General features: G+C 62.1%; 108 protein-coding genes, 1 tRNA gene, 1 pseudogene and 1 riboswitch (1 of these 111 cut by a window edge). Of the genes and pseudogenes, 67 read left to right on the top strand and 43 right to left on the bottom strand.

The features are described 5' to 3' along the window. The first annotated feature begins 6 nt into the window (after positions 1-6). From C4N04_RS23205 to lpdA, 14 genes are all read left to right on the top strand, one after another. Complete coding sequence (locus C4N04_RS23205; RefSeq protein WP_038691756.1) at positions 7-786, top strand: succinate dehydrogenase iron-sulfur subunit; 780 nt, start codon at positions 7-9, stop codon at positions 784-786. Between the two features lie 321 nt (positions 787-1,107). Then, a complete protein-coding gene (locus C4N04_RS23210; RefSeq protein ID WP_077992135.1) occupies positions 1,108-1,626 on the top strand; it encodes a protease inhibitor Inh/omp19 family protein in 519 nt (172 codons plus the stop codon). 63 nt (positions 1,627-1,689) lie between these two features. Then, positions 1,690-2,853, top strand: a complete 1,164-nt coding sequence (gene zapE / locus C4N04_RS23215) for a cell division protein ZapE (protein WP_106797131.1) — start codon at positions 1,690-1,692, stop codon at positions 2,851-2,853. A 174-nt stretch (positions 2,854-3,027) separates the two neighbouring features. Continuing rightward, positions 3,028-3,990: a malate dehydrogenase gene (gene mdh, locus C4N04_RS23220; RefSeq protein WP_010034465.1), complete on the top strand. Its 963-nt coding sequence runs from the start codon at positions 3,028-3,030 to the stop codon at positions 3,988-3,990. A 34-nt stretch (positions 3,991-4,024) separates the two neighbouring features. Beyond that, positions 4,025-5,218 carry an ADP-forming succinate--CoA ligase subunit beta gene (sucC, locus tag C4N04_RS23225; RefSeq protein ID WP_038691748.1) on the top strand — a complete coding sequence of 398 codons (1,194 nt, stop codon included), beginning with the start codon at positions 4,025-4,027 and terminating at the stop codon, positions 5,216-5,218. An 18-nt stretch (positions 5,219-5,236) separates the two neighbouring features. Further along, positions 5,237-6,139 carry a succinate--CoA ligase subunit alpha gene (gene sucD / locus C4N04_RS23230; protein ID WP_038691746.1) on the top strand — a complete coding sequence of 301 codons (903 nt, stop codon included), beginning with the start codon at positions 5,237-5,239 and terminating at the stop codon, positions 6,137-6,139. Positions 6,140-6,309: 170 nt separating this feature from the next. Continuing rightward, on the top strand, positions 6,310-9,294 hold the full coding sequence (locus tag C4N04_RS23235; RefSeq protein ID WP_039623559.1) for a 2-oxoglutarate dehydrogenase E1 component: 2,985 nt from the start codon (positions 6,310-6,312) through the stop codon (positions 9,292-9,294). 15 nt (positions 9,295-9,309) lie between these two features. Next, positions 9,310-9,618 carry a YciI family protein gene (locus C4N04_RS23240; protein ID WP_077992128.1) on the top strand — a complete coding sequence of 103 codons (309 nt, stop codon included), beginning with the start codon at positions 9,310-9,312 and terminating at the stop codon, positions 9,616-9,618. Positions 9,619-9,658: 40 nt separating this feature from the next. Continuing rightward, a complete protein-coding gene (gene odhB, locus C4N04_RS23245) occupies positions 9,659-10,924 on the top strand; it encodes a 2-oxoglutarate dehydrogenase complex dihydrolipoyllysine-residue succinyltransferase (RefSeq protein ID WP_039622626.1) in 1,266 nt (421 codons plus the stop codon). 12 nt (positions 10,925-10,936) lie between these two features. After that, positions 10,937-11,683, top strand: a complete 747-nt coding sequence (locus tag C4N04_RS23250) for a DUF4241 domain-containing protein (RefSeq protein ID WP_106797132.1) — start codon at positions 10,937-10,939, stop codon at positions 11,681-11,683. Beyond that, positions 11,680-12,207, top strand: a complete 528-nt coding sequence (locus C4N04_RS23255; protein WP_039622623.1) for a hypothetical protein — start codon at positions 11,680-11,682, stop codon at positions 12,205-12,207. The genes C4N04_RS23250 and C4N04_RS23255 overlap by 4 nt, the downstream gene beginning before the upstream one ends. Then, positions 12,204-12,956, top strand: a complete 753-nt coding sequence (locus tag C4N04_RS23260; RefSeq protein WP_096771633.1) for an SDR family oxidoreductase — start codon at positions 12,204-12,206, stop codon at positions 12,954-12,956. The genes C4N04_RS23255 and C4N04_RS23260 overlap by 4 nt, the downstream gene beginning before the upstream one ends. A 20-nt stretch (positions 12,957-12,976) precedes the next feature. Continuing rightward, positions 12,977-13,615: a LysE family transporter gene (locus tag C4N04_RS23265; protein WP_106797133.1), complete on the top strand. Its 639-nt coding sequence runs from the start codon at positions 12,977-12,979 to the stop codon at positions 13,613-13,615. Between the two features lie 26 nt (positions 13,616-13,641). Next, positions 13,642-15,048, top strand: a complete 1,407-nt coding sequence (lpdA, locus tag C4N04_RS23270; RefSeq protein WP_106797134.1) for a dihydrolipoyl dehydrogenase — start codon at positions 13,642-13,644, stop codon at positions 15,046-15,048. Positions 15,049-15,140: 92 nt separating this feature from the next. Here lpdA and C4N04_RS23275 read toward each other — a convergent pair whose 3' ends face one another. Together C4N04_RS23275 and C4N04_RS23280 are read right to left on the bottom strand one after the other, a co-directional pair. Beyond that, positions 15,141-16,217, bottom strand: coding sequence for a TraB/GumN family protein (locus C4N04_RS23275; RefSeq protein ID WP_096771630.1), 1,077 nt, complete (start codon positions 16,215-16,217; stop codon positions 15,141-15,143). Between the two features lie 162 nt (positions 16,218-16,379). Then, complete coding sequence (locus C4N04_RS23280; protein ID WP_106797135.1) at positions 16,380-17,315, bottom strand: tyrosine recombinase XerC; 936 nt, start codon at positions 17,313-17,315, stop codon at positions 16,380-16,382. Positions 17,316-17,453: 138 nt separating this feature from the next. On the opposite strand from C4N04_RS23280, the gene C4N04_RS23285 reads away from it, so the two are divergent. Next, positions 17,454-18,404 carry a GNAT family N-acetyltransferase gene (locus tag C4N04_RS23285; protein ID WP_096762021.1) on the top strand — a complete coding sequence of 317 codons (951 nt, stop codon included), beginning with the start codon at positions 17,454-17,456 and terminating at the stop codon, positions 18,402-18,404. After that, complete coding sequence (locus tag C4N04_RS23290) at positions 18,405-18,902, top strand: GNAT family N-acetyltransferase (RefSeq protein ID WP_106797136.1); 498 nt, start codon at positions 18,405-18,407, stop codon at positions 18,900-18,902. Positions 18,903-18,944: 42 nt separating this feature from the next. Here the strand turns inward: C4N04_RS23290 and C4N04_RS23295 are convergent, their stop codons facing one another. Next, positions 18,945-19,877: a dihydrodipicolinate synthase family protein gene (locus C4N04_RS23295; RefSeq protein WP_106797137.1), complete on the bottom strand. Its 933-nt coding sequence runs from the start codon at positions 19,875-19,877 to the stop codon at positions 18,945-18,947. 214 nt (positions 19,878-20,091) lie between these two features. On the opposite strand from C4N04_RS23295, the gene C4N04_RS23300 reads away from it, so the two are divergent. The 8 genes from C4N04_RS23300 to C4N04_RS23335 all read left to right on the top strand — a co-directional run bounded on the left by C4N04_RS23300 (position 20,092) and on the right by C4N04_RS23335 (position 28,136). After that, on the top strand, positions 20,092-22,308 hold the full coding sequence (locus tag C4N04_RS23300) for a primosomal protein N' (RefSeq protein WP_096762119.1): 2,217 nt from the start codon (positions 20,092-20,094) through the stop codon (positions 22,306-22,308). 79 nt (positions 22,309-22,387) lie between these two features. Beyond that, positions 22,388-22,777, top strand: a complete 390-nt coding sequence (locus tag C4N04_RS23305; protein WP_106797138.1) for a DUF4345 domain-containing protein — start codon at positions 22,388-22,390, stop codon at positions 22,775-22,777. A gap of 254 nt (positions 22,778-23,031) precedes the next feature. Continuing rightward, positions 23,032-23,598, top strand: a complete 567-nt coding sequence (locus C4N04_RS23310) for a F0F1 ATP synthase subunit delta (RefSeq protein ID WP_170961502.1) — start codon at positions 23,032-23,034, stop codon at positions 23,596-23,598. Then, the gene (atpA, locus tag C4N04_RS23315; protein WP_039622598.1) at positions 23,598-25,127 is read left to right on the top strand and encodes a F0F1 ATP synthase subunit alpha; all 1,530 of its coding nucleotides are present in this window, start codon (positions 23,598-23,600) and stop codon (positions 25,125-25,127) included. Before C4N04_RS23310 ends, atpA begins: the two co-directional genes overlap by 1 nt. Before the next feature lie 28 nt (positions 25,128-25,155). Next, positions 25,156-26,040: a F0F1 ATP synthase subunit gamma gene (locus C4N04_RS23320; RefSeq protein ID WP_038691718.1), complete on the top strand. Its 885-nt coding sequence runs from the start codon at positions 25,156-25,158 to the stop codon at positions 26,038-26,040. Positions 26,041-26,062: 22 nt separating this feature from the next. Beyond that, positions 26,063-27,490: a F0F1 ATP synthase subunit beta gene (gene atpD, locus C4N04_RS23325; protein WP_038691716.1), complete on the top strand. Its 1,428-nt coding sequence runs from the start codon at positions 26,063-26,065 to the stop codon at positions 27,488-27,490. Continuing rightward, positions 27,490-27,729, top strand: coding sequence for a hypothetical protein (locus C4N04_RS23330; RefSeq protein WP_009984701.1), 240 nt, complete (start codon positions 27,490-27,492; stop codon positions 27,727-27,729). Before atpD ends, C4N04_RS23330 begins: the two co-directional genes overlap by 1 nt. Further along, a complete protein-coding gene (locus tag C4N04_RS23335; RefSeq protein WP_010053653.1) occupies positions 27,729-28,136 on the top strand; it encodes a F0F1 ATP synthase subunit epsilon in 408 nt (135 codons plus the stop codon). Before C4N04_RS23330 ends, C4N04_RS23335 begins: the two co-directional genes overlap by 1 nt. Positions 28,137-28,375: 239 nt before the next feature. Here C4N04_RS23335 and C4N04_RS23340 read toward each other — a convergent pair whose 3' ends face one another. The 5 genes from C4N04_RS23340 to C4N04_RS23360 form a co-directional block, all read right to left on the bottom strand. Next, on the bottom strand, positions 28,376-29,113 hold the full coding sequence (locus C4N04_RS23340; RefSeq protein WP_106797139.1) for a sugar transferase: 738 nt from the start codon (positions 29,111-29,113) through the stop codon (positions 28,376-28,378). Between the two features lie 167 nt (positions 29,114-29,280). After that, positions 29,281-30,501 carry an acyltransferase gene (locus tag C4N04_RS23345; RefSeq protein WP_106797140.1) on the bottom strand — a complete coding sequence of 407 codons (1,221 nt, stop codon included), beginning with the start codon at positions 30,499-30,501 and terminating at the stop codon, positions 29,281-29,283. 88 nt (positions 30,502-30,589) lie between these two features. Next, complete coding sequence (locus C4N04_RS23350; protein ID WP_009996361.1) at positions 30,590-31,600, bottom strand: ABC transporter substrate-binding protein; 1,011 nt, start codon at positions 31,598-31,600, stop codon at positions 30,590-30,592. A 67-nt stretch (positions 31,601-31,667) separates the two neighbouring features. Continuing rightward, positions 31,668-32,480, bottom strand: coding sequence for an ABC transporter ATP-binding protein (locus C4N04_RS23355; RefSeq protein WP_106797141.1), 813 nt, complete (start codon positions 32,478-32,480; stop codon positions 31,668-31,670). After that, on the bottom strand, positions 32,477-33,283 hold the full coding sequence (locus C4N04_RS23360; RefSeq protein WP_106797158.1) for an ABC transporter permease: 807 nt from the start codon (positions 33,281-33,283) through the stop codon (positions 32,477-32,479). The genes C4N04_RS23355 and C4N04_RS23360 overlap by 4 nt, the downstream gene beginning before the upstream one ends. Positions 33,284-33,485: 202 nt before the next feature. Continuing rightward, a riboswitch (TPP riboswitch) is annotated at positions 33,486-33,599 on the bottom strand. Between the two features lie 324 nt (positions 33,600-33,923). On the opposite strand from C4N04_RS23360, the gene soxR reads away from it, so the two are divergent. From soxR to C4N04_RS23410, 10 genes are all read left to right on the top strand, one after another. Then, positions 33,924-34,394: a redox-sensitive transcriptional activator SoxR gene (gene soxR, locus C4N04_RS23365; protein WP_039622589.1), complete on the top strand. Its 471-nt coding sequence runs from the start codon at positions 33,924-33,926 to the stop codon at positions 34,392-34,394. Positions 34,395-34,510: 116 nt separating this feature from the next. After that, positions 34,511-35,281: an SDR family oxidoreductase gene (locus C4N04_RS23370; protein ID WP_106797159.1), complete on the top strand. Its 771-nt coding sequence runs from the start codon at positions 34,511-34,513 to the stop codon at positions 35,279-35,281. Between the two features lie 102 nt (positions 35,282-35,383). Next, the gene (locus tag C4N04_RS23375) at positions 35,384-35,725 is read left to right on the top strand and encodes a metalloregulator ArsR/SmtB family transcription factor (protein ID WP_038691705.1); all 342 of its coding nucleotides are present in this window, start codon (positions 35,384-35,386) and stop codon (positions 35,723-35,725) included. 76 nt (positions 35,726-35,801) lie between these two features. After that, positions 35,802-36,695, top strand: coding sequence for a LysR family transcriptional regulator (locus C4N04_RS23380; protein WP_038691703.1), 894 nt, complete (start codon positions 35,802-35,804; stop codon positions 36,693-36,695). A 128-nt stretch (positions 36,696-36,823) separates the two neighbouring features. Next, positions 36,824-37,303, top strand: a complete 480-nt coding sequence (locus C4N04_RS23385) for a formate dehydrogenase subunit gamma (RefSeq protein WP_039622586.1) — start codon at positions 36,824-36,826, stop codon at positions 37,301-37,303. Beyond that, positions 37,300-38,856 (top strand): NADH-quinone oxidoreductase subunit NuoF, encoded by a 1,557-nt coding sequence (locus C4N04_RS23390; protein WP_077992102.1) that lies wholly within the window; start codon positions 37,300-37,302, stop codon positions 38,854-38,856. Before C4N04_RS23385 ends, C4N04_RS23390 begins: the two co-directional genes overlap by 4 nt. Positions 38,857-38,925: 69 nt before the next feature. Continuing rightward, entirely contained in the window at positions 38,926-41,805 is a 2,880-nt protein-coding gene (fdhF, locus tag C4N04_RS23395; protein WP_077992100.1) for a formate dehydrogenase subunit alpha, read from the top strand. A gap of 64 nt (positions 41,806-41,869) precedes the next feature. Next, positions 41,870-42,697, top strand: a complete 828-nt coding sequence (fdhD, locus tag C4N04_RS23400) for a formate dehydrogenase accessory sulfurtransferase FdhD (RefSeq protein WP_106797142.1) — start codon at positions 41,870-41,872, stop codon at positions 42,695-42,697. Then, positions 42,687-42,932: a formate dehydrogenase subunit delta gene (locus C4N04_RS23405; RefSeq protein ID WP_009986553.1), complete on the top strand. Its 246-nt coding sequence runs from the start codon at positions 42,687-42,689 to the stop codon at positions 42,930-42,932. The genes fdhD and C4N04_RS23405 overlap by 11 nt, the downstream gene beginning before the upstream one ends. A gap of 180 nt (positions 42,933-43,112) precedes the next feature. Beyond that, on the top strand, positions 43,113-44,771 hold the full coding sequence (locus C4N04_RS23410; protein WP_106797143.1) for an OFA family MFS transporter: 1,659 nt from the start codon (positions 43,113-43,115) through the stop codon (positions 44,769-44,771). 82 nt (positions 44,772-44,853) lie between these two features. Here the strand turns inward: C4N04_RS23410 and C4N04_RS23415 are convergent. The 4 genes and pseudogenes from C4N04_RS23415 to rocF all read right to left on the bottom strand — a co-directional run bounded on the left by C4N04_RS23415 (position 44,854) and on the right by rocF (position 49,704). Next, positions 44,854-46,600, bottom strand: a pseudogene (locus tag C4N04_RS23415) (PAS domain-containing methyl-accepting chemotaxis protein). 277 nt (positions 46,601-46,877) lie between these two features. Beyond that, entirely contained in the window at positions 46,878-47,354 is a 477-nt protein-coding gene (locus tag C4N04_RS23420) for a chemotaxis protein CheW (protein ID WP_007632607.1), read from the bottom strand. A 197-nt stretch (positions 47,355-47,551) separates the two neighbouring features. Further along, entirely contained in the window at positions 47,552-48,751 is a 1,200-nt protein-coding gene (gene rocD, locus C4N04_RS23425; protein ID WP_077992090.1) for an ornithine--oxo-acid transaminase, read from the bottom strand. 17 nt (positions 48,752-48,768) lie between these two features. After that, positions 48,769-49,704, bottom strand: a complete 936-nt coding sequence (gene rocF, locus C4N04_RS23430; RefSeq protein ID WP_106797144.1) for an arginase — start codon at positions 49,702-49,704, stop codon at positions 48,769-48,771. A 123-nt stretch (positions 49,705-49,827) separates the two neighbouring features. Between rocF and C4N04_RS23435 the strand changes: the two genes are divergently transcribed. Continuing rightward, a complete protein-coding gene (locus tag C4N04_RS23435) occupies positions 49,828-50,265 on the top strand; it encodes an Lrp/AsnC family transcriptional regulator (protein WP_179363777.1) in 438 nt (145 codons plus the stop codon). 66 nt (positions 50,266-50,331) lie between these two features. Here the strand turns inward: C4N04_RS23435 and C4N04_RS23440 are convergent, their stop codons facing one another. The 3 genes from C4N04_RS23440 to C4N04_RS23450 all read right to left on the bottom strand — a co-directional run bounded on the left by C4N04_RS23440 (position 50,332) and on the right by C4N04_RS23450 (position 59,176). Beyond that, positions 50,332-56,754, bottom strand: a complete 6,423-nt coding sequence (locus C4N04_RS23440) for a translocation/assembly module TamB domain-containing protein (RefSeq protein ID WP_106797145.1) — start codon at positions 56,752-56,754, stop codon at positions 50,332-50,334. 66 nt (positions 56,755-56,820) lie between these two features. After that, entirely contained in the window at positions 56,821-58,749 is a 1,929-nt protein-coding gene (locus C4N04_RS23445) for an autotransporter assembly complex family protein (protein WP_199852499.1), read from the bottom strand. A gap of 169 nt (positions 58,750-58,918) precedes the next feature. After that, positions 58,919-59,176 carry a YMGG-like glycine zipper-containing protein gene (locus C4N04_RS23450; protein WP_004679653.1) on the bottom strand — a complete coding sequence of 86 codons (258 nt, stop codon included), beginning with the start codon at positions 59,174-59,176 and terminating at the stop codon, positions 58,919-58,921. Between the two features lie 326 nt (positions 59,177-59,502). Here C4N04_RS23450 and hemA point away from each other — a divergent pair, with 326 nt between their 5' ends. From hemA to C4N04_RS23485, 7 genes are all read left to right on the top strand, one after another. Continuing rightward, positions 59,503-60,717: a 5-aminolevulinate synthase gene (gene hemA, locus C4N04_RS23455; protein WP_106797161.1), complete on the top strand. Its 1,215-nt coding sequence runs from the start codon at positions 59,503-59,505 to the stop codon at positions 60,715-60,717. 337 nt (positions 60,718-61,054) lie between these two features. Next, the gene (locus C4N04_RS23460; RefSeq protein WP_038691679.1) at positions 61,055-62,032 is read left to right on the top strand and encodes a LacI family DNA-binding transcriptional regulator; all 978 of its coding nucleotides are present in this window, start codon (positions 61,055-61,057) and stop codon (positions 62,030-62,032) included. Between the two features lie 54 nt (positions 62,033-62,086). Further along, a complete protein-coding gene (locus tag C4N04_RS23465) occupies positions 62,087-63,325 on the top strand; it encodes a sugar ABC transporter substrate-binding protein (RefSeq protein WP_039622559.1) in 1,239 nt (412 codons plus the stop codon). 75 nt (positions 63,326-63,400) lie between these two features. After that, positions 63,401-64,318, top strand: coding sequence for a sugar ABC transporter permease (locus C4N04_RS23470; RefSeq protein ID WP_106797146.1), 918 nt, complete (start codon positions 63,401-63,403; stop codon positions 64,316-64,318). After that, positions 64,315-65,178 (top strand): carbohydrate ABC transporter permease, encoded by an 864-nt coding sequence (locus C4N04_RS23475; protein ID WP_038691674.1) that lies wholly within the window; start codon positions 64,315-64,317, stop codon positions 65,176-65,178. Before C4N04_RS23470 ends, C4N04_RS23475 begins: the two co-directional genes overlap by 4 nt. Before the next feature lie 15 nt (positions 65,179-65,193). Next, the gene (locus C4N04_RS23480) at positions 65,194-67,116 is read left to right on the top strand and encodes a glycoside hydrolase family 127 protein (RefSeq protein ID WP_096762003.1); all 1,923 of its coding nucleotides are present in this window, start codon (positions 65,194-65,196) and stop codon (positions 67,114-67,116) included. An 11-nt stretch (positions 67,117-67,127) separates the two neighbouring features. Next, entirely contained in the window at positions 67,128-68,207 is a 1,080-nt protein-coding gene (locus C4N04_RS23485; RefSeq protein ID WP_096762002.1) for an ABC transporter ATP-binding protein, read from the top strand. 3 nt (positions 68,208-68,210) lie between these two features. Here the strand turns inward: C4N04_RS23485 and dxr are convergent, their stop codons facing one another. Beyond that, positions 68,211-69,401, bottom strand: coding sequence for a 1-deoxy-D-xylulose-5-phosphate reductoisomerase (gene dxr, locus C4N04_RS23490; RefSeq protein WP_096762001.1), 1,191 nt, complete (start codon positions 69,399-69,401; stop codon positions 68,211-68,213). A gap of 369 nt (positions 69,402-69,770) precedes the next feature. Between dxr and C4N04_RS23495 the strand changes: the two genes are divergently transcribed. Together C4N04_RS23495 and C4N04_RS23500 are read left to right on the top strand one after the other, a co-directional pair. Then, entirely contained in the window at positions 69,771-70,424 is a 654-nt protein-coding gene (locus C4N04_RS23495; protein ID WP_096762117.1) for a hypothetical protein, read from the top strand. Positions 70,425-70,486: 62 nt separating this feature from the next. After that, positions 70,487-70,777, top strand: coding sequence for a BON domain-containing protein (locus C4N04_RS23500; protein WP_009994883.1), 291 nt, complete (start codon positions 70,487-70,489; stop codon positions 70,775-70,777). A 95-nt stretch (positions 70,778-70,872) separates the two neighbouring features. Here the strand turns inward: C4N04_RS23500 and C4N04_RS31915 are convergent, their stop codons facing one another. After that, positions 70,873-71,025, bottom strand: coding sequence for a hypothetical protein (locus C4N04_RS31915; RefSeq protein ID WP_009994881.1), 153 nt, complete (start codon positions 71,023-71,025; stop codon positions 70,873-70,875). Between the two features lie 104 nt (positions 71,026-71,129). Beyond that, the gene (locus C4N04_RS23505; protein WP_096762000.1) at positions 71,130-71,393 is read right to left on the bottom strand and encodes a hypothetical protein; all 264 of its coding nucleotides are present in this window, start codon (positions 71,391-71,393) and stop codon (positions 71,130-71,132) included. A gap of 163 nt (positions 71,394-71,556) precedes the next feature. Here C4N04_RS23505 and C4N04_RS23510 point away from each other — a divergent pair, with 163 nt between their 5' ends. Next, positions 71,557-72,075, top strand: coding sequence for a DUF2937 family protein (locus C4N04_RS23510; protein ID WP_106797147.1), 519 nt, complete (start codon positions 71,557-71,559; stop codon positions 72,073-72,075). A gap of 91 nt (positions 72,076-72,166) precedes the next feature. Then, positions 72,167-72,412, top strand: coding sequence for a DUF982 domain-containing protein (locus C4N04_RS23515; protein WP_004679623.1), 246 nt, complete (start codon positions 72,167-72,169; stop codon positions 72,410-72,412). A gap of 32 nt (positions 72,413-72,444) precedes the next feature. Here C4N04_RS23515 and C4N04_RS23520 read toward each other — a convergent pair. Together C4N04_RS23520 and C4N04_RS23525 are read right to left on the bottom strand one after the other, a co-directional pair. Further along, a tRNA-Arg gene (locus tag C4N04_RS23520) sits at positions 72,445-72,521 on the bottom strand. Between the two features lie 54 nt (positions 72,522-72,575). After that, positions 72,576-73,739, bottom strand: coding sequence for a M20 aminoacylase family protein (locus C4N04_RS23525; protein ID WP_077992068.1), 1,164 nt, complete (start codon positions 73,737-73,739; stop codon positions 72,576-72,578). Between the two features lie 158 nt (positions 73,740-73,897). Here C4N04_RS23525 and C4N04_RS23530 point away from each other — a divergent pair, with 158 nt between their 5' ends. Then, positions 73,898-75,031 (top strand): D-alanyl-D-alanine carboxypeptidase family protein, encoded by a 1,134-nt coding sequence (locus tag C4N04_RS23530; protein ID WP_077992066.1) that lies wholly within the window; start codon positions 73,898-73,900, stop codon positions 75,029-75,031. 28 nt (positions 75,032-75,059) lie between these two features. Further along, on the top strand, positions 75,060-76,220 hold the full coding sequence (locus tag C4N04_RS23535) for a GTP-binding protein (RefSeq protein ID WP_077992063.1): 1,161 nt from the start codon (positions 75,060-75,062) through the stop codon (positions 76,218-76,220). 34 nt (positions 76,221-76,254) lie between these two features. Here C4N04_RS23535 and C4N04_RS23540 read toward each other — a convergent pair whose 3' ends face one another. From C4N04_RS23540 to C4N04_RS31920, 9 genes are all read right to left on the bottom strand, one after another. Then, on the bottom strand, positions 76,255-77,028 hold the full coding sequence (locus C4N04_RS23540) for a FadR/GntR family transcriptional regulator (RefSeq protein WP_106797148.1): 774 nt from the start codon (positions 77,026-77,028) through the stop codon (positions 76,255-76,257). Between the two features lie 9 nt (positions 77,029-77,037). Then, positions 77,038-78,318, bottom strand: coding sequence for a TRAP transporter large permease (locus C4N04_RS23545; RefSeq protein ID WP_077992059.1), 1,281 nt, complete (start codon positions 78,316-78,318; stop codon positions 77,038-77,040). Between the two features lie 4 nt (positions 78,319-78,322). Then, complete coding sequence (locus C4N04_RS23550; RefSeq protein WP_096761997.1) at positions 78,323-78,901, bottom strand: TRAP transporter small permease; 579 nt, start codon at positions 78,899-78,901, stop codon at positions 78,323-78,325. A 148-nt stretch (positions 78,902-79,049) separates the two neighbouring features. Next, complete coding sequence (locus C4N04_RS23555) at positions 79,050-80,027, bottom strand: TRAP transporter substrate-binding protein (protein WP_096761996.1); 978 nt, start codon at positions 80,025-80,027, stop codon at positions 79,050-79,052. Positions 80,028-80,493: 466 nt separating this feature from the next. Next, positions 80,494-80,718 carry a sulfurtransferase TusA family protein gene (locus C4N04_RS23560; protein WP_039622534.1) on the bottom strand — a complete coding sequence of 75 codons (225 nt, stop codon included), beginning with the start codon at positions 80,716-80,718 and terminating at the stop codon, positions 80,494-80,496. Positions 80,719-80,723: 5 nt separating this feature from the next. Beyond that, positions 80,724-81,950, bottom strand: a complete 1,227-nt coding sequence (locus tag C4N04_RS23565) for a murein L,D-transpeptidase family protein (protein WP_077992054.1) — start codon at positions 81,948-81,950, stop codon at positions 80,724-80,726. A gap of 195 nt (positions 81,951-82,145) precedes the next feature. Beyond that, positions 82,146-83,099: an acetyl-CoA carboxylase carboxyltransferase subunit alpha gene (locus tag C4N04_RS23570; RefSeq protein WP_010057227.1), complete on the bottom strand. Its 954-nt coding sequence runs from the start codon at positions 83,097-83,099 to the stop codon at positions 82,146-82,148. A 62-nt stretch (positions 83,100-83,161) separates the two neighbouring features. Beyond that, positions 83,162-84,115, bottom strand: coding sequence for a site-specific tyrosine recombinase XerD (gene xerD, locus C4N04_RS23575; protein ID WP_096771521.1), 954 nt, complete (start codon positions 84,113-84,115; stop codon positions 83,162-83,164). 5 nt (positions 84,116-84,120) lie between these two features. Continuing rightward, the gene (locus tag C4N04_RS31920) at positions 84,121-84,297 is read right to left on the bottom strand and encodes a hypothetical protein (RefSeq protein WP_009994155.1); all 177 of its coding nucleotides are present in this window, start codon (positions 84,295-84,297) and stop codon (positions 84,121-84,123) included. Positions 84,298-84,445: 148 nt separating this feature from the next. On the opposite strand from C4N04_RS31920, the gene C4N04_RS23580 reads away from it, so the two are divergent. Genes C4N04_RS23580 through C4N04_RS23590 form a run of 3 tightly spaced genes read left to right on the top strand, consistent with a single transcriptional unit; the run spans position 84,446 to position 87,473 of the window. Continuing rightward, a complete protein-coding gene (locus tag C4N04_RS23580; RefSeq protein WP_106797149.1) occupies positions 84,446-85,036 on the top strand; it encodes a shikimate kinase in 591 nt (196 codons plus the stop codon). After that, positions 85,033-86,163: a 3-dehydroquinate synthase gene (aroB, locus tag C4N04_RS23585; protein WP_106797150.1), complete on the top strand. Its 1,131-nt coding sequence runs from the start codon at positions 85,033-85,035 to the stop codon at positions 86,161-86,163. The genes C4N04_RS23580 and aroB overlap by 4 nt, the downstream gene beginning before the upstream one ends. Beyond that, entirely contained in the window at positions 86,163-87,473 is a 1,311-nt protein-coding gene (locus C4N04_RS23590) for an HlyC/CorC family transporter (protein ID WP_039622521.1), read from the top strand. The genes aroB and C4N04_RS23590 overlap by 1 nt, the downstream gene beginning before the upstream one ends. 42 nt (positions 87,474-87,515) lie before the next feature. On the opposite strand, the gene C4N04_RS23595 is transcribed toward C4N04_RS23590, so the two are convergent. Then, positions 87,516-87,800, bottom strand: a complete 285-nt coding sequence (locus tag C4N04_RS23595) for a BolA family transcriptional regulator (RefSeq protein WP_183598553.1) — start codon at positions 87,798-87,800, stop codon at positions 87,516-87,518. A gap of 102 nt (positions 87,801-87,902) precedes the next feature. Between C4N04_RS23595 and C4N04_RS23600 the strand changes: the two genes are divergently transcribed. The 5 genes from C4N04_RS23600 to C4N04_RS23620 all read left to right on the top strand — a co-directional run bounded on the left by C4N04_RS23600 (position 87,903) and on the right by C4N04_RS23620 (position 93,411). Next, positions 87,903-88,520, top strand: coding sequence for a J domain-containing protein (locus tag C4N04_RS23600; protein WP_096771518.1), 618 nt, complete (start codon positions 87,903-87,905; stop codon positions 88,518-88,520). A gap of 305 nt (positions 88,521-88,825) precedes the next feature. After that, a complete protein-coding gene (cobS, locus tag C4N04_RS23605; protein ID WP_004679595.1) occupies positions 88,826-89,818 on the top strand; it encodes a cobaltochelatase subunit CobS in 993 nt (330 codons plus the stop codon). 12 nt (positions 89,819-89,830) lie between these two features. Continuing rightward, on the top strand, positions 89,831-91,732 hold the full coding sequence (cobT, locus tag C4N04_RS23610; RefSeq protein ID WP_077992047.1) for a cobaltochelatase subunit CobT: 1,902 nt from the start codon (positions 89,831-89,833) through the stop codon (positions 91,730-91,732). Positions 91,733-91,756: 24 nt separating this feature from the next. Beyond that, complete coding sequence (locus C4N04_RS23615) at positions 91,757-92,782, top strand: esterase-like activity of phytase family protein (RefSeq protein ID WP_096761994.1); 1,026 nt, start codon at positions 91,757-91,759, stop codon at positions 92,780-92,782. A gap of 62 nt (positions 92,783-92,844) precedes the next feature. Further along, positions 92,845-93,411 carry an AAA family ATPase gene (locus C4N04_RS23620; RefSeq protein ID WP_106797151.1) on the top strand — a complete coding sequence of 189 codons (567 nt, stop codon included), beginning with the start codon at positions 92,845-92,847 and terminating at the stop codon, positions 93,409-93,411. Between the two features lie 15 nt (positions 93,412-93,426). Here the strand turns inward: C4N04_RS23620 and C4N04_RS23625 are convergent, their stop codons facing one another. Both C4N04_RS23625 and rpmB read right to left on the bottom strand, forming a co-directional pair. Next, entirely contained in the window at positions 93,427-94,062 is a 636-nt protein-coding gene (locus C4N04_RS23625; protein ID WP_106797152.1) for a queuosine precursor transporter, read from the bottom strand. Between the two features lie 111 nt (positions 94,063-94,173). After that, entirely contained in the window at positions 94,174-94,473 is a 300-nt protein-coding gene (gene rpmB, locus C4N04_RS23630) for a 50S ribosomal protein L28 (RefSeq protein WP_004679586.1), read from the bottom strand. Between the two features lie 241 nt (positions 94,474-94,714). On the opposite strand from rpmB, the gene C4N04_RS23635 reads away from it, so the two are divergent. Both C4N04_RS23635 and C4N04_RS23640 read left to right on the top strand, forming a co-directional pair. After that, positions 94,715-95,494: a DUF3108 domain-containing protein gene (locus C4N04_RS23635; RefSeq protein ID WP_077992036.1), complete on the top strand. Its 780-nt coding sequence runs from the start codon at positions 94,715-94,717 to the stop codon at positions 95,492-95,494. Positions 95,495-95,524: 30 nt separating this feature from the next. Next, positions 95,525-96,415 (top strand): EamA family transporter, encoded by an 891-nt coding sequence (locus C4N04_RS23640; protein WP_039622509.1) that lies wholly within the window; start codon positions 95,525-95,527, stop codon positions 96,413-96,415. Positions 96,416-96,418: 3 nt separating this feature from the next. On the opposite strand, the gene C4N04_RS23645 is transcribed toward C4N04_RS23640, so the two are convergent. Then, positions 96,419-96,841 carry a cupin domain-containing protein gene (locus tag C4N04_RS23645; RefSeq protein WP_077992034.1) on the bottom strand — a complete coding sequence of 141 codons (423 nt, stop codon included), beginning with the start codon at positions 96,839-96,841 and terminating at the stop codon, positions 96,419-96,421. Continuing rightward, the gene (gene gloB / locus C4N04_RS23650) at positions 96,841-97,611 is read right to left on the bottom strand and encodes a hydroxyacylglutathione hydrolase (protein WP_077992032.1); all 771 of its coding nucleotides are present in this window, start codon (positions 97,609-97,611) and stop codon (positions 96,841-96,843) included. Before gloB ends, C4N04_RS23645 begins: the two co-directional genes overlap by 1 nt. A gap of 53 nt (positions 97,612-97,664) precedes the next feature. On the opposite strand from gloB, the gene C4N04_RS23655 reads away from it, so the two are divergent. The 4 genes from C4N04_RS23655 to C4N04_RS23670 all read left to right on the top strand — a co-directional run bounded on the left by C4N04_RS23655 (position 97,665) and on the right by C4N04_RS23670 (position 100,981). Further along, positions 97,665-98,441: a class I SAM-dependent methyltransferase gene (locus C4N04_RS23655; protein ID WP_038691615.1), complete on the top strand. Its 777-nt coding sequence runs from the start codon at positions 97,665-97,667 to the stop codon at positions 98,439-98,441. 80 nt (positions 98,442-98,521) lie between these two features. Further along, the gene (gene hisC, locus C4N04_RS23660; protein WP_077992031.1) at positions 98,522-99,631 is read left to right on the top strand and encodes a histidinol-phosphate transaminase; all 1,110 of its coding nucleotides are present in this window, start codon (positions 98,522-98,524) and stop codon (positions 99,629-99,631) included. Continuing rightward, the gene (locus C4N04_RS23665) at positions 99,628-100,554 is read left to right on the top strand and encodes a prephenate/arogenate dehydrogenase family protein (protein WP_077992030.1); all 927 of its coding nucleotides are present in this window, start codon (positions 99,628-99,630) and stop codon (positions 100,552-100,554) included. The genes hisC and C4N04_RS23665 overlap by 4 nt, the downstream gene beginning before the upstream one ends. Positions 100,555-100,561: 7 nt before the next feature. Next, positions 100,562-100,981, top strand: coding sequence for a GNAT family N-acetyltransferase (locus tag C4N04_RS23670; protein ID WP_077992029.1), 420 nt, complete (start codon positions 100,562-100,564; stop codon positions 100,979-100,981). A 12-nt stretch (positions 100,982-100,993) separates the two neighbouring features. Here the strand turns inward: C4N04_RS23670 and C4N04_RS23675 are convergent, their stop codons facing one another. Further along, the gene (locus C4N04_RS23675; RefSeq protein WP_077992028.1) at positions 100,994-102,010 is read right to left on the bottom strand and encodes a DUF2125 domain-containing protein; all 1,017 of its coding nucleotides are present in this window, start codon (positions 102,008-102,010) and stop codon (positions 100,994-100,996) included. Positions 102,011-102,060: 50 nt separating this feature from the next. Between C4N04_RS23675 and C4N04_RS23680 the strand changes: the two genes are divergently transcribed. Next, positions 102,061-102,591 carry a gamma-glutamylcyclotransferase gene (locus C4N04_RS23680; protein WP_038691608.1) on the top strand — a complete coding sequence of 177 codons (531 nt, stop codon included), beginning with the start codon at positions 102,061-102,063 and terminating at the stop codon, positions 102,589-102,591. Between the two features lie 67 nt (positions 102,592-102,658). Here C4N04_RS23680 and C4N04_RS23685 read toward each other — a convergent pair whose 3' ends face one another. From C4N04_RS23685 to ftsE, 4 genes are all read right to left on the bottom strand, one after another. Beyond that, positions 102,659-103,456 carry a 1-acyl-sn-glycerol-3-phosphate acyltransferase gene (locus C4N04_RS23685; protein ID WP_009995394.1) on the bottom strand — a complete coding sequence of 266 codons (798 nt, stop codon included), beginning with the start codon at positions 103,454-103,456 and terminating at the stop codon, positions 102,659-102,661. Positions 103,457-103,542: 86 nt separating this feature from the next. Next, positions 103,543-104,259: a YdcF family protein gene (locus C4N04_RS23690; RefSeq protein ID WP_170961493.1), complete on the bottom strand. Its 717-nt coding sequence runs from the start codon at positions 104,257-104,259 to the stop codon at positions 103,543-103,545. Positions 104,260-104,326: 67 nt separating this feature from the next. Beyond that, positions 104,327-105,340, bottom strand: coding sequence for an ABC transporter permease (locus C4N04_RS23695; RefSeq protein WP_077992026.1), 1,014 nt, complete (start codon positions 105,338-105,340; stop codon positions 104,327-104,329). After that, on the bottom strand, positions 105,333-105,992 hold the full coding sequence (gene ftsE / locus C4N04_RS23700) for a cell division ATP-binding protein FtsE (protein ID WP_004671394.1): 660 nt from the start codon (positions 105,990-105,992) through the stop codon (positions 105,333-105,335). Before ftsE ends, C4N04_RS23695 begins: the two co-directional genes overlap by 8 nt. 205 nt (positions 105,993-106,197) lie before the next feature. Between ftsE and C4N04_RS23705 the strand changes: the two genes are divergently transcribed. From C4N04_RS23705 to C4N04_RS23725, 3 genes are all read left to right on the top strand, one after another. Then, positions 106,198-106,851 (top strand): hypothetical protein, encoded by a 654-nt coding sequence (locus C4N04_RS23705; protein ID WP_077992023.1) that lies wholly within the window; start codon positions 106,198-106,200, stop codon positions 106,849-106,851. 402 nt (positions 106,852-107,253) lie between these two features. Continuing rightward, positions 107,254-107,796, top strand: a complete 543-nt coding sequence (hpt, locus tag C4N04_RS23720) for a hypoxanthine phosphoribosyltransferase (RefSeq protein ID WP_038691597.1) — start codon at positions 107,254-107,256, stop codon at positions 107,794-107,796. 167 nt (positions 107,797-107,963) lie between these two features. Continuing rightward, a complete protein-coding gene (locus C4N04_RS23725) occupies positions 107,964-108,323 on the top strand; it encodes a response regulator (protein WP_003543311.1) in 360 nt (119 codons plus the stop codon). A 70-nt stretch (positions 108,324-108,393) separates the two neighbouring features. Here C4N04_RS23725 and C4N04_RS23730 read toward each other — a convergent pair whose 3' ends face one another. Continuing rightward, positions 108,394-111,045, bottom strand: a complete 2,652-nt coding sequence (locus C4N04_RS23730) for a TIGR02302 family protein (protein ID WP_106797153.1) — start codon at positions 111,043-111,045, stop codon at positions 108,394-108,396. A gap of 66 nt (positions 111,046-111,111) precedes the next feature. Here C4N04_RS23730 and C4N04_RS31620 point away from each other — a divergent pair, with 66 nt between their 5' ends. Next, entirely contained in the window at positions 111,112-111,276 is a 165-nt protein-coding gene (locus C4N04_RS31620) for a hypothetical protein (protein ID WP_158775585.1), read from the top strand. A gap of 34 nt (positions 111,277-111,310) precedes the next feature. Here the strand turns inward: C4N04_RS31620 and lysA are convergent, their stop codons facing one another. From lysA to argH, 3 genes are all read right to left on the bottom strand, one after another. Continuing rightward, complete coding sequence (lysA, locus tag C4N04_RS23735; protein WP_106797154.1) at positions 111,311-112,579, bottom strand: diaminopimelate decarboxylase; 1,269 nt, start codon at positions 112,577-112,579, stop codon at positions 111,311-111,313. Positions 112,580-112,590: 11 nt separating this feature from the next. Further along, a complete protein-coding gene (locus C4N04_RS23740) occupies positions 112,591-112,785 on the bottom strand; it encodes a lipoprotein (RefSeq protein WP_004671378.1) in 195 nt (64 codons plus the stop codon). Positions 112,786-112,938: 153 nt separating this feature from the next. Further along, a protein-coding gene (argH, locus tag C4N04_RS23745) for an argininosuccinate lyase (protein WP_106797155.1) crosses the window boundary here: on the bottom strand, positions 112,939-113,295 show its end. Its footprint extends 1,047 nt past the window's final position; 357 of the gene's 1,404 nt are visible here — the last part of the coding sequence; its start codon lies off the right edge, out of view; its stop codon occupies positions 112,939-112,941.

Genomic DNA, 113,295 nt, shown 5'->3' on the forward strand with positions numbered 1-113,295 from the left:
CCTGGTATGGTTGAACTCGCTCTCCCCAAGAATTCTCAGATGCGCGAAGGCAAGGTCTGGCCGAAGCCGGCGGGTGCGACGAACACCCGCGAGTTCCGCGTCTACCGCTGGAGCCCGGATGATGGCCAAAACCCGTCGATCGACACCTTCTACATCGATGTCGACGATTGCGGTCCGATGGTGCTCGACGGCCTGCTCTACATCAAGAACAAGATCGATCCGACCCTGACGCTGCGCCGGTCCTGTCGCGAAGGCATCTGCGGCTCGTGCGCGATGAATATCGACGGCACGAACACGCTTGCCTGCACCAAGGGTCTCGACGATATCAAGGGCGCGGTGAAGGTCTATCCGCTGCCGCATATGCCTGTTGTCAAGGATCTTGTGCCCGATCTCAGCAACTTCTATGCCCAGCATCGCTCGATCGAGCCCTGGCTGAAGACGGTGTCGCCGACGCCGGCCAAGGAATGGAAGCAGAGCCATGAGGACCGGCAGAAGCTCGACGGTCTTTACGAATGCATTCTTTGCGCCTGCTGCTCGACCTCCTGTCCGAGTTACTGGTGGAACGGCGACCGTTATCTCGGCCCGGCCGTGCTGCTGCAGGCCTATCGCTGGCTGATCGATTCCAGAGACGAGGCGACGGGCGAACGCCTCGACGATCTCGAGGATCCCTTCCGCCTTTATCGCTGCCACACGATCATGAATTGCGCGCAGACCTGCCCCAAGGGGCTCAATCCGGCCAAGGCAATCGCCGAAATCAAGAAGATGATGGTCGAGCGCCGGGTCTGATCGCCTGCATGCCGATAGCGGAATAGACGGCTTCGATCCAGAAGCCGTCTAGATCGCGGGAGCTCATTCGAGCGTTGTTCCGAGATATTACGAGCGTTCGACAGCAATCCGGACAGAGATCAACACGCGCAACACCTTGCTGACAAATTCTGTGGGCAGGAAGTTTTGCAGCGGGACAGTTGAACTGTATCGTTTTTCGATTAGGTGTTGTCACGGGCAATTTATGCCGCCCGACTTGATTAACCAAAGCGAATTACGATAATCGGATCTTGTCTCACGTCCGTTTCTCTGCGGCGACAGCCGAATTTCAGGAGTATGATGATGCAGTTGCGATATGCGATGACAGGTCTGGTGATGGCTCTCGCGCTAGCCGGTTGTCAGCGTACGGCATATGATTACAGCTCCAACTCTCCCAGCGCCGCGCCGGCGCCGCTGACGGCGCAGCCGGTTCCCTCCGTGCAGGGCGGACAGCTTCCGCCGCCGGCCGGCAGCTCGCAGTTCCCGGCCGCGCCGGCCTCGACATCGCCGATGCCGGGTGCCCAGCCGGGCGCGGTCGCCGCGAATGCGCTCGACGTTACGAAGGAATCGATGGTCGGAAACTGGCGCGTCAACGGCAGTTGCGACATGTTCCTGACGCTGACCAATCTCGGTAGCGGGTCGCGCGGCGGCACGCGCGGCTGCGTCGGCGAGCTGACGGCCATGGGCTCCTGGGAGGTCGCGGGCAAGCAGGTGCTGCTCAAGGACCGTTCGGGCAACCAGATCGGCAGCGTCTATAAGACGGCCGATAACCGCTTCCAAGGCCAGACGAATACCGGTCAGCCGATCAGCCTCAGCCGGTAATCGACCGGCGCGGTAAACGATCCGGCGGCGCCCCGCCGATGACTGACAGGCGGACATGCCCTTATGCAGCCAATGCCAGACTATGCGCTCAGCGTCTGCGAACAGCTTAAATCGCTGACGCTTTCCGGTGCGTTGCAGGTCGATTCCGCCCAGATGGATGTGGCCAAAAGCCTGGATCGGGTGCTCGCCGGGCTGAAGCAGCAGCGACCGGCGGCGAAATCGAGCGCGCTCGGCTGGCTGTTCGCCTCGAAGAAGAAAGCCGTAGGCGGCATCAAGGGGCTTTATATCCACGGCAGCGTCGGACGCGGCAAGACCATGCTTATGGATATGTTCTTCTCGATGGCGCCGTGCCGAAAGAAGCGGCGGGCGCATTTCCATGAGTTCATGGCGGATGTGCACAACCGCATCGCGGCGCATCGGCTGAAGCTCAAGAACGGCGAGACGAAGCAGGCCGACCCAATGCCGCCGGTCGCCGCGGCCCTTTACGAGGAAGCGGAACTGCTCTGCTTCGACGAGTTCACGGTCACCGACATTGCCGACGCGATGATCTTGTCGAGGCTGTTCTCCGAACTGTTTGCGCGAGGCTGCGTGCTGGTCGCGACTTCGAATGTCGAGCCCGACAATCTCTACAAGGATGGTCTCAACCGCGGCCTGTTCCTGCCTTTCGTCGCCCTGCTCAGGGAGCATGTCGATGTCGTCACGCTGGATTCGCCGACCGATTACCGGATGGAGAAGCTGAGCAGCCAGCCGGTCTATCTCGTGCCGATCAACGAACATAACGACATGGCGATGGAGGCGTCCTGGACGCAGGCGCTGCATGGGCGCAAGGCGCAGCCGCTCGATATCCCGATGAAAGGACGCTCGATCCATGTGCCGCTCGCCGCCGACCGCATGGCCCGGTTCTCCTTCGCCGATCTTTGCGACAAGCCGCTCGGGGCCGCCGATTTCCTGGCCATCGCCGAGCGCTTCGATATGGTCTTCCTCGATCACGTTCCCTTGCTCGGGCCGGACAAACGGAACCAGATCAAGCGTTTCATCATTCTGGTCGATACGCTCTACGATCATGCCGTGCGGCTTTACATATCCGCGGCGGCGTTGCCGGAGGACCTGCTCGTCAACCGCCGGGGCACCGAGGGCTTTGAATTCGATCGCACGGCCTCGCGCCTCTTCGAAATGCGCAGTGCTGAATATCTTGCACTGCACCACGAAAAACGCGCCGCCGAGTAACAATTTGGTGACGGGAACTCTTACGTTTACGTAAGAATTTTGATATCTAAACGATTGAAAATGCTGCATCAAAATTAATGCATTGCCATTTTTAGGCTTTGGGTCTATGCGATTGCGTCATTGAGCGGTGCCTAAGCGTCGTTCGACGAATTTGATCGCAAAGGAAACAGCGAAATGGCGCGTAACAAGATCGCACTCATTGGTTCTGGCATGATTGGTGGCACGCTGGCGCATCTCGCCGGCTTGAAGGAACTGGGCGATATCGTCCTCTTCGACATCGCCGATGGCATTCCCCAGGGCAAGGGCCTCGATATCGCACAGTCCTCTCCGGTCGAAGGCTTCGACGCCAATCTGACCGGCGCCAGCGACTATTCCGCCATCGAAGGCGCTGACGTCTGCATCGTCACCGCTGGCGTTCCGCGCAAGCCGGGCATGAGCCGCGACGATCTTCTCGGCATCAACCTCAAGGTCATGGAGCAGGTCGGCGCCGGCATCAAGAAATATGCGCCGAATGCCTTCGTCATCTGCATCACCAACCCGCTCGACGCCATGGTCTGGGCGCTGCAGAAGTTTTCCGGCCTTCCCGCCAACAAGGTCGTCGGCATGGCCGGCGTTCTCGACTCCTCGCGTTTCCGCCTCTTCCTCGCCAAGGAATTCAACGTTTCCGTCCAGGACGTGACGGCCTTCGTTCTCGGCGGCCACGGCGACACGATGGTGCCGCTCGCCCGCTATTCGACCGTCGGCGGCATTCCGCTCACCGATCTCGTCACCATGGGCTGGGTCACCAAGGAGCGCCTGGAAGAGATCATCCAGCGCACTCGTGACGGCGGTGCCGAAATCGTCGGCCTGCTGAAGACCGGCTCGGCCTATTACGCTCCGGCCGCCTCGGCGATCGAGATGGCCGAATCCTACCTCAAGGACAAGAAGCGCGTTCTGCCCTGCGCTGCCCATCTCACCGGCCAGTACGGCGTCAAGGACATGTATGTCGGCGTTCCCACCGTCATCGGCGCCGGCGGCGTCGAGCGCGTCATCGAGATTGACCTCAACAAGACCGAGAAGGAAGCCTTCGACAAGTCCGTCGGCGCCGTCGCCGGTCTTTGCGAAGCCTGCATCAACATCGCGCCCGCCCTCAAGTAATCGGCGCCGACGTCATCGAAACAGGGATAAACCCATGAACATTCATGAATATCAGGCCAAGGCTCTGCTGAAGGGCTATGGCGCACCGGTTGCCGAGGGTGTGGCTGTCCTCAAGGTCGAAGAGGTCGAGGCTGCCGCCAAGTCGCTTCCCGGCCCGCTCTATGTGGTCAAGAGCCAGATCCATGCCGGCGGCCGCGGCAAGGGCAAGTTCAAGGAACTGTCGCCGGAAGCCAAAGGCGGCGTGCGTCTCGCCAAGTCGATCGACGAAGTGGTCGCCCACGCCAAGGAAATGCTCGGCAATACGCTGGTGACGGCTCAGACCGGCGAAGCCGGCAAGCAGGTCAACCGCCTCTATATCGAGGACGGCGCCGACATCGCTCGCGAGCTCTATTGCTCGCTGCTGGTCGACCGCTCGGTCGGCCGCGTCGCCTTCGTCGTTTCCACCGAAGGCGGCATGGACATCGAAGCTGTCGCCCATGACACGCCCGAAAAGATCCAGACGATCGCCATCGATCCGGAAGCCGGCGTGACGGCTGCCGACGTCGCAGCGATCTCCAAGGCGCTGGCGCTCGAGGGTGCCGCTGCAGAAGACGCCAAGTCGCTCTTCCCGGCGCTCTACAAGGCCTTCAACGAGAAGGACATGGCGCTGCTCGAGGTCAATCCGCTGATCGTCATGAAGGATGGCCATCTGCGGGTTCTCGACGCCAAGATGTCGTTCGACGGTAACGCGCTCTTCCGCCACGACGACGTCAGGACGCTGCGCGACGAGACCGAAGAGGACGCCAAGGAAATCGAGGCCTCCAAGTGGGACCTCGCTTACGTCGCGCTCGACGGCAATATCGGCTGCATGGTCAACGGCGCAGGCCTTGCCATGGCGACGATGGACATCATCAAGCTCTACGGCAAGGAGCCGGCCAACTTCTGCGACGTCGGCGGCGGCGCCGGCAAGGAGAAGGTCGCTGCGGCCTTCAAGATCATCACTGCCGATCCCAAGGTCGAGGGCATTCTCGTCAACATCTTCGGCGGCATCATGAAGTGCGACGTCATCGCCGAGGGCGTCATTGCCGCGGTCAAGGAAGTCGGCCTCAAGGTTCCGCTCGTCGTGCGCCTTGAAGGCACCAATGTCGAGCTCGGCAAGAAGATCCTGAACGAGTCGGGTCTCGCGATCACGGCGGCTGACGACTTGGACGATGCGGCCAAGAAGATCGTCGCGGCGATCAACGGCTAATTTGAAGGATCGGAAAGAATGTCTATTCTCGTCAATAAAGACACCAAGATCCTGGTTCAGGGTCTGACCGGCAAGACCGGAACCTTCCACACCGAACAGGCGCTTGCCTATTACGGCACGCAGATGGTCGGCGGTATTCACCCGAAGAAGGGCGGCGAAACCTGGACCGGCGCAAAGGGCGAAAGCCTGCCGATTTTCGCGACCGTTGCCGAAGGCAAGGAAAAGACCGGTGCCGACGCGACCGTCATCTATGTTCCGCCGGCCGGTGCGGCCGACGCCATCATCGAGGCGATCGACGCCGAAATCCCGTTCATCACCTGCATCACCGAGGGCATTCCCGTCATGGACATGGTCCGCGTCAAGGCGCGCCTCGACCGCTCCAAGTCGCGCCTGCTCGGCCCCAACTGCCCTGGCATCCTGACGCCCGAAGAATGCAAGATCGGCATCATGCCGGGTTCGATCTTCCGCAAGGGTTCGGTGGGCATCGTCTCCCGTTCGGGCACGCTGACCTATGAAGCGGTGTTCCAGACCTCCAACGAAGGCCTCGGCCAGACGACCGCCGTCGGCATCGGCGGCGACCCGGTCAAGGGCACCGAGTTCATCGACGTCTTGGAAATGTTCCTGGCCGACGAAGCCACGCAGTCGATCATCATGATCGGCGAAATCGGCGGTTCGGCAGAAGAAGACGCTGCGCAGTTCCTCAAGGACGAAGCCAAGAAGGGCCGCAAGAAGCCGATGGCCGGCTTCATTGCCGGCCGCACGGCGCCGAAGGGGCGCACCATGGGCCATGCCGGCGCCGTGGTATCCGGCGGCAAGGGCGATGCGGAATCGAAGATCGCAGCGATGGAATCGGCAGGCATTCGCGTCTCGCCGTCGCCGGCTCGTCTCGGCAAGACCTTGGTTGAAGTCCTCAAGGGCTAAGCCAGCCATATAGACCGGGCGGAAGAACGGCATCTGCGTTTCCGCCCGGTGTGACAGCACGAGACCAGCAGATGCGCCGCGGACAGGCGGCAATCGGAATGCGGCAGCCGGTGACGAAGCCGGCAAATTCATCAAAGTCAGGAGGCGGACGGAAGCGTCCGCATATCACCATGGCACGGCAAGAAGCCAACGAGCAGTTTCAGATCACCTCGTTTCTGGATGGCGCCAACGCGGCCTATATCGAGCAGCTCTATGCGCGCTACGAAGAGGATCCGGCATCGGTCGACGATCAATGGCGCGCCTTCTTCAAGGCGCTGGAAGAGGATCCTGCTGATGTGAAGAAGGCGGCCAAGGGAGCCTCCTGGCGCAAGAAGCACTGGCCGCTGGCCGCCGGCGGCGATTTGGTGTCGGCGCTCGACGGCAATTGGGGCATCGTCGAGAAGGCGATCGAAACCAAGGTGAAGGCAAAGGCCGAAGCCGCCGGCAAGCCGGCCGACACCACCGACGTGCTGCAGGCGACGCGCGATTCGGTGCGCGCCATCATGATGATCCGCGCCTATCGCATGCGCGGCCATCTGCACGCCAAGCTCGATCCACTCGGCATCGCCGCTACCGTCGACGACTATCATGAGCTGTCGCCGGAAAATTACGGCTTCACATCAGCCGATTATGATCGCAAGATCTTCATCGACAACGTGCTCGGCCTGGAATACGCGACCATCCGCGAGATGATCGAGATCCTCGAGCGCACCTACTGCTCGACGCTCGGCGTCGAATTCATGCATATCTCCAATCCGGAGGAGAAGGCCTGGATCCAGGAGCGGATCGAAGGGCCAGACAAGGGCGTCGCCTTCTCGGCGGAAGGCAAGAAGGCGATCCTTGCCAAGCTCATCGAAGCCGAGGGCTACGAGCAGTTCCTCGACGTCAAGTTCAAGGGCACCAAGCGTTTCGGTCTCGACGGCGGTGAATCGCTGATCCCCGCACTGGAACAGATCCTGAAGCGCGGCGGCCATCTCGGCCTTAAGGAAGCGGTATTCGGCATGGCCCATCGCGGCCGTCTGAACGTGCTCTCCCAGGTGATGGGCAAGCCGCACCGCGCCATCTTCCACGAGTTCAAGGGCGGTTCCTATGCGCCTGACGAAGTCGAAGGTTCCGGCGACGTGAAGTATCATCTGGGCGCTTCCTCCGACCGCGAATTCGACGGCAACAAGGTGCACGTCTCACTGACGGCAAATCCGTCGCATCTCGAAATCGTCGATCCTGTCGTCATGGGCAAGGTTCGCGCCAAGCAGGACATGAGCGCTACGGTATGGGACGGCGACATCATTCCGCTGTCTGAACGCGCCAAGGTGCTGCCGTTGCTGATCCACGGCGACGCGGCCTTCGCCGGCCAGGGCGTCATTGCCGAAATTCTCGGCCTCTCCGGTCTGCGCGGCCACCGTGTCGCCGGCACCATGCACGTCATCATCAACAACCAGATCGGCTTCACCACGAACCCGGCCTTTTCGCGCTCGTCGCCCTATCCGTCTGATGTCGCCAAGATGATCGAGGCGCCGATCCTGCACGTCAACGGCGACGATCCGGAAGCCGTGGTCTACGCCGCCAAGATTGCGACCGAATTCCGCATGAAGTTCCACAAGCCGGTTGTGGTCGACATGTTCTGCTATCGCCGCTACGGTCATAACGAGGGCGATGAGCCGTCCTTCACCCAGCCGAAGATGTACAAGGTCATCCGCGGCCACAAGACGGTGCTGCAGCTTTATGCAGATCGTCTCGTTCGCGAAGGCCTGCTCACGGATGGCGAAGTCGAAAAGATGAAGGCCGACTGGCGCGCACATCTCGAGCAGGAGTTCGAGGCCGGTCAGAGCTACAAGCCGAACAAGGCCGACTGGCTGGACGGCGAGTGGTCGGGCCTGCGCACCGCCGACAATGCCGACGAGCAGCGCCGCGGTAAGACCGCCGTGCCGATGAAGACGCTGAAGGAGATCGGCCGCAAGCTCTCGGAGATCCCGGCAGGCTTCAATGCGCACCGCACGATTCAGCGCTTCATGGAAAACCGGGCCAACATGATCGCCACCGGCGAGGGCATCGATTGGGCGATGGCAGAAGCGCTCTCCTTCGGGGCGCTCTGCCTGGAAGGCCACAAGATCCGCCTGTCCGGCCAGGATTGCGAGCGCGGCACCTTCTCGCAGCGCCACTCGGTTCTCTACGATCAGGAGACCGAAGAGCGTTACATTCCGCTCGCCAATCTTTCGCCGACGCAGGCACGCTACGAAGTCATCAACTCGATGCTTTCGGAAGAGGCCGTGCTCGGCTTCGAATACGGCTATTCGCTCGCCCGCCCGAATGCGTTGACGCTCTGGGAAGCGCAGTTCGGCGATTTCGCCAACGGCGCGCAGGTGGTCTTCGACCAGTTCATCTCCTCGGGCGAACGCAAGTGGCTGCGCATGTCGGGCCTCGTCTGCCTGTTGCCGCACGGTTATGAAGGACAGGGTCCGGAGCATTCCTCGGCTCGCCTCGAGCGCTTCCTGCAGCTCTGCGCGGAAGACAATATGCAGGTCGCCAATGTCACGACGCCGGCGAACTACTTCCACATCCTGCGCCGGCAGCTGAAGCGTGACTTCCGCAAGCCGCTGATCCTGATGACGCCGAAATCGCTGCTGCGCCACAAGCGGGCGGTCTCGACGCTGGCCGAAATGGCCGGTGAATCCGCCTTCCATCGCCTGCTCTGGGACGATGCCGAGGTGATCAAAGACGGCCCGATCAAGCTGCAGAAGGACAACAAGATCCGCCGCGTCGTCATGTGCTCCGGCAAGGTCTATTACGATCTTCTCGAAGAGCGTGAAAAGCGCGGTATCGACGACATTTACCTGCTGCGCGTCGAACAGCTTTATCCGTTCCCGGCAAAGGCGCTCATCAACGAGCTGTCGCGCTTCCGAAACGCCGAAATGGTCTGGTGCCAGGAAGAGCCGAAAAACATGGGCGCATGGTCGTTCATCGATCCATTCCTCGAATGGGTGCTTGCCCATATCGATGCGAAATACCAGCGCGTCCGTTACACCGGCCGTCCGGCTGCCGCCTCGCCGGCGACGGGCCTGATGTCGAAGCATCTGTCACAGCTCGCCGCATTCCTCGAGGATGCATTGGGCGGTTAAATCAAGGGGGGCGTAATGGCTTATTTCTTTTTGAGACTGCTGCCGCCGCGCCCCACTTTTCCGCATGACGGGACCGGGGAGGAAATGGCGGCGATGAAAAGCCATGTCGAATACTGGCATCGGCACGCCCTTGCGGGATCGGCGGTCGTCGTTGGTCCGGTGTTCGAGGGTGCAGGCGCCTTCGGCATGGCGGTCGTCGAAGTCGAGGATCAGGCGGCGGCCCAGGCTCTTGCCGACGGCGATCCGATCATCGCCTCCGGTTTCGGTTTCCGTTTCGATATCCTGCCCATGCCCTCGATCATCTTGCGGCCGCCCGCCGTCTGAAACGCTTAAAACGAACACACACGAAATCAGGATCTGAACAATGGCCACAGAAATCCGCGTTCCAACTCTCGGTGAATCCGTCAGCGAGGCAACCGTCGGCACCTGGTTCAAGAAGGTCGGCGACGCCATCAAGGCCGACGAGCCGATTCTCGAGCTTGAAACCGACAAGGTGACCATCGAAGTTCCGGCACCGACCTCCGGCACGCTTTCGGAAATCGTCGTCGCCGCCGGCGAGACCGTCGGCCTCGGCGCCCTGCTCGGCCAGATCGCCGAAGGTGCCGTCGCCGCCGCCGCGCCCGCTGCTGCCGCACCGGCCGCCGCTCCTGCCCAGCCAGCGCCGGCGGCTCCCGCTCAGCCGGCGCCGGTTGCCGCTGCGGCAGCATCGTCGTCGAGCGCTTCCGTCTCCACCATGCCGCCGGCCCCGGCGGCCGCGAAGATGCTGGCCGAAAGCAACCTTTCTGCCGATCAGATCGACGGCAGCGGCAAGCGCGGCCAGGTGCTGAAGGGCGATGTCATCGCCGCCGTCGCCAAGGGCATTTCCGCACCGGCCGCTGCCCCGGCGGCAGCGCCCGCTGCTGCGCGCGGCCCGTCGACGGTCGAGGATGCCTCGCGCGAAGAGCGCGTGAAGATGACGCGCCTGCGCCAGACGATCGCCAAGCGTCTCAAGGACGCGCAGAACACCGCCGCCATGCTCACCACCTATAATGAGGTGGACATGAAGGCGGTCATGGATCTGCGCAACAAGTACAAGGACATTTTCGAGAAGAAGCACGGCGTCAAGCTCGGCTTCATGGGCTTCTTCACCAAGGCGGTAACGCATGCGCTGAAGGAACTGCCGGCTGTTAATGCCGAGATCGACGGCACCGACGTCATCTACAAGAACTACTGCCATGTCGGCATGGCCGTCGGCACCGACAAGGGCCTCGTCGTTCCCGTCATCCGCGATGCCGACCAGATGTCGATCGCCGAAATCGAGAAGGACCTCGGCCGTCTTGCCAAGGCAGCCCGTGACGGCTCGCTCTCCATGGCCGACATGCAGGGCGGCACCTTCACCATCACCAATGGCGGCGTTTACGGCTCGCTGATGTCTTCGCCGATCCTCAACGCACCGCAGTCTGGCATTCTCGGCATGCACAAGATTCAGGAGCGGCCGGTTGCAATCGGCGGCCAGGTGGTCATCCGTCCGATGATGTATCTGGCGCTGTCCTACGATCACCGCATCGTCGACGGCAAGGAAGCGGTCACCTTCCTCGTGCGCGTCAAGGAAAGCCTGGAAGATCCGGAGCGCCTGGTTCTCGATCTCTAAGGGAGCTTTTCGATGCGGAACCGGATCATGCGAGCGGCGCGCCTTGTTCTTTGCGCTGCCGCCGCGCATGTCCCGGTTTCCGCGTCGGCTGGTTGGGACGTCAGCAAGGCAAGCAGCAATTTCGAGCTGGTGACGCTCGGTGACGGCGAACTCTCCGGACGGTCGATCAACGTGATCCATATGGGCAATGTCGAGCTGACCTCGGGGCGCATCGTCGCCGCCGATCCGCTCGCCCAGCCCGACCGGCCGGCGCTCGCCAGGACCGTTGCGCCGGGCGAATACCCGGTGACGCTCTACCAGGCGTTTGGGCGCATCGCCGCCGCCAGCATGCGGTTTGCCGAAGGCAGGCCGGATCGTTGGGAGCTTGCCGTCCTGCCCGGACAAGATCCGGCAACGCTGAAGGACGACGAGATCTTCGGCTACCCCGTCGACGCCGGCGTCGGCTGCTACATGGATGCGCAGACGCTTGCTCTGATCGACGAACGGCAAGCGCAGGTGCAGGCGCAAAAGCCCGGCGCCGACATCAATTATTACGACGACGTGCTGGCTGCGGATCTCGACGCCAACAAGAGCATCTACGCGCTGCACCGGCCGGTCGCCGGCAAAAAGGGCAATGTCGCGGTGTTCTGGAGCGGCTGGGGCGACGGGTTCTATCCGGTTTTCTGGGGACTCGACAGGGACGGTCACGTGCTGGTGCTGCTGACCGATTTCGGTGTGATCGAGAACGCCGACGGGCGAAGGGAACCGAAGCTGCAATGAGTGGGGTCGGGATCACGGCGGGATGGAAAAGCGTGGCTGCAATCGCGGCCGCCGCGTTTGTCGCCGTTCCTGTGAACGCGCTCGGCGCCGCCTGCAAGCAGGAACAGGCCGTCTATGTCGATCGCGACGGCGCCTATGAATTGCGCTTTTCACCGCTCAATTCTGCGTCGGCCGCCGCCAGCAATCAGTTCAAGGTCAGCGCGCTGGAGACGCCTGTGGTGATGGAAGGCTATGTCATGCCATCGGAAGATCCGGTGCGTGCCATTGGCATCCTGATGTTCAATTGTCCCGAGGGCGACGCGACCGGCGCCGATCTCGATGCCTGCACGGTCTGGCAGGGCGCTGTCTACGGCATGGATGCCAAGGGCGAGATGGACAATCTGCAGCCGGAAGGTGCTGCGGCTGCCGAAAAGCTTGTGCTTCCCGGCCTTGGTCCCGCCATTCGCGAATCCAGCGCCTGGGGTAAGGGCAAGGCTTCGGTGGCGCCGTGGGACGTGCTGACATTCAAGGAGTGTGCGATATGAGCGATACCCCTGTTGTTCTCGTGACCGGCGGAAGCCGCGGCATCGGCGCGGCGGTCTGCCGGCTTGCTGCGCGCCGGGGTTGGCGCGTCGCGGTGAATTACGCCGCGAGCCGGCAAGCGGCGGATGCCGTCGTTGCGGAAATCACCGACAGCGGTGGCGAGGCACTGGCCATCCAGGGCGATGTCGGCAAGGCCGCGGATATCGCCGCGATGTTTACGGCGGTCCACCAGTATTTCGGCCGGCTCGACGGACTGGTCAACAATGCCGGCATCGTCGACTATCCGCAGCGGGTCGACGAGATGTCGGTCGAGCGGATCGAGCGCATGCTGCGCGTCAATGTGACCGGCTCGATACTCTGCGCCGCCGAGGCCGTGCGCCGCATGTCGCATCGCCATGGTGGTCAGGGCGGGGCGATCGTCAACGTCTCGTCGATGGCGGCGATCCTCGGCTCGGCGACGCAGTATGTCGATTATGCGGCATCGAAAGCGGCGATCGACACCTTCACCATCGGGCTTGCGCGCGAGGTCGCCGGAGAAGGAATTCGCGTCAATGCCGTCAGGCCAGGCATCATCGAAACCGATCTCCATGCATCGGGTGGCCTGCCGGACCGGGCGCGCGAAATGGCGCCATCGGTGCCGATGCAGCGGGCCGGCATGCCGGAGGAGGTGGCGGATGCAATCCTCTATCTGCTTTCACCGTCGGCGTCCTATGTCACCGGATCGATCCTCAATGTGAGCGGCGGCCGTTAGAAGGACAGGGCGAAATCAGCATGAGCTACATCTTCGAATTTCTTGGCCTGATGGCTGTCTTCTCGATCTTCATCGTCGTGCCGGGCGCCGATTTCGCTGTCATCCTGCGCCAGAGCGTCGTGCATGGGCGTCGCGCCGCTATTATGACCGGGCTCGGCATGGGTTTCTCGCTGCTCTTTCATGTCAGCTATACGATCCTTGGCCTCGGCCTGATCGTCTCTAAGTCGCTGATGCTGTTTGCGATGATCAAATGGGCGGGTGTCGCCTATCTCGTCTATCTCGGCATCAAGTCTTTCCGCGAGCCGGGCTTCAATGTGCAGGAGATCGAAGTCACGAGCGAAGACCGCAGGTCGGCCTCGATGCTGACATGCCTCGGCATGGGTTTCATCACCAATGCGCTGAACCCGAAGCCGGTGCTGTTCTTCCTGTCCTTGTTTTCGACGCTCGTCCATCACGACACGCCGGCGCTGATCCAGTTCTCCTATGGTATCGGCATGGCGGCGGCGCTGGTCGCCTGGTTTGCCGGCGTCTCCTACTTCTTCACGGTCAAGACAATCCGTGACCGCTTCATCGCCAGCGGCAAATGGTTCAACCGCATCACCGGAGCGGCACTCGTCGGCTTCGGCTTCCGCCTCGCGCTGTCGCGCGCCGCCGACTAATTGAAAAATCCAAAGGAAAAGAAGCAATGTCTTACGATGTGATCGTTATCGGAACCGGCCCGGGCGGCTATGTCTGCGCCGTCAAGGCAGCCCAACTCGGCCTCAAGGTCGCCGTTGTCGAGAAGCGCGCCACCTATGGCGGCACCTGCCTGAACGTCGGCTGCATCCCGTCGAAGGCCTTGCTGCATGCCTCCGAAATGTTCCATCAGGCCGGTCACGGCATGAGTGCGCTCGGCATCGATCTTCCCGCACCGACGCTCAACCTCGCCAATATGATGGCGCACAAGGATGCGACGGTGAAGTCGAATGTCGACGGCGTCGCCTTCCTCTTCAAGAAGAACAAGATCGATGCCTTCCAGGGCAGCGGCAAGATCGTCTCGGCCGGCAAGGTTGCCGTCACCGCCGAGGACGGCCAGGTGCAGGAGATCGAAGGCAAGAACATCGTCATCGCCACCGGCTCCGATGTCGCCGGCATTCCCGGTGTGCAGGTCGAGATCGATGAGAAGACCATCATTTCCTCCACCGGCGGTATTGCGCTGGACAAGGTGCCGGAAACACTGATCGTCGTCGGCGGCGGCGTCATTGGTCTCGAACTCGGCTCGGTCTGGTCGCGCCTTGGCGCCAAGGTCACGGTCGTCGAATATCTCGACACCATCCTCGGCGGCATGGACGGCGAAGTCTCCAAGCAGTTCCAGCGCATGCTCGCCAAGCAGGGCATCGATTTCCATCTCGGCGCCAAAGTCACCGGCGTCGAAAAGGCAGATACGGGCGCCAAGGTCACCTTCGAGCCGGTCAAGGGCGGCGATAAGGTGACGCTCGACGCCGAGGTCGTGCTGATCGCCACCGGCCGCAAGCCTTATACGGCAGGTCTCGGCCTCGAAGAGGCCGGTGTTGCTCTCGACAATCGCGGCCGCGTCGAGATCGACGGTCACTTCAAGACCAGTGTCGCGGGCATCTATGCGATCGGCGATGTGGTCAAGGGCCCGATGCTGGCGCACAAGGCGGAAGACGAGGGTGTGGCGCTTGCCGAAATCATTGCCGGGCAGCATGGCCATGTGAACTACGATGTCATTCCGAGCGTCGTCTACACGCAGCCCGAGATCGCCTCGGTCGGCAAGACCGAGGAAGAGCTGAAGGCGGCGGGTATCGCCTACAAGGTCGGCAAGTTCCCGTTCACGGCGAACGGCCGCGCCCGCGCGATGCTGGCGACCGATGGCTTTGTCAAGATCCTCGCCGACAAGGAAACCGACCGCGTGCTCGGCGGCCATATCGTCGGCTTCGGCGCCGGCGAGATGATCCACGAGATTGCTGTGCTGATGGAGTTCGGCGGTTCGTCGGAAGATCTCGGCCGCAGCTGCCACGCGCATCCGACGATGTCGGAAGCGGTCAAGGAAGCCGCGCTCGCCACCTTCTTCAAGCCGATCCACATGTAATCTAACATATTCGTAATCGAGTGCGCAGCCGCTTGCCGTGAGGCAGGCGGCTGTTTTAGTTGTTGCATGACGATTGGCTGAAGGCTGCCGGTTCAGTTCACCGCAGTCACGGTAAAGCCCTGCTTGCGCAGCAATTCGATGACGCCGGCTTGGCCGGGCAGATGCAGGGCGCCGACGGCCATGAAGACGTTGCCGCCGTCGAGAATGGGAGCGGCGCGTTCGGCCATCACCTTGTTGCGGTCGAGGATGACGCGCTGTTCGAAGGCTGCATAGTCGCTGTCTTCGCCTTGCTTCTCCGGCGTCACGGTCTTCAGCATCGGCATGGTCATGCCGATATCGCCGGAGAGGTAGAGATCGGTCATCGTTTCGACGACGTCGCTCATCTTGTCGCCGAGTTCCAGCGTCTCGATCAGCGACTTCATATGGAATTCGACCGGCAGGTCGGCCATCGCCTGGATCTGTTCGGCAAGGGTCTCCAGCCCCTTGACCTGCTTGCCCTGAGCAACGGCGTCGGTGGCGATCTTCTGGTCGAGGAACTGCACGCCCCTGGCCTTCCGGGCGAGTTCGCAGGCCGGCAGGGCGACGGCGCTCGAGATCATCCATGGCCGCATGCGGGAGACGGCGCTGAGCGGGATGCCGCGCTTCTTGAGGCCGGCTTCCAGCCGCGTGTAATCCTCGGCAGACAGCAGCTTGTCGATCGTCGTGCCGTCGGTGAACATCGTCAGCTCCGGCCGCGCCAGCAGGGCGGCGGTCGCCTTGCGTTCATCGAGGATTTCGTCGGATTCGATGATGATCGTACTGGCGGCGTCGTGGGCTGCCTGGGCGCGCGGCGGCAAGGCCAGCACGCGCGGATCGGTGACATGCATGCTGCCGAGCAGCCATGAAGGCTGAAGTCCTGTTTTTTCGATCTTCCAGAAGATGCCCTTGCCGTTCGGCACTGCCTCGGCTTCCTTGACCGCCTCGGCGTAGCGGCTGGGGTCGCTCTGCTGCAGATCGATCATCAGATTGCGTCCGGTGCAGGCGCCGTCTTCGGCCGAGGCCGGTCGTGCTGCCAGGAAGGCGACCAACAGCGCCGCAAGAAGCAGCATGTGGAAGGCTGCAATCAACCAGAGCAGCAGGTTGCCGGATGCTGCAAGGAATGAGGTCCGGCGGCCGATTGATGTCGTCATGATGATGTTCCGGTCACATGCTCTATGTTTCTCATGCTCTACGCTCGGCTTGCGCATAATCCTTTAAGAGAATGCGTTAACGAAAACTTAGCACATCGAATCAAGTCGGATTCATGAGCGCTGAGCTTGCCGATAGGCCGCGGCCGCTGTCACAGCCATGCATCAGGCGCGCGGATGGGCCCGATCATACACCTCGAGCAGCCGCGACGCATCGACGCCGGTATAGACTTGCGTCGTCGATAGGCTGGCATGTCCGAGCAGTTCCTGGATGGTGCGCAGATCGCCGCCGCCGGCAAGCAGGTGGGTGGCGAAAGAGTGGCGAAGCGCATGCGGCGTCGCCGTCTCCGGCAGGCCGAAGGCGCTGCGCAGCTTCTGCATGGCGCGCTGGATGATCGCCGCCTGCAGCTTGCCGCCGCGGGCGCCGCGAAACAGCGGCGCGCCGCTTTCGAGATGATATGGGCAGAGCGTGCGATATTTCTCGACCGCGTCGAACACCACGGGCAGCAGCGGCACCAGCCGCGTCTTGTTGCCCTTGCCGGTGATGCGCAGCGTCGCCGCCCCCTTCGGCAGGTCGGCAGGAACGAGATCCAGCGCCTCGGAGATGCGCAGGCCGCAGCCGTAGAGCAGCGTCATGACAGCCGCATCGCGCGCGGCGATCCAGGGCTCGTCATGGAGCTGGGCTTCGTTGCTGACCACGGTGATCGCCTGCGTGTCCGACAGCGGCTTGGGAAGCGACTTCGGCTGTTTCGGCGAGCGGATCGCGGCAGCGCCGGCGGCATTGACCAGGCCCTTCCTTTCGAGATGGCGCAACAGCGAGCGAAGGCCCGCCAGATTGCGGCCGAGCGAGCGGGCGCCGGAGCCCTGTTTGCGTCGGGCCGCGAGAAAGGCGCGGAAATCGGCGGGGCGCAATTCCCGGATGTCGCCAAGCGTCGCCGGGCCGGCGAGATGGCCGGTCAGAAAGGTCAGGAACTGGCGAGTGTCGCGCTCATAGGCATCGAGCGTGTGCTCGGAAAGACGGCGCTCGCGAGCGAGGTTTTCGAGCCAGGCGGCCCGTTCCGCCATCAGGCGCGGATCGGCGATAACAAGCAGTTCGTTCACGTCGCGGCCTTGAATTTGCCCTTAAGTCCGCCAATTTGAAGCAGGAACGGTTATGGAATTGCTAATGCCGGCCAAGCCTTTGTCATCCTTAGATCATATTGTACTGCGATAGCTTACAGCCCATAGACAGGATCTTTCATGGCACCGCGCGACTCCATGACGGCTTTCGGACAGCTCGCGGAAGCGATCGTTCTTGTTTCACAGGGAAAGCCCGGCCATATCGTCGACATGCTGATTGCCGAACGCGGCCAGAGGATCGTGAAAAATCCGCTCTGGCCGGTCATGCGGCCGTTCCTCTACACGCTTCTGCGCTATAACAAGGCGATCGAATTCGCCAATGCGGTTGCCAAGATGCCGGGCTTCCAGGCGTTCGAATATTTGAGCGGCGTGCTGAAGCTCGACATCGGCATCGCCAATGGCGAGCGCATCCCGGATACAGGCGGCTTCATCCTCGTCAGCAACCATCCCACAGGCATCGCCGACGGTGTTGCCGTATTCGACCTTCTGAAATCGCGTCGGCCCGACATGATGTTCTTTGCCAATCGCGATGCGATCCGCGTCAATCCGCGTTTCGCCGAGATGGTCATCCCGGTCGAGTGGCGGGAGGAGCATAAGAGCAAGCTCAAGGCGCGTGAGACGCTGCAATTGACCAACCACGCGGTGAGGGAGGGCAAGGCGACCGTGCTCTTTCCATCAGGCCGTATCGCCTATTGGGCGAACGGCCGGCTGAACGAACGCCCATGGAAGACGTCGGCGGTTGGGCTGGCGCGCAAATACAATCTGCCGATCCTTCCGGTCCACATGACGGCGCGCAATTCCGGACTGTTCTACTGGCTGGCGAAATGGTCGACGGAACTGCGCGACATGACCGTCTTTCATGAATTGTTGAACAAGCGCGGCGACCGTTTCGATTTCGTGATCGGCAACCTCATCCCCGCCGAGCATCTCGATGGCGATCTCAACGAGGTGACGAAGGCGCTGGAGAAACATACGGTGTATGATTTGGCCAGCGACGGCGATGTCACCTTCGTGCCGGTCGGCATGCCGGCCGCGGCGATGCCGCGCGAGATTCCGGTACCTGCCGTCTAGATGCATTGGTATTGCCATGAGATCGATATCCGCATTATCCGCGATCGATTGCCGCAGGAGATCGCAAAGCTCGAACGCGATGCCCGGCAGGAGGGCCATCTTCATATCACCCGCCTCATCGGCGATTGGTCGGCCGGTGCCGTCAGGTTCGAGCGTGACGGCGAAAGGCTGCTGGCCGCCTATGTTGCGGAGGGGCTTGCGGGCATCGGGGGCATGACCATCGAGCCCACCATGTCAGGGGCGTTGCGGATGCGGCGATTCTATATTCGTCCCGCAATGCGCAGGCGCGGCATCGGCCGAATGCTCGCCCTTTCTCTGCTCGATCATGCACGCCCCTGCTGCAGTATCGTCACTGTTCATGTGGGAAATGATGCTGCGGCGAAATTCTGGGAGTCGCTCGGGTTTCAGCCGCGCGCGCGGAACCGCTATAGCCATGTTCTCGAGCTCGATGGGTCAGGCTGCCCTGACGGCGAAAAGACGTTATTTCGACAACCATAGCCGTCGCAATCATACCTGCCGCTTCGATCTATCGTGCCGCCCTCAGGCGCCGATCTCCTTGAGACGGATGGTCTGGCGGGCCAGCAACCGCTCGACATCGGCAATATCGAGTGCCGAAAGCCTGGCGCCTGGTTTGCGCAGCGTGGCGGACTTGATGACGCCGCGCTTGGCAAGCACATATTTGCGGCAGGCAAGGCCGACGCCCTGCTGCTGTTCGTAGCGGGCAAGCGGCAGATAGGCATCGAAGATCGCATGGGCACGATCGGGATTGCCGGCCGCATAGGCTTCGACGACGCCGACCATCATCTCGGGATAACAAAAGCCGGTCATGGCGCCGTCGGCGCCGCGGCCCATCTCTTCGGGCAGGAACAGCCCGCCATTGCCGCAAAGAATCGAGATGCGCCGCATGGCGCCTTTGTCGCTGGCGGCGCGAAGTGCTGAGACCTTTGCAAGACCCGGCCAATCCTCGTGCTTGAGCATGACGCAATTCGGCACCGCGTTGACGATGCGCTCGATGACGACAGGCGCGATCGTCACGTTTGTGGTGAGTGGATAGTCCTGCAGCACGAAAGGCGTGTCGCCCAGGGCTTCGCCGACCGACTGATAGAAGGCCAAAGCCTGGTCGTCGGTCTTGACCGTCCAGGGCGGCGCAACCATGACGCCGGCAGCACCTTCGCCCATGACGGCTTCGGCAAGTTCGCGCATCGGCGCAAGTCCGGGCGCTGAGACGCCGACGACGACGGGAAGGCGCCCGTCGAGGCGCTTCAGCACACGTTCGACCACGCTCCGCGATTCCTCGGCTGTCAGCTTCGGGGCTTCGCCGAGTTGGCCAAGCACCGTCAGTCCGGTGACGCCGGCGCCCTCGTAGAAATCGACCATGCTGTCGATGCTGTCGAGATCGAGGGCGCCGTCGTCGGTGAATGGAGTTACGGCGATCACATAGACGCCCTTGGCGTCTTCGGTCAGTCTGGCCATTCGCGCGCTCCAATTCAGCGGCCGAAGAACAGCGCTTCGGCATTTCCAATTGAATCTCTCCGGCAATCTATGCGGCCAATCGTTCGTCCGGCAACCCTTACTTAAGAGTATGGGCGATCCTGGCGGAACCGTCGCAAATCCGCATTCCTCGCAAGATGCACCGCCTCGTCTTTGCGGTTCCAATTCCGTCGATTTGCGGGCATGTTCTCGCCCGATGAGCACAGATTCGTCCGATCTCTTTGGCGCGCTGTTCGAAGCACCGCCCGTGAACCGAACGGTTCCGGTGCTGGTGCCGATGCCGGCGCCGAAACCCTATTCCTATTCGGTGCCGGAAGGCATGGCGGTCGAGCCCGGCTCGGTCGTGCAGGTGCCGCTTGGGCCGCGACAGGTGATCGGCGTGGTCTGGGACGGCGGCGAGGATGGCGTCGATCCGAAGAAGCTCCGTCCGATCAGCCATGTCTTCGACTGCCCTCCACTTTCCAGGGAGATGCGGGATTTCATCGACTGGGTGGCGGCCTATACGCTCTCCCCGCCCGGCCTCGTCGCGCGCATGGCATTGAGGGCGCCGAACGCCTTCGAGCCCGAGCCGATGGTCGAGGGGCTGAAGTTCATCGGCGGCAAACCGGAGCGGCTGACACCGGCGCGGACGCGCGTGCTCGAGACCGCTTCCGACGGCTTGTCCTGGACACGCAGCGGCCTGGCGCATGCGGCTGGCGTTTCGACCAGCGTCGTCGATGGTCTGATTACGCTCGGCATCTTCGAGACGATATTCCTGCCGCCGCCGCCAGTGGTGGCGATGCCGGATCCCGATTTTGCCGCCGCTCGCCTCGAAGGGCCGCAGAAAGAGGCGGCCGCAGAGATCGTCTCCGACATTCGCAAGGGCGAATTTACCGTATCGCTGATCGACGGCGTGACCGGCTCCGGCAAGACCGAGGTCTATTTCGAGGCGATCGCCGAGACGCTGAAACGCGGCAGGCAGGTGCTGATCCTGCTGCCGGAGATCGCGCTGACGGCCAGTTTCATGGAGCGCTTTCAGGATCGCTTCGGGGCAAAGCCCGCCGAATGGCATTCCGACCTCGCTCCGCGCATGCGAGAAAAAGTCTGGCGCCAGGCGGTGACCGGCGAAGTCAGGGTCGTCGCCGGCGCCCGCTCGGCGCTCTTCCTGCCTTTCGAGGATCTCGGCCTCATCATCGTCGACGAGGAGCATGATCCCGCCTACAAGCAGGAAGACCGCGTCTTCTACAATGCGCGTGATATGGCCGTGGTGCGCGGCCGCATCGGTGATTTCCCCGTCGTCCTGGTGTCGGCGACGCCGTCGGTCGAAAGTCAGGTCAACGGGCAGAGCGGGCGCTACAGCACCGTGCATCTGCCGACGCGTTTCGGCGATGCGGCGCTGCCCGACCTGCATCTCATCGATATGCGCAGGCACGCGCCGGAGCGCGGCGGCTTCCTGTCGCCGGTCCTGATCCGGGCGATCGGCAAGACGGTGGAGCGGCGCGAACAGGCGCTGCTCTTTCTCAACCGGCGTGGTTATGCGCCGCTGACGCTCTGCCGGGTCTGCGGTCACCGCTTCCAATGCCCGCAATGTTCGAGCTGGCTGGTCGAGCATCGCTTCCGCAAGCAGCTGCAGTGTCATCAATGCGGTCATGCCGAGCGCACGCCGGAAGCATGCCCGGAATGCGGCACGCTCGACCATCTCGTTGCCTGCGGGCCCGGCGTCGAACGTATCGCCGAAGAGGTGGAGCGGCATTTCCCGCAGGCGCGGACGATCGTTCTCTCCTCGGATATCATGGGCGGTGTGAAGCGGCTGCGGCTGGAGCTCGATGCCATCGCCAGGGGCGAGGCCGATATCGTCATCGGCACCCAGCTCGTCGCCAAGGGCCATAATTTTCCGCTGATGACGCTGGTCGGTATCATCGACGCCGATCTCGGCCTCGCCAACGGCGATCCGCGTGCGGCCGAGCGCACCTTCCAGCTTCTGTCGCAGGTGACCGGCCGGGCCGGGCGCACCGGGCTCAAGAGCCATGGGCTGCTGCAGACCTACCAGCCGCAGCATCCCGTGATGCAGGCGATTGTTTCAGGTGATTCCGATGCCTTTTACGAGCGCGAGATCACCGAGCGCGAACGCGCCGCACTGCCGCCCTTCGGCAGACTGGCCTCGATCATCGTCTCGGCCGAAACCCGCCACGACGCCGAAAACCATGCGCGCGGCATGCGCAACGCAGCGCCCCAGGTGTCCGGCATCTCGGTGCTCGGCCCGGCGGAGGCGCCGCTGGCGCTGGTGCGCGGCCGCCACCGCTTCCGGCTTCTGGTGCACGGGCGGCGCAACTCCGACATGCAGGGCTTCCTGCGGGCGATGCTGTCGCAATCGCCGAAGGAGCGCGGATCGGTGCAGGTGCAGCTCGATATCGATCCGCAGAGCTTTCTGTAGATCGTTCCGCACGCTGCGTTCCCGGATCCGGCCGAGCATGGCATAAACGCAGAATCAGCGGATGATTTGGGGTCGAGGCATGGAATTTGAGTTTCCGACGGAATTTGGTGAGCAGCTTGCCTTCGGCGCAGCCGCCTTCACGGCCTTGGCCGGCTTCGTCATCATGTTTGCGCCGGGTCTTGCGATGAGGGTCTTCGGTCTGGCGTCGCGCGGCGAGCGGCGTGAAGGTTTCAGCGAGGTCCGATCGATGGGCGGCTTTTATCTCGGTCTTGGCCTCGGTGCCTTCGTGCTGGCTCAGCCGCTGATTTATACCGCCTTCGGAGCGGCGTTCGCCATGGCTGCGTTTGCCCGCATCGTCTCCATCCTGTCAGATAAGGGGAGTACTTACCTCAACTATTTACTTCTGGTTGTGCAGGCGATTATCGCGGCACTGCCACTGCTGTATGTTTTCGGCTTCTTCCAGACGTAATTTTCGCCGCCGCCGGCGGCTTCCGCGGCCCGCTTTCAGACCATCGCGCAATTTTGCAGACAGAAATTCATGCGAAAGGCGTATTCGGGCATTACGCGTGTTGCGAGTCCGAACATCCTATGTTAGACGGACCCCGAATTTCGGAAGAAGCAAGAGGCTTCTCTTGTGATTTCTGGGGGAAATCAAAACGAATTCAAGATCATAGGTTCGGCGCCCGCCGAGAGCCGGATTTTGGATTGAAATCAGGGAAATTTGTGCCAGTGGCAGACACGTCCCAGCTTACTTCTGGTGTTGCCGAGCGCTATGCCTCGTCGCTTTTCGAGCTGGCGCTCGAACAGGGCGCCGTCGACAGCGTCACCGCCGATCTCGACCGTTTCCAGGCGATGCTGGATGAGAGCGCCGAACTGAAGCGCTTCGTCGCAAGCCCGGTTTTTTCCGCTGAGGACCAGCTGAAGGCGATTGTCGCCATCAGCGAGAGGGCCGGCATCAGCGGCTTCTTCGCCAATTTCCTGAAGGTCGTGGCGCGCAACCGCCGCCTGTTTGCCCTGCCTGGCATGATCAAGGCCTTCCGCATCATCGCCGCGAACCATCGCGGTGAAATCTCCGCCGAGGTCACCTCGGCGCATGCGCTTTCCGAGGCGCAGGAAACCGAATTGAAGGTGGCACTCAAGAGCGTTACCGGCAAAGACGTGACGATATCAGTCACGGTCGATCCGTCAATTCTCGGTGGTCTGATCGTAAAGGTCGGGTCCCGCCAGATTGATACGTCTCTTCGTACCAAACTCTCCACTCTTAAGCTCGCATTGAAAGAGGTTGGCTGATGGATATCCGCGCCGCGGAAATTTCCGCAATTCTCAAAGACCAGATCAAAAATTTCGGCAAAGAGGCAGAAGTCTCGGAAGTCGGCCAGGTTCTTTCCGTCGGTGACGGTATCGCTCGCGTTTACGGGCTGGACAATGTCCAGGCTGGTGAAATGGTCGAGTTCCCCGGCGGCATCCGCGGCATGGCCCTGAACCTTGAATCCGACAACGTCGGTGTCGTTATTTTCGGCTCCGACCGCGACATCAAGGAAGGCGACACCGTCAAGCGGACCGGCGCCATCGTCGACGTTCCGGTTGGTCCGGAACTGCTCGGCCGCGTCGTCGACGCGCTCGGCAATCCGATCGACGGCAAGGGCCCGATCAATGCGACGCGCCGTTCGCGCGTCGACGTCAAGGCGCCGGGCATCATTCCGCGCAAGTCGGTTCATGAGCCAATGTCGACCGGCCTCAAGGCCATCGATGCGCTGATCCCGGTCGGCCGCGGCCAGCGCGAGCTCGTCATCGGCGACCGTCAGACCGGCAAGACCGCCATCCTGCTCGATGCCTTCCTCAACCAGAAGGCCATTCACGAGAGCGGTCCGGAAGGCGAGAAGCTTTACTGCGTCTACGTCGCCGTCGGCCAGAAGCGCTCGACCGTTGCCCAGTTCGTCAAGGTTCTCGAAGAGCGTGGCGCCCTGAAGTACTCGATCATCGTGGCCGCCACGGCTTCCGATCCGGCGCCGATGCAGTTCCTCGCTCCGTTTGCCGGCTGCGCCATGGGCGAATATTTCCGCGACAACGGCATGCACGCGCTGATCGGTTACGACGACCTGTCGAAGCAGGCCGTGTCCTACCGCCAGATGTCGCTGCTGCTGCGCCGCCCGCCGGGCCGCGAAGCCTATCCGGGCGACGTTTTCTACCTGCACTCGCGCCTGCTCGAGCGCGCCGCGAAGATGAACGACGACAAGGGCGCCGGCTCGCTGACCGCTCTGCCGGTCATCGAAACGCAGGGCAACGACGTTTCGGCCTTCATTCCGACCAACGTCATCTCGATCACCGACGGCCAGATCTTCCTCGAAACCGACCTGTTCTATCAGGGTATCCGTCCGGCCGTTAACGTCGGTCTGTCGGTTTCCCGCGTCGGTTCGTCGGCTCAGATCAAGGCGATGAAGCAGGTTGCCGGCTCGATCAAGGGCGAACTCGCCCAGTATCGCGAAATGGCGGCCTTTGCCCAGTTCGGTTCGGACCTCGACGCTGCGACGCAGCGCCTGCTGAACCGCGGTGCACGCCTGACCGAACTCCTGAAACAGCCGCAATTCTCGCCGCTGAAGACGGAAGAACAGGTCGCCGTGATCTTCGCCGGCGTCAACGGCTATCTCGACAAGCTGCCCGTCGCATCGGTCGGCAAGTTCGAGCAGGGCTTGCTTTCGTACCTGCGTTCGGAAGGCTCGGCCATCCTCGACGCGATCCGCACGGAAAAGGCAATCAGCGACGATACCAAGGGCAAGCTTACCGCTGCTCTCGATAGCTTCGCCAAGTCTTTCTCGTAATCGGGCCCGAAGTTAGGACGGATCACGGATGCCTTCACTCAAGGATCTGAAAAACCGGATCGCCTCCGTCAAGGCGACGCAGAAGATCACCAAGGCGATGAAAATGGTCGCCGCGGCGAAGCTTCGGCGTGCGCAGGAGGCGGCCGAGGCCGCCCGGCCTTATTCGCAGCGCATGGGTGCGGTTCTGGCGAATATCGCCAAGGCCGTCACCGATGCGGATGGCGCACCGGCGCTGATGACCGGTACCGGCCAGGACAAGGTCCATCTGCTGGTGGTCTGCACGGCCGAGCGCGGTCTTTGCGGCGGCTTCAACTCGCAGATTGCGCGCTTTGCGCGTGACCACGTCCGCAAGCTGGTCGCTGAAGGCAAGACGGTGAAGATCTTCACCGTCGGCAAGAAGGGTTACGACATCTTGCGCCGTGAATATGCGCCGCTGATCATCGAGCGCAAGGAACTGCGCGACGTCAAGAAGATCGGTTTCGAAAATGCCGACCAGATCGGCAAGCGCATCATCGAGATGTTTTCGGCCGGTGAGTTCGACGTCTGCACGCTGTTCTACTCCGAATTCAAGTCGGTGATCAGCCAGGTTCCGACCGCGCAGCAGCTCATCCCGGCCAAGGCTCCGGAAGCCGCTGCCGAAGATGCCGCCCATGCCGGCGCCGTCTATGAATACGAGCCGGATCCGGCGTCGATCCTCGGCGATCTGATCCCGCGCAACATCTCCGTCCAGATCTTCCGCGCGCTCCTCGAGAACGTCGCAGGCGAGATGGGCGCCAAGATGAGCGCCATGGACAATGCGACGCGCAATGCTGGTGAGATGATCAACAAGCTGACACTGAGCTACAACCGTCAGCGTCAGGCGCAGATCACCAAGGAACTGATTGAAATCATTTCGGGCGCGGAAGCGCTCTGAGTTAGGAAAAGAGGGTAAGAAAATGGCTGAGGCAGCTACCCGCTCTGTCGGCAAAGTCACCCAGGTTATCGGCGCCGTCGTCGACGTTGCTTTCGAAGGCGAACTGCCGGCGATTTTGAACGCGCTCGAAACCGACAATAACGGCAACCGTCTGGTTCTCGAAGTCGCTCAGCATCTGGGCGAAAACGAAGTCCGCACCATCGCCATGGACTCGAGTGAAGGTCTCGTTCGCGGCCAGCAGGTCATCGATACCGGCGCTCCGATCTCGGTTCCGGTCGGCAACGAGACGCTCGGCCGCATCATGAACGTCATCGGCGAGCCGGTCGACGAAGCCGGTCCGCTGGTCACCGCCCATAAGCGCGCCATCCACCAGGATGCGCCTGCTTATGTCGAGCAGTCGACGGAAGCGCAGATCCTGGTCACCGGCATCAAGGTCGTCGACCTGCTGGCTCCCTACGCACGCGGCGGCAAGATCGGCCTCTTCGGCGGCGCAGGCGTCGGCAAGACCGTTCTGATCATGGAACTGATCAACAACGTCGCTAAGGCGCATGGTGGTTACTCGGTTTTCGCAGGCGTCGGTGAACGCACCCGCGAAGGCAACGACCTCTATCATGAAATGATCGAATCGAACGTCAACAAGCATGGCGGTGGCGAAGGCTCCAAGGCTGCGCTGGTTTACGGTCAGATGAACGAACCGCCGGGTGCCCGTGCCCGCGTCGCTCTCACGGGTCTGACCGTTGCGGAACACTTCCGCGACCAGGGTCAGGACGTTCTGTTCTTCGTCGACAACATCTTCCGCTTCACGCAGGCAGGTTCCGAAGTGTCGGCTCTGCTCGGCCGTATTCCTTCGGCCGTGGGTTATCAGCCGACGCTGGCAACCGACATGGGTCAGATGCAGGAACGCATCACCACGACGACGACCGGCTCGATCACCTCGGTTCAGGCCATCTACGTTCCGGCTGACGACTTGACCGACCCGGCACCGGCAACCTCGTTCGCCCACCTTGATGCAACGACGGTTCTGTCGCGTTCGATCGCTGAAAAGGGCATCTACCCGGCCGTCGACCCGCTCGACTCCACCTCGCGCATGCTCGACCCGATGGTTGTCGGCGAAGAGCACTACGAAGTCGCCCGTAAGGTTCAGTCGACGCTGCAGCGTTACAAGGCCCTGCAGGACATCATCGCCATCCTCGGCATGGACGAACTGTCCGAAGAGGACAAGCTGGCCGTCGCCCGCGCCCGTAAGATCGAGCGCTTCCTGTCGCAGCCGTTCTTCGTCGCCGAAGTCTTCACCGGTTCGCCGGGCAAGCTGGTTGCGCTCGAAGACACGATCAAGGGCTTCAAGGGCCTGGTCAACGGCGAATACGACAATCTGCCGGAAGCTGCCTTCTACATGGTTGGCTCGATCGACGAAGCCATCGAAAAGGCCAAGAAGCTCGCTGCCGCTTGATGAGCGACGCTCAGGACGAGATATTCTGCTGCGACTCCCTCAAGGGAGTCGTGGCGGAACTTCCGGAACCGGCAGCACCGACCGTCTATCGTGCCGATAACGGCGTGGTCATGATGGTTGTGGGGCTGGTTCAGACCGAGGAAGGCCTCGGATATCTCGACCAGGCGATACTGCACTGCCCGTTCTGCGGGACCAAATTGCAAGATGCAAAAGCCATAGCCGAGAAGGTAAGTCACTGATGGCTGACAATTTCAACTTTGAGCTCGTTTCGCCGGAGCGTCTGCTCTTGTCGGAGATGGTGACCGAGGTCGTCATTCCCGCGACCGAGGGCGAGATGACCGTCATGGCGCACCACGCGCCGACGATGACGACCATCAAGCCCGGTGTGGTGAGCGTGCGTTCGGCGTCCGGCAAGAAGCAGGACTACGTGGTTTTCGGCGGTTTTGCCGATATCCTGCCGACAGGCTGCACTTTGCTCGCCGAATCCGCCGTCCCGGTCGAGGAACTCCATAAGGACGAGCTGACCCGTCGGATCGAGGCTGCCCGCAAGGAGCTCGAACATGCAGAGCTGCACGAGCACAAGTCGAAGCTCGAGCATTTCATCATGGAACTGACGCATCTGCGCGGCATCGTCCAGCAGGACTGACCGGGTACGAAAGCCTCAATGAAAGGGCGGCCTCGATGGCCGCTTTTTTTGTGTCTGGCTTCTTCCTTGGATAGGGACAACAGCGTTGTCGTGCGGCTTCAAACGAACGCGGCCGCCTGTTTTGGTCGAGAAAACAGACGGCTTCAATCAGATCAGGAAAACTCCAAAAGCGCTCTCCAATCCTTTGGGAGTCGCCTGAGCTGCTGGCGGATCATGCAGCCGCAGCTTGTCGCAGCGTCTCAGAAGCCGGTGCCGCCGCGTAGCTCGATGATCAGTGTCTTGAACAGGATCTTCAGGTCGAGCAGCAGGCTGAAATTCTTGACATAATAGATATCACAGGCGATGCGGGCCCGAGCTGCCAGCGGCCTTGTCGTCGGGCCGCGCCAGCCGCGTGTTTGCGCGAGGCCGGTGATGCCGGGGCGCATGACGTGTCGCTGGTGGTAGTTCGGCACCACTTCCTCGTAGAGCCTGCCGGCTGCGCGCATGTTGATGGCATGGCAGCGTGGGCCGACCAGGGACATCTCGCCCTTGAGGACGTTCAGCAGTTGCGGCAGTTCGTCGATATTGGTCCTGCGGAGCATTGCGCCGATGGCGGTCATCCTGACGTCGCCCTTGACGGTCTGCTGTACGCCGCTGGGATCGCAAGCTTCCGCCCGCATCGAGCGGAATTTGAAGACGTTGATCTTCCGGCCGTTCAGGCCCCAGCGGATCTGGCGGAAGAACACCGGACCGCCATCGTCGAGCTTGATGAAGAGAGCGATCGCCAGAAAAAGCGGCGCCAGCACGAGGAGGGCGCTGGCCGAGATGACGATGTCGATCAGCCGTTTCACGGCCAACCGCAGTGCCGGCTTTGCTTTGCCATGGGCAAAGCTCTCCGGCTGGCGAATGTTGGAATTCGCTATGACCAGGGTCCTGGTTTTGGTCTGACGCTGAGACGGATCGAAGCGTGAACTCGTCTTCGAAGTAAAAGCATACATTAAGCAAGGCCCACAAGTTTAGATGCAATTCTGAACTGTGTGGAGACAAATACATGCTCAGGTAAGGTTTGTCATCGTCATAATTAACAAATCGCTAACCCTGGAGACACCAAAAATGGGAGTATTCCTGGTTAACCTTAATGCCTATAGTTGAGGCGAAAACAATATTATACTTTAAAAGGAGTAGCCCGATCGGGTGGGCGAGATGTCAGACGGTTTCCGAATTCGATCGCCGGTCGTTCCAACAGATGGTAGCTGAGACTTGCCGCCAGAAGGACAAGCGCCGCCGTCAGTGCGCAGGATTGCAGCCAGCCGATGACGACATTGTCTGAGGAAGCGCCGAACGAACCGGGATCGAGTCTTTGGATCAATGTCAGGATGATCTCCTGCCAGATATAGATGCCGAACGAGATCTTGGCGACGTAGCGGACGGGAGTGTTGTCGAGCAACCTGCCCAGGTGATGCGAATGGCAGAGCGATACGAGTGCGGTTGCGATCGCCAGCGGAAAGACCGGAAATCCGTAGGGGATGTCTAGCCAGCCGTAAGCCTCGGCCGAACCGCCTGGCGATATGGCGAGGCGGTAGCCGGCGATGGATAAAGCGAGAAGTGCTGCGGCATCGAACCAGAAGGAACGCCTTGCAGGCAGCATAACGTCGATGCCGGCGGCAAGCGCGCCGAGCGCGAAGACGGCGAAGAAGCCGATCGGATTGTAGTTGGGCATCCATTCCTTCGCCCCGCCCTGCAGGCCATAGGCCCAGCCCCGCCCGATGTCGTCCAGCGCGAAGAACCTGAGGATCGCCAGATGGGCAATGAGGACGACGGCAATGACGCAGAGCCAGGCGGAACGGGCCAGCAACCGGCGCTGCCGCAGCCGCGGCAGGCGAAACAAGAGGAAAAAGCAGCCCGGCAGGAGCACATAGCTGGTGACCTCGAAGGGGATGGACCAGAGCGGTCCGTCGGCTTCGACAGGGAAAAACGTGCGCCAATGCCATTGGCTCATGAACAGCATTCCGGAAACATAGCGGATTGCAAGCTCCGGTGTCAGCGGCACGGCAAGCAGCGTCAGGCTGACCATAAAGCCGACGGTGGCGGCGACCCAGAAGCCGGGGGCAATCCGCGCCGCCCTGCGGATGGTATAGCTGGCAAGGCTCGGCATGTCGCTGCCGGCATCGAGCGCGCGCCAGAAAGGCCGGGCCAGAAGAAAGCCGCTGAGCACGAAGAAAATGGCGACGCCGAAATTGCCGAAGCGGAGAATATGCGCCGCCGGTGCCAATTCATCGGGAATTCGGCGCATATCCAGCCGGAGCGCGAGATGATGAGCAAGCACCAGCAGGCAGGCCGTCGCGCGCAGAAAGTCCGCTCCGGCTAGCCTCTCCTGTGGTCGCATGTCGTTCCTCACCCTGCCCGATCCGGCTCAAACCGCACCAAGCAAAAGCTTGCCGTGGAACCCCGCCTCGGGCAAGGCCGGGATGGGTTCAGCCGAGAAGTTCGTTGGTATAATAGGTGGAAAAGTCCGGCTTCTCCTTGAGCTTTGCGCCATTCGCATCGACCAGGATGCCGTTCTCGAGCAGGAAGGCGCCGATGGCATCGGCCTTCGCCGGATCGATTGTGCCGATCACGCCGGCCTCGGATTTGAGGAAATGCCCATCGATCAATGCCTTCTGGGACGCCTTTACCAGTTCCGTATTCATCAGTGCGCCATTGCTGTTCGAAATCAGCAGTTCGCAGGCTTCGTCGGGATGGTCGACGGAGTAGGCATAACCCTGGCGCGTCGCCTGGATAAAGGCGCGGGCGTGTTCCCGGCTGGCCGAGAGATAGGCGTCGCTGGAGACGATGACCGTCGTTTGCTCGTCGGGAATACCGTAATCGGAATAGTGGAAGCGGCCGATCTTGCGGTTTTCCAGTTCGGCGGCGATGCCTTCCCAGGTGTAGATCTCCAGCGTGAAATCGATCGAGCCATTGTCCAGCGCCTCGTAGGCGGAGGTGCCGAGGGTAACGGTTTTGACGTCGCCCGTGCCGCCGTCATTGCGGATCATCGCGGAGACCAGCGCGCTCTCCCAGGTGCCGCCGAAGCCGCCATAGGTCTTGCCGTCGAGATCCTTTGGGCGCTTGATGTCGTCGCGTCCGCCCTTGTAGATCAGGCGCGCGGTTTCGGTCTGGACGACGCCATAGACCATCTTCACGTCACCGCCGCCGGCGCGCTGCGTCATGGCCTCGATCTCGCTACTAATGCCGAAATCGGCAACCCCGTTCGACACCAGCGTGCCGGCGCTGGTATCGGTAAAGGGTAGAATTTCGACATCGAGTCCGGCGGCCGCATAGAAGCCCTTCGCCTTGGCGACATAGATGCCGATATGGTTGGTGTTGGGCGTCCAGTCTAGCGCAATGCGAACCTTTGCCGGCGCTGACTGGGCGTAGGCGGTGCGGCCGGCGAGGCTTGTCGCGAGGGCGGCGAGGATCGTCTGTCGACGGGTGAGAAGCAGCATGGTGACCTCCTCAGGTCTCTAGAGCATAATGCCGAAAAGGTGAGCGGTCTTCGGACAACGTCATGCTCTAACTCTTTAAATCAGAACGGGATTCGGAATTTGGGCCGACCGGCCTAAAATCATCCTGTTCTAGCGGATGAAGCAGGGTTTGCAGGATTTCGGTCTCGATCGCCTGGGCCGCCGGCGAGCCGAGATCGGCGATGCTTCTCGGGCGGGGCAGGGGAACGCGGAATTGGCGGATGATACGCGCCGGGCGGGCCGATAGCACGTAGATCCGGTCGGAGAGGAATACCGCCTCGCGAACATCGTGGGTGATCAACAAGGCCGTCCAGCGATGTTGCGTCCACATGCCCTGCAGCCATTCCTGGATCTGCATGCGTGTCAGCGCGTCCAGCGCGCCGAAAGGCTCGTCGAGGAGCAGCACGTCCTGGCTCTGGACGACGGTGCGCAACAGCGCGGCGCGCTGGCGCATGCCGCCGGAAAGTTCGGCGGGATAATGGTGTTCGAAGCCGGCAAGGCCGAAGTGCTCGAACAGCGGCGCCACCGTGGCGCGGGCGGCGCGGCGGCTCATGCCGCGCACCTCCAGGCCGAGTGCGGCATTGTCGATGATCCGGCGCCAGGGCATCAGCGCATCGCGTTGCGGCATGAAGGCGAAGGAATGCGGCGTCTGTTCGAGGGGCGCGCCCTTGAACAGCAGGGCGCCGGAATCGGGTCGCAGCGCCTGGGTCAGCAATCGAAGCACCGTCGATTTTCCGGAGCCGGAGGGGCCGACGATCGAAACGAACTCGCCGCTTGCGACCGCGAGCGAAATATCGCCGAGCACCTGCATGCCGTCGAAGGTTTTCGAAATCTTACGCAGTTCGACCAGTTCATCGGTCATCGGCGGCGCTCCCCGGACGGTTGCCAGGGCATGACGAGACGCTCGATCATCAGCGTCACTGCGAAGAGGCAGAGTGTCAGCACGGCGCTGACGACGACGGCGGCGAGGACGAGATCCGGCCGGAAATTGTTCTTGGCGTTGAGGATATAGATGCCGAGGCCGCGCGCGGCTCCCGCATATTCGGCAAAGATCGCGCCAACGACGGCATAGGTGATCGAGATCCTGAGGCCGGCGAAAAAATAGGGCAGCGAGGAGGGAAGCCGGGCCAGGCGGAAAATGCGCCAGCGGCTTGCCTTCATCGAGTTCAAGAGTTCAGCGATGTCGCGGTCGGTCGCCTCATAACCCTGCAGCAGGGCGACGAGCAGCGGGAAGAAGGTGACGAGCGCTACCAACAATATCTTCGGCAACAGGCCGAATCCGAACCAGAGAACGACGAGCGGCGCGATCGCCACCAGCGGCAGGGTCTGGCTGCCAATGAAGATCGGCAGCAACGCCCGGCGCATGGAGGGCATGAAATCCATCAGGATCGACGAGACGAAAGCGAAGGCGAGCGACAGGGCGAAGCCGCCGAGTGTGGCGCCGAGCGTCGGCCAGGTGTTTGCTATTAACGCTTCGCGGTTCAGCCAGCCTTGGGTAAGGATACGCGAAGGTGCTGGCAGGATGGATGGTTTGATGCCGGAAAGATCGACATAAAGTTCCCATGCGGCCAGAAAGACAAAACCGGCGAGCAGGGCCGGGATCGCCCGGTACAGGCCGGCACCGAGCGCGGCAACACGCGAATCCGATGGTGGTGGCGATGTCATCAACGTCGATTTCAGGCTTTCGTCCGGCTGCATGAGTCTTCAAATCGGAATCGATCCAAGGTCATGCAGCAATTCAAAGCGCCGCAGCCTCCTTTGCGCGCTTGATTAGTCGCGCGGCGGCGCAGATACGCAAACCTGTCGAAGACATCGAGAATGGTGCCGGGGAAGCCGCCGGACATCGGCCAGGGTGACACTTGTGCGCTCGGAAACATCTGAACCTCGCTCCGCTGGCATTACCCAGATCAGCTTTGAAGGGTCCGGAGGCTTGCGCTTCTCATCTCAGCCCCGGCGACACGGAGCTCCCCTGTGATTTCGGCGAAAACTATCATCCAGGTTTTCTTACCGCAACCGCAAAATCACGATCCCGTTCGTCCGGTCGGAACCGAACCGCAGACGCGAAAAAACACCCGGACGGAGTTCTGTCCGGGTGTTTTCCGAGGTTCCGTACCTGCCGGGAACGGAACCCGAGCTCGTCTTGGGCGGCTCTCTATTGCAGGACGCGGCCGGTGCGAGGGCCGCAAATGCCGGCGCCATGATTTCGGCCTGTTATCGCCTGGTGATCGCGCGTCGCTTCTTCCTGCTTTACGACCGGTGGAGTAGGCCTTATAAAACCTCAACTAATATTGAGGTCAAGAGGGTGATGGATACGATTTCTGCAACGCCGCTCGGCAGGCTTCTGACGGTTGGCGAAGTGGCGGAACGCAGTGGTCTTGCCGTTTCGGCGCTGCATTTCTATGAGGCCAAGGGGCTGATCTCCAGCATCCGTACACGCGGCAATCAGCGGCGCTACGGACGTGACGTGCTTCGCCGGCTCGGCATCATCAAAGTGGCGCAGCGTGTCGGCATTCCGCTCTTAGAAATCCAGACGGCGTTCGCCTCTCTGCCGCAGGGGCGCACACCGACGGTTGCCGACTGGCAGACGCTGTCGGCGCGCTGGAAGAATGAACTCGACGAGCGAATCAGACGGCTCAGCCTGCTGCGCGACCGCCTGACCGGCTGCATCGGCTGCGGCTGCCTGTCGATCGAGAGCTGTCCGTTGCGCAATCCCTGCGATCGGCTTGGCGAAGAAGGGCCGGGTGCGCGGCTACTGGAGAACGAGAACGAAAGCTGAGCTTTCCCGAGGTCTCCGGCGGAAAGATCGGTGCATGCCTTTCTTTCGGCCGGCGCGCTCATATGTTAAGGGCGAAGGGCGCAACCGGCGGCATTGTCCGCGAGGAGGACGGCTTCGTGTTCCATCCGAGACTATTCGAAAATCGCAATGTCGTCGTCACCGGCGCCGGCCGGGGTATCGGCCTCGAGGTGGCCCGCCAGTTCCTGGATTGCGGCGCGAAGGTGATCGTCCATACCGGCCGCAAACCTGGACGGGATCTGCCGGATTTCCTGCTGACGGCCGAATCGGAAAGACGGGCGCTGTTGCTGCACGCCGATTTCACCGCCGCCGGCGGCGCCGCGCAATTTGCGGAGGACGCTCTCGCCTTCTTCGACAAGGTGCATGTGCTCGTCAACAATGCCGGCACCATGCTCGGCCGTTTTCCGGCTGCGACGCTGACGGACGCAGATTATGAAGCGATCGTGCGGCTGAACCAGACGTCGGTGGTGGCGTTGACCCGGGCGCTGTTGCCGGCATTGAAGGCGGCCGAAGGCGCGGCCATCGTCAACACCGTTTCGATTTCAGCGCTGACCGGCGGCAGTCCCGGTTCTTCGGTCTATTCGGCCTCGAAAGCCTTCGTTTCCACCTATTCCAAGGCGCTTGCCCGTGAGCTGGCGCCGGATGGCATCCGGGTCAATTGCGTCTCGCCGGGAACGATCGAGACGGATTTCCATGAGCGCTATTCCTCCCGCGAAAAGCTGGAGCAGACGAAGAAGACCATACCTTTACAGCGGCTCGGCACGGCGGAGGATTGTGCTCCCGCCTATCTCTTTCTGGCCGCCCCTTTGCTTTCGGGCTACATCACCGGTCAGGTGATCGAGATCAATGGCGGTCAGCTTATCTGCTGATTTGCTTGGACTTTTTTTGGCATTTCGTTACTTTGGAATAATTCGCTTGTGTGAATATGCTATTGTACTGATCTACCTCAGTGCTTCCTTCCGAGATACCGAATGCCGTTGCCCAAACCCGAGCCGGGGATGTCCGGCCAGGACTTGCACAAACTCGCTGGAAAAGCCCACGAGGCGAGCGATCTGCTGAAAGCGCTGGCGCACCAGACCCGACTTCTGATTCTCTGCATATTAGCGAATGAGGAGCGGACGGTCGGTGAAATCGAGACTATTCTCGGCATTCAACAGGCAATGGTCTCGCAGCAGCTCGCGCGCCTGAGGCTTGTAGGTCTGGTCAATACGCGCCGCGAAGGCAGGCTGGTTTATTACAGCATCGGCGATCTCAGTGTGCTCGCCTTCCTCGAATCATTGTTCGATCTTTTTCCGGCTGCCGAAAACGGTTAAGCATGTCGCGTAGCGCGGCGGCTGCGCACGAGGATGGGCTGGATCCGGATGACCTCACGCCGGATCGGGAGACCGGATGATCGACAAGCTGGAATTCTTCATCGCCCTTGCCAATGAAAAGCATTTCGGCCGCGCCGCGGAGGAATGCGGGATCTCGCAGCCGACGCTCTCGGCCGCCATCCGCCAGCTGGAGGATCAGCTCGGCGTCATGCTGGTGCAGCGCGGGTCGCGATATCAGGGGCTGACGCCGGAGGGGCAGCGCGTGCTCGAATGGGCGCGGCGCATCGTCGGCGATGCCCGCACCATGCGCGAGGAAATGCGCGCGGCGCGGCGCGGTCTTTCCGGCCACATTCGTCTCGCCGCCATCCCGACGGCCCTCGCCATGCTTTCGCGCATCACCACGCCCTTTCAGGAACGACATCCGGGCGTCACCTTCTCGATCGTCTCGCGCAATTCGCTGCAGGTGCTGAGCATGCTCGAAAATCTCGAGATCGATGCCGGTATCACCTATCTTGAAAATGAGCCGCTCGGACGTGTCACCAGTGTTCCCCTCTATGCCGAGCGTTATCACCTGATCACGGCTGCGGGCAGCCCGCTGTCCGATCGCGACAACGTGACCTGGAAGGAGGTCGGCGATCTTCGGCTTTGTCTATTGACCGCCGACATGCAGAACCGACGCATCATCAACCGGCACCTGACGGAAGCGGGGGCCACAGTGCATCCGACACTCGAATCCAACTCGATGATCGTGCTGTTCTCGCATGTCAGAACCGGACGTTGGGCCAGCATCATGCCGCGCAACGTCGCGAAATCATTTGGATTCCCAATTGAAATCCGAATGATTCCGATTGTTGAGCCGGAGGCCCACCATCTGGTCGGCCTCGTCGCGCCCTATCGCGAGCCGTTCACGCCGCTCGTGTCGGCCTTGCTGCATGAAGCGCGAGTGCTCGTGCAGGATGAAGAGCTCTGATAGGAAAAATCTATCGATCCACGAGATAGCTTTATTGATCGCCGCCGGCTTCCTTGAGATGCTGGGCGACGAATGGCCTCGGCTGGGGAGGGCGCCATTCCGCAACCAGCGGCTGGGAGGGCTGCCCTATGACCATTCATATCGCCGAAGGCGATATTGCAGCGCGCACGCGTACCATTGTCGCCGACCTTCGCTTCCTTGAAGGGCCGCTGCTTCCCATTCTGCATCAAGTTCAGCAGGAATTCGGGTATGTGCCGCAGCAAGCCCTGCCCGTGATCGCGGAGGAACTGAACCTCTCGCGCGCCGAGGTGCATGGGGTAATGACCTTTTATCACGATTATCGCGACCACCCGGCCGGGCGACATGTGCTGAAGCTCTGTCGCGCCGAGGCCTGTCAGTCGATGGGCGGCGACGCGCTGGCTGAGCGCGTCAAGGCGCTGCTCGGCATCGATTTTCACCAGACGACGCTCGATGGCAGTGTGACGCTGGAGGCGGTCTACTGCCTCGGGCTCTGCGCCTGCGGCCCGTCGGCGATGCTCGACGGCGAGGTGTATGCCCGGGTCGACGATCAGCTGGCGACGGAACTCGTCGCGGAGGCGCGCCGATGACAGTCAAGATTTATGTTCCGCGCGATGCCGCTGCGCTGGCGCTCGGGGCCGAAAAGGTGGCAAAGGCGATTACCCAGGAGATCGTCGCCCGCGGCCTCGATGCCGAGATCGTGCGCAACGGCTCGCGCGGAATGTTCTGGCTGGAGCCGCTGATCGAGGTCGAGCTTGCCGGCAAGCGCATCGGCTACGGACCGGTGAAAGAAAGGGATGTGCCCGGTCTCTTCGACGCCGGGATCGTCAATGGCGGCGATCACCCGCTCTGTCTCGGGGAGGTTGAAGACCTCCCGTTCCTGAAGCAACAGACCCGCCTGACCTTCGCCCGCTGCGGCGTGATCGATCCGCTCTCGCTTTCGGATTACGAGGCGCATGGCGGCCTTGCCGGCCTTCGCCGCGCCGTTTCGATGGCGCCCGCCGAAATCGTCAAGGAGGTCACCGATTCCGGCCTGCGTGGACGCGGCGGCGCGGGTTTCCCCACAGGCATCAAGTGGAAGACCGTCCTCGATGCGGCCGGCGAACGCAAATATATCGTCTGCAATGCCGATGAAGGCGACAGCGGCACCTTTGCAGACCGGATGATCATGGAGGGTGATCCCTTCGTGCTGATCGAGGGCATGGCGATTTCGGGACTTGCGACCGGCGCCACGAAGGGCTTCGTCTATACGCGTTCGGAATATCCGCATGCGATCGCCGCGATGACCGAGGCCGTCGGCATCGCGCGGCAAGCCGGGATCCTCGGCCCGTCGGTGCTCGGCTCGGGCCGCGCTTTCGATATCGAGGTGCGCACCGGCGCCGGCGCCTATGTCTGCGGCGAGGAGACGGCGCTTTTGAACAGCCTCGAAGGCAAGCGCGGCGTCGTGCGCGCCAAGCCGCCGCTGCCGGCGCATAAGGGGCTATTCGACTGTCCGACCGTCATCAACAACGTGATCTCGCTCGCTTCCGTGCCGGTAATCATGGAGAAGGGCGCCGCCTTCTATCGCGATTTCGGCATGGGCCGGTCACGCGGCACCATCCCGCTGCAGATCGCCGGCAATATCAGATATGGCGGTCTTTACGAAACAGCCTTCGGTCTTTCGCTCGGCGATATCGTCGACAGGATCGGCGGCGGTACGGCGACGGGACGACCGGTCAAGGCCGTGCAGGTCGGCGGGCCGCTCGGGGCCTATTTCCCGCGGGCGCTGTTCGACACGCCGTTCGATTACGAATCCTTCGCCGCCCGGGACGGGCTGATCGGCCATGCCGGCATCGTCGTCTTCGACGACACCGTGGATATGCTGAAGCAGGCCCGTTTCGCCATGGAATTCTGCGCGGTCGAGAGCTGCGGCAAATGCACGCCCTGTCGCATCGGCTCGACGCGCGGCGTCGAGACGGCCGACAAGATCGCCCATGGCATCGAGCCAGAGAAGAACCGGGCGCTGCTGGCCGATCTCTGCAATACGATGAAATTCGGCTCGCTCTGCGCGCTCGGCGGTTTCACGCCCTATCCCGTCATGAGCGCGATGACGCATTTCCCGGAGGATTTTTCGCCGGCGCCGATGGTGGAGGCTGCCGAGTGATGACATCTCACGTGCTGGCCCGCTTCTCACCCGACTTGCTCAATTCCATTTCCATACAGGAGGCCGACCATGTCTCTCATCCATGAAATCGACTACGGCACTCCCGCTTCGAAATCGGAAACAATGGTGACGCTGACCATCGACGGGCAGCAGATCAGCGTGCCGGAGGGCACGTCGATCATGCGCGCCTCGATGGAGGCCGGTATCGAGGTGCCGAAGCTCTGCGCCAGCGACATGATGGATGCCTTCGGCTCCTGCCGGCTCTGTCTCGTCGAGATCGAGGGCCGGGCCGGCCTGCCGGCCTCCTGCACGACGCCGGTGGCGGCCAACATGGTGGTGCGCACGCAGACGGATCGGCTGAAGGATGTCCGCCGCGGCGTGATGGAACTCTACATTTCCGACCACCCGCTCGACTGTCTGACCTGTGCTGCCAACGGCGATTGCGAATTGCAGGACATGGCAGGCGCCGTCGGCCTGCGCGACGTGCGCTACGGCTATGACGGCGACAACCATGTCAGGGCACGTAACAATGGCGAGATCAATCTGAAATGGACGCCGAAGGACGAGTCCAATCCCTATTTCACCTTTGACCCCTCCAAGTGCATCGTCTGTTCGCGCTGCGTGCGCGCCTGCGAGGAGGTGCAAGGCACCTTCGCGCTGACGATCGAGGGGCGCGGTTTCGGCTCCAAGGTGTCATCGGGTGCGCATGAAGCCTTCATCGATTCCGAATGCGTCTCCTGCGGTGCCTGCGTCCAGGCCTGCCCGACGGCGACGCTGACCGAGAAGTCGGTGATTGCGATCGGTCAGCCCGAGCATTCGGCCATCACCACCTGCGCCTATTGTGGCGTCGGCTGTTCCTTCAAGGCGGAAATGCGCGGCGAGGAGCTGGTGCGCATGGTTCCCTGGAAGGATGGCCAGGCCAATCGCGGCCATTCCTGCGTCAAGGGTCGCTTCGCTTACGGCTATTCCAACCATAAGGATCGCATCCTCAACCCGATGATTCGCGAAAAGGTCAGCGATCCCTGGCGGGAGGTGAGCTGGGACGAGGCCTTCGCGCATGTGGCGTCGGAGTTCCGCCGCATCCAGTATCAGTATGGCCGCGAGGCGATCGGCGGCATCACCTCGTCGCGCTGCACCAACGAGGAAACTTATCTGGTGCAGAAGCTGGTCCGCGCCGGTTTCGGCAACAACAATGTCGATACCTGCGCCCGCGTCTGCCACTCGCCGACCGGCTACGGCCTCGGCCAGACATTCGGCACCTCGGCCGGCACGCAGGATTTCGACAGCGTCGAACAGTCCGATGTCGTCGTCATCATCGGCGCCAATCCGACCGACGGCCATCCGGTGTTCGCTTCGCGGCTGAAGAAGCGGCTGCGCCAGGGCGCCAAGCTCATTGTCATCGATCCGCGCCGCACCGATATCGTCCGGTCGCCGCATGTCGAGGCTTCCTATCACCTGCCGCTGAAGCCGGGCACCAATGTCGCGGTCATGACGGCGTTGGCGCATGTGATCGTCACCGAAGGACTCTATGACGAGAAGTTCATCCGCGAGCGTTGCGATTGGTCGGAGTTCGAGGACTGGGCCGCTTTCGTCGCCGAACCCCAGCACAGCCCCGAACAGACCGAGATCTTCACCGGCGTGCCGGCGGCGGATCTGCGCGGCGCGGCAAGGCTCTATGCCAAGGGCGGCAACGGCGCGATCTATTACGGTCTCGGGGTCACCGAACACAGCCAGGGTTCGACCACGGTCATCGCGATCGCCAATCTGGCGATGGCGACCGGCAATATCGGCCGTCCCGGCGTCGGCGTGAATCCGCTGCGCGGCCAGAACAACGTGCAAGGCTCCTGCGACATGGGCTCCTTCCCGCACGAGCTGCCGGGCTACCGGCATATTTCCGACGATGCGACCCGCGATATCTTCGAAAAGCTCTGGGGTGTGAAGCTCAACAACGAGCCGGGCCTGCGAATCCCGAACATGCTGGATGCGGCGGTCGACGGTTCCTTCAAGGGCCTCTACGTCCAGGGTGAGGACATTCTCCAGTCAGATCCCGACACCAAACATGTCGCGGCCGGCCTTGCGGCGATGGAATGCGTCGTCGTGCAGGACCTGTTCCTCAACGAGACTGCCAATTACGCCCATGTCTTTCTGCCGGGCTCGACCTTCCTCGAGAAAGACGGCACCTTCACCAATGCCGAGCGCCGCATCAATCGCGTGCGCAAGGTGATGACGCCGCGCAACGGTTATGGCGATTGGGAGGTGACGCAGAAGCTTGCCCAGACGATGGGGCTCGACTGGAACTACAGCCATCCGTCGGAGATCATGGACGAGATCGCGGCGACGACGCCGAGTTTCGCGTTGGTGTCCTACGACTATCTCGACAAGATGGGCTCGGTGCAGTGGCCCTGCAACGAGAAGAACCCGCTCGGCTCGCCGATCATGCATGTCAACGGCTTCGTGCGCGGCAAGGGCAAATTCATCCGCACCGAATATGTGGCGACCGACGAACGCACCGGTCCGCGTTTCCCGCTGCTGCTCACCACCGGCCGCATCCTCAGCCAGTACAATGTCGGGGCGCAGACGCGGCGGACCGAGAATGTCGTCTGGCATGCGGAAGACCGGCTGGAAATCCATCCGCACGATGCCGAACAGCGCGGCGTTCGCGACGGCGACTGGGTGAAGCTCATGAGCCGCTCCGGCGACACGACGCTCCGGGCGTTGATTACCGATCGTGTGGCGCCGGGCGTCGTCTATACGACCTTCCATCATCCCAATACGCAGGCGAACGTCATCACCACCGATTTCTCCGACTGGGCGACGAACTGCCCGGAATATAAGGTGACGGCGGTGCAGGTTTCGCCTTCCAACGGTCCGAGCGACTGGCAGATGGAATATGACGAGCAGGCGCGGCAATCCCGCCGCATCGCCGGCAAGCTCGAGGCCGCGGAGTGATGATGAGGGGGTGGGCTGGGATCGACGGTGAAGCGGAGGCGGGTGTTTTTCATCCTGTTGCCGCATGGTAGATTTCCCCACCACCGCGCATGCCCCCGAAATCACCCGCCGTAACGGCATCATGCACAGCGGCTCTCGTATCGTGCCGGAGGAAGTGCCGATCGCCTTTTCCTATGGTGGCAGCTCGCATGCGGTGATGATGGCGACGCCCGCCGATCTCGAAGACTTTGCCGTCGGCTTCAGCCTGAGCGAAGGGATCATTGCTGAGCGGGCGGAGATATCGGGTATCGAGGTCGTTGCGGGTGAGCAGGGGATCGACGTGCAGGTCAGCCTTGTCGACGACGTCGCCGATGGGCTCCGGGCGCGGCGCCGCAGCATGGCGGGGCCGGTCGGCTGCGGGCTCTGTGGCATCGAATCGATCGAACAGGCAGTGCGGCCGGTGCCGGATGTCTCGGCATCACCACTGGCGCTCTCGCATGCCGATATCGTTCGCGCCGTTTCGCTTCTGAACGAGGCGCAGCCGCTGCATCGCGAGACGCGGGCGGTGCATGGCGCCGCCTTCTATCGTCCCGGCAAGGGATTGCTTGCCGTGCGCGAAGATGTCGGCCGGCACAATGCGCTGGACAAGCTTTGCGGCGCCGTCATCGGCTGCGGCGAAAGCGGCGATGACGGCGTCGTCGTCGTCACCAGCCGGCTTTCAGTCGAGATGGTGCAGAAGGCGGCAATCCTCGGCAGCCCGGTGCTTATCGCCATTTCAGCGCCGACGGCGCTCGCCATTCGCACGGCCGACGAGGCCGGCATGACGCTCGTCGCCCTGGTGCGCGGCGATGACTTCGAGATTTTCACCCACCCGCACCGCATCTCGCCCGGAAACATCGCCGATGTCGCATGATACCAAGACCAAACTCGTCTATATGGCAAACCAGATCGCCACCTTCTTCAAGAGCCAGCCGGCAAGCGAGGCCGCGGACGGGGTCGCCAATCATATCAACAAATTCTGGGAGCCGCGCATGCGGCGGCAATTGTTCGAAATTCTGGAAAAGGAGGAAAACGGCCTGGATGCCCTCGTGCTGCAGGCCGCTCCGATGATCCGCAAACCGGAAGCGGAAACACACCAGGTCCGGTAATCCAACTGACTCATGCCGACAAAGGCAGCAGCATGCCGCCTTTGTCATTTGACAGCCTCAAAATTTAAATCGATTTAAATAAAAACAGTCGGTAATTCAAAGTGTTATAGCGTCCTTTGCGCTCCCGAAGACGGGCGGCGCTTCAATCACAGCAAGGTCTGAAACAAGGAGGAGTTGTTCATGACGGCAGCGGAATCACGTACAGACGGAGCGGTGGCAGGCTCAGCCCTGCTCGATCGCGAAAGGATCGTGGCAAGGCCCGGTTTCAACAGGTGGCTGGTGCCGCCGGCCGCACTCGCCATCCATCTCTGCATCGGCATGGCCTATGGTTTCAGCGTGTTCTGGCTGCCGCTGTCGAAGTCGCTGGGGATTGCGGCGTCGACCGCCTGCCCCGATCTTACGCTCGCCTCGGCGCTGTTCACCACGACCTGCGACTGGCGGGTTGCCGACCTCGGCTGGATCTATACGCTGTTTTTCGTCCTGCTCGGCTCGTCGGCCGCCATCTGGGGCGGCTGGCTCGAGCGGGCCGGTCCGCGCAAGGCGGGTGTCGTTTCCGCCTGCTGCTGGTGCGGCGGCATCTTGCTGGCTGCCCTTGGCGTCATCACCCATCAGCTCTGGATCATGTGGCTCGGCGCCGGCGTCATCGGCGGCATCGGTCTTGGGCTCGGTTACATCTCGCCGGTCTCGACGCTGATCAAATGGTTTCCCGACCGGCGCGGCATGGCGACCGGCATGGCGATCATGGGCTTCGGGGGCGGCGCGATGATCGGCGCTCCACTTGCCAATCTGCTGATGAATGCCTTCAAGACCGATACATCGGTCGGCGTCTGGCAGACCTTCATTGTCATGGCGGTCATCTACTTCGTCTTCATGATGGGCGGCGCCTTCGGCTATCGCATCCCGCCGGCCGGCTGGCAGCCGGAAGGCTGGACGCCGCCGGCGGCCAAGAGCACGATGATCACCACCAAACACGTGCATCTGCGTGACGCCCACAAGACCAAGCAGTTCTGGCTGATCTGGGCGGTGCTTTGCCTCAACGTTTCGGCCGGCATCGGTGTTATCGGCATGGCTTCGCCGATGCTGCAAGAAGTCTTTGCCGGCTCGCTGATCGGCCTGCCGGATGTCGGTTTCGCCCAGCTCGACGCCGGTCAGAAGGCGGCGATCGCCACAACCGCCGCCGGTTTCGCCGGCCTGTTGTCGCTCTTCAATATCGGCGGACGGTTCTTCTGGGCGTCGCTGTCGGACAAGATCGGTCGCAAGAACACTTATTACTGCTTCTTCGTTCTCGGCATCGTACTCTATGCACTGGCGCCCAGCTTCGCAGGCATGGGCAACAAGGCGCTGTTCGTTCTCGCCTTCGGTATTATCCTGTCAATGTATGGCGGCGGCTTTGCGACCATCCCGGCCTATCTCGCCGATATTTTCGGCACGCAATTCGTCGGCGCCATCCACGGCCGGCTGCTCACGGCCTGGGCAACGGCCGGCATCGTCGGTCCGGTCGTCGTCAACTATATCCGTGAAGCGCAGATTGCCGCCGGCGTTGCACCCGGCCCGGCGCTTTATACTGGCACCATGTATATCCTCGCCGGCATGTTGGTGCTCGGCCTCATCGCCAATGCGTTTGTCAGGCCGCTCCCGGACAAGTGGTTCATGAGGGATGACGAGGTCGCGGCGCTGCAGGCGAAGTCGGCCGCCGTCAATGCCGGGCCGACCGGTTCCTTCGGCATCGGCACCGGCGGGCTGGATGCCAAGGCGATGCTCGCCTGGTCTGTCGTCGGCATTCCGCTGCTCTGGGGTGTCTGGGTCACGCTGAAGGCAACTTTCGCGCTGTTCGGCTGAGATATGAAGGCGCGCCGCAGGGCTCATGCGGCACGTTTTATCCCCGCTCTATGCAGAACAGTGGCGCGGTATGGAACCGAGGTCAGAACTCTTCCCAGCTCTGCGCAGTCGCAGTCGCCGCGCCGTGCGCCTTGGCAACACGGGAAACGAGATGCAGCGCCGGCGAACCTGTCTGTTTTGATTCTAGCCCGCCACCGGCGGGCGATTGGGCCTGGATCCGGGGCTGACCGGGCAGGCGGAATCTTGTCAGCAGGATCCGCAGCGTTTCGGCTTCCCTCGCAAGGCTGTGGCTGGCGGCGGTGCTCTCCTCGACCATGGCGGCATTTTGCTGGGTTGCCTGATCAAGTGTGTTGACCGCCTGGTTGATTTCCTTGAGGCCGGTTGCCTGTTCCCTTGAGGCTTCGACGATGGCGACGACATTGCCGTCGATATCGCCGACCTGTGTGACGATTTCCTCCAGCGCCTTGCCGGTCTGGCCGACGAGGCCGACGCCGTTCTTGACGAGGTCGCTCGACGTATTGATCAGCGCCTTGATCTCCTTGGCGGCGTTGGCGGAGCGTTGGGCAAGTTCGCGAACCTCCTCGGCCACCACGGCGAAACCTTTGCCGGCTTCACCGGCGCGGGCCGCCTCGACGCCGGCGTTCAATGCCAGAAGATTGGTCTGAAAGGCGATATCGTCGATGACGCCGATGATGTTGGTGATTTCGCGCGAGGACTGCTCGATCTGGTCCATGGCGGCGACGGCGTTGCGGACCACGACGCCCGACTGCTCGGCGCCCTGCTTGGTCATGGCGACGAGGCGGCCGGCTTCCTCGGCGCGACGGCTGGAATCGTTGACTGTCGTGGTGATTTGCTCCAGCGCGGCTGCGGTCTCCTCGATCGATGCCGCCTGCTGTTCCGTCCGCTTGGAGAAGGAATCCGCCGATTCGCCAATCTCGCGTGAGCCTGCGGCGATCGTGCTGCCATTCTCGCCGATCGTCTTCATCGTCTCGGCAAGGCCTGTGACCGCGGTGTTGAAATCGTGGCGCAACTGCTCCATCGAGGGGACGAAGGGCGTGTCCACCGTCCTCGTCAGATCACCTTCGGAAAGCTGACGCAGCGCGCTGCCGAGCAGCGAAATCGCGCTCATGCGCTCTGTGACGTCGGTCGCGAACTTCACGACCTTGTAGACCTTGCCGTCGGCATCGACGATCGGGTTATAGGCTGCCTGGATCCAGATTTCGCGGCCGCCCTTGCCAAAACGGACGAATTCGTTGGCGATGAATTCCCCGTTGGCGAGGCGCCGCCAGAAGCTGCCGTAGTCCTCGGTTCTGATATAGGCCGGGTCGCAGAACATGCTGTGATGTTTGCCGGTGATTTCGGCCAGGGAATATCCCATGGCCCGGCAGAAATTCTCGTTCGCGGTGAGGATCTCACCCTTCGGGGTGAACTCGATCACCGCCTGTGAGCGCGAGATCGCCTCAAGCTTGCCGGAATCCTCGACCGCCTGCTTTTTCGCGGAATGGCTTTCCACCCTTTGAAACAGGATTATAGGAAGCCTGGATCCATATTTGCCGGTTGCCCTTGGCAAGACGCTTGTAAGCGCCGGCATCATATTCGCCGCGTCCGAGCCGCGCCCAGAAGGCGCGATATTCCGCGGTCGCAGCATAGGCCGGCTCGCAGAACATGCTGTGATGTTTGCTGACGATCTCGTTCAGGCGATAACCCAGCGCGCTGCAGAAATTCTCATTTGCCGTCAGGATATTTCCGCTGAGATCGAATTCAATGATCGCCTGCGATTTGGAGATGGCGTCAAGAATGTATTTCGAATCGGAGCTTAGACCAAACATATCTGTCCCTTTGAGATGCACAGCATCTGCTGTTTCGGCCGGAGAAGCGAGGGGGCGGGCGAGGTATACCGGTCCTGGGAAGAACCGGGTAGCCGGTTATATCCCTCCGTGCCGGAGACTATCATCCGTATGCTTCACCTCCATGCTGAGGGAGCGTGGTTAATATTGTGTATTAAAGCTACTGCTAATAATATAATATCAGTGCGGTTTGCTTTCGGGCCTAAGAAAAACCGCCCCGGAGCGGGGCGGTTTTCAGTATTGTGTTGTCTAGATGCGATCAGGCCGCCAGTTCGTCCGTCTCGTTTTCCTTGAACATCTTGGCAAGGTTCAGGAAGCAGATCATGCCATTCTCCGAAGCGATGATGCCTTCGCAATAGGCGCGGTCGAACGAGGCGGTCACCTCAGGCACCGGCTGGACCTGGCTGGACGAAATGGTCAGAATATCCGAGACGCGGTCGACGAGCATGCCGATCACCATGCTGTGAACTTCGGCGACGACGATGGCGCTGCGTTCGTTGGCGACGGTGCTCTTCATGCCGAGCTTGTAAGCAAGGTCGATGATCGGAATCACCGAGCCGCGCAGGTTCATGACGCCGATGACATCGGCCGGCGCGTGCGGGATCGGCGTCGACGGCGCCCAGCCGCGGATTTCGCGGATGGTCGTGGTCTTGACGCAGAATTCCTGATCATGCAGGCGGAAGGCAATGATCTCGAGCGTATCGCCGCTGAAGCTAGTGGAATTGATCGTGGCCATTAGAATTCTTCCCAACTGTCGTAAGCCAAAGCAGAAGCGGGTGCGCCCCCATTGGCGCTGACGAGCTTTGCCTTCACACCACGCGATGGCTTTGCATTCGGCGAAGCATCGTTACGGTTACGACGACATTAGCGAAAGAGTGTTGCCCAAATCTAAATCGGAAACCGGATTAGCCAGGTTTTCAATCTCGATTTACGTCAGCCTATGGTCTTTTCGATCTGCGAAACCGCCCAATCCACCTGTTCTCTGGTGATGACCAAAGGCGGGGCGAGGCGAATCGTATGGTCGTGGGTATCCTTGGCGAGAAGGCCGCGTTCCTTCAGCGCATGGCAATATTGCCGCGCACCGCCCGCTTCTGGTTCCAGCTCGACGGCCATCATCAGACCGCGGCCGCGCACATCGCGAACGATGTTCGAGCGCATCGACTTCAGACCTTCGAGAAAATAGCCGCCCATCGCTGCGGCGTTTTCGATCATGCCTTCTTCCGTCAACACCTTCAGCGCGGTGCGCGCCACCGCGCAGGCGAGCGGGTTGCCGCCGAAGGTCGAGCCGTGCTGGCCGGGTTTCAGCACGCCCAGCACCTCGGTATTCGAAAGCACGGCCGACACGGGGTAGAAGCCGCCGGACAGCGCCTTGCCGATCAGTGTCACATCGGCCTCGATGCCTTCATGCTCTTCCGCCAGCAGTTTGCCGGTGCGGCCGAGACCGGTCTGGATCTCGTCGAGGATGAGGGTGACGTTGTTATCAGTGCAAAGCTCGCGGATGCGGGTAAAATATCCGGCCGGCGGGATGATGACGCCGGCTTCCCCCTGGATCGGCTCGATCAGCGCGGCGACCGTATTGCCGTTGATGGCGGCCTCGAAGGCCTCGGCATCGCCGAAGGGAATGGTGCGGAAGCCCGGCGTGTAGGGGCCGAAGCCGGTGCGGGCGTCGGGATCGGTGGAGAAACTGATGATGCTCAGCGTCCGGCCATGGAAATTATCGGCGCAGACGATGATCTCCGCCTGGCCTTCCGGCACGCCCTTGACCTCGTATCCCCATTTGCGCACCGCCTTGATGGCGGTCTCCACGGCTTCAGCGCCGGAATTCATCGGCAGAATCTTGTGCGAGCCGGTGAGCGCCGCCAGCTCTTCATAGAGATAGGCGAGCTGGTCGTTGCGGAAGGCGCGGGAGGTGAGGGTCAGCCGGCCCGCCTGCTCGACCATGGCGGCAAGGATTTTTGGGTGACAATGGCCCTGGTTGACGGCGGAATAGGCCGAAAGGCAATCGAGATAACGATTGCCGTCGGTATCCCAGACATGAACGCCTTCGCCGCGCGTCAGCACCACGTCGAGCGGCTTGTAATTATTGGCGCCGAGCCGCTGTTCCGTCGCAATCAATTTTTCCGAAGCGTTCATGGTCCTTCCCCTCTGGTCTATGCGGCGCGTGTCGGACGGTCGAAGATGCGGCGGCCGAAGAGGCTGGCCGTCAGTTCCACCAATATGCGGGCGCTCTTGCCGCGATCGTCGAGAAACGGATTGAGCTCGACCAGATCCAGCGACGAGACGAGACCGCTGTCCGAGAGCATCTCCATGACAAGATGGGCTTCGCGGAAGGTCGCGCCGCCAGGCACCGTCGTGCCGACGCCGGGGGCAATGTCGGGATCGAGGAAATCGAGATCGAGGCTGACATGCAGCAGGCCGTTCGCCTTGGCGACGATGTCGAGAATGTCCCGCATGATGGCGCCGATGCCCTGTTCGTCGATGGCACGCATATCGAAGACGTTGACACCGTGTTCGTGGATTTCTTCGCGCTCGCGCGCATCGACCGAGCGGATGCCGACTTGGAAGACATGCTTCGGGTCGACGAAGGGACGATCCTTCGGCAGGATTTCGGCGAACTCCGCCTCGCCGCAGAAGAAGGCGACGGGCATGCCGTGCATGTTGCCGGAGGGGGAGGTGGTGGGAGAATTGAAATCGGCATGGGCATCGAGCCAGAGCACGAAGAGCGGGCGGCCTTTGCTAGCGGCATAACGGGCCATGCCGGATACGGTGCCCATGGAAAGGCTGTGGTCGCCGCCGAGAATGAGCGGAAAGCGGCCGGAGGCGGCGACATCATAGACGCTGCTTTCGAGTGCGCGGGTGAAGGCGCCGACGATTCTCAGATTATGGGCCTTGGAATGGTTCGGCAGGTCCATCGCCGGCACGATCCTGAGATCGCCATTATCCGCGACATCGTGGCCGAGATCGATCAGCGTCTGGTCGACACCGGCAATGCGCAGCGCCGCGGGACCCATGGCAGCGCCTCTTCGGCCGGAACCTTCCTCCAGCGGTGCGCCGATGAGGGTGACTGATCGCGATTGGACATTCATTCGAGGGCTCCGTGTTTGAGGCCTGTTTCAGCCGATAGTGGGATAATGGTTTGCCGGCAAAAAGATGGAAAAGTGCCAGAAATGGATTATGATTGCGCAGATTGATAGAGCTATTTTGACAGAGTGATCAGTGTGGACGATCTCGATACCGAACTCTTGAGCGCACTACGCCACAATGCCCGCATTTCCGTCTCCTCGCTTGCAGCGATAACAGGTGCATCCCGGGCGACGGTCGCCGCCCGCATCGACCGGCTGGTCGCCAGCGGCACCATTGTCGGCTTCACCATCCGCACCAGCCACGAGACGCGATCGGCCGGCGTGCGCGCCATCGTCATGATCGAGGTGCTCGGCAAACTGGCCGACAGGGTGGCCGATCAGTTGCGGGGTCTGCCGCAGGTTCGCGCCCTTCACAGCACCAACGGCAAATGGGATTTCGTCGCCGAACTCGAGGATCGCGACCTTGTTTCCTTTGACGAGACGCTACGCCGCATCCGGCTGATCAACGGTATCAACTCGACCGAGACTAATATTCTCTTGAAGACGAGCAAGACGGGTTTTTAGAGCAATCCCAGGAAAAGTGCGAAGCGGTTTTCCGTCCGGGATTGCGCAAAACAAAGGTAAGCCGCCTCAATACTCACGCTCATAAACGATGCCGGCTTCGCCCGCCCCGTTGCCGCCGGCGGCGCCGCGCAGTTTAACGCCGCGGCCGACATCGAGATTGATGATCGCCTTGGCGCCGGCCGCCCCGCCCTGCTGCAGTTCGAAATAGGTGCGGTCGTTGAGATAGCGGCCGACGCTGACGCTCGTCTGGCCCTTCTCGTCGGTGCTGACGTCGAAATCGTCGACGCCGAGCTGGTTGCGCAAGCCTTCGAAAAGCGAGGTGGAGCGGTTGCCGGCCAGCTGGCTGACGGCATCGGCGAGTTGGGCGATCTGCACCGGCGACAGCTTCGACATCGACTGGCCGAAAATCAGCTGCGCCAGCACCTCGTCCTGCGGCAGCTGCGGCGAGGAGGAAAAGGTGATCGAAGGATCGGTGGCGAGGCCGGCCACATCAACCGTCAGGGTCGTCGTGCCGGAGGTGGAGGTGGCTTCCATGTCGAGTGCCGGTGTCAGATCACCGGCAAAGGTGATCCTGCTCTTGTCGGAGAAGTTCAGACGGCGATTGAGAATGGTCAGCCGGCCACGGCGCATGGTGAAACCGCCGGTGACGATGGGTGCCGCGGCCGTTCCGCGGATCGTCACGCGGCCGCCGAGCTCGGCATCGATGCCACGGCCGCGCACGAAGATTTGCGAGGGCGCGTCGATTTCGAGATCGAGGGTGATGACGGAAGATTTCTCGCCGGTTTTCCGTCCGCCGCCATCCCGCAGCTGCGCAAGCACCGCCCGCGGTGCGTTCTTGTGCCGTATGTCGATTTCGCTGAGGGAGGTCGGCAATTTTTCCGGGACGGTGATCGAGGTCTTGTCCAGCCGCAGTTTGCCGCTCAGCGTGGCGTTCATGATCGGTCCGCGCAGGCCCACTGTCCCGTTGACGGTCGAGACGACGAGGGTTCCGTCGACATAAACCGCCTTGTCGAGCTTGATCGAAATGTCGGCGGGAAAGCCGCCGGCCGGCTGGATACCGATGGTGCCGCTCGCCGAAATCGTGCCGCCGCCGCCGAGATTGCCGCTGAGGCGCGATATCACGGCCTGGGTGCCATTGAAGGTCACGGTGGCTGCGAGATTGTTGACGGCAAGATTGCGTCTGACGTCGACGAGCTTGGCGCCATTGGTCGAGACCGTGCCGTTGATGACAGGTGCTGCGGCCGTCCCGCCGATCGCAAGATTGACGGTGGCGACCCCGTCGGCGACAAGGCCCTGCTGCGCAAGCGGAGTGCCGAGCACCGCGAAAGGAACATTGCCGTTGAAGCGCAGGTCGAGAGCCCGATTGCCTGATATAACGACACTGCCGCCACCCTTGAGCGACATGCCGGCATCGCCAGCAAGACTGGTTTCGACGGTCAGCTTGCTGCCGGCCAGCTTTCCGGAGGCCCCGATGCTGAGCGGCGAAAGACCGGCGCCCTTGGTCTGGCTCGTCGCGGCGTTCTTCCAATCGACCTTGAAATCGACAGCGGGCGAGGACAGCGTGCCGGTCGCCTTGGCGCTCGCCGAGAACGTGCCGTCGGCGCCGATACCAGGAACAAAGCCGTTGGCGATGGCAGCCGGAACATTGGCAGCGTTTGCCGTGACGTCGATCGATCGGATCGATGTGCCTGCAATGGAAAGATTGCCGGCGGCTTTCAGGTTAATGCCGCCGCTGCCGCGGAGGTCAGCATCAAAATCGAGCCTGTCGCCGGCGTATTTTCCTGTGGCCGCCAGCGCAAGACGGGAGAGGCCGGCAGCCTTGGTGTGGCTGGTCGCGGCATCCTTCCAGTCAAGCTTGAAATCGACGATCGGATCAGCCGGCGTTCCCGATGTGACGGCGCTTGCCGAAAGCGTGCCTTCAGCCCCGAGACCGGGAACAAAGGCATTGGCAATATTTGCCGGCAGGGCGGGAATATCGGCATTGACCGAAAGGTCGCGGATGGCCGTTCCGGCAATCGTGACGCCGCCAGTCGCCTTGGCCAGCACGCCGTCCTTGCCGGCGAGGTTGGCATCGAAATCGACCCTGTCATTGGCGAATTTGCCGGATGCCGCGGCGCTGAGACCGGAAAGACCGCTGCTCCTGGTCTGGGCGGTTGCGGCGTTCTTCCAGTCGAGCTTGAAGTCGACAGCGGGCTTGGGAAGCGCGCCGGAGGCAGATGCGGTTCCCGACACCGTGCCCTCCGCCGCAAGGCCGGGAACGAAGCCGTTGGCAAGGCTGGCTGGCAGATTGGCGAGATCGGCCTTGACGTCAAGGTTGCGGACCGAGGTGCCCGATATCGCGACATTGCCCGCAGCTTTCAGCGAGAGGCCGTCCTTGCCGCCAAGATTGGCGTTGAAATCAAGCTTATTGTCGGCAAGGTGGCCCGAGGCGGCAAGCGCAAGACCGGAAAGTTGGGCGGTCCTGGTGTGGCTGGTTGCGGCATCCGTCCAGTCGAGCTTGAAATCGGCCTTCGGTGCGGCGGGTGTACCGGCCGCAGACATGGTGCCGGATATCGTGCCGCCAGCCGCCAGTCCGGGAACGAAGGCATTGGCGAGAGCCGCCGGGACCTTGGCGATCTCGGCATCGAGCTTCACGCTGTCGATCGCCGTGCCGGCGAGGGCGACATTGCCCACCGCCTTCAGCGAGAGGCCCTGATCGCCAAGGGCTGCTGCGTTGAAATCAAGATTGTTCTCGGCAAATTTTCCCGATGTGGTAATGCCGAGAGCGGCAAGCCCGGCACGCCTGGTGTGGCTCGTTGCAGCGTCTTTCCAACTGAGATCAAAATTGGCGGTCGGCGCGGAAGGCGAGCCTGCCGCCGAGATCTTTCCCGAGACGGAGCCTTCGGCAGCGAGATCGGCGACGAAGCTGTTTGCAATACTTGCCGGGATATTTGCCAAGATCGCATCCGCCTTGGCGGCGCCGACCGTCTTACCGGTAATGGCGACATCGCCGTTTGCCTTGAGCGAGAGGCCGTCGGCGCCGCTGGCCGCAGCGTCGAAATCGAGCTTGTTGTCGGCGAATTTGCCGGATGCCGTCACGCCGAAACCGGCGAGGCCGGCGCGTTTGGTGTGGCTGGTGACGGCATTTTGCCAATGGAGATCGAAATCGGCGGTCGGGGCGGCAAGGGATCCGCTCGCCGAGACCGTTCCGGAGACAAGGCCAGCCGCTGCGAGATCGGGGACGAAACCGTTTGCAACAGCTGCAGGGATATTGGCCAGTGCCGCGTCGATCTTGGCGCTACCGATTGTCGTCCCGGTGACCTCGACGTTGCCGTTTGCCTTCAGCGATAAGCTGTCGGCGCCGCTGACCGCGGCATTGAAATCGAGCGTGTTGTCGGCGAATTTGCCGGACGCGGTCACATCAAGAGCCGTAAGACCGGCGCGTTTGGTGTGGCTCGTCGCAGCGCTCTTCCACGCGAGATCGAAATTTGCGGTCGGAGCCTTGAGGGAGCCGGCGGCGTTCACCCTTCCGGTAATCGTGCCTTCGGCGGCGAGATCGGGAACAAAACCATTGGCGACACCGGCGGGCAGGTTGAGGATATCGGCGTCGATATCGAGCACCGGCGCCGCCGGATCGGCGAGGCCGAGATTGCCGGCCGCCTTGAGCGAGAGGCCGTCGGCGCTGCCGATCCTCGTGTCGAAATCGAGCTTCCTGTCGGCAAATTTGCCGCCGGCGGTGATGCCGAGCGGCGCCAAGCCGGCCCCCTTGGTCTGGCCCGTCGTCGCATCTTTCCAGTCAAGCTTGAAGTCGGCGATGGGTGCGGCCGGCGTTCCCGTCACGGCGATCGTTCCGGAGATCGTGCCGCCAGCCGAAAGGTTGGGCACGAAACCGTTGGCGAGTGCTGCCGGCAGCTCCTTGATGACGGCATCGAGCTTCAGCGTCTGCCCGGCCGAACCGGTGACGCTCACCGAGCCGGTGCCCGTTTTCAGCGTCAGTCCGTTCAGACTGGCGGCGCCACCGGCGATTTTGACCTGCGTCGCTGCGTCAAGCTCGAGCGGGATGTTGCGCGGACTTGCCGAGAAACGATCGAGGTTTACGTCGATCGTGCCGTCCGCCGTCTGGATATTGCCGGTCGCCAGCACCGGATTGCCATCATAGGCGGCATTGAGATCGAAGTCGGTTTGATTCTGCTGCTTGGTGAAAGCCAGCGAAAGGCCGGCAAGACTGTTTGCGCCGGCATTCACCTCCTCAGCCCGGACCGTGCCGTTTGCCGCAAGGGCGCCGAGATCGCTGACCGTGACGTCGATCTCGGGTTTGACGACGGCGAGTGTATCGCGGCGAAGCGAAGCGCCCCTCGCCTGCAGCTTCACGGCGACCTTGCCATCATCGCCGGCGATGTCGAGCGATCCCTTGAGATCGCCTTCGGCTTTCTGTCCGCCGAGCGCAGCCAACAGGCCAATATTGGGAAAATCGAAAGTCAATGCGCCCGAGGGCGTCAGTGAGGGTGAAAATTCGAGATTGCCGGTCAGCCGGTTGCCGCCGATGTCGGCGGTCAGTGCCGGAATGCTCATCCTGCCGTTCTCCGAGCGGATATCGCCGTTGACGTCGATCGGCTGGCCGTCGATCGTGCCGGTGGCGGCAATCTTGCCTTGTGGCGACTTCGGATCGGCGACACCCGACAGGTCGACATTAAGATTGGCGAGCGTGCGGTCGGCCATTTGAAGGCTGGTGGCCTTGAGATTGGCCGTCACCGCAATTGCCGGCAGTTCGCCGCCGATTCGCACTGCGTAGCCTGCTCCGCCGCTTGCACCCGGCATCAGCTTGCCGATATCGGGCAGCCGGCCCGAGAGATCGGCGTTCAAAGTCGAGCCGTCGAGCGCGACGTTGCCAGCAGCTTCGAGCGTTCCGGAATTGACGACGAGGTTGGACAGCGCGAATTTCGACGGGACGGTGCCCGCCACCTGGCTTTCGAGAGAAATAGGACCGTCGAACCTGCTTGTCGCCGCAGCCGGCAGAGCCGCCGGCGCGATGATCACCTTGACATTGCCGGTCAGCGCGCGGTCTGTCAGCCGGTAGGAGCCGTTGAGGCTGCCGTTGATATTGGCGCTTTCGACGGTGGTGCCATTGAAACCAATGCTGCCGGCCGCGATCTGCAGCGGCGCGGCGATGGTAACAGGGCCTTTGACCGCACGGTTGAGGTTCGGCTCGGCAAAAGTCGCGTCTCCGGCGACGAGGCGCAGCTGGACGCTGCCAGAGCGGGCGGCAAGATTGAAGGCGTCGCTCTTTGCCGTCAGCTTGACGTTGCCGATATCGGCCTGCGGGAGGGTCGCGCTGTCGAGCGAGCCGCTGACGCTCAGCCGGGCGGCTTGCGAGTCGCCGGTCAGCGCCAGGTTGAGACCGGATATCAGGAAGCGCGCTTCGCCTTCGGCGAGCGGCCAGCGGAAATCGACAGGCCCGGAAGGGCCGAGCAGGTTGGCGTTGAGGCTATTGTTGCCTGCCGGATCAAGCGTGCCGGATGCGGCAATGACGACGCTGCCGGTAGCGACATTGCCCGTCTGAATATCGATCTTGCCATGATCGTTGAAGGTGGCGGCAAGATCGATGTTGGTCTGGCCGGCGAAAAGCGGCCGGAATGCTGCCGGCAGAAGTGAGCTCAGGTCACCCCCGCCCTTGAGGTCGAGATGGTGCAGCCCGTCGGCGGTGATCGCATGCCGGCCTTCGATTGCGGCCCGCTGTTGTCCGTCGAGCGCCGCCTGCAATTTGCCTGTCCAGTCGGATATCGGTCCCTGGCCGTCGAGGTCAATGTTGACGGCAGGACTATCCGGCAGACCGAGGAAGCCTGCGAGCAGCCCGCCCTTCGGCTCGGCCAGCTGTGCCTTCAGCAGCAGCCGGTTTTCGGCCGGCGCATAGGCGATATCGGCGGTAAGCCGCGCATCCGGGACCGCGTGGCGGCTGACTTTGACGATCGCTTCGCCGCCGTCGCCAGCTGCCGAGAGGCTGCCTTCGGCGGCGAGGGCAAAGGCGCGCCCGGCAAAGGCTTCGGCAAGTTTGATATTGGGCAGCGCAACCTGGTCGACATCGATCTTGATCGGCAGAGAGAAGCCGCCGGAATTTTCGGCATCGGGCCGGGAGGGCAGGGTGCGCACCGGCTTGCGCAGCACGTCAATCGCTTCGATCTCGAAGCGCTTGGCGTGGAAGGTTCCCGTCAGCAGCGCCAGCGGATTCCAGTCAATGGCCACGCCGTGGATCTCAGCAAAAACGCCCCTCGTGTCGGAGATGGAGATCTCGGCGGCGCGAAGCCCGCCGGTCAACAGACCTTCCGGTTCGCGCACCTCGATCGTCATGTCGCGATTGGAAAGCGTGGAGGCTATTTTTTCGGTGACGATACGGGCGCCAAAAGAGGTGAAGCCGAAGATCGCAAGCGCTGCGACGGCGAGAATCAATGTGGCGCCCACGGCATAGCCGGTGAGCCGTATGATCCAGTTGACGATTTTTGCCAGCGTTTGCATCGGCGCGGACACTACCCCCGTTTTCATGACGGCTCACAGATCGGACATGACAGCGGAATCGCAGTCCTAGAAGGACTGGCCGATGCCGGCGTAAATTCCATAATCTGTGCCATCTTCGTACTTGTTCAGCGGCACGGCAAAATCAAGCCGCAGCGGGCCGAAAGGTGTGGCATATCGTATTCCAGCGCCGGCGCCAGCGCGGATATCGGAAAAACCAGGGAAGGTGCTGTCCGATACGGTGCCGACATCGACGAAGGGAACGAGGCCGATCGTATCGGTGATCTTGATGCGGGCCTCCAGCGAAGCCGTGACATAGGAGCGGCCGCCGGTGGCGTCGCCATTGGCGTTGTAAGGCGAGATTTCTTGATAGCTGTATCCGCGCACCGAACCGCCGCCGCCGGCAAAGAAGCGTTGCGTGGCGGGAATGTCTTCGATCCCGCCGCCGCCGATCAGCACGCCGGCCGCGACCTTGCCGGCAAGCACGAGGCGATCCTCGGCCCCGAACGGCAGATAGCCGGAGATCGAGCCCTCGAACGCTGCATAGGGTGTGGCGTTGAAGATCTCGTAGCCCGGCTTTACCGAAACCGTCGCGCGATAGCCTTCCGTCGGGTTGAATTTGTCGTCGCGCGCGTCGCGATCGTATTGGATCGGCAAGGTGAAGGTCAGATAGTCGTTGGTGCCGAAGGCGTCGTCATCGCGCTCCCAGCTGACTTCGCCGCTCGCCGAGATCGTGTCCTTGTCGGTCAACTCATAGGAAAGGCCAAGCGAGGCGGTGATGAGCGTCGCGTTATAAGCATCCGGATTCTGGGTCTTGGCAACGATGCCGGCCTTCAGCGTGGCGGCTGGGAAAAAGGCGCCGGGCTTGGTGAAAAGGATGCCGGCGGAATAGTCGAGGCTGCCGACATCGGTGGTTTCGCCGAGCCGTGATACCGATCCCTCGATCCGCAGCGTTTCGGCTTCGCCGAACAGGTTGCGGTGGCCCCAATAGCCCTGGACGCCAAAGCCGTCGGTAGTGGAATATTGGGCGCCGACGCCGAAATAGCGCCTCTTGCCTTCGGAAACCTCAATTGTCATCGGCAGCGTGCCGTCCGGCGCCAGCGCATCGCCCTCATGAATGGTGACGCTCGAAAAGACGCCGAGGGCGCGAAGCCGCTCACCGGCCTTCTTCAGGGTTTCCGGCGAATAGGCGTCGCCTTTGTTCAGTCTGGAATAACGCTGGATAAAGCCCGGCCTCACGGTTTTTTCGCCGGTGACGCCGACATCGCCGATCGGGGCGACCGGCCCGCCCTCGGCGGAAAGCACGATATCGACGGTATCGCTTCTGTGGTCGGCGACGACCTTGCGCTCGGTCAATTTGGCAAAGGGCCGGCCTTCGGTCTTCAGCTGTTCGACGATCTTATCGCCGGCCTTGATGATGGCGAGCGAACCGGCTTCGGCGCCCGGGGCAAGGTCGTAATCGGCGGGATTGCGGTCTGCGGCGTCACCGCCGAACTGCACTTCCCTGACCCTGAAGACGGGGCCCGGGGTTATGTCGACGGTGACGGGAATCGGCCCGGAGCGGTCGAAGGTCGGATTGGGCGGCAGGTCGTCAATGTTCTGGCCGTCGATGGTGATCGTCACCACGCCGCCGTAGCGGGCGTTTTCATACAGGGCGGCAATCAGTCTTTCGCGGTCGTCGCGCGCCTTGACGACGATGCCGAGATCGCCGGAGACCGGCTGTTTCTGGTCGCTGACGAGGCGGGAGCTGTTCTCCAACGCTTCCTTGAGATCAGGATCGGCGGTGTCGGCCTTCAGTTCGACCTGATAGCGCACCGGATCAGGCACCTGTTGAGCGTCGTCCTCGTCCTTGCCGAATATAGTGATGCCGAAAAGCTTGAAGGCATAAGCGTCGCCGATCAGGACCGGTGAGAAAGCAGCTGCCGCTGCGACCACCATCATGGTGCCTGTTCGCCGATACGCAGTACCTGTTTTCGGGCTTATCCCTCTAATCCGCATACGCCGCTTTTGGTTACGTCTACAATGAAGCTTCGTTGCCCAGCCGTGAACAGCTTAGCGGCAAAATCGCGCGGGGTGTACCATTTTAAATTGCCAGCGCACTAAATTAGCACAAAAAATCCCGGATGTGTGTCCGGGATTTCCTGATTTGGCCGATGTGCAAGCGCTCTCAGCGCGGGCAGGCGTCGATGTAGCGGCGGCCGTAGCGGTCGCGATAGTAGCATTGGCCGGGCTGTTCGGCGACGCTGCCGATGAGGGCGCCGGACACGCCGCCGATCGCCGCGCCGACTGCCGCGCCACGGACATTGCCGGTGACTGCGCCACCGATGACGGCACCGGATGCAGCGCCGATGCCGGCGCCCTGCTGGGTCGGTGTGCAGCTTGCGATCGACAGGCCGATCAATGCGAGTATGACAGCTTTCTTCATCACTTTTCTCCTGGGTTGTCGCCCGATGGGCATAGGCCGTCCCTAGTCTTTTTTCGCCACGCTAGTCCGAAAACTATGTCGGAAGAAAGGGTTGTCCACTCTTGGCCCGATTTTTTTGCAATATGGGCATTGTCGCTGCCGAGCGGTTTTCGCGATTCCATTTCGTCTATGCCGCATCAGTTGAGTGATCCGCGCTCGCGTATTTTTTTATCTGGAATCATTCAAAAAACTGGGCCTTTTGCCGCAGTTGATGTTAAAGCAAAGGGTAAGCATTGACGCGCGGACGTCCGGTCGGCAAGAACGGCCGCGTGATACTGGAGCATATGATGGATTTCGAAGCGTTTTTCAAAAGCGAGCTGGACGGGCTTCATGCCGAGGGCCGTTACCGCGTTTTTGCCGATCTCGAGCGTCAGCGCGGCCACTTCCCGCGCGCCACGCGCCATACGGCCGATGGCGAAAAGGACGTCACGGTCTGGTGCTCCAACGACTATCTCGGCATGGGCCAGAACCCAAAAGTGATCGAGGCGATGAAGGCCGCCATCGACCACTGTGGCGCGGGTGCGGGAGGCACCCGGAATATATCTGGCACCAACCACTATCACGTCCTGCTCGAGCGTGAGCTCGCCGACCTGCACGGCAAGGAATCGGCACTGATCTTCACCTCGGGCTATGTCTCCAACTGGGCAGCACTCGGCACGCTCGGCGCCAAGATCCCCGGCCTGATCATCTTTTCCGATGCGCTGAACCATGCCTCGATGATCGAGGGCATCCGTTACGCCAAATGCGGCAAGGTGATCTGGAAGCACAATGACGTCGCCGATCTCGAAGCCAAGCTGAAAGCCGCCGATCCGAAGGCGCCGAAGCTGATCGCCTTCGAGAGCGTCTATTCGATGGATGGCGATATCGCCCCGATAAAGGAGATCTGCGACCTCGCCGACAAATACGGGGCGATGACCTATCTCGACGAGGTCCATGGCGTCGGCATGTACGGCCCGCGCGGCGGCGGCATTGCCGAACGCGAGGGGCTGATGGACCGGCTGACCGTCATCGAGGGCACGCTCGGCAAGGCCTTCGGAGTGATGGGCGGCTATATCGCCGCGTCGGCTGCCCTTTGCGACTTCATCCGCTCGTTTGCCTCCGGCTTCATCTTCACCACGGCGCTGCCGCCGGCGCTTGCCGCCGGCGCGGTCGCGTCGATCCAGCACCTGAAGGTCAGCCAGTTCGAGCGCGCCCGCCATCAGGACCGGGTGCGCAAGCTGCGCTCGCTGCTCGACCAGCGCGGCATTCCGCATATGCACAATCCCGGCCATATCGTGCCGGTGATGGTCGGCGATGCCGCCAAGTGCAAGTGGATCTCCGACCTGCTGCTCGACAATTGCGGCGTCTACGTCCAGCCGATCAACTATCCCACAGTGCCGAAGAAGACCGAGCGGCTGCGCATCACGCCGACACCGCTGCATTCCGACGCCGATATCGCCCATCTCGTCGAGGCGCTGCATTCGCTCTGGTCGCGCTGCGCGCTGGCAAGGCACGTCGCCTGATTCTCTCAACATCGTCCGGTTCGAATCGCGGCCCGAATCGCCATCCGAGATTCTGGCGCGATTGGTTTTGCGGCCGTGAGACTTCGCCCCTAAACCTCTTTCGGCCTGCACAGTGCCATCCGGCGCTGGTGCATTGGGACGTGACCCATCGGTCTCAGAGTCCGGGCGCTTGCTTTTCACCGTGGAGCACCTCGTCGATGCCGGCCCGCCGAATTGCACGAGAAAACCTTTTCTCACTTGACAGTGGACTTGGTAAAAGCTTTTCTCAATCCAACTTCAGAAGGAGGAAGCTCTGAACCTAACGGGAGGGAAAAGAGGCAGGATCACCATCCATGAGGTGGCATCGGCGGCCGGGGTCAGCATTTCGACGGCGTCGAAGGCGCTCAACGATACCGGCCGGATGGGGGCGGAAACGCGCGAGCGGGTGAAGCGGATCGCCGGCGAAATCGGCTACCGGCCGAACGCACTGGCGAGAGGTCTTCTCAGCAAGCGCAGCTTCACCATCGGACTGCTGACGAACGACACTTACGGCCGTTTCACGCTGCCTGTGATGGCGGGCATTTCGGACGCGCTCGTCGATCATGGGGTTTCGGTTTTTCTGTGCGCCATCGAAGACGATCCGGCGCTCGCCCAGACCCATGTCGATGCGATGCTGGACAAGCAGGTCGACGGCATCATTGCGACCGGCAAGCGGCTGGACAGGCGTCTGCCCGTCGATCTGTCGAATTTGCATGTGCCCGTCGTCTACGCCTTCACGGAGGGGACGCAGAACAGCGTTACCTTTCGTTCGGACGACGAACAGGGCGCGAAACTGGCGGTCGAATGGCTCGCGAAGATCGGGCGGCGGCGGATCGCGCATATCACCGGCCCGGAGGAGTTTTTTTCGGTCCGGGAACGGGCCGGCGCCTATCACCAGGTGGCGGGCCATCGTGAGCCCGTGCTTTACGGCGTCTGGTCGGAAAGCTGGGGCCATGAGGCGGTCGAGCAGCTGTGGAAGAGGCCGGGCGAGAAGCCGGACGGGCTCTTCTGCGGCAACGACCAGATCGCCCGCGGCGCCGTCGACGCGCTGCGTGAGCGCGGCATCGAGGTGCCCCAGGACGTCTCGGTGATCGGCTTCGACAATTGGGAGATCGTCGCGGCTCAGACGCGGCCGCCGCTGACGACGGTGGATATGGAGCTAAAGGAGCTCGGGCGGCAGGCCGGATTGACGGTGCTGGCGCTTGCGGAGGGACGGTTCGTCGAGCCGGGTGTCAGAAAATTGCCGTGCCGGCTGATCGTCCGGCAGTCATGCGGGGGCGAAGCCTCCGGGAAGTGAAAGCAAGGGAATGAGCGAAGGCGCGAGGAGATGCGCCATATTGGGAGGAATGTCATGATCAAGCGTCTATTGGCGGCGACCGGCATCGCTACCTTGTGCCTGTTTTCGGCTGCGTCGGCTGCCGAAAATGTCGAAATGTGGGTTCGCTCGGGGATCGGCGACGCCTTCAAGAAGGTCGTCGAAGCCTATAATTCCAGCCATGAGAACAAGGTCGTGATGACCGAAGTGCCGTTCTCCGAACTGGTGCAGAAATATGCGACCGCAATCGCCGGCGGGCAAGCGCCCGATGCGCTGTCGATGGATCTGATCTATAATCCCGCCTTTGCCGCGGCCGGCCAGCTGGAAGACCTGACGGACTGGGCAAAATCGCTTCCCTATTTCAATTCGCTGTCGCCGTCGCATGTCCGCCTCGGCACCTATCAGGACAAGATCTACGGTCTGCCGCTCTCGGTCGAGACTTCGGTTTTCGCCTGGAACAAGGATCTCTACAAGAAGGCCGGTCTCGACCCGGAGAAAGCGCCGGCGACCTGGGATGAAATCACCGCCAACGCCGAGAAGATCCGGGCGCTGGGTGACGACACTTACGGCTTCTATTTCTCCGGCGGCGGCTGCGGCGGCTGCATGATCTTCACCTTTACGCCGCTCGTCTGGGGTGCCGGCGCCGACATCCTGTCGGCCGACAGCAAGACGGCAACGCTCGATACGCCTCAGATGCGCAAGGCGGTCGATATCTACCGCAACATGGTCAAGAAGGATCTGGTGCCGGCGGGTGCGGCCAGCGACAACGGCACGAACTTCCTGACCTTCACCAACGGCAAGATCGGGCAGCAAAGCCTCGGCGCCTTTGCCATCGGGACTTTGGTGACCCAGCATCCCGAGATCAATTTCGGCGTCACCCTCATTCCGGGCGTCGACGGCAAACCTTCGTCCTTTGCCGGCGGGGACAACTTCGTCATCACCAAGGGAACGAAGAAGATCGACGCGGTGAAGGAGTTCCTCGAATATATCTATTCGATGGACGGCCAGAAGATCATGGCGAAATATGGCAGCTTGCCGACGCGCGGTGATATTGCCGACAAGGTGCTGGAGGGCCTCGATCCGCGTATGCAGGTCGGCCTCAAGGCGATCAGCGTCGCCAAGACGCCCTATACGCTGCAGTTCAACGACCTGATCAACAGCGCCAACGGCCCATGGGCAAGCTTCACCAACGCGGCGATCTTCGGCGACGATGTCGACGGCGCGTTTTCAAGCGCCCAGTCGGAAATGCAATCGATCATCGATAGCGGCCAGTAGACTCTCCCACGGCCGCGGCCGGGGAGCGGTGGCAGCTTCCCGGCCAATTCCGATTCACAGATGCGGAGCGTTTCGATGACCGGTTCCGGCTCAGAGATTTTATTGCCTCGGCGCAGTCGACGGCGCAGATCGAACTGGCGCGGCCTTGCCTATATCGCGCCGGCCATGGCGCTGGTCATCGTCTTCTTCATCATGCCGGTTCTGTTCACGGGATGGATGAGCCTTCACAACTGGCCGCTGATGGGGGCGTCGCGCTGGATCGGATTCAACAACTATTACCGCATGGTCAACGATACGCGGTTCATGACGGCGCTGAATTTCACCGCCTATTACACGATCATCGTCACCATCGCGATCTTCGCAGTCGCCTTTCCGCTGGCTATCTTCGTCGAAAAGGAACGGCAGTTCGTCAGCGCCTATCGCACCATCATCTTCCTGCCTGTCGTCGTCGGGCTTGCCACCGCCTCGCTGCTCTGGGTGTGGCTTGCGAATGTCGATAGCGGCTTCATCGGCCCGGCCTTGAAGGCGCTCGGCCTTCTGGAAAAGAGCCCCAATCTGCTGGCGACCTTCGATACCGCGTTTCTGACTGTCGTGGTGATGGTCGTTTGGAAGATCGCCGGCTTCACGATGATCATTCTTCTCACCGGGCTGCAGGCCATTCCGTCCGAACTGACGGAGGCGGCCCGCATCGACGGCGCCGGCCGCTGGCAGCGTTTCCGGCATCTGACGCTGCCGCTGATGCGCAAGACGATCGCCCTCGCGCTGATCGTCTCGGTTACCGGCTCGATCCTCGCCTTCGACCAGTTCTACATCATGACGTCGGGCGGACCGCAGAACAAGATGATCTCGGTGGTCTATTACATCTTCAATCAGTCCTTCGTGTCGTTCAACCTCGGTTATGGCGCGGCGCTATCGATCGCACTTCTCGCCATCCTGGTGGCGATCAGCATCGTGCAGCTCTGGCTGCTGCGCGTCGGGGAGGAGCGTCCGTGACGACGTCAAGGGAACGGCGGACGCGCAAGGCGATCCGCGTGAAGTCCGTCTATCATCTCACCGGCATCGCCATTTCGATCTTCTTTCTGGCGCCCTTCGCGATCACGCTGCTTGCCTCCTTCCGGCCAGGAGCCGAATCCAGCTTGCCGCCTTTGCCGCCATGGCCGACATCGGCCGTCAGCTTCGATGCCTACGCGCTGCTCGATACGTTCGGCGCCGGCATCTGGCGGCACATGATCAATTCGCTGTTCGTTTCGGTCGCCACCGTGGTGCTCACCGTTCTCGTCAGCCTGCTCGCCGGCTACGGTTTCTCCCGCTATCGCTTTCCGATGAAGAACGTGCTTTTCGTGCTGATCATCGCCACGCTGATGATCCCGTTCCAGTCGATCCTGACGCCGCTCTTCATCATCCTGGCAAAGCTCGGCCTCAACAATTCGCTGCTCGGGCTCACACTCGTTTATGTGACGCTGCAGCTGCCCTTCTCGGTCTTCATGATGCGCAACGCCTTCGACGCCGTGCCGAAGGAGATCGAGGAGGCCGCCCGCATCGACGGGGCGCGCGATCTCAAATTGCTGGCGCGTGTTCTCCTGCCGCTGGTTCTGCCCGGCGTCGCGACTGTGGCGATCTTCGCCTTCCTCAATGCCTGGAACGAGTTTCTCGCCGCACTGGTGCTGCTCTCCAGCAACGAGAAATACACCCTGCCGGTGCTGATGACGGCGGTCCGCGCCGGCCGCCTCGGCGCCATCAACTGGGGAGCGGTCCAGGCCGGCGTCATCGTCATGACGATCCCGTGCCTGATCGTCTTCCTGCTCCTGCAACGCTACTACATGCGCGGGCTGATGGCCGGCGCGGTGAAATGAGAGAAAGTCGAGGCCATGACCAAAGCAAGCAATGACCGCCAGTTTCGTCCCGTCGCCGTTCCCGATGTCGATCTCGGCGGCTTCTGGGGCAAATGGCAGGATGCCGTCTGCAACTCCACCGCCGAGACACTGCTCGACCGCTGCGTCGAGGCCGGCATGCTCAAGGCGATCGACGTCAATCAGCCGAGCCCCGGCGTCGTCATTCCCATTCAGCCCTGGGGCGGGACGACGCAGATGTTCTGGGATTCCGACCTCGGTAAGTCGATCGAGACGATCGCCTATTCACTCTACCGGCGGCCGAACCCGAAGCTCGAGGCCCGCGCCGACGAGATCATCGACATGTATGAGCGGATGCAGGACAAGGACGGCTATCTGAACGCCTGGTTCCAGCGTGTCGAACCATCCCGCCGCTGGACCAACCTGCGTGATCATCATGAACTCTATTGCGCCGGACACCTGATGGAGGCGGCGGTCGCCTATTATCAGGCGACCGGCAAGCGCAAGCTGCTCGACATCATGTGCCGTTATGCCGATTACATGATCAAGGTTTTCGGCCATGGCCAAGGCCAGATCCCCGGCTATTGCGGCCATGAGGAGATCGAGCTCGCGCTGGTCAAGCTCGCCCGCGTCACCGGCGAGAAGAAATATCTCGATCTGTCGAAATTTTTCATCGACGAACGCGGCACCGAGCCGCATTTCTTCACGGCGGAGGCCGTTCGCGACGGCCGCAGCCTGTCCGATTACCATCAGAAGACCTATGAATATGGGCAGGCGCACCAGCCGGTGCGCGAGCAGAAGAAGGTCGTCGGCCACGCCGTGCGCGCCATGTATCTCTATTCCGGAATGGCCGACATCGCCACCGAATACAGGGACGACAGCCTGACGGCGGCGCTGGAAACGCTGTGGGACGATCTGACGACTAAGCAGATGTACATCACCGGCGGCATCGGCCCGGCCGCGTCGAATGAAGGCTTTACCGATTATTACGACCTGCCCAACGCCACGGCCTATGCGGAAACCTGCGCCTCCGTTGGTCTGGTGTTCTGGGCGAGCCGCATGCTCGGACGCGGTCCGGATCGCCGCTATGCCGACATCATGGAACAGGCGCTCTACAATGGCGCGCTGCCCGGGCTTTCGACCGACGGCAAGACCTTCTTTTATGACAACCCGCTCGAAAGCGCGGGCAAGCACCACCGGTGGAAGTGGCACCATTGCCCCTGCTGCCCGCCCAACATCGCCCGGCTGGTGACGTCGATCGGCTCGTATATGTACGCCGTTGCCGACGACGAGATCGCCGTGCATCTCTATGGCGAGAGCACCGCGCGGCTGAAGCTTGCCAACGGCACGCAAGTGGAACTGGAGCAGACCACCAACTATCCATGGGACGGCGCGGTGGCCTTTTCCACCAGGATGAAGAATCCGGCGGTATTCGCGCTGTCGCTGCGCATTCCCGATTGGGCGGAGGGCGCAAGCCTCAGCGTCAACGGAACGATGCTCGACCTCGGCGCCAATATTCGTGACGGATATGCCAGGATCGATCGGCAATGGGCCGATGGCGATCGCGTCGCCCTTCACCTGCCGCTTTCGCTTCGCCCGCAATATGCCAATCCGAAGGTGCGCCAGGATGCCGGCCGCGTCGCGTTGATGCGCGGCCCGCTCGTCTACTGCGTGGAAACGACTGACAATGGCGAGGATCTCAACGCCATCGTCCTGCCACGCGCGCTGCCGGCCGCCGAAACCGTGGTGCTGAAGGACCTCAACGATGCCGTCGCCGTTGATCTCAAGGTCGAGCGCGAGGAGACGTCGAATTGGGGAACACCGCTCTACCGCCAGGCGCCGGCCGAACGGCGGGTCGCCACGGCGCGCTTCGTGCCCTATCATCTGTGGGACAACCGTGCGCCCGGAGAGATGCTCGTCTGGGTCCAGTCGGGCAAATAGGTCGTTTGGGGATGACGAACGGTATGGGCAATAAGAGCGTCGTCCTTCAGGACGTGCGAAAAAGCTATGGCAGTCTGCAAGTGGTCCACGGGATCGATCTGACGATCGAGGAGGGCGAATTCGTCGTTTTCGTCGGACCGTCCGGCTGCGGAAAATCAACGCTGCTTCGCATGATCGCCGGCCTCGAGGACGTCACCGACGGCGAGATCGAGATCAAGGGACGTCTCGTCACCGATCTCGATCCATCCGAGCGCGGCATTGCGATGGTCTTTCAGTCCTACGCGCTCTACCCGCATATGAGCGTGCGGGATAATCTCGCTTTCGGCTTGAAGATGGCGCGCACGAGCGCCGCCGAGATCGAGGCGCGCGTCAAGGCCGCCTCGGCGATCCTGAAAATCGACCACCTTCTCGACAGGCGGCCTGGACAGCTTTCCGGCGGCCAGCGCCAGCGCGTGGCGATCGGCCGAGCGATCGTGCGCAAGCCCGATGTCTTCCTGTTCGACGAGCCGCTCTCCAATCTCGATGCGGAGCTGCGCGTTTCCATGCGCATCGAGATCGCCCGCCTGCACCGCGAACTCGGCAACACGATGATTTATGTCACCCACGATCAGACCGAGGCGATGACGCTTGCCGACAAGATCGTCGTGCTGCGCGACGGTCGGGTCGAGCAGGCCGGAACGCCGCGGCAGATCTACGAAGATCCCGCCAATACCTTCGTGGCGGGCTTCATCGGCTCGCCGCGCATGAACCTCCTGAATGCCCGCTCTGCGGGGGAAGGCCTGGTCGAGGTCGCCGGCGTCCTCATTGAAACCCGCTTGTCCTGCACCGGCCGGCCGGTGGGAGGCGCAGTAACGCTCGGTTTGCGGCCGGAGCATCTGAAGGTGGCGCGGTCGGGCAGGCTGACGGCGACGGTCGATTTCTCGGAATATCTCGGGGGAACGCAATATCTCTACTGTCAGCTCGGCGACGGCCAATCGCTGACCGTCGAGCATCGTTCACCGGTCAGCATCGCGGCCGGCGATGAGGTCAGCCTGCTGTTCGAACCGTCGGATTGCCGGTTGTTCGGTGAGGCTGGCAACCGGCTGCGGTAACCTTCAGCCGGCGATCTCCAGTTTCATGAGGTCTGCAGCCCTCTGCCGGGCCTGCCTGTCGGCGGCGAAGACATCGTCCATCTCGGCGGCCGGCGGCAGGCCGGCCAGATCGTCCATCACCCTTTCGGTAATCTCGGCCATGGCGAGGAACGGCAGCCGCCCTTCGATGAAGGCTTCGAGCGCCACTTCCTTGGCGCCGTTCAGTACCGCACCCTGAACGCCGCCGCGCGTCATCGCCAGGCGCGCGAGCCGCAAGGCCGGAAACCGCAGCTCATCCGGCGCCTCGAAATCCAGCCGGGCGAGCTTGGCGAAATCGAGCCGCTCGATCGGCAGGTTCGGCCGGCGCGGAAAGGACAGCGCATAACCGATGGCGGTGCGCATATCGGGCGCCCCGAGCTGGGCCAGCACCGATCCGTCGGTATAGCCGACCATCGAATGGATGATCGATTGCGGATGGATGATGACTTCGATCTGCTCGGGCGTGAGGCTGAAAAGATGCCGCGCTTCGATCATCTCCAGCGCCTTGTTGAACATCGAGGCGCTGTCGATCGAGATCTTCAATCCCATCGACCAGTTCGGGTGGGCCCGCGCGGTTTCCGCCGTCACACCGGCCATTTCCTTCAGCGAGGCGGTGCGGAAGGGCCCGCCCGAGGCCGTCAGCACGACGCGCTCGATGGCATGGCGTTGGTTTTCCTCCAGCACCTGGAAGATGGCGTTGTGCTCACTGTCGACGGGAAGCAGCCTGCCGCCGCCTTCACGGATCGCCTTGAAGAAGAGATCGCCGGCCGAAACGAGGCATTCCTTGTTGGCAAGGGCGATATCGGCGCCGCGGCGTGCGGCGGCGAGTGTCGGCGCGAGACCCGCCGTGCCGACGATTGCCGCCATCACCCAGTCGGCTTCGCGATCGGCGGCTTCCATAAGGCCTGATTTTCCCGAGGCGACCGCGATGCCGCTGCCGGAAAGCGCGCTCTTCAGCGATTCGTAATGCCGGTCGCTGGCTGTCACCGCCAGTCGCGCGCCCCATGCTTTTGCCTGCCGGGCCAGCAATTCGACATTGCCGTTGCCGGTCAGCACGGAAATTTCGAAGCTGTCTCGTCCGCCCAGGTGTTCGACGACATTGAGCGTGTTGCGGCCGATCGAGCCGGTCGAACCGAAGATGCTGAGGCGCCGCGGGGCGGTTTTGCCGGTCGTCATGTGGAATTTCGCGAAAATTTGTCTCGTAGGCTGAGGCTCTACTAGGGTTTGGAAGGTGCGGCAAGTGTGCAGTGCAGCAGATTTCCGCCCTCAAGGGGTTTACAGAGCGGCGGCGAGATGTGATCCTGGCGACGTTCCTGAGGGAATGAGTCTCAGGCGGCCGCTCATGGTCGCATGGGTATCCAAGGGCGCCGCGGCGTCCATTGAACAGGCACCTGGCTGCCGTCGGCCGTTTCGGCCACACTTTAAATCGAGGATGACATTGGGATGGACGGCTTGGCCGCGCTGCTCCCTTGCGGGTTCGCTATGCGTACTTTTGCTGCGGCATCGCGCCGTTCGGCGAGCAAGCTTGTCCAACGATCGGGTCACATGAAGATACTCAAGATAGCCTGCATTCTTTTCGCCGTGCTGCCCTTTTCGCTCCCCGCGGTGGCAAAGGCAGACGACCTGCTGATCTGGTCGCCCGCCAAGCTTTCGGAGCGGTCGTACAAGGCGACAATGGGTTTTCGTCTGCCGGCGGAATGGGAAACAAGCGCCGGCGCCGACATCGCACTGGCAGCGACGAAAGGCGGCGCGCCGCTCCCCGATTCCGAACAGGCGATGCTCTGGGGCAGAATCGTGAGAACGGAGGTCACGCCGGCCGGCCAATCACAGCGGGGTGCGAAGGTCAGCGTCGATACACTTCGCGGCAGCGGCGCGCTGACGCTCAGCCGTTCGCGCAGCTGGATCCTGTCGGATTCGCTCGACATGCAATCGAGCCGCTCCGTCAGCATCGGTTACGATCCGGTCGATGCCCGGCAGGCCTCGGTGACGGCGTCGCAGGCGCTGAAACTCATCCATCCCTGGACAGGAACCTCGCTCTCGGCCGGCGCCGGCCTCAGCAACGCCAGCGGCGACTTCTCCAGTTCGGTGGGCGTCAGTCAGACGATCCTGCCGAACCTCAATCTCGATGCATCGATGAACAACCCGTTTTCGGAGGACGAGGCCGGCAGCGTCAATCTGCGCTATCGCCTCAACTGGTAACAGGCTGAAACCAAAATCAACCGGCAGGCGTTTCCTTTCAAGATTTCACAGAGGAACGGGTCATGGTTTTCAAGGAGCAGACATTTCACGGGCTCGAGCCTGAAATGGAGGCCGAAATCGCCAATCGTGCGTCGGTCGAGGCGGCCGTCGCCAATGCGCTGGCGATTGCCGGCGGCATCGATGCGTCCGATGTCGAGGTGACAATGGAAAAAGACCAGATCGTGCTCAGCGGCACGGTCGGCACAGTCGGCGAGATCGAACGGGCGACCGCGGTCGCCATGGCCGTCGAGGGCGTGCATCGCGTTCAGAACCGGATCCTCCTCGGCGGATCGTCCCTGGACGGCACGCATTGATGGTGAGGGTGCTCCATCGCCTTGGAAGGAGCCCGGTGGATATGGTGCGGTCGCTGGCCGCGCTGCCTTAACGGTGGCCTCTCTCGGGCCGGAGATCAACCGGCGAAGCGCTCGACGAGAAAAGACGAGCCGGCCGGCCGATCGGTCTTCGCGGCAGCCACCTGCCCCTGCGGCTGGTAGGCGATGGCGAGAAGCAGAGCGCAGACGGCGACATAGGCGAATGCCAGAACGGTCATCTTGATACGCATGGCGGGTACTCCCATTTCGCGCTAAACGCGGCTGGGTTTGCGAAGTTCCTTACCGTGGAGATCAGTGAAAAATCCCGGCCGAAAGGGATCGGCCGGGCTTTGCCTTATCGGCAGATTCGAGTTTCCTTGATGACCGTATCACCGTGGCGACGGATCTTTTCGGTCTTGGTGAAGCAATCGCGGGAAACGTAACGCCGCCGCATGTCGTGGCGGTAATAGGGGCTGTGGTGGCGGTAATAGGGACGTTCCGAATCGCGGTAATAGGGGCGCGCATCATCCGTGGTGATGGTCACGCTTGCCGCCTGGGACGGCATGGCTGACAAAACGGACGCTGCGGCGAGTGTGCAGGCGAGGATGAACTGTTTCATGACGAGCCTCTCTTTCTCAATTGCTCACGGGAGCAACTCGGTTGTCATGGCGTCAACTCGCCGGAAGTGTCGCCGGTTCAATCACATAGCGTTACCGATTGTGTCGAAAGCAACCTTTGCGGCCGCGGATCGTTAGCGCAGGGAACAGCCGGAGGCATCGATCATGGGACCGATTGCAAGGATCATCGCCATCGCCGCCGGGCTTGCCGGCGGCACGGTGTTTTCGCAGGCGCCTGAATTCGCCCAGCAATATCGCCAGCGAATCGGCGGAGCGATCGACGAATTGCGCGTCATTGTCGAGGATTTCCACAGGCAGGCGGCCGAGCACCAGCTCGATCGCCAGCAGGCGCTGAACACCTATGCGCAATCTTCCGACGATTTCCTGCGCGACCGCGGCGTCTCCATGCAAAGCACGATCGCACGCTACGAGACGCTGCTGTCGCAGCAACTGAAACTCGGCACCGCCGCCCCCGTCGCCAAGCCGTTCGTGCTCCTGCGCAATCCGGATGATGTCGTTTTCGCCAATACCTGGCGGGATTTCGTGCCCGGCGTGCCGGTCAGCTTCGCAGGCCTCGTCTGGGGTGCGATTGGTTTTGTCAGCGCTTGGGTAGTTGCGGCGCTGCTGGGATATAGCGTGCGGCGGGTTGTGCGCGGCCGGCGAGCTTCTCCCCACGCACCTTGAACCGATAGGGGAAGCAATGCAGTCGGCGCTGATTTGCAAGACGAGATTTATCGGTCTAACTACGACCGCAGCAGTCAAGGAAGGCCAAAGAATGCAGACCATCTGGAAGAAGCCGGTGACGATCGCCCTTGAAGGCCCGGATCAATGGGTGGTGATACAAACCACGCAGGCTGCGACATGGGCGCTGATTGAAGATTGGCCGACAGACGAGGGCCCCGCCCTGGATCGGGCTTGTGCCGTATGCGCCGATGTCATCTCCGGAAAGCGAAGCCGCGAGGAGGCGCGACAGGCTTTCATCGAGGCTGCAATCGAGGCCGGAATTCCGATTAAGGTGTAAAGATTACGCGGTCTGGCTCATCGCTAAAAGAATGGTGATCCCGGCGCGATTCGAACGCGCGACCCCCAGATTAGGAATCTGGTGCTCTATCCTGCTGAGCTACGGGACCACTTGCACGCCATGCATACAAAAGGCTTGGCGTGAAGCCAAGCCTTAATTCTTACTAGAAGCCCAGGCGCTGTTCGGCGAGGCGGACCCAATAGGAGATGCCGTGGGCGATGGCTTCGTCGTTGAAGTCGTAGGCTGGGTTGTGCAGGCCGGCGCTGTCGCCGTTGCCGATGAAGATGAAGGCGCCGGGGCGGGCGTTCAGCATGTAGGAAAAATCCTCGCCGCCCATCATCGGATCGATCTCGGCATTGACGTTGCCCTCGCCGGCAATGGCGCTGGCGGTGGCGACCGCATGCTCGGTCTCGTCGGGGTGGTTGATGGTGACGGGGTAGTTGCGGTTGAAGCTGATCTCGGCTTCGGCGCCGTGGGCTGCGACAAGGCCCTCGACGATCTGCCGAAAGCGCGTCTCGGCGAGCGTACGCACGTCCGGGTCGAGGGTGCGGACCGTGCCGGCGAAGGTCGCATCGTTCGGAATGACATTATGGGCGAAACCGGCGTTGAACTTGGTCACCGAGACGACGACCGAGCTGATCGGATCGGCGGTGCGCGAGGCGATCATCTGCAGATTGGCGACGATCTGGGCGCCGATGGCGATCGGGTCGATCGTCCGATGCGGCTGGGCGGCGTGCCCGCCGCGGCCCTTGATGGTGACGGTGAATTCGTCGGTGGCCGCCATGATCGCGCCCTTGCGGGTGGCGAACTGACCGACCGGCAGGCCGGGCAGATTGTGCATGCCGTAGACCTCTTCGATCCCGAAATGCTCCATCATGCCGTCCTTGACCATCAGGTTGCCGCCGCCGCCGCCTTCTTCGGCGGGCTGGAAGATGACGGCGACATTGCCGTTGAAATTACGGGTCTCGGCCAGATATTTCGCGGCGCCGAGCAACATCGCGGTATGGCCGTCATGGCCGCAGGCATGCATCTTGCCCGGCGTCTTCGAGGCCCAGGGCTTGCCCGATATCTCGGTCAGCGGCAGGGCGTCCATGTCGGCGCGCAGGCCGATGGTGCGGCGGCCCTCGCCCTTGCCTTTGATCAGCCCGACGACCCCGGTGCGGCCGATGCCGGTGACGATCTCGTCGACACCGAATTGCTTGAGCTTCTCAGCGACGAAGGCGGCCGTGTTCTCCACCGCGAAGAGGAGCTCGGGCCGGGCATGAATGTGACGGCGCCATTCGGCGACTTCATCCTGCAATTCGGCGGCTCTGTTCAAAATCGGCATGTTGGCGTTCCTGTTATGAAATCCCGACAATCTGTGATCGCATCACAAGGGTGTGAGGCTTTTGGAAATTACTTCGTCAATGACCTTTGCCATGTCATAGCCATATAGGCTAGATAGAGGAAGGTTGCGAGATTTTCCGGACATCTGAAGGACGAACCGTGTCGACGAGCCACTTCCGTTTGTTTGCCGCCATGCGGCCGTTGGGTTTCACAGTCGCCGCGACTGCCGCCTTTCTCGCCTCTATTTCGCTCGCTCAGGCCAATCCGCATATTCTCGTCGACGTCCAGACCGGCCGCGTGCTGGAGCATGAGGAAGCCTTCCGCAAGTGGTACCCGGCCTCGCTCACCAAGCTGATGACGGTCTATACCGTGTTCGATGCGATCCGCGCCGGCCAGATCAGCCTTGATACGCCCATTGTCATGAGCAAGCGCGCCGCCGCGCAGCCGGCCGCCAAGATGTATTTCAAGCCCGGCCAGAAGCTGACGCTCGACAGCGCGTTGAAGATCCTGCTGGTGAAATCGGCGAACGACGTCGCGGTTGCGGTTGCCGAAGCCGTCGGCGGCACGCAGGAAGGCTTCGTGACGCGGATGAACGGCGAGGCGCTGAAGCTCGGCATGACGGATTCGCATTTCGTCAACCCGAACGGCCTGCCGGGCAAAGGACAATATACGACGGCGCGCGACCTTGCGGTGCTGACGGTGGCGCTGCGCCGCGACTTTCCGCAATATGCCAGCTATTTCTCGCTGGAGGGATTTACCACCGGCCAGCAGAACGTGCCGAATCTCAACATGCTGATCGGCCGCTTCGCCGGCGCGGACGGCATGAAGACCGGCTTCATCTGTGCCTCGGGCTTCAACCAGATCGGTTCGGCGACCCGCAACGGCCGCACCCTCGTCTCCGTCGTGCTCGGCACCGACAGCCTGGCAGCGCGCGCCGATGCGACGGCGAACCTTTTGCAGAAGGGCTTCACCACCCAGTTTCCCGGCAATGACACGCTCGGTTCGCTGAAGCCTTACGGACAGGGACAGGACCAGGTGACCGACATTACCGCCGATATCTGCAGCGCCAAGGGCGCCAAGATACGCAGCGAAACGCGCGACGAGGTCGGCCGCATGAAGGTGAGCTCACCCTATATTCTGGAAATGGACCACGATCCGCAATTCGTCTTCGCCGGCCTCATTCCGGGGCAGGATCCGCAGCCGGCGCAGCAGCCGGAAAAAGTAGCAACCGGCGATGCGGCCGGAGCTGTCGCCAACGTGCCGGTGCCGATGCCGCGTCCGACTTCGTTCTAAGGCAAGATCGTTTTCAAGGTAAAATGAGATGAGCGCGCTCAACGACAGGATTCCGGTCACCATCCTGACCGGCTTTCTCGGCGCCGGCAAATCGACGCTGCTCAACCGCATCCTCAAAGACCCTGCGATGAAGGACGCGGCCGTCATCATCAACGAGTTCGGCGATGTCGGCATCGATCATCTGCTGGTCGAAAGCTCCGGCGATTCGATCATCGAGCTCTCCGACGGCTGCCTGTGCTGCACCGTGCGCGGCGAGCTTGTCGATACGCTGGCGAACCTGATGGATGCCGTGCAGACCGGCCGCGTCAAGCCGGTGAAACGCGTCGTCATCGAAACGACCGGCCTTGCCGATCCGGCACCGGTCATGCAGGCGATCATGGGCAATCCCGTCATCGCCACCAATTTCGAGCTCGACGGCGTCGTGACCGTCGTCGATGCGGTCAACGGCCTGCAGACGCTCGATAATCACGAGGAAGCGCGCAAACAGGCGGCCGTCGCCGACCGGCTGATCGTCTCGAAAAGGACGATGGCCGAGGCGACGGACAGGCTGGAAAAGCGCCTGCGGGCGCTCAATCCACGCGCGACGATGATGGATGCCGACAGCACTGAGGCGGGCAGTGCTGCGATGCTGGTCAACGGCCTCTATGATCCGGCGACGAAGATCGCCGATGTCGGCCGCTGGCTGCAGGACGAGGATGCACACGCGGCGCACCACAACCATGACCACGATCACCATCATGATCACGGTCATCATCATCACCACCATCATGGCGGTGAGGCTCATCAGGATCCGCACGACATCAATCGTCACAATGCCTCGATCCGCTCTTTCTCGATCATCGAGGAGAAGCCGATCGATCCGATGGCGCTCGAGATGTTCATCGATCTCCTGCGCTCGGCCCATGGCGAGAAGCTGCTGCGGATGAAGGCGATCGTTTCCGTCTCCGACCGGCCGGAACGGCCGCTGGTGCTGCATGGCGTGCAGAGCATTTTCCATCCGCCGGTGCGGCTTGCCGCCTGGCCGGACCCCAACGACCGGCGCACACGCATGGTGCTGATCACCCGGGATCTGCCGGAAGCCTTCGTCAAGGATCTGTTCGACGCTTTCCTCGGCAAACCGCGCATCGATATGCCGGATCGTGCGGCGCTGTCGGACAATCCGCTGGCCATTCCCGGCATGCGGATCTAAACCGCCGGAGCATTTTGTTGTGACGCGATCGTCTTTAGCTGTTGTGTTTACGGGTGCCTGAAAGCCATCTTGCCTGCTGGCCGCTCAGCAGCGTGCGATAGCGCTCCTGGCTTGCGGTCAGGTGAGCCCGCATGGCGGCGCGGGCGGCTTCCGGCTCACCGGCCGAGATCGCTTTCAGGATTGCCAGATGCTCGCGCTGTAGGCCTTCTTGATAATCGCGCGACAGCGTGCTGTCCGTGCCCCAGGGCGAGGCGATGTCGCAGGGGATCGCCCGCATGCCGAGCGCATCGAGAACTTCCACATAATATGAATTGTTCGTGGCAGCCGCGATTTCTCGGTGAAAGGCGAAGTCGCTCTTGCCGGTCGCCTCGCCGCGCTCGAGCAGCCGGTCGAACTCGAAGAAGGCTTCCTGGATCTGCGCCTCCTGAGCTGCATTGCGCCGCAGCGCGGCCAGTCCGGCGCTTTCGATCTCCAGTCCCATGCGTACCTCGATGACGTTGAGTGCATGGGAAATCTTGTTGCCGACATCGAGGCTGATCGAACCGAAGGCAATCGTTGGATGGTTCATGACGAAGACACCGGCCCCTTGCCGCGCCTCGACGAGGCCGTCGGCGGCAAGGGTTGCAATCGCTTCGCGGACGACAGTGCGGCTGACGCCGAAAAGCTCGCCCATCCGGGTCTCCGTCGGCAGCTTTTGCCCGGGCGCATAGGCACCGGACAGGACCTGAGCGCGGATGGCCGAAACCACGCTTTCGGAGAGTTTCGGTCTTCGCTCGATCCTTGATTCAACGGCTGTATCGGCCGCCATGCCGCTCTCCTATTTGAACACAGCCGGCAGCCACAGCGAAATTGCCGGGATGTAGGTGACCAGACCGAGCACGACGAGACCGGCGCCGTAGAACGGCCAGATCGAGCGCATAGCCTCCCAGACCGAAATCTTGCCGACCGCACAGGCCACGAATTGCACGGCGCCGACAGGAGGGGTGTTCAGCCCGATGCCGAAATTCAGGATCATGATCACGCCGAAGTGCACCGGATCGACACCGTAAGCCTGTGCCACCGGCAGGAAGATCGGCGTGCAGATGATGATGGTCGGTCCCATGTCCATGAAGGTGCCGAGCACCAGCATCAGCACATTGAGCAGAAGCAGCACCGTCAGCGGGTCGTCGGCGACGCTCTTCATCCAGATAACCAGCGAAGCGGGCACCTTGAGGAAGGCCATCAGCCAGGAAAAAGCGGCGGCGGTGCCGATGATCAGGAGTACCATTGCCGTCGTGCGCACGGCGCCCTGCGTCGCGTGGACGAAGTCCTTCCAGCTCATCTGCCGGTAGACGAAGAGAGTTACCAGCAGCGCGTATAGCACAGCGATGCACGAGCTTTCCGTCGCTGTGAAAACACCGGACCTCACCCCGCCGAAGATGATGGCGATCAGCAGAAGCCCGGGTACCGCGACGGCGAGCAGGTGAGCCACCATGACCAAGCCGGGAAACGGTTCCGTTGGATAACCGCGGGAGCGTGCGACGATGTAGGCGGTCACCATGAGTGCGGCTGCGAGCAACAGGCCAGGCAGGACGCCGGCGGTGAACAGATCGGCGATCGATATCTTGCCGCCGGCGGAGATCGAATAGATGATCATATTGTGGGAAGGCGGCAGGAGCAGCGCGATCAGTGCCGCCATCGAGGTGACGTTGACCGCGTAGTCGGCACCATAGCCGCGCTGCTTCATCTGCGGGATCATCAGCCCCCCGACGGCTGCGGCCTCTGCCACCGCCGAACCGGAAATGCCGCCGAACAGCGTCGCAGTGACGACATTGACCTGGCCGAGGCCGCCGCGCACATGCCCCACTAATGATGCGGCGAAGGCGACGATGCGGCTGGCGATGCCGCCGCGCACCATCAGGTCACCGGCATAGATGAAGAAGGGGATGGCAAGCAGCGAGAAGACGCTCATGCCGGAATTGAGCCGTTGAAAGATGACGAGCGGCGGCAGGCCCATGTATAGCACCGTAGCGAAGCTGGCGACGCCGAGGCAGAAGGCAATCGGAGTGCCGATCAGCATTAGGGCGGTGAAAACACCGAACAGAATCCACAGTTCCATCGCGCTACACTTTCAATTTGGCGTTCGGGTCGGCTTGGATGTTTTCGATCTCGACGGCAATCTCTGCCGGCAGAACTTCATCCAGCACGTCGTCGATCGGCTCACCAGCGAGGCGCAGCACAATCCGCTCCAGCGAGAAGATCACGGCAAGGACGCCGCCGGCGGCTAGCGGCAGATAATCGAACGCGCCGGAAATGCCCAGCGACGGCAGGGTCGTGTTCCAGGTCAGGCTCATGAGCGCGCCGCCATACCAAATCATGCCGGCGCCGAATGCGAGAATGACGACGTCCGAGATCATGCGCAGGACGCGCTTTCCTGATTTTGGCAGGACGTAAAGCAGCACGTCGAAACCAAGATGATTGTTTTCCCGGATCCCGACGGCGGCGCCCAGGAAGATGAACCAGCTCATCAGCATGACCGAGCCCGGCTCCGTCCAACTCGGCGAGTCGTTCAATACGTAGCGGCAGAATACCTGCCAGGCGACAAAGACCGTCATCAGGATCAGGCCGCCGCCGGCGAGCCACAAGGCAGCGTTGCTTAGGCGCGCCAGGAAGTTGGTGACGGGTGTCAGGTTATTCGACATGCAGGCCTCGTCGAAATCGGGCGGACGCTCTCCCTTACAGAGAGGATCGATCAAGATAGGGGCGGAACGGAAGGGTGAAATGGGGTGGAGGTAGTCCTCCACCCGATTGGCTCACGTCGCCTCCCGCAAAAAGGAGGGCAGGCAAAGGCTACTGCACAGCCTTTACATCCGCGACCATCTTTTTCAGCACGTCGTCTTTGACGTGCTTTTCGTAAACCGGGGCCATCGCGTCGATAAAGCCCTGCTTGTCCGGTGTGGTGATCTGCGCGCCGAGCTTTTCGACATTGGCGCGTGATTCAGCGACCTTGGCTGCCCAGAGCTCGCGCTGCTTGGCGACACTGTCCTTGGCTGCCTGCTTGAAGGTTTCCTGATCCTCCGGCGTCAGCTTGTCGAACGCCGCTTTGTTCATCACGAACACCTCCGGCAGGATGGTGTGTTCGTCAAGCGAGTAGTGCTTCGCGACTTCCGCATGCTTGGCGGTGTCGTAGCTCGGAAAATTGTTTTCAGCGCCGTCGATGACGCCGGTTTCAATCCCCGAATAGACTTCGCCATAGGGCATCGGCGTCGCATTGGCGCCGAGGGCCGCCACCATGTCGACGAAGATGTCCGACTGGATGACGCGGAACTTCAGACCTTTCATATCGGCAACTGAATTGATCGGCTTCGTCTTATTGTAGAACGAGCGCGCGCCGGCATCGTAGAAGGCGAGCACCACGAGGCCTGCCGGTTCGAACGCTTTCTTGATCTGATCGCCGACCGCGCCGTCCATGACCTTGTGCATGTGCTCTTCCGAACGGAAGATGTAGGGCAGGGCAGGAACGATCGATTCCTTCACCGTGCCGTTAAAGGGCGCCATCGACACGCGGTTGAGCTCGATCACGCCGGAGCGTACTTGTTCGATCGTGTCCTTCTCTTCGCCAAGCTGGGCGGAATGATACACTTCGACCGAATAGCGGCCCTTCGTACGCTCCTTCACCAGTTCGCCGAAATATTTGACGCCCTCAACAGTCGGATAGCCGTCTGGATGAGTATCGGACGATTTCAGCACCGTTTGCGCGCTGGCGGCGCTGCTCATGACTGAAGCGGCAACCATAAGACCGGCGGCCAGTTTGACAAAGTTTTTCATGCTCTCCTCCCATTTTGCATGACGATTATTTTCAGAAGTCAGTATTCCGGCTTTGCTGAAGATCCCTGCACGCTTCGCCTGCTTCCTGCAATTTGCGAGGCCGGCCACGCACGGGCAGGCGCGCTGGAAACATCACGCGAAAGGGCTCATCGAGACATAACAAACGGTCTCGGCGTGCTCATCGGATCTGATGGCGCACGCTTACCTCTTCTCGTGGAAACAGAAGATGTGGGTCAGTCAGCCTCCTCTATTCTTGCCGTTCCTCCGACCGGCTTACTATGGCTAGAACCAGCCAAGTATAATGTCAACATACAAAAGCTGTGTAGTTGTATGATGAATTTTGGCGCGGGAGCGACTTCCGAGCGGCGGAGCCGAGAAATGGCAAGGAAATTGGAAATGCGCCGAGAGCGGCTGTGATCCTGCCGCTTTGGACGACATCGGCCGTGACTATTTAACGTAGAAAAGTTTAGCGCTTGCGGATCAGGAAGCGGTGGCCGTTTTCGGTCTTTTCGGTCTCGACCAGCTCGTGGCCGTCCTCACTGCAAAAATGCGGCATGTCGATCACGGCAAGCGGATCGGTGGTGTCGACACGAATGAGCGCACCGCTTGCCATGGCGGCAAGCTTTTTGCGTGTCTTGATCACGGGCAGTGGGCATTTCAGACCACGGAGATCGTACAGAACGGGGTTCAAGCCGTTCAGTTCCGCGCCCAGAATTTCCAGAACGGCTTCTTCGTCACGGCTTCTGCCGTTTCCTGCGGTTCCGGCGCGGTAAAGGCCAGCGGGTTCTGCATCGGCACCGGCACGACCGCAGGGGCTGCGGCCGCGACGGCCGTTGCCTGCGGCTGGGCGGGCGTTGCGGGCGTGGCGCCTGTCGCGGATTGGGTGGTCACGCTGTGGGCGGTGCGCTTGGCCATCAGATCTTCGAGCTCGGCGACCTTGACCATGCGGCCGGCTTCCAACGAGGTGCCGGTCGGGGCGAAGGCCAGCTCTCGGCCCTTGCGCAGCTTGGCGACCACCGCCTTGCGCTCGGCTTCGGACGGGTCGTACCAGGCCATGCCGTCATATTTGCTCATGGCCTTGGCATAGTCGGCATCGTAGGTCTTGCCATAGGAGGCAAGGGCTGCCGTCAGCGCCGGCGGCGTCGACATGGCAGGGCATTTGCCGGCGGCATTGAAAGCGCCGCCATCGGTTGCCTGTTGATTGAAGACGTATTTCTTCTCGCAGACGTTCACCTCGGGCGGGCGCTTCGTCACTTCGAAATTGTCATAGCCGACCTTCAGCATCTTCCAGAACTCGTAATTGCTGTCGAGGCGATGCTTGACCATGTTTTCCGCCGTCATGCGGAAGGGGAAGGCCTGCAGCTGCACGGTCGCCTGGCCACCCTTGAAAGCGTCGCGGGCAAAAGCATAGATCTCCAGCACCTGCTGGTCGGTCATCGAATAGCAGCCGGAGGACGAGCAGGCGCCATGGATCATCAGATCGGAGCCGGTTCGCCCGTTCGCCGCGTCGTAGCGGTTCGGGAAGCCGGTGTTGATCGCCAGATAATATTTCGAGTTGGGGTTCAGGTTGGCGCGTGTCAGGTCGTAGAAGCCTTCCGGCGCCTGCCGGTCGCCAGTCTTGACCTTCGGACCGAGGCGGCCGGACCAGGCGCAGATCTTGTAGTCGGCAATCTTGTCGAAGCGGTTGTCGGTCTTCGCCTTCCAGATCTCCATGGCACCTTCTTCCTTGAAGATGCGGATCATGATCGGCGAGTTGCGGTCCATGCCCTTGGCGGACATGGCGGCGAGAATATGAGGAGGAAGCGGCTGCTCGACCTTGTTCTTGACCTTGGAAAGGTCGACCTGCGCCGTCTCCAGCGCGTCATTGCAGCCGGTCAGAGCCAGCGCGATGAGGGAAACATAGGCAAAATGACGTATGCGCATCCAAACTAGCCCATAAAGAAGTGCGACCCGGTCGCTTAAGGAGTCCTGGCACGAGGCAGAATCATAAGCGGCTTATACTTCACAAATCCTTACCAGCCTATGACGTGTGAAGAACGCCCCCGCAAGCGCAAATGTCAGAGATAACATCAATGTGGCCAAGGTTTGGCCTCAATCGGCAAAGAGCTGCAGCCGACCTTACAGATTTCGGCCCATGTTGAGGAATTTCTGGCGCCGTTCGTTGCGCAATTGTTCGCCGGAGCGGGATGCCATTTCGGCCAGCGCATTGGCGATCACGTCGCCGGTTGCGGCAATGACGCTGTCGGGATCACGATGGGCGCCGCCGAGCGGCTCGGAAATGATACCATCGATGACGCCGAGCGATTTCAGGTCTTCGGCGGTGATCTTCATGTTGGTCGCCGCTTCCCGGGCGCGGGTCGAATCGCGCCAGAGAATGGAGGCGGCCCCTTCCGGCGAGATGACGCTGTAGATCGAATGCTCGAGCATATAGACCTTGTTGCCGGTGGCGATGGCGATCGCGCCGCCCGAGCCGCCTTCGCCGATGACGACGGAAACGAGGGGAACCTTGACGCCGAGACACATTTCCGTCGAGCGGGCGATCGCCTCGGCCTGGCCGCGCTCTTCGGCGCCGACGCCGGGATAGGCGCCTGCCGTATCCACCAGCGAAATCACCGGCAGGCCGAAACGATCGGCCATTTCAAGGATGCGGATCGCCTTGCGGTAGCCCTCCGGGCGGGGGCTGCCGAAATTGTGCTTCAGGCGGGTCTTGGTGTCGTTGCCCTTTTCCTGGCCGATGACGGCGACGGGCTGGCCGCGGAAGCGGGCGAGGCCCGCCTGGATTGCGGCATCCTCGGAAAATTTGCGGTCGCCGGCGAGCGGCGTGAATTCCTGGAACAGCGTCTTGGCGTAGTCGACGAAATGCGGCCGCTGCGGGTGGCGGGCGACCTGTGTCTTCTGCCAGGGATTGAGCTTGGAATAGATTTCGACGATCGCCTCGCGGACGCGGATCTCGAGCCTGCCGATTTCATCGGTGGTGTCGATGCTCTCGTCTTCTGTGGCGAGCTTCTTCAGTTCGATAATCTTGCCTTCGAGGTCGGAGATCGGCTTTTCGAAGTCGAGATAATTGTGCATGAGGTGCGTTTCCGTTCCTTGTGCCCGGGGCGTTTTCCTGGCTCCGCCCCTTGTCGCCGGTCCTATTCGTGCTTTTTCGCCTGTTTGGCAAGGGGGTGATGCGTCTGGACGAGCTGCTGCAGCCTCTCTTCGAGCACATGTGTGTAGATCTGTGTGGTCGAAATGTCCGAATGGCCGAGGAGTTCCTGCACGACGCGCAGGTCGGCGCCGTTGGCGAGCAGATGGCTGGCAAAGGCGTGGCGCATGACGTGCGGCGAGATCAGCGACGGCGTCAGGCCGGCGCGGATCGCCAGGTTCTTCAGGTCTCGCGCAAAAACCTGACGCGGCAGATAGCCCTCCTTCGAGGCGGCCGGAAACAGCCATGGGCTTTCCTGCGGCTCCTTTGCCGCGGCATTTTCGGCAGCCAGCAGGCCGCCGTAGGATTTCAAAGCTCTGATCGCCGAGAGCGACAACGGCACCAGCCTCTCCTTGTTGCCCTTGCCGCGGATCATCAGGAAGCGGCCCTCCTGGTCGAGGACGCGGGCGGGAAGCGAGACCAGTTCGCTGACGCGCATGCCGGTGGCATAGAGCAGCTCCAGGAGCGCCAGCATACGCAGGCGCTGCAACTGGCCCGGGGCCGGGTCGTCGGCCTCGGCTTGCGCCTGCGACAGCAGCCTGCCGACCTCCTCGACCCCCATCGTCTTCGGCAGCGGCCGGCCTTTCTTCGGCGCGTCGAGCACGCCTGTGGGGTCGTCGGTGCGAATGCCTTCGGCGTAGAGGAACTTGTAGAATTGCCGCATGGCCGCGAGCCGGCGTGCCTGCGAGGAGGGCTTGAAACCCTGGCTGGCGAGCGAGGCGAGATAGGCGGAAAGGTCGGTGGAGGCGGCTTCGGTCAACCTTATGCTGCGGCCGTTCAGGAAGGACCTGATGTCATCGAGGTCGCGCTCATAGGATTGCAGCGTGTTAACGGCGGCACCGCGTTCGGCGCTCATCATTTCCAGGAAGGATTCCACATGGACGCGGCCGAGATCCCTCATGTCTCTCACTTCCCGGTGGTGTCGATCGTGCCCGTCGGCGGCGGATTGACCCGCTCGGACGGAATGCGGATCGTCACGTCGCGCGGCTCGGGCTCCACGAAGGTCGCAAGCGCCCACATCGCTCCGTAAACCGTCCCGGCGAGGATCGCGCAGACGAACAGAAAACGGAACAGGGTCGGCATCCGGCAACTCCTTCATGCTCTGCTTCTGTTATAAGAAGCGTATCTGACAGCGCAAGAAGCGGTATTCAAGCGATGATTCCCTTGACCGCGACTTGACGCTCCACCTGCATTTGTCGATACGGTTTGCAAACAAAGTGTGAATGGACCGATGAGTGAACCACTGCTGACCGTTGCTGACAGCCTGAAAGACAGAGCTCGCGCCGCGCTCGGTTCACGCAATCTGATCCTCGTCGGCCTGATGGGTGCGGGAAAATCCGCCGTCGGGCGCATTGTCGCCAGCCAGCTCGGCATTCCCTTCATCGACAGCGATCACGAAATTGAGCGGGTGTCGCGCATGACGATCGCCGAACTATTCGCGGCCTATGGTGAGGACGAGTTCCGGGCGCTGGAAACGCGGGTCATGAAGCGTCTGCTGAAGAGCGGTCCGCGCGTCGTCTCCACCGGCGGCGGCGCCTTCGTCAACGAGCGGACGCGCAGGCATATCAAGAGGGGCGGCCTTTCGGTCTGGCTGAAGGCGGATCTCGACGTGCTCTGGGAACGGGTCAACAAACGCGACACGCGGCCGCTGCTCAAGACCGAAAACCCGAAGCAGACGCTCGAAAACCTGATGAATGCACGGTATCCGATCTACGCTCAGGCTGATCTTACCGTGCTCTCGCGCGACGTGCGCAAGGAAATCATGGCCGACGAGGTGCTGAAGGCGATGATCGAAGCTCAGAAGGAAAATACAGCGTCATGAATGCGATAAGCTCCGCCTCGGCCGTCCAGACCGTGCATGTGCCGCTCGGCGAGCGCGCCTACGATATCCTGATCGGGCCGGGGCTGATTGCCCGGGCCGGCGCCGAGATCGCTTCGCGCCTCAAGGGCCGCAAGGCGGCTGTCATCACCGACGAACATGTCGCTCCGCTGTATCTCGACGTCCTCGTTGCCAGCCTCGATGCGGCGGGCATCGTCTCGGCTGCAGTCGTGCTGCCGGCCGGCGAGAAGACGAAGAGTTTCGAACATCTGATGACGGCCTGCGACAAAGTGCTGGAAGCCCGCGTCGAGCGCAACGACTGCGTCATCGCACTCGGCGGCGGCGTCATCGGCGACCTCTCGGGATTTGCGGCCGGCATTGTGCGTCGCGGCGTGCGCTTCGTGCAGGTGCCGACCTCGCTGCTGGCGCAGGTCGATTCCTCCGTCGGCGGCAAGACCGGCATCAATTCCCGCCACGGCAAAAACCTGATCGGCGTTTTTCACCAGCCGGACCTCGTCCTCGCCGACACCGACGTGCTGAACACGCTGAGCGAACGGGAATTCCGCGCCGGTTACGCCGAGGTGGCGAAATACGGGCTGATCGATAAGCCGGATTTCTTCGCTTGGCTGGAAGCGAACTGGAAGGCGGTTTTTACAGGTGGTTCCGCGCGCATCGAAGCGATCGCCACAAGCTGCCAGGCAAAGGCCGATGTCGTCGTCGCCGACGAGCGCGAGAACGGCCAAAGGGCATTGCTCAATCTCGGTCACACCTTCGGCCATGCGCTGGAAGCGGCGACCGCCTATGACAGCCGCCGCCTTGTGCACGGCGAAGGCGTTTCGATCGGCATGGTGCTGGCGCATGAATTCTCCGCACGGATGAACCTCGCAAGCCCCGACGATGCGCGCCGCGTCGCGCGGCATCTGCAGGCGGTCGGCTTGCCGACCAGGATGTCCGAAATTCCGGGCGAGCTGCCGCCGGCTGAGGTGCTGATGGAGGCGATCGCGCAGGACAAGAAGGTCAAGGGCGGCAAGCTCACCTTCATCCTGACGCGCGGCATCGGCCAGTCCTTCGTCGCCGACGACGTTCCGGCCTCCGAGGTGATCAGCTTTCTCCGGGAAAAACATCCCTGATGACGGTCGAAGGCGCTCTGGCATTTCTCACGACATATTGGCCGGAGATCCTTTCGATCACCGCGCTCGTGCTGACGTCCGCCTTCTTTTCCGGCTCGGAAACCGCCCTGACCGCCGTGTCGCGCAGTCGCATCCATACGCTTGAGGTCAACGGCGACGAGCGGGCCGGCCTCGTCCGCCAGCTGATCGAGCGGCGCGACCGGCTGATCGGCGCGATGCTGATCGGCAACAATCTCGCCAATATCCTGTCCTCGTCGATCGCCACCAGCCTGTTTCTCGGGCTGTTCGGCAGTTCCGGCGTGGCGCTGGCGACGCTGGCGATGACCGTCATCCTGGTCATTTTCGCGGAAGTGCTGCCGAAGAGCTGGGCGATATCGGCGCCCGAGCGCTTCGCCCTCGCCGTCGCGCTTCCGACCAGGCTTTTCGTCACCGTCGTCGGTCCGATTTCCTCCTTTGTCAACGGCATCGTGCGGCGGATTCTTGCGCTGTTCGGCATCAATCTCTCGCGGGAGGTCTCGATGCTGACGGCCCATGAGGAATTGCGCGGCGCCGTCGATCTGCTGCATCGCGAGGGGTCGGTGGTGAAGGCCGACCGCGATCGCCTCGGCGGCGTGCTCGATCTCGGCGAGCTGGAACTGTCTGATATCATGGTCCACCGCACGAAGATGCGGGCGATCAATGCCGACGATCCGCCGGAGGCGGTGGTGCGCGCCATCCTCGAAAGCCCTTATACGCGCATGCCGCTGTGGCGAGGCACGATCGACAACATCATCGGTGTCGTTCACGCCAAGGATCTCTTGCGGGCGCTGGCCGAGCCAAACATGGAGCCGCAGAATCTCGATATCGTCAAGATCGCGCAGAAGCCGTGGTTCGTGCCCGACAGCACCAACCTCGAAGACCAGCTCAATGCCTTCCTGCGCCGCAAACAGCATTTCGCCGTCGTCGTCGACGAATATGGCGAGGTCCAGGGCATCGTCACGCTCGAGGATATTCTCGAGGAAATCGTCGGCGACATTTCCGACGAGCACGACATCGAGATTCAGGGCGTGCGCCAGGAGGCGGATGGTTCGGTCGTCGTCGATGGCGGCGTGCCGATCCGCGACCTGAATCGTGCGCTCGATTGGAACCTGCCTGACGAGGAGGCGACGACGATCGCGGGCCTCGTCATCCATGAATCGATGACCATTCCGGAAGAGCGCCAGGCCTTCACCTTTTATGGCAAACGTTTTGTCGTCATGAAGCGGGAGAAGAACCGCATCACCAAGCTGCGCATCCGTCCCGCCGGGGAAGACGGCGCAAAGCCGGCCTGATCCCGCTTGGATCGCCGGCGACCATTCCCCATATAGGCGCTGCTACCATCGCGTCGCCTCGCCCGGTGCTGCCGGTTCGACGGCCAGCGCATGGAGGCCGGCATCGAGCTCCGGTTTCAGCAGATCCGTGATGGCGCGGTGGCGCGCCAGCCGCGACAGGCCGGCAAATTTCGCCGAAACGATCCTCACCCGCATGTGGGTTTCGCCGGTGCCTGTGATATCGGGCTGATGGCCGGCGTGCAGGTGGCTTTCGTCGGTGACGCTCAGGCGTTCGGGCGCGAAGGCTTCGACAAGTTTTTCTTCGATGCGGGTCCTGAGGGTCATCATCCGGTCTTGCTGTTGGGCGAAAGGGGTTCCCACCAAGCCAGCAACATTCCCATTTGTCAATTCTTGTTGTCGCCTTCCGACAGCCCCATAATTAGCGCCGCCATGAGACTTGATTCCAAATATTTCGATCGCATCCGAACACGCCGCAAACGCGAGCAGGACGCAGAGCAGGCGCCGCCTACCTGCCAGTGGGACGGCTGCGACAAGAAAGGTTCGCATCGCGCTCCTGTCGGACGCAATGCGGAAGGCCAGTTCTTTTTGTTCTGTTTCGAGCACGTCAAGGAATACAACAAGGGCTACAATTATTTTTCCGGCCTTTCGGACGGCGAGATCGCCCGGTATCAGAAAGAGGCGATCACCGGCCATCGGCCGACATGGACCGTCGGCGTCAACAAGTCGGCGAAGGACAGTCCGCTGCATTCGGAAGTCCGCTCCGGCGCCTATACCCGCGTTCGCGATCCCTTCGGTTTCGTCAAGGAAGGCGGCAAGGGCAGCGGCCCGCGTTTTCCCCAGGCGCGCAAGCTGAAGTCGCTGGAAAGCAAGGCTTTCGATACGATGGGGCTGCACGCCAATGCGACGTCGGCGGAGATCAAGAGCCGCTATAAGGAGCTGGTCAAGAAGCACCATCCGGATGCCAATGGCGGCGACCGCGGCTCGGAGGAGCGCTTCCGCGCCGTCATCCAGGCCTATCAATTGTTGAAGCAGAACGGTTTTTGTTAATTCCCGTCCTTGCTCTTAGGCTTCAATCGGGTATGGTCCAAATCGGCTGAGGCCGCAGGCAAACGCGGCTCCTATTTGCGTGTTTACCCATCGCCTCCGCCGACCTTCCGGACGCGGCGTTTCTTGTCCGGGACTCTTTCAAGAATGCTCGCAAGCGGACATCATCCCGCCGAGGTTTCGTTTCAGTCCCGGAGAAGTATCGCCGACGTTCCGACCTGGACGGGCGCGGAGATAATCGCGGCGTCACGGTTGCGACATGGCCTGAGACAGTATGGCCGGGTGGCATCACCCGCCTTGGAGACATGATGAGCAAGATCGACCTGGATATATCTGAACTGCCCGACACCACCGTTTCGGTTCGCGAGACCTTCGGCATCGATTCGGACATCCGCGTCCCCGCCTACAGCAAGGGCGACGCCTATGTGCCGGACCTCGATCCCGACTATCTGTTCGACCGCGACACGACGCTCGCCATTCTCGCAGGCTTTGCCCATAACCGACGCGTGATGATCTCCGGCTATCACGGCACCGGCAAGTCCTCGCATATCGAACAGGTGGCGGCACGGCTTAACTGGCCCTGCGTGCGCATCAACCTCGACAGCCATGTCAGCCGTATCGATCTCGTCGGCAAGGACGCCATCGTCGTCAAGGACGGGCTGCAGGTCACCGAATTTAAGGACGGTATCCTGCCCTGGGCCTATCAGCACAATGTCGCGCTCGTCTTCGACGAATATGATGCCGGCCGTCCCGACGTGATGTTCGTCATCCAGCGCGTGCTCGAATCCTCCGGCCGCCTGACGCTGCTCGACCAGAGCCGCGTCATCCGGCCGCACCCGGCTTTCCGCCTGTTTGCGACCGCCAATACGATCGGCCTCGGCGATACCACAGGCCTTTATCACGGCACGCAGCAGATCAACCAGGCGCAGATGGACCGCTGGTCGATCGTCACGACGCTGAACTACCTGCCGCACGATCACGAAGTGAATATTGTCGCCGCCAAGGTGAAGAGCTTCGGCAAGGACAGGGAAGGCCGCGAGACCGTGTCGAAGATGGTGCGGGTTGCCGACCTGACGCGTGCCGCCTTCATGAACGGCGACCTCTCCACCGTGATGAGCCCGCGCACGGTCATTACCTGGGCTGAGAACGCCGAGATCTTCGGCGATCTCGCCTTTGCCTTCCGCACCACCTTCCTCAACAAGTGCGATGAGCTGGAGCGGCCGCTGGTGGCCGAGCATTATCAGCGCGCCTTCGGCGTCGAGCTGAAGGAAAGTGCCGCCAACATCGTTCTCGGAGCCTGAGACCGACCGATCATGGCAGCTCGCGGTGACAATTCGAAAGCAAAGCCCGGTGCGCCCGTCGATGTCGAGCCGTTGCGCCGGGCGATATCCGGCTGCGTGCGCTCGATCGCCGGCGACGGCGATGTCGAGGTAACCTTCGCCAATGAACGGCCGGGTATGACCGGCGAGCGCATCCGTCTGCCGGAACTTTCCAAGCGGCCGACGGCGCACGAGCTGGCGGTCACCCGCGGGCTCGGCGATTCCATGGCGCTGCGGCTGGCCTGCCATGACGAAAAGGTGCATACGACGATGGCGCCGCAGGGCTCGGACGCCCGGGTGATCTTCGATGCGGTCGAGCAGGCTCGTGTCGAATCGATCGGTGCGTTGCGCATGGAAGGCGTGGCGTCGAACCTGCGCTCGATGACGGAAGAGAAATATTCCAAGGCGAATTTCACCGGTATCGAACGCCAGGAAGATGCCCCGATCGGTGAAGCCGTCGCGATGATGGTGCGCGAGAAGCTGACCGGCCAGCGCCCGCCGGCCTCCGCCGGCAAGGTGCTCGACCTCTGGCGCGGCTTCATCGAGGACAAGGCCGGCTCCGAACTCGACAACCTGTCGGGCGCAATCAACGACCAGCAGGCCTTCGCCAAGGTGGTCCGCAACATGCTGTCGGCCATGGAGATGGCCGAGGAATACGGCGATGACGACAGCCAAGCCGACAATGACGACCAGTCGGAACAGGAAGACCAGCCGAGCGGCGACGAGCAGGACCAGGACGAGGTCGACGAGGATGCCGGCACCGATGCCGCCCCGGTCGAAGACAGTGAAGTCGCCGACGAACAGATGGAGGACGGCGAGACCGAAGGCGCCGAAATCTCCGACGACGACATGATGGAAGAGGGCGAGGACGATTCGGAAACGCCGGGCGAGACCCGCCGCCCGAACACGCCCTTCGCCGATTTCAACGAGAAGGTCGATTATCACGTCTATACCGAAGAGTTCGACGAGATCATCACCGCCGAGGAGCTCTGCGACGCCGCCGAGCTGGAGCGCCTGCGCGCCTTCCTCGACAAACAGCTGGCGCATCTGCAGGGCGCCGTCGGCCGCCTCGCCAACCGGCTGCAGCGCCGCCTGATGGCGCAGCAGAACCGCTCCTGGGATTTCGACCTGGAGGAAGGTTATCTCGATCCGGCCCGGCTGCAGCGCATCATCATCGATCCGATGCAGGCGCTCTCCTTTAAGATGGAGCGCGACACGCAGTTCCGCGACACGGTCGTCACCCTGCTCATCGACAATTCCGGCTCGATGCGCGGCCGGCCGATCACGGTCGCCGCCACCTGCGCCGACATTCTTGCCCGCACGCTGGAGCGCTGCGGCGTCAAGGTCGAGATCCTCGGCTTTACGACAAAGGCCTGGAAGGGCGGGCAGGCGCGGGAAAGCTGGCTTGCCGGCGGCAAGCCGCAGACGCCGGGCCGCCTCAACGACCTGCGCCATATCGTCTACAAATCGGCCGATGCGCCGTGGCGGCGGGCGCGCGCCAATCTCGGGCTGATGATGCGCGAGGGTCTGCTCAAGGAAAATATCGACGGCGAGGCGCTGATCTGGGCGCATAACCGCCTGCTCGCGCGGCGTGAACAGCGCCGCATCTTGATGATGATCTCGGACGGGGCGCCGGTGGACGATTCGACCCTGTCGGTCAATCCCGGCAATTATCTCGAACGGCATTTGCGTGCCGTCATCGAGCGGATCGAGACCCGTTCACCGGTGGAATTGCTGGCGATCGGTATCGGTCACGATGTGACGCGCTACTACCGCCGGGCCGTGACGATCGTCGACGCCGACGAGCTTGCGGGTGCGATGACCGAGCAGCTTGCCTCGCTCTTCGAAGATCAATCCGTCCAGCCGCGCGGCGGCCGGCTGCGCCGTGCCGGCTGACGCCGCTTCAGGGAAATCGCCGGAATGACAGGCAAGCGCCTCTGCCGTGCGGCCTCGATCGCTCTCTGCGTCGCAACAGGCGCTTGCCCCTCATGGGCGGTCGATGAAGTGCCGGTCATTAGCCGGCAAATATCGGATTTCAGGATCGGCTCTTCGGAGACCAAATTCGGATCGCTGGAATTTCTTGGCGGCCTGGAGATGGTTTCCGGCAAGGCGCTGTTCGGCTCGCTTTCCTCCATCCGCTTCCGGCCGGACCAGAAGCATTTCGTGGTCGTGCTCGATACCGGCCAGTGGCTGACCGGCAGCATCGAGCGCGATGCCAAGGGCAAGCTTTGGGGCGTTTCGGATGTCGAGATCACCCCGATGAAGAACCGCGCCGGGCGTAGCTTCGAGGGTAAGGGCCATATGGATGCCGAGGGCCTGGCGCTCGACGGCGATCGGATCCTGGTCTCCTTCGAGCAGGATCATCGCGTCGATGTCTATCCCGATCCGGGCTTTGCCGAATCGCCGGCGGTCGGCACCCTGCCGCTCCTCATTCCGCGCAAGATGCTGAAGGACAATCGCGGTATCGAGACGATTGCTGTCGCGCCCTCATCGAGCCCGCTCAAGGGCGGTGTGGTCATCGTCTCCGAACGCGGCCTCGACAGCGAGGGCAACCGGGTGGCGGCGGTCCTCAGCGGACCGCTGAAGGGGCGCTTCGCGGTGGCGCGGGACGGGAGTTTCGACGTCACCGACGGCGCCTTCCTGCCGAACGGCGATCTGCTGCTGCTCGAGCGCCGCTTCAATATGGCCGAAGGCATCGGCATGCGCCTTCGACGCATCAAGGGCGCCGATATCAGGCCGGGAGCCGTGGTCGAGGGCGAATTGCTGCTCGAAGGCAATTTCAATTCGCAGATCGACAATATGGAGGGTCTCGATGCTTTTCGGGCGGCCGACGGCACGACCCATATCATTCTGGTGTCGGACGATAATCATTCCATTCTGCAGCGCAATCTGATGCTGGAATTCCGGCTTGACGATGAGCCGCAATTGCTCGGATCGTCAGATTGACGTCACATGCCTCGGTTATCCCGCTGGCGGTATCGCAGAAGCGGCGGTTTCGGAGGAAAATCATGGTGCATATTCATGTCATGGGTGCGTCCGGTTCCGGCACCACGTCGCTCGGCCGTGCGCTTTCCGAAAAGCTGGATATCGCTCATCTCGACACCGACGATTTCTTCTGGCTGCCGACCGATCCGCCGTTCACGACGCCGCGGGATGCCGGCGAGCGCATAAGGCTGTTGCTCGAGGAGACGCGGCGGCCCGGCGGCTGGATTCTTTCCGGATCGGCGCTGAAATGGGGCAGGCCGCTCGAGCCCCTCTACGATCTGATCGTGTTCCTCAGGATCGAGCCGGAGCTTCGCATGGCGCGAATCCGTGCGCGCGAGGCGGCTCGATACGGAGACAGGATCGGGCCCGGCGGCGACATGGAAGCCAAAAGCGGAGAATTCCTGGCATGGGCAGCAAGCTACGATACGGCCGGCCCCGAGCGGCGCAGCCTCGCGGCGCATGAGCAATGGCTGGAAACGCAGACCGCGCCGGTGCTGCGGCTCGATTCGTCGCGAGACATCGACGATCTGCTCGCAGAGGTTCTTCTGCACCCCGCCATCGCCGCCGGTGCGGTCCGGCGGCGTCGGTGAACTTCTCCGGCGTGTTCAGCTGGCGCGGGCGGGCTGCATCGGCCGCAGCACGTTCATCAGCGCGCCGTAGGGCAGCAGCATGACGAGGCCGACGATCATCTTGACGGCGAAATCGCCGATCGCCCAGGAGATCCAGCGCGGAGCTTCTGCTGCGAAGACGCCGAGGATGGGCGCCGATTCGAGCGCGAAAGGATCGTTCCGTCCGAGGACGACGAAAAACGCGGCGAAGGACAGCGAGAAGAACATCACCGTATCGAGCGCCGAGCCGATCAGCGAACCGAGGAGCGGCGCGCGCCACCAGGCTTGGCGGCGAAGGCGGTTGAAAACGGCGATATCGAGCAACTGTCCGGCGAGGTAGGCCGAGCCGGAGGCAATGGCGATACGCGGCACCGAGGTGAAGAGGGAGAGGCTGACGCCGACGACGAAGCCGGCAAAGACGACCTTGCGGGCCGTCTGCGGGCCGAACTGGCGGTTGGTCAGATCGGTGATCAGGAAGGCGACCGGATAGGAAAAGGCGCCCCAGGTCAGGATGTCGGCGAGATTGATGCCGGCGACTTCGGCGTTCAGCGGAAACTGAACGAGGAAGTTGGAGGCGACGACGACAAACGTCATCAGCGCGACATAGGCAATAGTATAGCGGGTCTTCAGCATTTTTTTATCCTGGGTGATGCCACCAGTTGGAGAGACGATCCGGCAAAGCAAAAGGCTTGTCCGGTATCACCCGTTCAAGCCTTTGAAGCCGTATGCAAGAAGGGCAGAAGCTTACGCAGCAACTGCGGCTTCGGCAGTCTTCTTGACGATCTGGCGGCGCAGCAGACGGGCGCGCATCGACAGTTCGTTTTCGCTGGCCTTCAGCAGGAAGGCATCGAGGCCGCCACGATGCTCGACGGAACGAAGAGCAGCAGCCGAAACGCGAAGACGATAACGCTGGTTGAGAGCGTCGGAAATCAGCGTTACCTGGCACAGGTTCGGCAGGAACCGGCGCTTGGTCTTGTTGTTGGCATGGCTGACATTGTTACCAGTCAGGACGGCCTTGCCGGTCAATTCGCACACGCGGGACATGGAACACCTATTCTTGTTTTTCTCGGGCCATCGGATTGCCATCCCCGGCAAAACCGGGCTCGCAATCCAACAGGCATGATTGGAAAGTTGCGGTTCTATAGTCAGAGAGCCTGCTCGCGTCAAGCCAAACCTTGGCCTTTCCCGCAATTCTGTCAAAAAGCTGCTGTTTTCTTCCCTTCAAGGCAGGAGTATAGAGCGTCTCGGCAAGGACTGCCGCGCGCGGTTGGACAAGGCTACACACATGGCTCATTCGGGCAGACGCATTTTCATTTCGGCCATCGCCGCACTCCTTGCCATACCGGCAGCGGCGGCCGAGATCCAGCACCGGACGGTATACCGGGTGACGCTTGCCGGCCTGCCGATCGCGCGCGCCGCGTTCCTCACGCAGATCGAGGACGATCATTCTTACAAAATCGCCGGCGATATCAAATCGGCCGGGCTTGCCAATCTCGTCAAGACTATCTCGGCAAAGACCAGTGTCACCGGCGTCGTGCGCAATGATCGGCTGCAGGCGTTGAAATATTCGCTCTATTATAAGAGCGGCAAGAAGGCCCGCGTCTACGAGGTCAGCTACCGCAACGGCGATATCATCTCGGCGACGACGACCCCGCCGCCGAGGCGGCCGAAGAACTGGATCGACGTCACGCCGCGCGACATGCGCTCGGTGCTCGACCCGATCTCCGGCCTGGTCTTCACCGGCGGCACCAAGGTCTGCTCGCAGACGCTGCCGATCTTCGATGGCGAGACGCGCATGGATCTGGTGCTCTCGCCGAAGGGCGACGAGGATTTTTCCACCGACGGCTTCAAGGGCAAGGCGGTTGTCTGCGGCGTCCGCTTCGTGCCGCGCTCGGGCTACAAGAAGGGCCGCAAGGACATTGACTATCTGAGCAAAAGCGACCGCATGGAAATCTGGTTTGCCAAGTCGGACGTGGCAAATGTATATGCTCCTGTTTATGTGCGCATTCCGACCGAATATGGAATGGTGACGATCACTGCCGTCAAATATGGCAGCGTCAGCTGACGGAGCTTTCGCCTCCGTGAAGGGGGACAGGTGAAACTTCGCGCGACGCTGATCGGCTTTACGGCCATTCTGATGTGGTCGTTCCTGGCGCTGTTTACGGCTGCTTCGGGCAAGATGCCGCCGTTCCAGCTTTCGGCCATCTGCTTTGCGATCGGCAGCGTCCCCGGTCTCGTCGTGCTTATTCTCAACCCGTCGCGGCTGACGCTGCTGAAGCAGCCGGCAAAGGTGTGGCTGACCGGCATTGCCGGGCTCTTCGGCTACCATTTCCTCTATTTCACCGCGCTCAGGAACGCGCCGGCGGTGGAGGCGGGGCTGATCGCCTATCTCTGGCCGCTGCTGATCGTCGTCGGCTCGGCGCTGCTGCCGGGCGAACGGCTGCGTTGGTATCACGTGGCGGGCGCGCTGGCCGGGCTTTGCGGCACCTTCCTGATCGTCGGCCGCAACGGCATCGATTTCGACGGCGCCTATGCCGTCGGTTACGGCGCCGCCTTCCTCTGCGCCTTCACTTGGTCGGGCTATTCGTTGTTGACGCGGCGCTTCGAGGCCGTCTCCACCGACGTCGTCACCGGCTTCTGCCTTGCGACATCAATCCTGTCGTTGTTCTGCCATCTCGGCCTGGAAGTGACCGTCTGGCCGGCAACGGGCTTCGAGTGGATCGCCGTCATCGGGCTCGGGCTTTTGCCCGTCGGCGCAGCCTTTTACGCCTGGGATTACGGCGTCAAGAACGGCGATATCCAGATCCTCGGCGCGGCAAGTTATGCAGCACCCCTGCTTTCGACGCTGATCCTGACGCTGTTCGGATTTGCAGAGCCGAGCTGGCGTATCGCGCTCGCCTGCCTGCTCGTCACCGGCGGGGCGGTACTGGCCGCCCAGGAGATGTTCCGTCGCAAGTCCCGGCTGCGGCCGGCCGCGGCGAAATAGGGTTCAGCCGCCGGGCTTCCAGCCGGGTGGGGCCATTTCGAAGCTTGCAAATACGAAACCGGGCGAAACGGTGCAGCCGACCAGGGTGAAATCGCCAAGGGTTTCCGCCGATTGCCACCAATTGGCGGGAATGACCGCTTGCGGCCGCTCGCCGGCGATCAGATTCGGTCCGAGCGTCAGGGTCTCGCTTGCCGCCCCATCCTGAGAGCGGTGCAGCGCCAGCGGCGCGCCGGCGTAATAATGCCAAATCTCGGCGGCGTCGTGGACGCGATGCCAGTGCGAGCGCTGCCCGCTGGTCAGGAGGTAATAGATCGCGGTCGAATGTCCGCGCTCTCCGCCCGCCGCATCGCGGAATGTCTCGACGTACCAACCGCCTTCCGGATGCGGCTGCAAGCCAAGTTGCCGGACAATGTCCTCGGGCGACATCAGAAATTGTCCTTGCGCTTGCGGATTTCGGCGAAGACTTCCTCGTTCGTCTTGCCCTCCATGATCAGGTTGCGGCGGATGGCCGGATCGCCGGCGCGCAGGAATGGATTGGTTTCCTTTTCCAGTCCCAGTGTCGTCGGAATGGTGAATTTGCCCTCGGCGCGCAAAGCCTCGATCTCGGCGGCGCGGCTCTTCAGGCGTTCGTTGTCGGGATCGATCGTCAGCGCGAAGCGGGCGTTAGAGAGCGTATATTCATGGCCGAAATAGATGGCCGTCTCATCCGGCAGCACGGCAAGTTTCTGCAGCGAATGCCACATGTCGGCGGCTGGGCGCTCGAACAGACGGCCGCAGCCGAGAGCAAACAGCGTGTCGGCGGCAAAAAGCAGCTTGTCATCGACGAAGTGATAGCAGATGTGGCCGGCGGTGTGGCCCGGCGTCTCGATCACGTTGACCGTGTGGTTGCCGAAGAGGAACCTGTCGCCATCCGCCATCGTCCGGTCGAGGCCGGGAATGGCAACGGCCTCGTTGATCGGGCCGATAATTTCACAGCCGAACTGCTCCTTCAGCGCCAGATTGGCGGCGACGTGATCGGTGTGATGATGGGTGGTAAAGATATGCGTGATCTTCCAGCCGCGCCGTGTCGCCGCTTCCAGGATCGGCGCCTCCTCCGGCGCATCGATCGCCGCGGTAAATCCCGTCTCCGGATCGTGCACGAGAACGCCGAAGTTATCGGTGCGGCAGAGAAAAACGTCTAATTCCAAAGGTTTCATCGTTCAATAATCCTTTGTCATGCGAGTCTCGCGGGAATGTAGAGGTTCCGGCCTTGAAGTCCAACCGCCCGCTGATAACATTTATTGCAATGCACGCCGATATCGTCGACCTACGTCAGTTCTATCATTCCGACCTCGGGCGTTTTGCCGAGCAGTCGATCGCCATGGCGCTGTCGTCGCTCTGGGTGCGCCTGCCGCAGGAGCGCCTTGTCGGTCTCGGTTATGCCGTGCCCTTCCTCGATCGATTCCAGGCCGATACCGAACGCACCTTCGCCTTCATGCCGGCCGGACAGGGCGCAGTGAACTGGCCGATGGGCTCGCTGTCGTCGACGACGCTGATTTTCGATGAGGAACTGCCGCTGCCGGATTCCTCGATCGACCGGGTGTTGATGGTGCATTCGCTGGAATTTGCCGAAAGCCCGCGCGAGACGCTGAAGGAACTCTGGCGGGTGCTGGCACCGGGCGGACGGCTTGTCATCGTCGTGCCGAACCGGCGCGGCGTGTGGGCCCGCATGGAGCATACGCCCTTTGGTTCGGGCCGGCCCTATTCGCGCGGTCAGCTGACGCATCTGCTGCGCGAGACGAATTTCACGCCCGGCGCGACGGCCGAAGCGCTGTTCTTTCCGCCCTCGAAACTCAGGACCATCCTGCGGCTTCGCCGCGCCTTCGAGCGGATCGGCCGGACGCTGTGGCCAGCCTTTTCGGGCGTCATCATCGTCGAGGCGCAGAAGCGGCTCTATCAGGGACTGCCGGTGGCGGCACGCGCTTCCCGCCGCGTCTTCGTACCGGTGCTCGCACCCCACGGCGTGCCGACGGCGCGCAACCGGTGACCCCGTTCCGGGCTCTCGACAAGAACCGCATTCCGCTTTAATGCCACTTGGTCATTTTCCGGAAAATCCAAGGTCGACCCATGAGCGTTGAGATCAGCAAGCCCGTTCCGCGTCCCGGTATTCTCGATATTGCATCCTATGTGCCGGGCAAGGAACATGCGCCGGGTGTTGCCCGAGTCTACAAGCTCTCTTCCAACGAAACGCCGCTCGGCGCCAGCCCGAAAGCGATCGAGGCCGTCAAGGCCGCTGCCGATAATCTCGGACGGTATCCCGACGGACAGGCGATCGAACTGCGCGAGGCGATCGCCGCCGTGCACGGCCTCAATCCGGCAAACATCCTCTGCGGCAACGGTTCGGACGAACTGCTCGGCCTGCTCTGCCATGTCTATCTCGGCCCGGGCGACGAAGGCATCATCACCGAGCACGGCTTCCTCGTCTACAAGATCCAGATCATGGGGACGGGTGCCACGCCCGTCGTCGTCAAGGAAAAGGACTACACCGTCGATGTCGACGCGATTTTGGCCGCGGTGACGGAAAGGACGAAGATCGTCTTCATCGCCAATCCCGGCAATCCCACCGGCACTTATGTTCCGGTCAGCGAAATCCGCCGCCTGCAGGCAAGCCTGCCGAAACACGTCGTCCTCGTGCTCGATGCGGCTTACGCCGAATATGTGCGCCGCAACGACTACGAAGCCGGCATCGAGGTAGTGTCTTCCAGCTCCAACGTGGTGATGACCCGCACCTTTTCGAAGGCCTACGGTCTGGCGGCGCTGCGCGTCGGCTGGATGTACGCGCCGGCCGAGATCGTCGACGCGGTGAACCGCGTCCGCGCGCCGTTCAACCTGAATGCGGCGGCGATCGCTGCCGGTGCCGCGGCCATCCGCGACCAGGCTTTCGTCCAGCAGGCCGTCTCCTACAACCAGATGTGGGTGGAAACGCTGACGGAGGCGCTGGAAGCGATCGGGCTGAAAGTCACGCCTTCGGTCGCCAATTTCGTCCTCATCCATTTCCCCGAGATCGATGGCAAGCGTGCCGCCGATGCGGACGAACTACTGACGAGCCGCGGTTACATCCTGCGAGCCGTGCGCAGCTACGGCTTTTCCAATGCGCTGCGCATGAGCATCGGTCCTGAAGAAGCCAATCGCGGCGTCATCGCAGCACTCCGCGAATTCATGGGACGTCAGGCATGAGCGTGCTGTTTGACCGAATCGCGCTGATCGGCATCGGCCTGATCGGATCTTCGCTCGCCCACGACATTCGGCGGCTCGGGCTGACGAAAGAGATCGTCGTCGCCACACGCAGCGCCGATACGCTGAAGCGTGCCGAAGAGCTTGGCCTCGGCGATCGCTATACGACCTCTTCGGCAGAGGCCGTCAAGCATGCCGACCTCATCATCGTTTCGGTGCCGGTCGGTGCTTCGGAAAGCGTGGCGAAGGAAATCGCCGGCAACCTCCAGCCCGGCGCAATCGTCACCGATGTCGGCTCCACCAAGGCGTCCGTCATCGCGCAGATGCAGCCGCATATGCCTGAGAATGTACATTTCATCCCCGGCCATCCGCTGGCCGGCACGGAAAAGTCCGGTCCCGATGCCGGCTTTCCCGGCCTCTTCGAAGGCCGCTGGTGCATCTTCACGCCGGTCGCGGAAACCGACGAGACGGCGCTGAAGCGGCTGCGCGGCTTTTGGGAGGCGCTCGGCTCGAAGGTCGACGAGATGGATGCGGAACATCACGACAAGGTGCTGGCGATCGTCTCGCACCTGCCGCATATCATCGCCTACAACATCGTCGGCACCGCCGACGATCTGGAGACGGTGACGGAATCGGAAGTCATCAAATATTCCGCCTCCGGCTTTCGCGACTTCACCCGTCTCGCCGCCTCCGACCCGACGATGTGGCGCGATGTCTGCCTGCACAATCGCGATGCCATCCTTGAAATGCTGGCACGCTTCTCGGAGGATCTCGCCTATCTGCAGCGGGCGATCCGCTGGGGTGAGGGCGACAAGATCTTCGAACTTTTCACCCGCACGCGCGCCATCCGCCGCTCGATCGTCCAGGCCGGCCAGGACGTCGATGCCCCCGATTTCGGCCGCCCCCATCCGCTGGACAAGAAGTAGCCGCGCGATGGTGGAGGTGGTCAGCGCGACCCAGGCGGATATCGATTGGCTGGTGCGCGAAGATGCCAATGCCGGCAAGGCATGGATATCGCGATGCGTGGCGCTCGGCGAATATCTCGTCGCCAAGGAGGCCGGCGAGATCGTTGGCTTCCTGCGCTTCTCGCGCTTCTGGGGCAGGGTTCCCTATATGGAAATGATCCGTATCCAGACTGCCCGTCGCCGGTCGGGTGTCGGCACGGCGCTGTTTCTTGCCTGGGAACAGGCGATGCGTGCCGAGGGCGCCCGCATGCTGATGACATCGAGCGAATGCGACGAGAGCCGGCCGCAGGACTGGCATCGCCGCAACGGATTTATCGAAACCGGCGCCATCGAGCTGCCCGGTCTGCAATCGGTGCCCGAGGTTTTCTTCATCAAGCACATCGGCTGAAAGGCGAGCCTCTCAGATCGGCGGTATCCGGCCGAGCGGGATGAAGCCGCTGACGGTGGCGTTGCCATGATCGACAACGAGATCGACCGACACCTTATCCTTGCCGCCGGCAAGCGATTTCAAGAGCTTGGTCGCCGTGTTGACGGTCGATGCAATGTCCGGGAAGGTCTGCTTCAGGCTGTCGCCCCATGGTCCGAGCCGTTCGATCTCCAGCTTGAATTTTCCCGACAGGAAACCCTGTTCGTCGAAGGAGAAGGGACCGGTCAGCGTCATGACCTTGCCGTCCCCGATGTCGGCGACGACGCGGCGCAGCTCGCCGGCTGCGCCATTGAGGCCATTCGGGTCGCTGCCGTCGATCAGGCCGGCCTTGCCGGTAACGGTGAGATCGATGCTGGCGGAGAGTTTCGGGAAGACCTGGGGCCAGTCCGTGATTGCGGTATTCGCATCCTGCACGGAGATCGCGCCGTCGAGATCGGCGCCGTTCTGGCGCAGATGGATTTCCGTACGGGCGGCATCGAAGCTTACGGTCTGGCCGGTGAAGGAAGAGACCGCCGTCGCCTTCAGGCCCTCGATGAGGATCGAGCTGCGGTCGATGCCCTTCAGTCTGGTCGCCAGGCTCGACTGCAGGTTCGCCCACTGGGCCGAGATCGAGAGGCCGTTGCTGGTGCGGATCTCGGCCGGGGAATCGAGTTCCCAGACGATATTGCCGGGCGCATAGACCTGGGCTGCCGAGCGCAGGGCGCCGAAGGTGGCGGAGACGCCGTTGACGCTGTCGTCGACATCGACCTTGGAGCAGAACAGGCCGATGCGGAAGGGATAGCCGCGGAATTCGATATCGGAGCATTCGCCGCTGACGCCCGCCTGATCGCGCGGCGCGATCGCTTTCAGCACCGTGGTCTTCAACGCCGATGCCGCATAGAACCAGCCGCCGGTATAAAGCGCGATCACCAGGAGAATGCCTCCGCCCAGCAACCAGAATTTCTTGCCGCTGCTGGATTGACCGCTGCCGGATCGGCTTGACGCTGCCATGATGTTCTCCAATGGTGAATCGCGAATGTGATTCCGGTCTGGCGTGCGATATGGACGAATTTTGGGTGTTTGGCTACGGCTCGCTGATGTGGAATCCGGGCTTTGAGTTTCTGGAACGGGCAGAAGCCCTGGTGCATGGTTACAGGCGTTCGCTCTGTGTCCGGTCCTTCGTTCATCGCGGAACGCGCGACAATCCGGGCCTCGTCCTCGGCCTCGACAGGGGCGGCGCCTGCCGCGGCATGGCCTTCCGGATTGCGCCGGACAGATGGGATGAGGTGATCGAGTATCTCCGCGCCCGCGAACTTGTCACCAATGTCTATCTGGAACGCCGGGTCCGGCTGCAGTTCGCAGGGGGTCGCAGGACGCAGGCGGTGACCTATGTCGCTGATCGCGACCACGAGCAATATGCCGGCACGCTTGACACGCTCGCGGCGGCACGGGTGGTGAACGAGGCCAGGGGCCAGTCCGGTCCGAACGATGCCTATGTCTTCAACACGCTTGCGCATCTGAGGCAGATGGGCATTCGCGATCAGTGGCTGGAGCAGGTCGTCAACGAGGTGGAACGGCTGCGGGCTGCCTGATTCTTTAAATCGGTATCGATTTAAGGAATCAGACAGCAACTCAAAGTGTTACAGCGTCCTTGTAATTTCAGGCCGTCGCCGCCTTCACTTTGCGTAGCTCGGTCAACCTGGCGATCGCTGTCGGCGGCAGCGGCAGATGCGGATTCCGTTCGATGGTGTCGAGCAAGAGCTCGTCGCTTGCCCGTTCGGTCACCTCGATCAGGTGGGCGAAGAAGGCGTCCGGATCCATTCCCGGCATGATCGGCGGCAGGATTCTCACCTTGAAATGGCCGGGATAACGGCGGATGCTCCGCCGCGGCCAGAACAGGCCGGGATGCATGGCGACCGGCACGACGGGAATGCCAAGGTCGCGGTACATGCGGGCTATGCCGTATTTATAGACCGGCTCGGCGCCTGGCGGGCGGCGGGTGCCCTCGGGATAGATGATGAGCTGGCGGCCGGTCGAAAGCTCTTCCCTCGTGCGCTTCAACACGTCCACCATCACCTTGCCGCGGGCGCCGCGATCGACCGGGATCATGCGCTGCTTTTTTGCATACCAGCCGAAGAGCGGAATCCACATCAGCTCGCGCTTCAAAATGTAGACCGGGTCCTTGAGCCGCGGCAGCAGCGCATAGGTGTCCCAGAAGGACTGATGCTTCGGCGCCAGGATGTAGCTGCCGTCAGGCAGGTTCTCCAGTCCTTCGATCTCAAAGGTCGTTCCGACGATCACGCGCATCAGCCAGTGATTGGAGCGCGCCCAGTTCTTCGGGATTTCATAGGCGGTAAGCCGCGGCACCACGAAATAATAGGGCGAGAGCACGATCATCCGGATGATGAGATTGGCATAGAAGATCGTGTTGAAGAGGACGGAACGCAGGGCGATCATGAAATTTTCCCGAGGCATGCTCACGCGACCGGCCTACACGATATTGTCCGTCATAAAAAGCGTTTGATGCCATCCGAATGTAAAACCTAGTCTGAGGCGGATACGCTGGCCGAGCGCAATCCGGTATGACGGCCGAAGCCGGTGATGTTGCGGGCGCCGGCCAGCAGCACCTTCAGATATTCGGCCAGCATGACGCGCATCGCGTTCGGATCGGTGAACCAGTTGCGGGTCTTCAGATCCGAGTTGACCACGGGATAGGGGATGAACTCGATGTCGGGATCGACATAGGAGAGCTCGGCGAGGGTGCGCGGCATATGGTAATTGTTGGTGACGACCAGCACGCTTCTGTATCCCTTGGCATGGATCCAGTTGGAGGTTTCCTCGGCATTGCCGATCGTGTCTATCGCATCATGACCGATATCGACGCAGCAGGAGAAAAGATCGGCCGAGCCCTGCGTCATCTTGCGGATCTGAGCCGGCGTCGTCGTCGGGTGGACGCCGGAGATCAGGAGCCGCTTGCCGGCACCCTTCTGCAACAGTTCCACGGCCTGGTCGATGCGCTGGTAGCCCCCTGTCAGCACGACGATCGCGTCCGCCTTCGGTTCGACCGGGGGCTTAAGCGTCGTCACGGAATCGGCAAAGCGCAGGAAGCCGCCGAACAACAGGGCGATCGCCAGGACGCAACCAAAGCCGCCCCAGCGCAGCAGGCGGCGTATCGGGCCGCGTCGCGGCGGCAGGCCCGCCGGGCGATCAAGCTCCGGATCCTGCCGAATCGGGTTGCGTGTCGTATGGCCCATGGTCATGAATCGTGATTATACGCTGATTACGGCGTGGAACAGACGCTTTAATGACAAAACGACATGGTCACGATCAACTTGCGATGCCGTCGGTGCGCGTCGGGTCCGAGCGCAATGTATCGATTTCATAGATCGTCCGCATGACGGTCAGCCGCGCGGTGACGGTCGTTAGCAGCGCGATAACGATCATGGTCGCGAAGATGCCGGCATAACCGAGTACGCCGACGGAAAAGGTGCCGAACAGCGCGGTTGCCTGATCCGTTTCTGGCGTCGCCAGGGTACGGCTTTGCCAAAAGCCGGCGGTGGCGAAGAAAAGAGCGGCAAGGGCGCTGCCGACCGCCGAGCCCTTGAGGCTGATCTTCAGGAAATGCTTCTGGAATTCGGTGGCGACGAAGGAGCTTTCGGCGCCGACGAAATGCAGCACTTCGACGATGTGTCGGTTGCCCGACAGCGCGCCGCGCGTGGCGAAGACGACGGTCAGCACCATTGCCGAAAAGACCAGCAGCAGGACGCCGGTGCCGATCAGCACCGTCGTGTGCGCCATGGACACCAGCCGGTCGACCCAGGTGCGGTGATCGTCGAGGCTCGCCTGCGGGATGCTGTCCTTCAGGAGGCCGCGCATTGCATCGAAATCGGGCGGGTTGCTCTCGTCGATGGTGATGACGACGAGCCGGGGGACGGGCAGATCCTTGAGGTCGAGGCCGGGGCCGAGCCAGGGTTCGAGCAGACGGGCGGTGGCTGCCTCGTCGACGATCTGGCCGCTCTTCGTGCCGACGAACGTCAGCGCCAGGTCGCGCGCCTGCGTCAGCGCCTTCTCCATGTCGAGATTGTCGTCAGGCTTGATCTGGATGGTGATCTCGCGGGAGATCTGGCTTTCCCAGCTTGCTGCCGTCGAACGCACCATGCTGACGCCGCCGAGCGTCAGGCAGGCGAGAAAAGCCATGATCGATATCACTACCATCAGGGCGTTGCCCTGAATGTTGGACGGCGGCAGGATCGGCGCAGTCGGGCGCACGCGCATTTCCGGCCGCTTCTGCTGGGCCTGGGCCGGCGTCTTCTCCCGGTTGCTGGATGGGGGCTCAGTCATAGATATCGAGATGCCCTTCCGAAAGGATCATGCGGCGGGCCTCCACCTGCTCCATAAGCGCCAGATCGTGGGTAGCGATCACGACCGCCGTGCCGAGCCGGTTGAGCTCAAGGAACAGATTGAGCAGGCGCCGGGCCATCGGCGGGTCGACATTGCCGGTGGGCTCGTCGGCCAGCAGGACTTCCGGCCGGTCCATCAGCGCCCGGGCGATGGCGGCGCGCTGCTTCTCGCCGCCGGAGAGCACCGGCGGCAGCACGTTGATGCGTTCGCCAAGGCCAACCCATTTCAACAGTTCCAGGACGTCGGTCTTGTAGGAGCTTTCCTCCTTGCCGCGCACCCGTAAGGGCAAAGCGACATTCTCATAAGTGGTGAGATGATCGAGCAGGCGGAAATCCTGGAAGACGATGCCGACGCGCCGGCGCAGCAGCGGCAACTCGGGACGGGGAATTTCGGAAATGTCCCGCCCGAACATGCGGATCAGACCGCGCGTCGGCTGCAGCGACATGAAGAGCAGCCGCAGCAGCGATGTCTTGCCAGCGCCGGACGGGCCGGTCAGGAACTGAAAGGATTTCTTCGGAATGTCGAAGGTCAGGTCCCGGAGGATTTCCGGGCCCATGCCGTAGCGCAAACCGACATTCTCGAAGTGAATCAACGGGCAGCTCAGTCTGTTCTTGGTTTCACCGTGCGACTTGTTAACCAACACCGTTAACAGCCGGTAAATTTTGCCGGAAAGACGCCCGTTTGATGGCGATCTTTGCGAAGCATTAACCATTAAAATTTACGACTGAGCAGGATTCGTTTCAATGCCAGATTTCCCCTGGCAGCGAAACCATGTGGACATCTGCGAGGAAGCCACCATGGAAGCATCCTTCTTCAGCCGCCGGACACCGGGCCGGGCCTATGATTTCCTGCCGCCCGAACCCGCAAACCGCCCGTTCCGCAATCCGCGCCCTGTCGATATTGCTGACGCCGAATTCGTCACGCTCGGCAGCGTTCGACCGAAGGAGTTCAACGCCAGAACCAATAATGACAACCGCAGGCGCGCGGCCACCGCACGCGCCGCAGAGCCCCCGTTCATGCTCGCGATGGCGGCTTCTGGGCTACGGGCTGCGGAATCCTGGCTGCAGCGCGCCTCATTGCGCAGCTTCGCGACGCTCGTGCTGGCCATCGCCGTGCTCGTCTTCGGACTTGCCGGTGGTTTTTCCGGCTTTTCCAACCAGAGCGCCTATTCCGGAGCGCCGCTGCATTTCACCCATGTGACGGTGACGCCGCGTGATGCGAACGGCATGCGCGTGCTCGTCATCAACGGCATCATCGAGAACGACAGCGGCACGACGCAGACGCTGCAGCCGATCCGCGCCGATCTCGTGACCGACGAGCGGTTGACCGCGAGCGTCGTCATCAACCCGCCTGTCGACGTCATTTATGGCGGCCAGAGCCGGGGCTTTTCGGCGCGCGTTCAGCATGCCGGCGGAACAGTGCCAGAGGTCCGGCTATCGTTCCTGCCTTAGAGCCTTTCCGGGTTAGATTGAAGCATTCTGCCGGAGCAGGTTTTCGTCAGGGCAGAGGCGATTGGCGATGGGCATACCCCTTGGTACGTCCGAGCCGATCGCCTCTGATCCTGGCGGAAAGATGCCCGGCCCTTCGGGTTGGCTGAAACGGGCCGGCTGTTCGACCGGCCGGCTTGGCCGTAGAACTGGGCTACGACGCGCGCCGGCCGGTCGACCATCCGACTCCGTTTGAGCCAACAGAATGCTTCAATCTAACCAGGAAAGGCTCTAGCGCGCCGGATGGGTCATCGCCGACTTTCCTGCCACAGATCGCGCTAATCCGGTTAATTTCCTGGCTGGCGAGGCTGTTTCACGCTCGCATATGTGCTAACGGCTTACCCTTCTTTTTATGGAGCAAGCCTTATGCCTGTCGTGCGTGGAAAAAATATCGAGCCGCTCTTCACCGCCGAACAGATCGCCGAACGCAATCATTCGATGGCGCGGGAGATCGCCAACGGCCCGACCAAGGACCTGCTCGTCATCGCCGTGCTCAAGGGTTCCTTCATTTTCGCCGCTGACCTGATCCGCGCCCTGCATGACACCGGGCTTGCCCCGGAGGTCGAGTTCATCACGCTGTCGAGCTATGGCAGCGGTACGGTCTCGCAGGGCGTGCGCATCGTCAAGGATATCGACAGCGATGTGCATGGCCGCGATGTCCTGTTGATCGACGATATTCTCGAATCCGGCCGGACGCTGCTTTTTGCCAAGGAGCTGCTGTTCGAACGTGGCGCACGCAACGTCACGATCGCCGTGCTGCTCGACAAGCGCGTCAAGCGCAAGGAAAAGCTGGAGGCCGATTATGTCGGCTTCGAATGCCCCGACTATTTCGTCGTCGGCTACGGCATGGATGTCGCCTATGCTTTTCGTGAATTGCCCTTCGTCGGCGTAGTGACCGGCGACGCCTAATGATCGGGAGTGCTGCAGCGCCTTCGCACGTCTGAAAGAGGCGCCGCGCTGCGCTGCCGCTCGAGACGGGTTGTTAACCATCCCGTCCATCGCTTCGCCATCTTTACCGATCGAAAAGGAAAGTCTGGTGATTTCCGTCGCGGGGCTGAAGACGGAGCAATGCACATATGGCAAGAATTCTGATTACGGAAGACGAGGACTCCCTGCGGTCTTTCGTAGCCCGGGCGCTCAGGCTCGACGGTCACGAGACGGATGAAGCGGCCGACGGCGCCGAGGGACTGGAGAAGCTCAAGGACGGCGTCTACGACCTGCTGCTTTCCGATATCCGCATGCCTGTGATGGACGGCATCGAACTCGCCCATCAGGCCAAGGATGCCTTTCCCGGCCTGAAGATCCTGCTGATGACCGGATATGCCGAGCAGCGCGAACGAGCCGACGACCTTGCCGAAAAGATCATCGACGTCGTCGCCAAGCCATTCGCGCTTCCCGATATCCGCAAGGCGGTTGCCCGGGCGCTGGTCGCCTAACGCCTATTCGAAATTTCACGCGTAACCCCGAAAACCCGGTTGCGATTTTCGGGGTTACGCGCTTGAGCGCCTATTGGATATCCAGCAGCCGTTCGAGATATCGGCGTTCCATTTCCTGCGGCGGATTGTTGCCGAGCTTTTCGCGGATCGCATCGAGGATTTCCCGCGCCCGCTGAACGTCGATTTCGTCAGGCACCTTCACGCCGTCGTCCTCGATATATCTCTCGCTCATGCGCGGCCGGCCGAGCGGATCGCGGCCGTTCTGGTCGCCCTGGCCGACCTGGCCGTTCGGGCCTTGCCCCTGCTGGCCCTGCTGCGCCTGCATCATCTGGTTCATCATGTCACGGGCGCCTTGGCGAAGCGCCTCCAGCGCGCGACCCTGGTTTTCGATGGCCGGTTGGCCGCGGCCCTGGCCAAGTTCGCGGCCGGCGCCTTCCATCTCGCGCTGCGCCTGGCCGAAGCCGGGGCCGGGCTTCATGCCCATTTCGCCGAGCTTTTTCTGCAATTCACCCAGCTGCTTGCCAAGCCCATCCTGTTGGGCGCGCAGCTGTTTCAGCGCCTCGCGCAGCTGTTCGGCCGTCATCTGATCAGAGGGCTGCTGGCCTTCCTGGCCTTGCTGGCCCTGTTGCTGCTCCTGTGGCTCGCCGTTTTCGCCGGGGAGCATCTCGTCGAGCAGCGGATCGTTTTCGCCCATATCGGGTTCGCCGCGCTGCAGGCGGTCCTTGAGCTGCTGATCAAGGCGGAAGGTCTGTTCCATCAGCTTCTGCTGGTCGCGCAGGATTTGGCCGAGCTTGTCGATCTGCTTGCGGGCCTCACTGTTCTCCTGGCTCTGCTGGCCCCGCTGCGGCCGGCCGGCCTGCAGGTTGTTCATCATGCGCTGCAATTCCGACAGCATCTGCTGGGCCGCGTCACGGTTGCCGGAACGGGCGAGATTTTCGATCTGGTCCATCATCCGTTCCAGATCCTGCTGGCGCAGGATGTTCTGGGCGTTCTGGTTCGGCTGCATCGGCGCATTCTGCATGCGCTCGGCAAGCTCGCTCAGATAGTCCTGCATCGCCTTGCGCAGCTCGTCCATCAGCTTCTTGATCTCTTCGTCCGGGGCGTTGCGGTTCAACGCATCGGCAAGATTCTGCTGAGCCTGGCGCAGCTTGCGCTCGGCAAGGGAAAGATCGCCGTCCTCCATGCCGAGGGCGATTTCCCAGAGATATTGGGCCGTATCCTTCAGCGCCTCCTCGCTCCTTGCGAGCTTCATGCGCGCCAAGGCGGATTCCAGCAGCAGGTAGTTGGTGAGCTTGGGGATGGTCTCCTCGGGACGGATGGTCAGCGCTTGGTTCAGCGCGATCGCCTGCGGCATCTTGCGGGTGTCGAGGGCGAAAACCTGCCGTTCCTCGGCGACGGCGGCGGCAAGCGGCTCGTTGAAGGGCCGCGACGGCAGCGTCATCTCGTGCGGCGGACTGCGGCCGGTCTGGCCGGCTCCGTCCTTGGCGACAAGCGTCACGCGCACGCGTTTGCCGGCGAGCGGATGTTCGGTCAGGTTCCGGCTGGTCACACCCTTGGCGTCGCGGGCGTTGCGGCGGGGGATATCCAGCCTGTACTCCGGCAATGGGTAGAGAGGCGTTGCTTCCGGATCGGTTTCGACCGGTACGATCTCCGCATGGGCCTCTTGCACGCCGTAGTCGTCCTTGACGGTGAACCCAATTTCAAGCGCGCCGTTGACACTGGGCTTCGGCATGCCGTCAAAGGCAATTTCCGGCGCCTTGTCGGGAAGGATGTCGAAGCTCCAGCGGCGGCCGTTCACTTCGAGCGTGCCGTTCTCCTCGAGCTTCATCGCATGCGTCTGCGCGATGGCGGCCTGGCCGGCCGGTGCGGCATCCGGCTGGTTGTCGGCCGTCGCAGCCGTCTGGCGCCGGCTTGCGTCCGCCTGCACGGCGATCTCCTGCGCCTGACCGTTCGCTTTGCGGAACACGACCTTTTCGGCCGTCTTTCCGCCGCTGACGCGCACGGTGAGAGCGGAAAACTGCGGAATGCCGATCGGCGCCTGTTCACTGCCGTCGGCGGTCAGGTAGACCGGCGCGCGGCCGGTATAGGAGGGCGGCGTCACCCAGGCGTCGATGCGCACCGCCGGATCGACCGTCACCTGTTCGGGTGCTGCCTGCAAGGCGTCACTGACCGAACCGCCATTGATCGACAGCGAATAAGCAAAGGCCGTGACAACAAGCAGCGCCGGAATGGCCCGAAGGGCGAAACGGTCGTGCCCGGCAATATCAGGTCTCGGCATACCCGCATCGAGGGCTGCGATCTTTTCGGCCATGCGCAGCTGGTGCTCGCGCCAAAGCGCCCGAGCGAAGGCCGCATCGGAGGCCGGTTCGTCTTCCTGGACGGTGACCGGCTGGTGCGGCAGGCCGTTGCGCTCTTCCAGCATGCGGTCGGCTTCGGCGATCCTCGGCCAGCGCAGGTTGCGGAAGGGAAGGAGCGCGACAAGCAAAGCGAGAGCGAAAGCGATCAACAACAGGATGCGCAGCCAGTCCGGCACACTGCGGAACACACCGAACCAGGAGGCGGAGAGATAAAGGGCAGCGACCGACAGGACCGGCAACAGAGGTGGCAGCAGCTGCTCGCAAAAAAGCACGATGCGGGCCAGCAACCGTTTCGTCGTCACCAGCCGGGCAAGGGCAGGGCGGAGCGCAAATGCACCTTTCTTCTGCCTGAAGGGGCTTGTCATCGGTCCGGTCTCCGCGATCTCAAGTGGAACAGAGGGCGCTTCCGGCGATTGCGGGGCAATACGCTCATGGCTGACAAGGATAACACTCTTTGTGGCGAAGGCGAGGGCGAGCGGCCGGCAATACCGGCTTTTCACGTTTATTCGCCAAAAAGTGATGCTCTACCTAAAGCGCGCCGCGATTTTTCAGGTCGCTTGCCGCGCTTTACGTTCTTTGTTTTGCGCACGCCGTGATCGTAAAACCGCCGCACACGTTGCGCGACAAGCTTTAGTCGAGCCAGGCGGGAACGGAGTCGAGACTGATCAGCTCGGCATAGGTTCTACGCGGTCGTATCGCATGGAAATCGCTGCCCTTGACCAGGACTTCGGGGACCAGCAAGCGGCTGTTATAGGTGCCGGCCTGGACGGCGCCATAGGCGCCGGCCGTGCTGACGGCCAGCAGATCACCGGGCCTCGGCATCGCCATTTCGCGGTCGAGCGCCAGATAGTCGCCGGTCTCGCAAACGGGGCCGACGACGTCGGCGCGGATGCGCGGCGCGTTCGCTGCCGAAATCGTCACCGGGCGGATTTCGTGATAGGCCTCGTAGAGGGTCGGGCGAATGAGATCATTCATCGCGCCGTCGACGATGACGAAGGTCTTTTCGCCGCTGTCCTTCACATAAAGCACCTCGGTGACGAGGATTCCGGCATTGCCGACGATCAGGCGGCCGGGCTCGGTGATGACCTTGCAATTCAGATCGCGCAGCTGGTTCTTGACGATCGCCGCATAGGCATCCGGCAGCGGCGGTGGATTGTTGTCGTCCTTATAGGGGACACCGAGGCCGCCGCCGATATCGACGTGATCGATCGTGTGGCCATCGGCGCGGAGCGTCGCGACAAGGTCGCGCAGCAGCTTGAAAGCGTCGTCGAAGGGCTGCAGCTCGGTGATCTGGCTGCCGATATGCATGTCGATGCCGGTGACCTCGATGCCGGGCAGCTTGGCGGCTTGGGCGTAGATCGCGCGGGCGCGTTCCCAGGAGATGCCGAACTTGTTCTCCTTCTTGCCGGTCGAGATCTTCGAATGCGTCTTTGCGTCGACATCAGGGTTGATGCGGAAGGAGACGGGAGCCTTCTTTCCGGCGCTGACGGCGCGCTGGTTGAGGATTTCGAGCTCGGGTTCGGATTCGACGTTGAAGCAGTAGATGCCCGCCTCGAGCGCGAAATCCATCTCGGATGGGGTCTTGCCGACGCCTGAAAACATGATGCGGCTTGCCGGAATGTCGGCTGCGAGTGCGCGGCGCAGCTCCCCTTCCGAGACGACGTCGATGCCGGCGCCGAGGCGGCCCAGCGTCTTCAGCACCGCCTGGTTCGAGTTCGCCTTCATCGCGTAGCAGACCATCGAGTCCATATCGGCGAAGGCTTCGGAGAAGACCCGGTAATGGCGTTCCAGGGTCGCGGTGGAATAGACGTAGAACGGCGTGCCGACCGCCTTGGCGATCTCGGGAACGGGAACGTTCTCGGCGTGAAGGATGCCGTCGCGGTACTCGAAATGGTTCACGGACTTATGCCTTAAAGAAGAGGATCGAGAAGGAAGGGCTTGTCAACGGTTCCCGGCTGTTTCGTCGGCTTGGAAACGTCGCCTTCTTTCGTTGCCGCAGCACTCGGCGGGTCGAGATCGCCCTTACGCCCGCATCCGGCAACGGCAAGGCCGATGACGGCGATGACTGCCGTCAAGCGAATGAGGTGCGGCAAGCTCTTCTGCATGGATATCCTCTTGTACGAGATATGGCGGACATCATTCATTCCGAACGATGGACATCTTCATAGCGAAGTTTCTCCGCCTTGTGCACCCTGATTGTTGGACGGTCTTTTCCCGCACGGGGGGAAGGGCGAAGCGACTTTCGCCTCGCCTTTCTTTCAGTTGCGGGCGCGCCAGAAGGCGATCTGCTTGCGCACTTCGGAGGGCGCCGTGCCACCGAAGCTCTTGCGGCTGGCGACCGAGGCTTCCACCGTCAGAACGTCATAGACCTTGTCGGTGATCGCGGAATGGATCGCCTGCAGGTCGGCGAGCGGCAGTTCGGCAAGGTCGCAGCCCTTGCTTTCGGCCAGCGCCACGGCGCGGCCGGTGACATGATGGGCATCGCGGAAGGGCAGACCGGCTTCGCGCACCAGCCAGTCGGCAAGGTCGGTCGCCGTCGAGAAGCCGGAACCGGCCGCCGCCTTCATGCTAGCGGTGTTGACGGTCATGTCTCGCACCATGCCGGTCATGGCGGC

This window comes from Rhizobium sp. H4 (genome assembly GCF_003013335.1).
Classification (GTDB): Bacteria; Pseudomonadota; Alphaproteobacteria; order Rhizobiales; family Rhizobiaceae; genus Rhizobium; species Rhizobium sophoriradicis.

Bases quoted from the DNA above. Each gene is read 5' to 3' on its own strand.
- C4N04_RS23205 (WP_038691756.1), top strand. From the start codon at position 7: ATGGTTGAACTCGCTCTCCCCAAGAATTCTCAGATGCGCGAAGGCAAG.
- C4N04_RS23210 (WP_077992135.1), top strand. From the start codon at position 1,108: ATGCAGTTGCGATATGCGATGACAGGTCTGGTGATGGCTCTCGCGCTA.
- zapE (WP_106797131.1), top strand. From the start codon at position 1,690: ATGCAGCCAATGCCAGACTATGCGCTCAGCGTCTGCGAACAGCTTAAA.
- mdh (WP_010034465.1), top strand. From the start codon at position 3,028: ATGGCGCGTAACAAGATCGCACTCATTGGTTCTGGCATGATTGGTGGC.
- sucC (WP_038691748.1), top strand. From the start codon at position 4,025: ATGAACATTCATGAATATCAGGCCAAGGCTCTGCTGAAGGGCTATGGC.
- sucD (WP_038691746.1), top strand. From the start codon at position 5,237: ATGTCTATTCTCGTCAATAAAGACACCAAGATCCTGGTTCAGGGTCTG.
- C4N04_RS23235 (WP_039623559.1), top strand. From the start codon at position 6,310: ATGGCACGGCAAGAAGCCAACGAGCAGTTTCAGATCACCTCGTTTCTG.
- C4N04_RS23240 (WP_077992128.1), top strand. From the start codon at position 9,310: ATGGCTTATTTCTTTTTGAGACTGCTGCCGCCGCGCCCCACTTTTCCG.
- odhB (WP_039622626.1), top strand. From the start codon at position 9,659: ATGGCCACAGAAATCCGCGTTCCAACTCTCGGTGAATCCGTCAGCGAG.
- C4N04_RS23250 (WP_106797132.1), top strand. From the start codon at position 10,937: ATGCGGAACCGGATCATGCGAGCGGCGCGCCTTGTTCTTTGCGCTGCC.
- C4N04_RS23255 (WP_039622623.1), top strand. From the start codon at position 11,680: ATGAGTGGGGTCGGGATCACGGCGGGATGGAAAAGCGTGGCTGCAATC.
- C4N04_RS23260 (WP_096771633.1), top strand. From the start codon at position 12,204: ATGAGCGATACCCCTGTTGTTCTCGTGACCGGCGGAAGCCGCGGCATC.
- C4N04_RS23265 (WP_106797133.1), top strand. From the start codon at position 12,977: ATGAGCTACATCTTCGAATTTCTTGGCCTGATGGCTGTCTTCTCGATC.
- lpdA (WP_106797134.1), top strand. From the start codon at position 13,642: ATGTCTTACGATGTGATCGTTATCGGAACCGGCCCGGGCGGCTATGTC.
- C4N04_RS23275 (WP_096771630.1), bottom strand. From the start codon at position 16,217: ATGACGACATCAATCGGCCGCCGGACCTCATTCCTTGCAGCATCCGGC.
- C4N04_RS23285 (WP_096762021.1), top strand. From the start codon at position 17,454: ATGGCACCGCGCGACTCCATGACGGCTTTCGGACAGCTCGCGGAAGCG.
- C4N04_RS23290 (WP_106797136.1), top strand. From the start codon at position 18,405: ATGCATTGGTATTGCCATGAGATCGATATCCGCATTATCCGCGATCGA.
- C4N04_RS23295 (WP_106797137.1), bottom strand. From the start codon at position 19,877: ATGGCCAGACTGACCGAAGACGCCAAGGGCGTCTATGTGATCGCCGTA.
- C4N04_RS23300 (WP_096762119.1), top strand. From the start codon at position 20,092: ATGAGCACAGATTCGTCCGATCTCTTTGGCGCGCTGTTCGAAGCACCG.
- C4N04_RS23305 (WP_106797138.1), top strand. From the start codon at position 22,388: ATGGAATTTGAGTTTCCGACGGAATTTGGTGAGCAGCTTGCCTTCGGC.
- atpA (WP_039622598.1), top strand. From the start codon at position 23,598: ATGGATATCCGCGCCGCGGAAATTTCCGCAATTCTCAAAGACCAGATC.
- C4N04_RS23320 (WP_038691718.1), top strand. From the start codon at position 25,156: ATGCCTTCACTCAAGGATCTGAAAAACCGGATCGCCTCCGTCAAGGCG.
- atpD (WP_038691716.1), top strand. From the start codon at position 26,063: ATGGCTGAGGCAGCTACCCGCTCTGTCGGCAAAGTCACCCAGGTTATC.
- C4N04_RS23330 (WP_009984701.1), top strand. From the start codon at position 27,490: ATGAGCGACGCTCAGGACGAGATATTCTGCTGCGACTCCCTCAAGGGA.
- C4N04_RS23335 (WP_010053653.1), top strand. From the start codon at position 27,729: ATGGCTGACAATTTCAACTTTGAGCTCGTTTCGCCGGAGCGTCTGCTC.
- C4N04_RS23340 (WP_106797139.1), bottom strand. From the start codon at position 29,113: ATGTATGCTTTTACTTCGAAGACGAGTTCACGCTTCGATCCGTCTCAG.
- C4N04_RS23345 (WP_106797140.1), bottom strand. From the start codon at position 30,501: ATGCGACCACAGGAGAGGCTAGCCGGAGCGGACTTTCTGCGCGCGACG.
- C4N04_RS23350 (WP_009996361.1), bottom strand. From the start codon at position 31,600: ATGCTGCTTCTCACCCGTCGACAGACGATCCTCGCCGCCCTCGCGACA.
- C4N04_RS23355 (WP_106797141.1), bottom strand. From the start codon at position 32,480: ATGACCGATGAACTGGTCGAACTGCGTAAGATTTCGAAAACCTTCGAC.
- C4N04_RS23360 (WP_106797158.1), bottom strand. From the start codon at position 33,283: ATGACATCGCCACCACCATCGGATTCGCGTGTTGCCGCGCTCGGTGCC.
- soxR (WP_039622589.1), top strand. From the start codon at position 33,924: ATGGATACGATTTCTGCAACGCCGCTCGGCAGGCTTCTGACGGTTGGC.
- C4N04_RS23375 (WP_038691705.1), top strand. From the start codon at position 35,384: ATGCCGTTGCCCAAACCCGAGCCGGGGATGTCCGGCCAGGACTTGCAC.
- C4N04_RS23380 (WP_038691703.1), top strand. From the start codon at position 35,802: ATGATCGACAAGCTGGAATTCTTCATCGCCCTTGCCAATGAAAAGCAT.
- C4N04_RS23385 (WP_039622586.1), top strand. From the start codon at position 36,824: ATGACCATTCATATCGCCGAAGGCGATATTGCAGCGCGCACGCGTACC.
- C4N04_RS23390 (WP_077992102.1), top strand. From the start codon at position 37,300: ATGACAGTCAAGATTTATGTTCCGCGCGATGCCGCTGCGCTGGCGCTC.
- fdhF (WP_077992100.1), top strand. From the start codon at position 38,926: ATGTCTCTCATCCATGAAATCGACTACGGCACTCCCGCTTCGAAATCG.
- fdhD (WP_106797142.1), top strand. From the start codon at position 41,870: ATGGTAGATTTCCCCACCACCGCGCATGCCCCCGAAATCACCCGCCGT.
- C4N04_RS23405 (WP_009986553.1), top strand. From the start codon at position 42,687: ATGTCGCATGATACCAAGACCAAACTCGTCTATATGGCAAACCAGATC.
- C4N04_RS23410 (WP_106797143.1), top strand. From the start codon at position 43,113: ATGACGGCAGCGGAATCACGTACAGACGGAGCGGTGGCAGGCTCAGCC.
- C4N04_RS23420 (WP_007632607.1), bottom strand. From the start codon at position 47,354: ATGGCCACGATCAATTCCACTAGCTTCAGCGGCGATACGCTCGAGATC.
- rocD (WP_077992090.1), bottom strand. From the start codon at position 48,751: ATGAACGCTTCGGAAAAATTGATTGCGACGGAACAGCGGCTCGGCGCC.
- rocF (WP_106797144.1), bottom strand. From the start codon at position 49,704: ATGAATGTCCAATCGCGATCAGTCACCCTCATCGGCGCACCGCTGGAG.
- C4N04_RS23440 (WP_106797145.1), bottom strand. From the start codon at position 56,754: ATGCAAACGCTGGCAAAAATCGTCAACTGGATCATACGGCTCACCGGC.
- C4N04_RS23445 (WP_199852499.1), bottom strand. From the start codon at position 58,749: ATGCGGATTAGAGGGATAAGCCCGAAAACAGGTACTGCGTATCGGCGA.
- C4N04_RS23450 (WP_004679653.1), bottom strand. From the start codon at position 59,176: ATGAAGAAAGCTGTCATACTCGCATTGATCGGCCTGTCGATCGCAAGC.
- hemA (WP_106797161.1), top strand. From the start codon at position 59,503: ATGGATTTCGAAGCGTTTTTCAAAAGCGAGCTGGACGGGCTTCATGCC.
- C4N04_RS23465 (WP_039622559.1), top strand. From the start codon at position 62,087: ATGATCAAGCGTCTATTGGCGGCGACCGGCATCGCTACCTTGTGCCTG.
- C4N04_RS23470 (WP_106797146.1), top strand. From the start codon at position 63,401: ATGACCGGTTCCGGCTCAGAGATTTTATTGCCTCGGCGCAGTCGACGG.
- C4N04_RS23480 (WP_096762003.1), top strand. From the start codon at position 65,194: ATGACCAAAGCAAGCAATGACCGCCAGTTTCGTCCCGTCGCCGTTCCC.
- C4N04_RS23485 (WP_096762002.1), top strand. From the start codon at position 67,128: ATGACGAACGGTATGGGCAATAAGAGCGTCGTCCTTCAGGACGTGCGA.
- dxr (WP_096762001.1), bottom strand. From the start codon at position 69,401: ATGACGACCGGCAAAACCGCCCCGCGGCGCCTCAGCATCTTCGGTTCG.
- C4N04_RS23495 (WP_096762117.1), top strand. From the start codon at position 69,771: ATGAAGATACTCAAGATAGCCTGCATTCTTTTCGCCGTGCTGCCCTTT.
- C4N04_RS23500 (WP_009994883.1), top strand. From the start codon at position 70,487: ATGGTTTTCAAGGAGCAGACATTTCACGGGCTCGAGCCTGAAATGGAG.
- C4N04_RS31915 (WP_009994881.1), bottom strand. From the start codon at position 71,025: ATGCGTATCAAGATGACCGTTCTGGCATTCGCCTATGTCGCCGTCTGC.
- C4N04_RS23505 (WP_096762000.1), bottom strand. From the start codon at position 71,393: ATGAAACAGTTCATCCTCGCCTGCACACTCGCCGCAGCGTCCGTTTTG.
- C4N04_RS23510 (WP_106797147.1), top strand. From the start codon at position 71,557: ATGGGACCGATTGCAAGGATCATCGCCATCGCCGCCGGGCTTGCCGGC.
- C4N04_RS23515 (WP_004679623.1), top strand. From the start codon at position 72,167: ATGCAGACCATCTGGAAGAAGCCGGTGACGATCGCCCTTGAAGGCCCG.
- C4N04_RS23525 (WP_077992068.1), bottom strand. From the start codon at position 73,739: ATGCCGATTTTGAACAGAGCCGCCGAATTGCAGGATGAAGTCGCCGAA.
- C4N04_RS23535 (WP_077992063.1), top strand. From the start codon at position 75,060: ATGAGCGCGCTCAACGACAGGATTCCGGTCACCATCCTGACCGGCTTT.
- C4N04_RS23540 (WP_106797148.1), bottom strand. From the start codon at position 77,028: ATGGCGGCCGATACAGCCGTTGAATCAAGGATCGAGCGAAGACCGAAA.
- C4N04_RS23545 (WP_077992059.1), bottom strand. From the start codon at position 78,318: ATGGAACTGTGGATTCTGTTCGGTGTTTTCACCGCCCTAATGCTGATC.
- C4N04_RS23550 (WP_096761997.1), bottom strand. From the start codon at position 78,901: ATGTCGAATAACCTGACACCCGTCACCAACTTCCTGGCGCGCCTAAGC.
- C4N04_RS23555 (WP_096761996.1), bottom strand. From the start codon at position 80,027: ATGAAAAACTTTGTCAAACTGGCCGCCGGTCTTATGGTTGCCGCTTCA.
- C4N04_RS23565 (WP_077992054.1), bottom strand. From the start codon at position 81,950: ATGCGCATACGTCATTTTGCCTATGTTTCCCTCATCGCGCTGGCTCTG.
- C4N04_RS23570 (WP_010057227.1), bottom strand. From the start codon at position 83,099: ATGCACAATTATCTCGACTTCGAAAAGCCGATCTCCGACCTCGAAGGC.
- xerD (WP_096771521.1), bottom strand. From the start codon at position 84,115: ATGAGGGATCTCGGCCGCGTCCATGTGGAATCCTTCCTGGAAATGATG.
- C4N04_RS31920 (WP_009994155.1), bottom strand. From the start codon at position 84,297: ATGCCGACCCTGTTCCGTTTTCTGTTCGTCTGCGCGATCCTCGCCGGG.
- C4N04_RS23580 (WP_106797149.1), top strand. From the start codon at position 84,446: ATGAGTGAACCACTGCTGACCGTTGCTGACAGCCTGAAAGACAGAGCT.
- aroB (WP_106797150.1), top strand. From the start codon at position 85,033: ATGAATGCGATAAGCTCCGCCTCGGCCGTCCAGACCGTGCATGTGCCG.
- C4N04_RS23590 (WP_039622521.1), top strand. From the start codon at position 86,163: ATGACGGTCGAAGGCGCTCTGGCATTTCTCACGACATATTGGCCGGAG.
- C4N04_RS23595 (WP_183598553.1), bottom strand. From the start codon at position 87,800: ATGATGACCCTCAGGACCCGCATCGAAGAAAAACTTGTCGAAGCCTTC.
- C4N04_RS23600 (WP_096771518.1), top strand. From the start codon at position 87,903: ATGAGACTTGATTCCAAATATTTCGATCGCATCCGAACACGCCGCAAA.
- cobS (WP_004679595.1), top strand. From the start codon at position 88,826: ATGAGCAAGATCGACCTGGATATATCTGAACTGCCCGACACCACCGTT.
- cobT (WP_077992047.1), top strand. From the start codon at position 89,831: ATGGCAGCTCGCGGTGACAATTCGAAAGCAAAGCCCGGTGCGCCCGTC.
- C4N04_RS23615 (WP_096761994.1), top strand. From the start codon at position 91,757: ATGACAGGCAAGCGCCTCTGCCGTGCGGCCTCGATCGCTCTCTGCGTC.
- C4N04_RS23620 (WP_106797151.1), top strand. From the start codon at position 92,845: ATGGTGCATATTCATGTCATGGGTGCGTCCGGTTCCGGCACCACGTCG.
- C4N04_RS23625 (WP_106797152.1), bottom strand. From the start codon at position 94,062: ATGCTGAAGACCCGCTATACTATTGCCTATGTCGCGCTGATGACGTTT.
- rpmB (WP_004679586.1), bottom strand. From the start codon at position 94,473: ATGTCCCGCGTGTGCGAATTGACCGGCAAGGCCGTCCTGACTGGTAAC.
- C4N04_RS23635 (WP_077992036.1), top strand. From the start codon at position 94,715: ATGGCTCATTCGGGCAGACGCATTTTCATTTCGGCCATCGCCGCACTC.
- C4N04_RS23645 (WP_077992034.1), bottom strand. From the start codon at position 96,841: ATGTCGCCCGAGGACATTGTCCGGCAACTTGGCTTGCAGCCGCATCCG.
- gloB (WP_077992032.1), bottom strand. From the start codon at position 97,611: ATGAAACCTTTGGAATTAGACGTTTTTCTCTGCCGCACCGATAACTTC.
- hisC (WP_077992031.1), top strand. From the start codon at position 98,522: ATGAGCGTTGAGATCAGCAAGCCCGTTCCGCGTCCCGGTATTCTCGAT.
- C4N04_RS23665 (WP_077992030.1), top strand. From the start codon at position 99,628: ATGAGCGTGCTGTTTGACCGAATCGCGCTGATCGGCATCGGCCTGATC.
- C4N04_RS23670 (WP_077992029.1), top strand. From the start codon at position 100,562: ATGGTGGAGGTGGTCAGCGCGACCCAGGCGGATATCGATTGGCTGGTG.
- C4N04_RS23675 (WP_077992028.1), bottom strand. From the start codon at position 102,010: ATGGCAGCGTCAAGCCGATCCGGCAGCGGTCAATCCAGCAGCGGCAAG.
- C4N04_RS23680 (WP_038691608.1), top strand. From the start codon at position 102,061: ATGGACGAATTTTGGGTGTTTGGCTACGGCTCGCTGATGTGGAATCCG.
- C4N04_RS23685 (WP_009995394.1), bottom strand. From the start codon at position 103,456: ATGATCGCCCTGCGTTCCGTCCTCTTCAACACGATCTTCTATGCCAAT.
- C4N04_RS23690 (WP_170961493.1), bottom strand. From the start codon at position 104,259: ATGACCATGGGCCATACGACACGCAACCCGATTCGGCAGGATCCGGAG.
- C4N04_RS23695 (WP_077992026.1), bottom strand. From the start codon at position 105,340: ATGACTGAGCCCCCATCCAGCAACCGGGAGAAGACGCCGGCCCAGGCC.
- C4N04_RS23705 (WP_077992023.1), top strand. From the start codon at position 106,198: ATGGAAGCATCCTTCTTCAGCCGCCGGACACCGGGCCGGGCCTATGAT.
- hpt (WP_038691597.1), top strand. From the start codon at position 107,254: ATGCCTGTCGTGCGTGGAAAAAATATCGAGCCGCTCTTCACCGCCGAA.
- C4N04_RS23725 (WP_003543311.1), top strand. From the start codon at position 107,964: ATGGCAAGAATTCTGATTACGGAAGACGAGGACTCCCTGCGGTCTTTC.
- C4N04_RS23730 (WP_106797153.1), bottom strand. From the start codon at position 111,045: ATGACAAGCCCCTTCAGGCAGAAGAAAGGTGCATTTGCGCTCCGCCCT.
- C4N04_RS31620 (WP_158775585.1), top strand. From the start codon at position 111,112: ATGGCTGACAAGGATAACACTCTTTGTGGCGAAGGCGAGGGCGAGCGG.
- C4N04_RS23740 (WP_004671378.1), bottom strand. From the start codon at position 112,785: ATGCAGAAGAGCTTGCCGCACCTCATTCGCTTGACGGCAGTCATCGCC.